Below are 115,343 nucleotides of genomic sequence, written 5' to 3'. Positions count from 1 at the left end.
CGGTGCGTCATTTTCCGGTGCGTCATCCACGCCGATGACAGTGGCGCTGAATAATCTTGTCTCATCCTCAACGGGGGTGAAGGAATATAATGTTCATTTTGCAGCGGCGATCCTCGCGGCGCTGCCTACGCTGATCGTTTACATTGTTTCCGGCCGCTATTTTGTACGCGGTCTGATGTCCGGTGCTGTGAAGGGATAAAATATGTCATTTCTTAAAATCACAAACCTTCGCAAGTCATACGGGGCTGTAGAAATTCTCAAGGATATCAGTCTTGAGGTTGAGGAGGGCGGTTTTCTGGTGCTTGTCGGGCCGTCCGGCTGCGGAAAATCCACTTTGCTCAACACGATTGCCGGACTGGAGCCGATCAGCTCCGGTGATATTGCCATTAATGGTCAAGCGGTAGCTGATCTGCCGCCGTCCAAACGTGATATTGCCATGGTATTTCAGTCCTATGCGCTTTATCCGAATATGACGGTTGCCGGAAATATCGCATTCGGCATGGAAGTGCGCGGCGTTCCGAAAGACGAACGTGAAAAGGCCATTCGCGACGTATCGGAAATGTTGCAGATCGGGCATTTGTTGGATCGCAAACCCAGCCAGCTTTCCGGTGGTCAGCGCCAGCGTGTGGCAATGGGGCGGGCGCTGGTGCGCAATCCTCAGGTCTTTCTGTTCGATGAACCATTATCCAATCTTGATGCCAAGCTGCGTGTGGATATGCGTACCGAGATCAAACGTCTGCATCAGCGCATGAAAACCACAATCGTTTATGTGACCCATGATCAGATTGAAGCGATGACACTGGCAACAAAAATTGCCGTTCTCAAAGATGGAATTTTGCAGCAATTCGGCACACCGGCAGAAATTTATAACAGTCCGGTCAATATGTTCGTAGCGGATTTTATGGGCTCACCAGCTATGAATTTGCTGACTGCAACCGTTGAAAACAGTGCGCAGGGGCTGCAGATTTCACTTGAGCGACCAGATAGCGATCCGCTGAAACTGCCGGTGCCTGCGAGACAGAAGGAACTGGACGCCTATGCCGGTAAACAAGTGGTCTTCGGTATCCGTCCTGAGGCGCTGACTGATCCTGACGGTACAGACCGCAATGCGGGCACTATCGCGGAAGGTGACTGCCACATTGAGGTTGTGGAACCGGCAGGATCGGACACTTTTGCGGTGACCAAGCTTGGTGGTAAGGAAGTGGTAGCGCGATTGCGGGCAGATGCGCATATCCATGCGGGGCAGACTGAGCGGCTGGCCTTTAATCTGGATAAAGCCGTGTTCTTTGATCCGCAAACGCAACAGCGTATTGCGTGAGATAAGTGCATGGGTACTTCCTCATCCAGGCAGCCGGATATTGTCATTATCGGTTCAGGCATCGGCGGGGCAACAATCGCTTCGGGGCTGGCGGCGAGCGGCGCTGATATTCTGATCCTTGAGGCTGGCGGGCATTTGCCGGACAGACCGGAAAATCGCGATCAGGCTGCAATTTTCCAGCGCGGCTTTTTCCGGCCAGACGAGTTCTGGTATGAGAAAAGCGCCCGTGCAGACGGATATACAGCTTTTAATCCCGGTAATTATTACAATGTCGGCGGCAATTCAAAATTCTACGGTGCGGTGCTGTTGCGTTACCGTGCCGAGGATTTTGAGGAGATGCAACACAGGGAGGGCGTGTCTCCTGCATGGCCGTTCGCCTATGAAGAGCTTGAGCCGTGGTATTCTGAGGCCGAGCAGCTTTATCAGGTGCGGGGCGCTGCGGGTGACGATCCGACTGAACCGTTTCATTCGCAAGCCTATGCCTTTCCGCCTGTGCCGGAAGAGCCTGCAATTGCTAAGGTAAGGGCACGTTTGAAGGCTAATGGCTTGCAGCCTTTTTCACTGCCTCTGGGTGTGGATGTGGAGCGTTGGTTGCGCAAGGCCAAAACGCCGTGGGATGCGCATCCCAATTGCGATGACGGCAAAATGGATGCTGAAACGACTGCGCTGGCCAAAGCTTTGCAGCATTCCAATATACGCTTGCAAACGGGTTCACGGGTTACAAAACTGAACACCGTTGCTGACGGCAGGCATATTGAGAGTGTCTGCTATGTGAAAGACGGCACTGAGCATCGCCTGACACCGAAACTGGTGATCCTGTCTGCGGGAGCTGTGCAATCTGCCGCTTTGCTGCTGCGCTCAGCCAATGCGCAGCACGTTCAGGGATTGGCCAATTCCTCAGGGCAGGTTGGCTGTAACTTCATGAACCATAATGCGAGTGCGGTTCTGGCCGTGTCGCCATGGTATAAAAACACGTCTGTTTATCAAAAGACTTTCGGCCTTAATGATTTCTATCTTTCCGATGGTGAGGGTGGAGCACCTTTAGGAAATGTGCAGCTTCTGGGGCGTATTTCCGGACAGATTCTCAAAGCCAGCCTGCCGCAAGTGCCGCTATGGATGCTGAATAAACTCTCCGCCCATGCCATCGATTTCTACGCGATGAGCGAGGATCTTCCGCATCCGGACAGCCGGATTATGGTGGATGGCGAGCGCATCATCATGCAGTGGCAACGCACCAATTGGCAGGCGCATCTTGATCTGGTGAAAAAGTTGAAAACAGTGCTGAAGGCGGCTGGTTTTCCGCTCGTTTTGTCCCGTGTTTTTGACAAGCGCACGCCGTCACATCAATGCGGAACGGTGCGGATGGGGAGTGATCCGGCACAGGCACCGCTGGATGTTTTTTGCCGTGCCTATGACCATCCCAATCTGTTTGTGGTTGATGCATCTTTTCTGCCGACATCTGCAGCGGTTAATCCTGCACTCACAATTGCTGCGCAGGCATTGCGGGTGGCCGCACATATTTCTGCAAAGGATTTGCAGTCATGACAGTTGCACAGCGTCCTGTTGCTCTGATTACCGGCGGCCGTCGCGGTATTGGCTTAGCGACTGCCAAAGCGCTTGCGCAGTCGGGATTTGATGTTGCGCTTACTGGAATAGAGTCTGTTCAGACTGACGATCCTGTACTCGCGGAACTCGGTGCACTGGGGGCCGATGCGCATTACTGGCAGTCGGATTTGTCTGATACCTGTCAGCATCAAACAACGGTTGATGCGATATTTCAGCACTTTGGCACAATTGATTGCCTTGTGAATAATGCGGGTATCGGCTCTGTTATTCGCGGGGATTTTCTGGAGTTGCGTCCGGAAAATTTTGATGCGGTTATGAATGTTAATCTGCGGGGCACGATCTTTTTTACGCAGGCTGTTGTCCGCTTAATGCTGGCGGTGAAGCACAGTCAGAAACCCCGTACAATCATTAATATTACCTCGGTTTCCGCATCTGCCAGTTCACCCGAGCGGCTGGACTATTGTATCAGCAAGGCAGGTCTGTCGGCTTTCAGTCAGGGACTGGCTTTGCGGCTTGCTCAGAGTGGTATTGCGGTTTTTGAAGTCCGTCCCGGCATTATCCGCACAGATATGACTGCAAAAGTTTCAGAAAAATATGATGCGCTGATTGCTGAAGGGCTGGTGCCGGTCGGACGTTGGGGAGAGGCGGCGGATATCGGAGCGATTTGTGCCGGTCTTGCTTCCGGTGCCATGCATTTCGCCACGGGAACAGTGATTGCTGCGGATGGCGGCCTGTCAATTGCGCGCTTCTGACGTGCATTTCTGAAATGACCTGATTTAAGGATCAGAACCATGCGTTATGATTATATTATCACCGGTGCGGGGCCTGCCGGTTGTGTTCTGGCAAACCGCTTGTCAGAAGACCCTGATGTGAAGGTTTTGCTGTTAGAAGCCGGTGGCAGTGATCGCAATCCGTTGTTTCATATTCCTGCAGGCTTTGCAAAGATGACCAAAGGTGTTGCCAGCTGGGGCTGGGAGACTGTCCCGCAAAAACATATGAAGGGGCGGGTGCTGCGCTATACGCAGGCAAAGGTTATCGGTGGCGGCTCGACGATTAATGCCCAGCTTTATACGCGGGGCAATGCCGCGGATTATGATCTCTGGGCTGAGGAAGACGGTTGCAAAGGCTGGAGCTATCGCGAGGTTCTGCCATATTTTAAGCGTGCTGAGGATAATCAGCGTTTTGCAGATGACTATCATTCGTATGGTGGTCCGCTTGGCGTGTCGATGCCGGTTTCAGCCTTGCCGATTTGCGATGCGTATATCCGCGCGGGGCAGGAGCTTGGTATTCCCTATAATCATGATTTTAACGGTAAAACGCAGGCCGGTGTCGGGTTCTATCAGTTGACACAACGTAACCGCCGCCGCTCTTCGGCAGCCCTTGCTTATCTTGAGCCGGTGAAAAACCTTAAGAACCTGACGATCCGGCTCGGTGTTGCCGTAACGCGCATTGTGCTGGAAGGATCGCGGGCAGTCGGTGTGGAAATTGCCACGACCAAAGGCACTGAGATTATCCGCGCCGAGCGCGAAGTGCTGGTGTGTTCCGGTGCTATCGGCTCGCCGAAATTATTGCTGCAATCGGGTATTGGTCCTGCGGATCATCTGAAATCTGCCGGTGTTACGGTTCAGCATGATCTGGCCGGTGTGGGGTCTAATATGCAGGATCATCTTGACCTGTTTGTGATTTCAGAATGCACAGGCGATCATACCTATGACAATGTTGCCAAGTTGCATCGCACATTGTGGGCAGGGCTGGAATATGTGTTGTTCCGCTCAGGGCCGGTGGCATCCAGCCTGTTCGAGACCGGTGGTTTCTGGTATGCAGATCCGCAAGCACGTTCGCCGGATATTCAGTTTCATCTTGGCCTCGGCTCCGGTATCGAAGCCGGTGTTGCAAAACTTAAAAATGCCGGTGTCACACTTAATTCCGCCTATCTGCATCCACGTTCGCGCGGCACGGTGCGGTTGCGGTCTGCTGATCCGGCGGCTGCGCCGCTGATTGACCCGAATTACTGGTCTGATCCCCATGATGTTAAAATGTCGATTGAGGGATTGAAAATCGCACGTGAAATTTTCGATCAGGTGGCTTTGAAGTCTTTTATTCTGGCGGAAAAACTGCCGGGTAAGCAGGTGATGAGTGATCAGGACTTGTTTGATTATGGCTGCGCCAATGCGAAAACTGATCATCATCCGGTAGGCACCTGCAAAATGGGAACGGGTGAAGATGCAGTTGTCGGTCTTGATCTTAAAGTTCATGGCTTGGAGGGGCTGCGTGTCTGCGACAGTTCGGTGATGCCGCGCGTGCCGTCCTGCAATACCAATGCGCCGACAATCATGGTGGGGGAAAAAGCGGCGGATATTATACGTGGTTTACCGCCGCTGCCTGCCGTGATTTTTGCCGATGAGCGCAATGATTTCCGTCCGCGTGCACGGACACAAATTAGATAGGCAACCTTATGATCCGTCACTGTGTTTTCATTCACTTTAAAGCATCGGTTTCACAGGCTGAGAAGGATGCGATTTTTGCAGAAATTGCGGCATTAAAATCTCGTTTAAAAGGGCTGCTCGCCGTGCATATTGGCAAGAATGTCAGCCCTGAAACCGGTATGGATAAAGACTATTCGGAAGGTTTTATCGTAGATTTTGCTGATGCTGCGTCCCGTGATGCCTATCTTGCTGATCCTGAACATCAGAAAACGGGCGCGAAGATTGTGGCTGCAGCGCAGGGCGGTACAGATGGTGTGCTGGTCTATGATCTGGAAATAAAAACAGTTTGAACATTGCTTGCTGTTGCAGCTGTTTTAATCCGCCTGTTCAATTTATTTTTGTCTTATCATGTTATTTATTGGAAATGCTGGCTGAATACTTCGGACGGAAGTTGACCCGCTGCCATAATCATCTATTTTCTCAATAGATTCTTAATTTATCGGCAAGGGGCATGCCTGCTTATGCGTAATATTGCACTTCTCACGACTTCAGCGCTTTCCGGTCTGGCTATGATGTGTAACGCAATGGCTGCCGATGTGGCTCAGCCGCAATATATTGCCGAAGACGGCTGGAAGATTATCGTCAGTCCTTATGTCTGGGGCGCTTCGCTCAAAGGTAAATCTGCTCTGGCCGGTATTCATACGGATGTGAATATCCCGTTCTCCGAGATTTTTGATAATCTTGATATGGCGGTGATGGGAAATGTCGAGATTGTTAAAGGCCCGCTGGGTTTTTATATCGACGGCCAATATGTTTCCACCACACAGGATGAAAATCTGTTCGCCAATGAGCTGGCTCTGAATGTGAAGACAACCTCAATTGCCGGTGGTGCATTCTATCGCGTTTATGAGCAGGAACTGGGCGGCGTAACCGTTTTCAACGATCCGCAGCGTTTTACAGTCGAGCCGACAGTGGGTGTACGCTGGACAAAAATCAAAGCTGATCTTGCTGTCGGAAGATTCAGTGTCACCAAAAAAGCAGAATGGACAGACCCGTTTATTGGTGTGCGCCTGAAAACTGACCTGAACGAACGCTGGAATCTGTCCGGTGAGGCTGATATCGGCGGTTTTGGCGTCGGCTCCAAACTCAGCGTGAATGCACAGGCCTATCTCGGTTACCGGACTTTCCTGTTTGACCGCCCGACCAATCTGCGCATTGGCTACCGCGTTCTGTCACAGGATTATCAGGGTGACGATTTTACCGGCCACACCTTTAAATGGGATGTCGTGCAGCACGGTCCGGTTCTCGGCCTGTCCATGCGGTTCTGATCTTATTCAAAAAGCGGGGTTTTCTGATGTTTCTGCACCGTAAAGCGGTTCGTTCCGCGCTTGTGGCTAAAACAGTTGCATTGTCCTTATTCGCTTCGCCGCTGATTGCGGAAGCCTGCACGCGTGTCGTCTATCAGGGCGCAAATGATGATGTGATTACGGCTCGTTCCATGGACTGGAAAGTGGATGTGGCGACCAATCTCTGGCTGTTTCCGAAGGGCATGAAGCGGAATGGCGAGGCCGGTGAAAACTCGATTGAGTGGACATCGAAATATGGCAGCGTCATCGCTTCGGGTTATGATATTGCAACCACAGACGGCATGAATGAAGTCGGGCTTTCTGCCAGCGTTTTATGGCTGGTAGAGTCCGAATATCCGGAATTTACAAAAGACAAACCCGGCCTGACAATTGCTGCATGGGCGCAATATGTACTTGATAATTACGCAACGGTGGAAGAAGCTGTTGCCGCGCTGAAGACCGAGCCTTATACGATTGTTACCGATAAGGTTCCGGGTGAAAGCAGACTGGCAACGCTGCATCTGGCCATTTCCGATGCGAGCGGTGACAGCGCAATTATCGAATATATCGACGGCAAGCAGGTTATTCATCACAACCGTAAATATCAGGTCATGACGAATTCCCCGACTTTTGACCAGCAGCTGGCACTGAACAGCTATTGGCAGCAAATCGGCGGCACAGTCATGCTGCCGGGCACCAATCGTGCCGCAGACCGTTTTGCCCGCGCATCATTCTATATTAATGCCATTCCGAAGAGCGAAAATCCGGATGTGGCGCTGGCAAGTGTGTTTGGCGTTATTCGCAATGTGTCGGTGCCATATGGTATTACCACGCCGGATCAGCCGAATATCTCTTCCACACGTTGGAGGACTGTGGCCGATCAGAAGCGCAAACTCTATTTCTTTGAGTCTGCACTGACACCCAATACATTCTGGGTCGATCTGAAAGGCATGGATTTTTCCGCTGAGACCGGCAAGGTCAAAAAGCTCGATCTGGGTGAAAACCAGACCAATGTCTTTGCCGGCAATGTGAATGAGCAGTTTAAGGAAACAGAACCGTTTCAGTTTCTCGGGCTCGAATAAGCACTTTCACTAGTGCTGAAACGAAAAAGACCGTTCTGCAGAGATTGCGAACGGTCTTTTTTGTGAGCTGATATGTCCGTGCGTAAGCACTCGGCTTAACCGGTGGTGTTGCGGTTGTGGCTAAGACTTTGCTGGTTGAGCACCACCTGATTACGGCCGTTTGCTTTTGCCTGATACAGGCTTTGATCTGCCATGCGGATGAGCTGTGCGGTAGTCACAATGCCGGAGGAAAGGGCGATGCCGATGCTGATTGTCAGCGGATAAGGCTGATCCGGCAGGGGCGTGAAATTGATTGCCTCAACGCTCTTGCGTAATTGCTCGGCAATATTCTGCGCCTCAGCCATATTGGTATTGCTGAGGAATACGGCAAATTCTTCACCACCGATACGGCCGATAAGGTCATCCACCCGCAATGGCGAGCGGAGCGCGCTGACAATTGCAGTCAGAGCTTTGTCACCGGCGTGATGACCGTAAAGATCATTGATGTTTTTAAAATTATCGGCGTCTATCACCAGCAATGCTGCTTGCGTGCAGTTTTTGTTGGCGTGTTTGACCTGCTCGAGAAAAGCATTTCTGTTCAGAAGACCGGTCATGCTGTCAGTGTCGGCGCGTATCTGCAACAGCCTGTTAGCCTCTGTCAGCTCGTCTGATGTCTTTTTCAGTTTGGCGTTTTGTATGAAAATATACATGCTGATCGGAAAGCCGGTCAGTACAGGCATAATTGAATTCATCAGAAAGACAAAAGCAGTGAAGGGCTGGCCGGATGCATAACGGATGCTGAATGAAAATATCTGGCTCAACGCGACGACCAAGGCAGTCACGAATGTTGCTTTTAAAAGAATTTGATACACATCAGCCCCCAGACCATTGCTAAGGTTGCTCTTAAGCAGCTTTCCTAATTATGACCAGCAAGTTTGCCCGATTATGAGGGCAAGTTTTTTAAATTGCTTTTTTATTTTGAGAGCATATTGGCTCTGTTTTAAATTAGATAATTCAAATATTTATTGCTTTTTTTAAAGCTAGTAATTTATGCTGTTTACAGCAGGAACACGCTCAAAATAATTTATGCGGATTTTCATTCTTGTGAAAGCTGATGGTTATGACTGGCTTCGAAATTAAACCTCTGCCTTATGATAATATACATATCGCACAGCTGCGCGATCTTCTGGTTGAAACAGTCGCCAGCGGCGGGTCTGTCAGCTTCATGCATCCTCTCGAGCCGGAAACGGCAGAGGCATTCTGGCAGGGTGCGATGAACTCTGCGCAGAGCGGAGAGCGGATTATTCTCGGTGCTTTTGACGGTGAGAAGCTTGCCGGTACAGTCAGTCTGGTTCTGGTGCAGACCGCGAACCAGCCGCATCGTGCGGAGATCAGCAAGCTGATGACCTCTGTCTCCTGTCGCGGGCGCGGTGTGGCAACATTGCTGATGCAGGCTGCGGAAGCTCTGGCATTGCAGCATGGCCGCACACATCTGATGCTTGATACGGCAAGTGACAGTCTTGCGGTGTCAGTCTATGAGCGGCTGGGCTTTAAGCGGGTCGGCGAGGTGCCGGATTTCGCTCTCGATCCTTTCGGCACTTTGACCGGCACGATCTATTTCTGGAAAGACCTGAAATCTGTTTAGAGCGCGCGCAATTAAACGCGACGCGCTCTAGAGCGGTTTACGTCCAGATTGGATCATAGCACTCGCTCTGGATTCTTTATTTGGTCGCATTATCACGGGCGTCAAGTTGATCCAACTTGACTGTGAAATGCTCTAGTCCTGCGCGACAGTGACTTCGACATGTTCAGGATGAATATCCACGCGTATCAGCGGTGTGCCGTTTTCAATAATTGCACGGTCGCGGTCGGAAAGTGAGCCTTCGGAAAGCATTTTCTCCAGCTTTGCGCGGTTCGCCTTGTCGTTGAAAAACACGTCGGATTCATCTTCCGGATCCATTTTGCCAAAAATGTAAAAATTAGCGCGATCCTGACGGATAATCGTGGCTGCGGAATTCAGCGCCACGCCTGATGAGTTGTAATGATCCTGTTTGCTCAGGCGCGCCCAGTATGTATCTATGGGCTGCGCCCAGACAATCGTCGTCATACCCAGTACCGCAACAGACAAAAACGCCACTCGTAACATATTGCTCCCCCATAGTCCTGTTGCTTTCTATAATCCATTTTCGGCAGAAATGGAAATATTGTCACTGGCAGGTGGTTTTTGTTTTAAGTGAAAATAATTTGTTATTTTGAAAGATAAAAACACCAACATAAGCTGCCGGTGCATAAAATATTGCTCGTTTATCGACAGATCATAAAGAGAGATACTTCTATGAAATTCAAAACACTGGTTGCTGCATCTTTTTCTGCACTGCTCATCTCTGCTGCTGCAAGTTCCGCAGCATCTGCCTGCACGCAGGAAGAACTGACCAAGAAGGCAACAGACTTAACTGCTGCAATTCAGGAAGTGTTGACGAAAGATCCGAGCCGCGCTCAGGAAATTATGACAAAGTCGCAGGAAATGCAGACCAAGTATCAGGGTACCACTGATATGAATGAAGCCTGCAAGGCTTATGACGAGCTGCTGGAAACTATCAAGAAATAATATCCGGTCTTTGTTCCGGAGCAAGCGGCGGTTCCCGTTTTTGCTTTTCCGGCGATTAGGTCCCGACGGAAAAGTGCGCTCCGGAATAATGATTGAGATAAAAAAACGGGGAAGACCGCAAGGTCTTCCCCGTTCTCTTTTATGGGCCGGTTATGCTGCCATTTTTTTCGGCAGGCGCGGCAGCAATATTGTCAGCACGCCGAGCAGTGGCAGGAATGAACACAGCCAATAGACATATTCAATGCCGTGGCTGTCGGCAAAATCGCCGAGCAATGCAGCCCCGATACCGCCCGCACCGAATGCGAAGCCGAAGAATACACCGGCGATCATGCCGACACGTCCCGGTACCAGCTCCTGTGCAAAGACCACAATTGCGGAGAATGCCGAGGAGAAGATAATGCCGATGACAACGGCCAGAACACAGGTCCAGAACAGGTTAGCATAAGGCATCATCAGGGCGAAAGGAATAACGCCGAGGATCGAGAACCAGATAACGAAACGGGCGCCCATTCTGTCACCGATCGGGCCGCCGATGAAAACACCGGCTGCCGATGCACCGAGGAACAGGAACAGCATCAACTGAGCATTTTGTACCGTGACATCGAATTTCTCGATGACGAAGAAGGTGAAATAGCTGGAAATACTGGCCATATACACATTTTTGGTCGTGGTGAGCAGCACCAGAACCAGAATGGCGAACATCACGCGTCCCTGCGGCAGCGGCAGAGTGCGGTCTGCAGCAGGTTTGTTTTTGCTCTGACGCTGTTTTTCAGCATACCAGCGGCTGACACGGGTGAGCGCGATAAAGCCGAAAACCGCAATGATTGCCAACCATGCAACGCTCGACTGACCATTTGGCAGAATGATGAAAGCGGCAAGCAGAGGGCCGAGTGCGGAGCCGAAATTGCCGCCGACCTGAAACAGGGACTGGGCAAAGCCGTGGCGACCACCGGAGGCAATACGCGCCACACGTGAAGCCTCTGGATGAAAGATCGCCGATCCCAGACCGATCAGGCTGGAGCCGATCAGCAGCACCGTATAGCTGTCGGCATTGGCGAGCAGCAAAAGGCCGGTGAATGTGCTGACACTGGAGAGCGGCAGAGAATAAGGCATCGGCCAGCGGTCCGTGATAATGCCGATAACCGGTTGCAGAAGGGAGGCCGTGATCTGGAAGGTCATGGTCAGGAAGCCGATCTGACGGAAATCCAGATTATAATTGGTTTTAATCAACGGATAGATCGCTGACAGCAGCGATTGCATAATATCGTTGAACATGTGGCAGAAGCTGACAACCACAATCAGTGAAACGGTTGTGGCTTCAGTTATTTTTGGTGACTGGCTGGTCACGGTCGTCATTGCAAGTGCTCCGGATATGTTATGCCTTTTTTGAAGTCACGCGCTGTCCGGCGTCAGCCGGAAATATGCATTCTTTCTGTAAGTCAGAGGTCAATATTTCATGTAGCGTTCAGCGCCGATAAAGATGATGCTCTGTGCCGTATCTGACCGGATGCCGCTTTTTGATTTTTCTCTGACTGGCAGCATTCTGCTTAGTCCGCTTTTCTCTGGCCTGCTTTCGTGCTAAGGACGTAAAGTTTCTTAACTGGGCCAAATCATGCATTTAAATAGTCCTGATGATATAAATACACTGATTTCGCAGGGTTTTCATCTGATCGAACATGCCGCTGATCCGGTTGTAGCCCTTGCCAGACAATATCCGGGCGGCTTGCTGATCCCGATGCACCGCCATTCCCGAACGCAGTTTCTTTATGCGCGTTCAGGCGTTGCACTGGTTGTAACTGAGCGCGGGCGCTGGATGATCCCGCCGGATCATGCGCTGCTTATTCCGCGTGGTATCGAGCATCGGGTTGAAATGTTCTCCGGTGTTGAAATGCAATCGGTCTATATGCGCGATTATGACCATAGCGGCCATCCTTGCGTGCTGTCGGTTAATGAGCTGGTGCGCAGCCTGCTGGCAGAGGTGGTAAAGCTGCAAAAACCTGATGCGGATGATGAGCGCAGCGGCTTGCTTTTTGACCTGCTGCTCCATGAGATTAAGCGCCTGCCGGTGCGTGAGCTGGGACTGCCGTTTCCGGAGAAACCGGCATTGGCTGCATTGTGCAAAGCATTTTTAAAAGCGCCGGATCCGGCTGCGGATATTGACAGCTGGGCAGAGAAAATGGGCATGAGCCGCCGTTCTTTTACGAGGCTGTTCCGCGCGCAAACCGGCGTGAGTTTTGTGACATGGCGTCAGCAGGCCTGTATTTTCGCATCTCTGCCTAAGCTTGCTTCCGGTGAGCCGATTACATCGGTTGCGTTCGACACCGGTTATGAAAGCGCTGCGGCCTATACGACAATGTTCAAGCGCATGCTCGGCAGTTCTCCGCGAGATTATATGCGTCAGCAGGCCGGTTATGCCGGATAAAAAGGGATGAGATATTCTTTGTTTTTACGCATGGCTTGGTACTCAAATCAGGCCGACCTTTGCGAGACATGCTCTGGCATTGAACTGTTATTTAATGTACGGCAGTATATTGTGCAAACAGTGAAGAGAGCGCAAAAGCACTCCGGATTTTTTCTATTATAGTTTGCGCGTTATTTGCTCGGAGGGGGCAGAATGCACCATTTGTTCGGTATATCACCAGCTTTGATGTTCTTGCTGTTTTGTGTTTGTGGCATCATTTTCTATGCAGTCGGATTGGTGTTTCTGCGCATTTTCGCAAGACAGGCATCGAAAGATATTCTGACGCTGCCGATCGCAGCATTTGTCGGTACAATTGCAACGGCATGGGCTTTGGCGCTGGGCTTTGTTGCTGCTGATATCTGGACGGTGAATGGCCGTGCAGATCAGGCCGCTAGCGAAGAACGCTCATCCATTACCCGTCTGATCGGTATGGCACGGCCGGAGGCTCTGAATGATCCGGTCTTGCTCAAGGCGCTCACAGTTTACCGTGTGACAGTGATTTCTGAGGAATGGCATAAAGGCTACAACACTCAGCCCGCCCGCGCGGTTGAGGAGGCGTTGCAGAATATCCGTGTCTCGATGATCAGCCTTGCACGCGGCGATATACCAGGCGCTTTGATGTCGCAGATGGTGCGGGATTTCGATGAAATGCAGGATGCCCGTAATGCGCGCCTTGCGTTGGGATCAAGCTCTGTCAATCATTACAAGTGGTATCTGGTATTTTTCCTGACCGTTTTGACACTGGTCGTTATAGCTTCTGTTCATGCGGACAGGCCGAAAGCAGGGCGCAAAGCGCTCGCCATTTATATTGTGACAGCATCGATGAGTATGTGGATTTTGGCGATCCATACCAGCCCTTATCGCGGTGTCGGGCGTATTGATCCGACTGTGCTGTTTACGAGCCAGAAAAATGCGATGAGCTTGCCGGAAGCTTTCCATAAAAAAGGATAGCCTATTCATTATCTGATGCCGGTTATACCGGCATCACGTCAACTTCAGCCAGCATAATCACGCTGTCGGTTCAGGTGCGGTGAACCGGTTTTCCTGTATAGGAACCCGCATTTTTCGCACTGCGCTGTTGCTGGATACGGTCGCGGAACTGGTCAACAGTCATTGCCCCCTGAACATCCATAATCTGGCTGACCTGTGTTTCAGTGAGATTTCCGGCTCCGCCTTTCAGGCGCAGGCTGACAATCGTATTGCCGAGCTTGGAGGCCTCAATGCACAGGCGGGCATCTTCCTTGCTGATGCCGTGAGAGGCAAAAGAGCTGATAACACTGCCGATAATGCCGCCTATGGCCGCGCCGGTCAGCATACCGATTGAAGCGGCAACCAGCCAGCCGGCAGTTAAAGCCGCAGAGCCGACAACCGGCACCGCGATCAGGCCGAAACCTGTAATCAAACCGGCAATACCGCCAATCACAGTGCCGATACCGGCATAGTTGACGATTTCATCGCACATGGTTGTATCTTCTTCCGCAAATTTGCGGCTGACAATGACAATGTCAGAGTGAGGAAAGCCTGCAGCCTCAAGATTATGCACGACCTGTTTTGCAGAGCCGTAATGATCGTAAATTCTAGAAATAAGTTTCATTTTATTTCTCCTGCAGCGTTTGAGTACCTTTCCGGAATAAAGTCTGCCTTCTTCAAAGTTATTATCGTTGAAGTAACATGATAATTTTACCATGTTACTGAAATGATGGTATCACAATATTTTATTATTTTAAGTTGTAATTGCCGGTAATTCTTGGATCTCTGCCGTTTTGCGCTATTTTGTTGATCGCATTGTGCGGAATCCGGCTTCACACATGGTATTATGCGTTTTAAGATAAAATCTGCTTCAGCGTGAGGTTTACTGATGCTTTGGCTCCGACTTCACTGAAGACAGGTCATTTAACGGGGCAGGGACAGCATAATGTATAAGCATATTTTGATTGCTACGGACGGATCTGAGCTTGCACAAAAAGGTCTGGAACAGGGGCTGCAACTGGCCTCTAAACTTGGAAGCAAAGTGACTATTCTGACTGTGACCGAGCCGTTTCCGATGATGGCAACCGCCAGCAGCGCAGGCTGGATTGCCAGTCCGAAAGATATCGAAATCTATAATGAAAATCAGGCGCGACAGGCGCAGGATATTCTCAAAGCGGCCGGTGAGGCGGCTACGAAAGCTGGTATTACTGCCACGCTGAAACATATTGATGAGCGCTGGCCTGCCGAGGCGATTATCGATTTCAGCCAGCACAGCGATGTTGATCTGATTGTGATGACATCCCATGGACGTCGCGGTATCGGCCGCTTGTTGCTGGGCAGCCAGACCAGTGAAGTGCTGACACATACCAAAACGGCTATTCTGGTTGTGCGCTAAAAACCGACCTCTTAGCATCAGGATATGAAAACGGCCGCAGAATTATAGTCTGCGGCCGTTTCTGTTGGCTATTCTTTTGAGGCTTTCAGCACATAGTTGGTATCCGGTGAAATGATGAAATCTTTCACCTTGTTGGACACAACCGCCACTTCATTCAGCTGATAAATCATGGTGAACGGGCTGGTGTCGCGGAACTCTTTCTGAAGATCCAGATATTGCTGTGCGCGTTTGTCAGCGTCTTTTTCCATGACAGCGGCCAGCGTTTTCTGGGTCAGTTCAGGGATTTCCCACGAATTGCGCCATGCACTGGTTTTTGAAACCGCATTGTCGCTATTGTCCAGATTGGTCACGAATGTATCGGCATTGGTATGCGGATCCCAGTAATCGATGCCCCACTGGCCGATATAAATATCATGCTTACGAGCGCGATATTTGGTGAGTGTCTGCTTGCCGTCGCCCGGAATGATTTCCAGTTTGATATTGGCTTTGGCAAAAGTCTGCTGAATGGATTCTGCAATACCGGTGACCGGCTGTGTGTTGCGTACATCCATGGTAATGGTGAAACCGTCTTTCAGACCGGCTTTTTCCAGCAGTTCCTTGGCTTTTTCAACATTAAGGCTGAACGGGTTCTCGTCCGTTGAACCAAGCATACCGGCGGGCAGGAAGTTCTGGTGGATCGTGCCGATGCCCTTAATCAGGGTGGACTGAATAGCGCTGTAATCCACCAGATATTTTACAGCCTGACGAACTTCCGGTTTGGACAATGTCTCGTTCTGCTGGTTGAGGCTGAAATAATAGATGGTGCCTTTCGGCGCGCTGGCAGTATGGAAGCGGTCATCTTTGGAGATGGCTTCAAGATCGCCCGGTTCCAGATTGCGGGCAATGTCGATATCACCGGCATCCAGCATAATACGCTGTGACGCGCTTTCCTTCACATAGCGATAGATAATGCGCTTGAGCGGCGGTTTTTCACCATCATAAGACTCATTGCGCTCCATCATGATGATTTCATTCGGACGCCAGTCTTTAATCGCATAAGCGCCAGAACCGGCATAATTGCGCTTCAGCCATTCATGGCCGAAATCATTATCTGCTTTGGAATCCGCAGTCGGTGTGACCGGTTTCGCGTGTTCTTTGAGCAGCTTGCTGTCAACGACAGAGCCGACTGTGGCAGTCAGACAGTTATAAACAAAGCTTGGTGCAAAGGCTTTTTCCGAGGTGAAAATCAGCGTGTCATCATCTTTGGCAAAGACTTTCTCATCCACATTGTCTTTGGTCAGGCCGAACTGGCTGAGAATGAAAACAGGACTCTGATCGAGCTTCACCGCGCGTTGCAGCGAAAAAGCAGCATCATGTGCGGTAATCGGATTGCCGGAGGCAAATTTCTGGCCCTTGCGGATTTTAAAGGTAAAAGTCTTGCCGTCTTCGGCAACTTCCCAGCTCTCGGCAATATCTGCGACCAGCTTGGACGGGTCTTTATAGTCTGTGCGCAGCAGGCGGCCATAGCTGTTGGCCAGAATTTCTGCTGTGGTAATTTCAAAGGATTCCGCCGGATCCAGCGAAATCACATCATCCGTCGCCATGGCGATCACCAGCGTATCCGCCGGTGTGGCTGCATTGGCTGCGCTCATCAACACCGAGCCTGTTAAAGCTGTGCTGAATGCCAGCGCCAGTGCGAGCTTGTTCAGCTTGTGTTTTTTGACTGTTGTCATCAGTGTCATGCTGTAGTTCCCCTCATTCACGCGGCCGTTTTTTTTTTTGGCCAGCTCGGTCAGGAGCGTAACGCAACAATCTGAAAGATCAAACGAATTCTGAATAATTTTATTAGTCATGAGGGTAAAATAAACCCCGCCGGTGTGATCACCGGCGGGGCGTAATGTCTGGCAATAAAATAATGTCAGATAACCAGATGGGTCACAAATTTTGTGGTCAGATAGGCATTGATAGCTTCTGAGCCGCCTTCTGTGCCATAGCCGGAATCCTTGATGCCGCCGAATGGCACTTCCGGCAACGCGAGGCCGAGATGGTTGATTGTTGTCATGCCAGCCTCAATGCGCATGCCCAGTTCGCGTGCATTTTCAGCGGAGCGGGTAAAGGCATAGGACGCCAGACCAAATGGCAGACGGTTGGCTTCATCAATCACTTCATCCAGTGTCTTGAAGGAAGAGAAGACAGCCACAGGGCCGAAAGGCTCTTCATTCATGATGCGTGCGGTTTTAGGTGCATCGGCCAGCACGGTCGGCTCAAAGAAATTGCCGACATTGCCTATACGGCGGCCACCGGTCATCAGACGCGCGCCATTGTCCACGGCATCCTGAATCAGAGATTCAAGGGCAGGGATACGACGCTCATTGGCCAGCGGCCCCATCTGCACACCTTCGTCAAAACCATTGCCGACTTTGATGGCTTTGGCTTTTTCAGTGAAGGATTCAACGACCTGCTCATAGACCTTTTCCTGCACGAGGAAGCGGGTCGGCGAAACGCAAACCTGACCGGCATTGCGGAATTTGGACATAGCCAGTGTTTTAACTGCGCCTTCCACATCGGCATCGTCAAAGATGATGGCCGGTGCATGGCCGCCGAGTTCCATGGTCGACAGTTTCATATGCTGGCTGGCAAGACCGGCCAGCATTTTGCCGATTGGTGTGGAGCCGGTGAACGAGATTTTGCGGATTACCGGATGCGGGATCAGATATTCGGAGATTTCTGACGGTACGCCATAAACCAGATTGACCACACCGGCCGGAATACCGGCATCAACAAAAACGCGGATCAGTTCGGCAGGTGAGGCCGGTGTTTCTTCCGGTGCTTTGACAATGATCGAGCAACCGGCGGCAATGGCAGCGGAGAGCTTGCGCACCACCTGATTGATCGGGAAATTCCATGGCGTGAAAGCAGCGACAGGGCCGACTGGCAGTTTGAATGCCATCTGCGATACACCGGCGGCTCGCGCTGGAATGATCTGGCCATAGGTGCGGCGTGCTTCTTCAGCAAACCAGTCGATAATATCTGCACCGGCAAGAATTTCGCCTTTGGCTTCCGCTACCGGCTTGCCCTGCTCAAGTGTCAGGATCGGCGCAATGGCATCTGCCCGCTCACGCAGCAAATCTGCCGCGCGACGCATGAATTTGGAACGGTCGAATGGTGAGCTTGCGCTCCAGATTTTAAAGCCCTTGGCAGCGGCATCCAGTGCAGCGTCGAGATCAACCTTCTCAGCATGGGCAACCTTGCCGATCACTTCGCCGGTGGCCGGATTGAACACATCAATTGTGCGCCCGCTTTGCGCATTGCGCCATTCGCCGTTGATCAAAAGCTGGGTATCTGGATAGCGCGGTGCAGTCTGAGACATAGTTCCTCCGGTATATATGCTTGAGAGCAGCAAATGACATGCCGCAATGTAATTTTGTAGAACTCACTATAGAAGCTCTGCCCCGTCATTTGGCAAGAGCGGTATGGTAAAATTATGAGCAGCTGAGACGCTTTGTCAGAGGGCGTCAGAAAATAAAAAAGGCGGGAAAAATCCCGCCTTTCTGAATGTGGTATCCGGTTAACGCAGACGACCCGATGCATGTGCCAGCATGGTGTAGACTTTGCCTGTATCTGATGTGAGATAGGTCTGGGTGACCATATTATCACGATCATTACGGGCAACATCTTCCAGCAGGCGCTGGAAATCATCCATGTAGCGGTCTACCGCACGGCGGAAATCACCATCCATCTGGTATTTGCGTTTGATCTCTTCAAAGGTCTGCTGACCTTTCAGAGTGTAGAGACGGCGGGTGAAGACATTGCGTTCACCGCGACGATAGCGATCCCAAAGTTCTACCGATGCTTCATGATCAATCGCACGGGCAATATCAACCGACAGGGAATTCAGGCTGTCGACCACATGGGCGGCTGAACGCTGCGGTGTTACATTGCTCTGGTTGCGCGGTGCCGCAGCTGTTTCCTCATCTGCGGAAGCACGTGCCAGCAGATTGGAAACCCAGCCGCCGCGTGCGCTTTCCTGTGGAGCAGGTGCTGCGGAAACTGTGTAGCTCTGTGGCTGTTGTACCGGAGCCGCAGTCTGCGTGACCACAGGTGCAACATAGGCCGGAGCAGGCTGCGCTGCGGCTGTCTGTTTAGCAATAGTGCGGTCTGCACGGCTGTCGCCCACATCGACCAGACGGCCGGATTTATTGACGATGGATGCCAGTTCTTTCAGCGCATTGATCTGCTCGGAAACCGCCTTGCGCATTGCAGTGGTGGATTCCTTGGCTTCCGCTGGCATATCCAATACGCCGCGCTTCAGCTCGCCACGGGTTGCATCCAGTTCACCGCGGATTTCAGCGGCCGAACGGCGGATTTCATCCGTTGCTGTTGCAAACTTCTGGCTGGCCTGTTCCACAACTTCGGAAATGGCAGCGCGCAGCTGTTCGGTCGAGTTGCGTGTGCGGCCTTCGGTGCGCTCCAGAGCAGAAGTAACAAGGGTTTCAAAGCCCTGCATCACTTTCTCAATGTTCTCAGATTTGGCAAGCAGACCGGCAGACAGACGTTCCAGAGCATCCTGACGGTCGGACAATGTGTCAGTCAGGCCATTCTGAGCTGTGTTGATCAGGTCAGATGCACGGGACAGAACCGCACTGTGATCTTCAAAGCGCTTAGCGATATCCGCAATCTGCGACAGCGTGTTGCCGGAGAGCGAACGCAGGGCACCGATATTATTATCGATCACAACGCTGGAGCTGGAGAAGATCTGCGCAGCCTTGTTGGTGCTGTCAGCAAAGTTCGACGTTGTTTCAACCAGACGCGTATCAATATCGTTGAGGTTGAGCGTGGCTTTGTCGATCAGCTGACCAAGTTCCGCATTGGAGCTTGCCAGACGATCAATCAGGCCGCCAACACCATCGGACAGGCTGGACTTGGCTTCCTGCACCGCAGAGATGGTTTCAGCCGTACGGCTGGCCAGTGCATTGACCAGTGCTGCATTTTCCGAACGCAGGCGGTCGGTTGCTGCATGGGTCGCTTCTTCCAGCTGGCTTGCAAGACCCTGACCGCTATCGGCAAGGCGCTGTACCAGAGGTTCTGCGGTATCGGCCAGAATACGGGTGATTTCCTGCGAGCGGGCTGCGAGAACCGCATTCAGCTCACGGGTACGTTCTTCCAGTGTGGAAGAGGTATTCTGCGTCGCATCGGAAATGCGGGCTTCGATCACACCGAGTTCACCGGTAATGCGCGAACCGATTTCACCAAGCCCCATGGCAATCGCATCAGCGCGTTCAGTCAGGCGTGCTTCGGTACCGGAAAGGTTTTCCAGAACACGGGCGCTGAAAGCTTCACTATGAGAGCCGAGAACATCGCTGGCGCGGGATGCGGTTTCCGCAATCCGTGTTTCAATGCCGCTGAGGTCACCGGTCAGACGGTTGCTCACATCATTGATGCCGGAAGCAATGGCTTCCGCACGCTCAGTGAGGCGGGCTTCTGTGCCGGACAGGTTTTCCAGAACACGGGCGCTGAAAGCTTCGCTATGCGAGCCGAGCACGTCACTGGTACGCGATGCGGTTTCTGCAATGCGCGATTCAATACCGCTGAGTTCGCCGGTGAGGCGGGTTTCAATCGCTTCCAGACCGGATGCAATCTGGCTGGCGCGTTCGCCGAGACGGGCTTCTGTACCGGCCAGATTTTCAATCAGGCGGTCGTTGAAGTTTTCACCAAAGCCATGCAGTGCATCACCGGCCTTGGCAGCTTCTGCAGTAAGCGAACCGGCAGCTTCTGTGATTTTCTCACGCAGTGTTCCGGCAACCACCGAAGCGCTCTGCTCCAGCGATTTACGAACATTGTCCACACCGATGCTCAGAGCGCGTTCCATGGTGGAGGTGCGTTCTTCAATAATACCGGTCTGATTGTCAAAAGAGCTTTGCAATACGCCGGTTGCATTGGCAACAGCATCCTGCAGGGCAACAGTGCGCTGTACCAGCGTATCGCTGTGCTGACGCAGATTGGCATCAAGGCTTTCAGAGCCGCTCAGCATCGCTGCCTGCAATTGCGAGGCGCGGTCGCCGACAGTATTGATATGTTCATTCAGCAGCGAGCTGACAGCAGCGCTGTTGTTCTGCAGGCTGTCAGAGAATTGCTGATTACGCTCATCCAGTGCCCGCGCATATTCCGCATGCTGCTGGTCGAGCGAGCTCTTGAGAGCTGAAGTACGGCCTTCGAAACGGCCTTCCTCTTCCGCAAAAATATCGTTGAGCTTGGCATTGTGGGCAGCCATCGCTTCACGCATATCATTGGTGCGCTGTTCCAGAATAGCGGCATGCTGGCTGGCAGTCTGGTCGAGATTGGTTGCATTGCCTGCAATGGCACGTTCAATATCGGCGCCACGCTCTGTAATTGTCTGGCTGTGCTGCTGCATTGCAGCTGCAATGCGGTCAGCTTCGCCGGAGAGTGTGGACGATAGGGATTCACGGCTGTCAGCAATCTGAGCGATGAAGTGACCGGCGCGGTCATTGAGCAGACCGGCAACAGAATCTGTAATGCCGGACAATTCGCCGTTGAGTTTGTCTTTGGTTTCGTCAACCACAGTGCTGATGGACGAACGCACACCGGAGAAGGTTTCTGCAATCTCACGGGTACGGGCAATCAGATTTTCATTGATCTGACGCGAACGGACTTCCAGGGCCGCATTGAGTTTCTCAGTGCTGCTGTCGATTGCCTGTGCGCGGCCTTCAAATTCATTGAGCAGCGAATGACCGCGTTCGGCCAGTGTGGCGTTCAGATTGGCCAGACGCTGATCGAATTCGGTGACCATATTCATGGTTGCATCGCCGAGCAGCGAAGCGATGTTGGATGTACGTGCATCCAGCGCTTCGGTCAGGGTCTCGGTGAGGCCGCGTGAGCGTTCTTCCAATGTGGCGATACGTGTATCAAGGATTTCAACAAAATCACCGCCCGAAGAGCTGATGCGTGTCGAAATATCTGTGCTGCGGGTATCAATCGCTTCGGAAATGGCTGCGCCGCTTTCATTCAGGCGGCTGATCATTGTTTCACCTGCATGGGACAGGGAAGAGGTCAGCTCGCTGGAAACGGTGAGAACATTGTCACGGATGATATCGCTGGCCGAAGACAGTTCAGTCTTGAGGTGCTCATGCGCACCGGAGATCGAGGAGCGTACGCGTTCTGCATGGCTGATGACCGCTTCACGCTCATTGCCAAGCTCGGCAATCAATGCGCGGATGCGCACTTCATTATCGCTGTAAGCGCGTTCAAGCTGATGCACTTCGGTCTGAACCAGAGTTTCCAGTTCAACGGCACGGGCGAGTGTGCGCTCGATACCTTCATTCATCGCTGCAACTTCACGGCGCACGGCCTGACCCAGCGTGGAAACGCGGTCACCGGCTGCAGCTTCAGGCGAAGCGAGACGCATGGCGGCGGCAGTCATCTGACGGGCAGCGGATTGCAGTTCCTGTGCACGGCGCACCATCTGGGCAAAGCCCCAGAACATCACAACCGGCACGGCAATACCGGCTGCAACACCGATACCGGCCGGAGTGCCGAAGAAATCTTTGATTGCCGAGAAAGAGGTGAGACCCTGCGGGCTCAGCGCATGGGCAAGGGTAAGACCGCCTGCTGTCCACAGGGCGCTGATGGCTGTGGTTGTCCAGAACACATTTGCATTGCGGCCATTGGTGCGACGCAGCAACAAGTTATCATTGCGCAGATCATCATTGGCCGGTGTGAACGGGGAGGCTGCGGTAGCAGGTGCTGCCTGAGCGGCTGCAGGGCGTGCAGCTACAGGATCTGCCAGCACAGCTTCAGTCTGCATTTCTGCATCGCTGCGTGCGGATACTGCTTCAGATTTGGCACTGTGAACGGGGGCTGTGGCTTCCGGCTGGTTTGCGGCCTGTAGAACAGTCACGCTGCCCGGGGTATTGGCAGAGGCTGTAACAACAGGAGGCGCAGCCGGTGTGACCGGTGCGGCAGGCAGAACGGTTTTTTCTGCTTTTTTCTCTTTAACAGGCTTTTCCGGCTCTGGCTGTGCCAGCGTCTCAGTCTTGCCTTTCACGACGGCAGCAGCAACGGCAGTGCCTGCAGCAGCGGCGGCTATTGTTGAAGCGCCGTTCTGTTCCAGTGCCAGTTCTTCTGCTGCGCGTGAAATCTGGCTTTCCAGATCATCAAGCGAGAATTCTGCTTCAGGAGCGTCAAAATTCAAATCCAGCTCAAAGTCGTCGCTGAAATCCAGATCCAGCCCGTCAGAGAGGGCCTGTTCCATATCAAGCTCAAGCTTTTGCGCTTTTGTATTTTGTGCCATAGCCGTTTTACCCCGTACTCATACTTATACGCAAAAACCATGCTCTGAGTTGCTGCCGCTCAATTCTTAACGGCAGATACAAAGACACGTTGCGCAGTCTATAGGTTAAAACTTCCGGAGCCATATGGGAACTACGGAAATTGCGGTTGATGAAATGTTTAAAGATAAGGTTAACGTGGCACTCATAGGGGCATTGAAAACAAAGCAAATGCGGGCTTTTTTAAGCGTTATCTAATTGTGGAAATCTTTAAGCAGACATCAGATATGAATATAATATGTCCTGAATTGTGGCATATTTTGCCATAGTCCGGCAAGAAATTAGTGCTTCTGCACCGGGGAAACAGCGCTCAATCTTTCGGAAATGATTAACATATATAGTGACAAAAGGCTTCGTCTTTTTGTTTTACTATGTGCCTCATCCGAGCACCGCTTCACAACTTTCGGAATGTGCCTGAGTGATCGAATTGACGCAGACGGGCAGGGAGGTGCTGTTTACAGCTTGAACTCCTTGGCTGCAGCACGTATCTGCCCTGCAACAAGTATTTTTACAGAGTGTCAGCTTTATCGGCTGCGGTTTGCACTGCACCGGATGATTTTGCGGGCATTTTACAGGATGACTACATGACCAAGATCACATTTGTTTCTGCTGACGGCGCGATGCGGAATGAAGTTGAAGCTGAAAACGGCTCCACTGTTATGGAAAATGCCATTCGCAACGGTATTCCGGGTATTGATGCGGAATGCGGCGGTGCCTGCGCCTGTGCAACCTGCCATGTTTATGTCGATGAAGACTGGACAGATGTGGTTGGCGGTCCTGAGCCGATGGAAGAAGATATGCTGGACTTTGCCTATGATGTGCGCGGCAATTCGCGCCTGTCCTGCCAGATTATCGTGCGCGACGAGCTGGAAGGTCTGGTTATTCAGGTGCCTGAGCGCCAGAGCTGACCTGCCCGGACAATTCGTTACGGTTTCAAAAGCGGTCTGCATAAAAGGCAGGCCGCTTTTTATTTATTTGTTTTGGCGCAATATCATTCCGCATTCAGCGGTTTAAACACAGTTTTGTGTCTGTATCTCTGTTTTTTTGTCAGGCATTAGAATGAGTGCCGTAACATGCCTGTTAAAAGAACAGGTATTAGAGCGGTCCCAGTCATGATGAAACGGTGGAACCGCTCTAATTCTTTGCTTTTACTCATTGTTCTACGCATCGAAGTAAGAAAGAAATCAGTCCGGCGAACTGATTTCCTTACGGAGGCGGTTTCCACTTTTGCTGAAAATGCTTTTAATGAAATCAATTTCGGCAAAAACTATAGGCATTTGAATTAAACTTGACTATAGAACTCGTGTTGAATTTTGTCCGGTGCTGTTTCATCTGAGTTTTTCAGATGCATTGCACAGGATCGCCGGAGATCAGCGGGTTTCCGGTATTGATGTTGCCCCACTCTCCCGCGGGCAGCACTTACAGAGCATGTTCTGTGTGACAGCTGGCAGAGCATAAGATTAATGTGACAGATCGTAATGGCTGGCGCAGCTGTTATGATTCAGTGAGATTGAAGATATGAGCGAAGTTATCCGCACAGATGTTGTCATTATCGGTGCCGGTCCTGTCGGGCTGTTTGCTGTTTTTGAACTGGGTTTGTATGACCTGAAATGCCATCTGATTGATATTCTGGATCGTCCGGGCGGCCAGTGTGCCGAGCTTTATCCTGAAAAGCCGATTTATGACATTCCGGCATGGCCGGAAATTTCCGGTCAGATGCTGACCGACAAGCTGATGGAACAGATCAAGCCGTTTTCGCCGCAGTTCCATTTCAACCGTATGGTGACCAAGCTTGAACGTCTGGAAGACGGTTCTTTCCATGTGGAAACCGATGAAGGCGAAGTTTTTGAAACCAAGGTTGTGGTGATTGCCGCCGGTGGCGGTTCTTTCCAGCCGAAGCGTCCGCCGGTACCGGGCATTGAAGCCTATGAAGGCAAGAGCGTTTATTACGCCGTGCGCCGTGTTGAAGCTTTCCGCGATCAGGATGTGGTGATTGTTGGTGGCGGTGACAGTGCTCTGGACTGGGCGCTGAACCTGCAGCCGATCGTCAAAAGCATGACTGTTGTGCATCGTCGTCCGGAGTTCCGCGCGGCACCGGACAGCGTGAAGAAAATGTTTGAACTGGTTGATGCCGGTAAGATCCGCTTTGAAGTCGGTCAGGTATCCGGTCTTGAAGGCGAAGACGGTGATCTCTCCGCTGTGAAGATCAAGGGGGCTGACGGCGAAACCGTTCTGCCGGCAACACGTATGCTGCCATTCTTCGGTCTGACTATGAAACTCGGCCCGATTGCAGACTGGGGTCTGAACCTGCATGAGAACCTGATCACCGTTGATACCGAGAAGTTTGAAACTTCCGAGCCTGGCATTTTCGCTATTGGTGATATCAACTGGTATCCGGGCAAGCTGAAGCTCATCCTTTCCGGTTTCCATGAAGCCGCACTGATGACACAGGCCGCCAAGCGTATCGTCAGCCCGGGTGAACGCGTTGTGTTCCAGTACACGACTTCATCGACTAGTCTGCAGAAGAAGCTCGGCGTTAGCTAATGAAAAAGTGCCATGCCGGTCTGCAAATGGCCTGACACTTTTTACGTCGGCGCTTGATGTGAGTTAAAATAAAAAAAGCCCTGCATTTGTTATGCAGGGCTTTTTCTTTATCTGAAACTATCTCAGGATTTCTTCTGCTGCCGCAGGCGTTTCTCAAGGCTTTTGGTAATCAGATTTTCAAACCGCGATTCAAAATTGATGGTTTCCACGCGGTCAAAATATTGCTGCGCTTTGTCGTGCTTGGCAAAAATCCGGTCAGTGATCTTATCAACATTGGCGCGCAATTTTGCGCAGTCACGCTCATTACGCATGGAGCGGATCTGCCGCTCAAGTTCTGAAGCATGGGAGCGGGCGATAATGATATGGCTTTCTTCGTGGCGGCGGATATCTTTCACCAGCACATCCCAGACCATTCTTGTGTCGGCACTGGCGCGGCGACGGCTCTGCCAGCTTGGCAGTGAGATAGTGGCTGTCACATTGGCGCGCACATCGGAGACGCGGCAATATTTGCCGTCGGAGCGATATTTTACACGGGCATCAAAAGCGATTTTTGTCGCGCCCGGATGGCTTTCACCACCATTATTGAGTTTCGGGCCGTTCTTAGCCAGAGATTTGTCCAACTGCTCTGCCGTCGTGCCATAAACCGGAAAATAGCGATATTTCCGTGTCACTGAGGCCGCATCTGCCGTTGTAGAGGCGAGCGTGCCGGATAACAGAACCAGACCGGTGAGGGTAAGCGCGAGAAATTTGCCGGACATTGTCTGTTCCTTTATTGCGGGTGCTCACGGAATGAGCACTCAGAAATTACCGGTTGTAGCACAAATTACGGCAGAATTGTCTTCTGCTGCATTATGCTGTTATCAGCCATTGGCTTTTATCAGTCCATGAAATGTGTAAAGAACTTATGGCTGGTTTGGAAAGCAAAGCAATTTTAAAAGGTTAATTCCGAATATGATTAAGAGTTTCCCTATAAAAAGAGAATGGCGGCTGGCGCACGGACGCGTTCTTGAAACGGGTGTTCAGTCAGTAATTATGGGAATTCTCAATATTACGCCGGATTCTTTTTCCGATGGCGGCAGCCATGAGACGCTTGATGTAGCGCTGAGTTCTGCGCGTGCCATGCTGGATGCCGGTGCGGTGATAATTGATGTGGGCGGCGAGTCGACTCGTCCTGATGCGGCGACTGTGACTGCGCAGGAAGAACAGGATCGCGTATTGCCGGTGATTGAAGCGCTGGCGCGGGAAACCGGATGTCTGATCTCTGTCGATACCTATCGGGCGCAGACTGCAAAATTAGCTGTCGCAGCAGGCGCGCATATTGTGAATGATGTCTGGGGATTACAGAAAGAGCCGGATATTGCCAATCTCGCGGCTGAAACCGGTGCCGGACTGGTGATTATGCATACCGGACGGGACAGAGACATTGCTGCTGATGTGATTGAAGATCAGTATGTGTTTTTAGAGCGCTCTCTGGAAATAGCGTCAGCAGCCGGTGTTGATCACCGGCAGATCATGCTTGATCCGGGCTTTGGTTTTGCCAAAGACACGCAGCAGAATGTGGAGCTGATGGCACGATTTGAACAGTTGCAGAGTTTTGGCCTGCCATGGCTGGTCGGCACCTCCCGCAAGCGTTTTACCGGTGCCGTTAGTGGTCGTGAAATTGCCGCTGAAAGAGATGCGGCAACAGCGGCAACCAGTGTTATGCTGCGTCTCAGCGGTGCGGATATTTTTCGGGTGCATAATGTTGCACTGAACCGTGATGCGTTGATGATGGCGGATGCGGTTTTAAATGCCGCAGCTCTTACAAAAAAAGCGTGAACCGGTTTTTCAGAATTGCGGTATAGTCTGCTGACGAATGAATGGCAGACGATTATGAACTTTGGTTGTGAACACCTGTTTCATAACGAAAAAGTAAAGAAATGAGGGCTTTTTGTACACGATCCGTATGAAAAATTGCGCGTTTTTTGCGCATCACGGCGTTTTTGAAGAAGAAGAAAAGCTCGGCCAGCGTTTCTATGTGGATGCCGCGCTGACGGTTGATCCGGGCGACTCGCTGGATAATGATGATATTGATAAAACAGTGCATTACGGTATTGTCTTCTCCATGATCGAGAAGATTATTACGGGAACCCGCCGTTATCTGATTGAGGCTTTGGCACTGGATGTAGCCAAGGCACTGTGCGATGCGTTTCCGCAAATTCAACATGCAGAGATTACCGTGCGTAAACCGAATGCGCCGGTTGCCGGTGTGCTGGATTATGTTGAAGTGACGGTCGGGTGGCCGCATAGATGAAAGCACGCGAGGTTCACAAAGCCTGGCTGTGTCTGGGCGGTAATATCGGAAATGTTGTGCAGACAATGGCACAGGCGCTGCAACTGCTGGATGAACGGCAGGATGTCAGGGTCATAGCCGTTTCGCCGGTTTTCCGTACACCGCCTTGGGGAAATACCGATCAGGACTGGTTTTATAATGCCTGTGCTGAAATCTCGACGATATTAACACCGCCGGAATTGCTGGAAGTGACCCAGACGATTGAGCGGCGGTTAAAGCGCGTGCGCAGTGAGCGCTGGGGACCGCGCACGATTGATATTGATATGCTGGCTTATGAAAGCGTTTTTGCGCTGGAAATGCCGGATCTGATTTTGCCGCATCCGCGCATTGAGCAGCGTGCTTTTGTGTTGGTGCCGCTGGCAACAATTGCTCCCGAACTGAAAATTCGCGGCGAGATTGTCTCTGACCTCCTGCAAAAAGTTGACAGCAGTGAGATACAGCGCCTGAGCTATGGCCATCGCTGGTGGCAGGATACGGGGCTGTAAAATCCCGCTGCTGTCATTCTGCTGTTTTTACGGCATGGTATCAATCAGCTCAAAATTCAGGAGTGATTATGTACCAGTCAGAAGATCAGTGGAAACGGGTTGATGCCTATATGGCTGAGAAGCTGATTGCGGAAGATGCGATCATGGATGCCGTGTTGCAGCGCAATGCGGATGCAGGGCTGCCGAATCATGATGTGGCGGTCAATCAGGGCAAGCTGCTTAATCTGTTTGCACAAATGTGCGGTGCCAGACATGTGTTGGAGATCGGTACCCTCGGTGGCTACAGCACAATTTGGCTGGCGCGGGCGCTGCCTAAGGGCGGCAAGGTGGTTACGCTGGAATATTCCGCAAAGCATGCCGAAGTCGCACAGCAGAATATTGATGCCGCCGGTGTTGCGGATAAAATAGAAATTCTGATTGGTGCTGCAGCGGAAGCCTTGTCGCAATTACAGGATCGCGCGCCGTTTGATCTGATTTTTATCGATGCCGACAAGCCGAATAATCCGGTCTATCTGGAATGGGCGCTGAAACTTTCCCGTAAAGGAACGGTCATTATCGGCGATAATGTCGTGCGCAATGGCGCTGTGACTGATCCGCAGTCGGAGGATGCCAATGTGATCGGTGTCCGGCGGTTTTTTGATATGATGGCGGCCGAGCCGCGCCTTGAGGCAACAGCTTTGCAAACCGTAGGTTCCAAAGGTTGGGACGGTTTTACGCTGGCGATTGTGAAGTGATTTCCTGATATAAAAATGCCCCGAGAGTGAAACTGTCGGGGCTGGGGTCTAATTTCGAGCAATGCTGCTGACGGTGCCGCCGTCAACGCGTTTCAGGCTCATGCCGACAACCGGCACCATTGTATCTTCAACTTTGACAGATACGGTAACATTCATGGTGTTCTGGTCGGTGACGCGTGCCAGCATCGCGCCGTTGAGCTGCTTGCGTGCCAGTGACAGCACTACGCGGTTGCCATTGACCGAACCGGAAGTCACATTCAGGCCTTTGCCTTCTGCGCCGTCATTGAAAGTGCCGCTATAGCTTTTGCCGGTGCGCACTACGGTTGCTTTCATCGGCTGGGAGAAGACGCCGACGCGGCAGGTGCCGTCGAGTGTCATGCCAATGTTGCCATCCGGCGTGGTGCCGGAGAGATTGCAGACGAATTTCGTGCCCTTGTATTTACCGGCAACAACTTCACCGGGGCCGCTCCACTGACCTTCGACATTGCGGAAGAAAGCTTCGTCTTTATCCGATGCGTGCGCAGAAACAGTGCTGGCCGCAGAAGCGAATAAAATAAGGCAGGCGGCAGTGGCACGTGTAATCATAACAGAACTCTGTTCCGGATAGTTTGAGGGCGGCTTTTCAGTTCTTTGCAGGACCTGCATCATCACTTTTCAGGGCGCGAAATGCTGTCAAACAAGATACCAAAACCAGCCCTTATAATCGGCCGGAATGGTTAACAGCTGGTTTCTAGAGCGTGTTGAATTTAAGGAAATTCATGGTGTTCGCTCTAGAGTTTTTTAATTGTCGCATGTTCGCAAACGCTAAATGAACCCATTTAGCTGCGACATGCTTAGCACGATTAAAACAAGGGATAAACAGGTTTCAGAGTGGTTTTTTCTGAGTTGTGGCTTTTACGATATCGCTGACAAAGTCACTGATATTTGGTCGTTTTTCCGCATCAAACGGCAGCGGGCGCACAATATCCATGGCGGAAATGCCGATCCGTGCGGTCATCATGCCGTTTATCACACCTTCACCGAGTTTGGCAGAGAGGCGCGAGGCGAGACCCTGACCCAGCAATTGCTGAACCACGCTGTCACCCATGGCGATGGTGCCGGTAATGGCCAGATGGGCAATCACACTGCGGGCAAGGCGCAAAAAGCCTAAAGAGCCCGGACGGCAGCCATAAAGCTCAGAGAGGCGGCGGATCAGTCGCGATGATTCGAAGATCACATAGGCGATATCCACTAAAGCGCGCGGGCTGACGGCTGTGACGATAGAAACGCGTTTCGCGGCGTTGAGGATCAGCATCCGCGCTTCACTATCCAGCGGATGCAGAATTTCCCGCTCGGTAATGCGGATAAGATCGCGTCCGTCGATAATATCACCGCGTAATGCCTCTAATGTCGTGCGTCCGCGTGCGGTCTGCGGCAGGCTGGCTGCCACTTCCAGTAATCTGTCTGTGACTTTGCGGGCTTTCTCCGCATCATTGCGCTCGGTGGCCTCTGCTGCTGCGAAGCGCAGTTCCTGCACTGCGGAGAGGCGGCGCAATGCCAGTCCTTCGCGCACCACCAGTGCAATCAGTGAGGCAAGGGCGATGAGGGCAACGCCGAATGTGAGCCAGCCGAGCCAGTCGGCACGGCTGAACATGGCGCGGATCAGATCCTCCGTCCAGATGCCGACAGCAAAACTGAGTAACAGACCCAGTGCAGTGAAAAACACACTGCGCAGAGTAAAGCGCCGCTTGAGGAGACTTGCAGGCGGCGGGGTCAGTTGCGCACCGGCATCAATCGCCTCCTGCTCGAACACATCGACCGGCTCTGCTGTGACTGCGGACAGGTCGCGGATGGCAACCGGTTTGCGTGGTGCCTGCGGTTGGTTGTCACCTATCTGTTGCTGGCTGACGCCGGCCTGCGGGTTTACGCTAAAACTCGTGGGTTTTCTTGGCTTATCCGACATGACTGCTCCTTATGCCAGCCGGTCGCCGAGCAGAAACTGCATGGCGCGGTCAAGGCGGATATGCGGAAGCGAGAGATGAATACCATCCAGATCCGCTTTGATTGCCGGTGGTCTGAAACGGACAAAGCGGATCGGTGCTTCATGCGCACGGTCACGTGGCGACAATTCCGGCTGGTCAAAAATTGCCTGCACATTGTGCGGCAGATCACCCGGAAAAATCGCAGTTTCCGTTTCACCGTCAAAGACTTCACCATCGATCACTTCGCCCTTCAGCGGAGTGCCGACGATGACCGGTAATGTATCACCATTCTGGTTGACTGTCGCTTCGCGGGTGGCGCGCACTGCGGCCATGGCCAGAACATCAATCTCAGCGCCGGACATGTCCGCATTTTTGGCGGCGCGGTCAACAAGTCTGCGCACGATGGCTTCAAGCCGGTTATGGCTTTCATGATGCAGATGATCGGCTTTGGTCGCAGCAATAAGAATACGGCCGATACGTTTCTGGATCAGACCGGTGAAAATATTGGAGCGTCCTGCACGGAAACAGGCGAGGATTTCGGTGAGTGCGCGCTCCAGATCGCGTACAGCAGCGCCACCGGCATTAATCGCCTGCATTGCATCAACCAGCACAATCTGCCGGTCAAGACGGGCAATATGCTCGCGGAAGAATGGTTTCACCACATGGGTTTTGTAGGATTCATAACGCCGCTCCATCATCGCCGCCAGCGAGCCGGTTTTGAAACTGCCTTCAGGCAGGTCGGGCAAGGGCGCAAAGGTGAGAGCCGGAGAGCCTTCCAGATCACCGGGCATCAGAAAACGCCCCGGTGGCAGGGTAGATAATGCCTGTTCATCGGATTTACCTGCGCGCAAATAATCGGTGAAACTGCGTGCGAGACGTTGCGCCGTCATTTCATCAGCAGGAGCCAGCGCATCAGCAGTTGCAGCTTCCCGCAACCAGTCTCCGGCAAAGCCGAGATGTGCTGTCTCATTGGCGAGCGCAAAGGAATCGCGGCAAAATTCAGCGTAGCTTTTGCCGAGCAAGGGCAGATCCAGCAGCCATTCCCCCGGATAATCGACAATATCAATCGACAGTTTGCCCGCAGAGAGCATACGCCCCCATGAGGAAGCCGACTGATATTCAATTGTCAGGCGTAATTCGGAAATCGCACGGGTGGAATCCGGCCAGATACGGTCTTTTACCAAGGCTGCCAGATGATCTTCATATTGGAAACGCGGGACGGCATCATCCGGCTGCGGCTGGAGATAGGCGCGGGCGATACGGCCGGATGCATAGGCATCAAACAAGGGCAAGCGTCCGCCCTGTACCAGATTATGCACAAGTGAGGTGATGAAAACGGTTTTACCGGCACGGGAAAGACCTGTAACACCAAGACGCAGTGATGGTGTTACTAAGCTGCCGGTGCGCTCCATCAATGTATCAAAAGCAATTTTGGCTTCATCCGTTAGAGTGGTCAGTCTGGCCAAAGATGCCCCCGTAAAGACTGTTGATATTCGCTAAGCGCGATATGCTCTGATGTTTAACGCAGTTCCCTGAATATAGGATGTGAAATCCGTAATTGCAGGGTGTTAAATTATTATGCTGATTTATATCAGCATTATCACGGTTAATTATGTTTTATAAACAGCCTGTAAGACCTTAATCTTCATGCGGAAGATAAAGAGCTGTCAGTTGTGCATTTTCAGGAGAAAAGGCTGAAAAATCTGCCTGTGTTTTAATTTCAGCCAGTCCGGCTGTGGGGAAACCATAGCCGATCCGCTGTTCAAACTGATGGCTGCTACGCGCAAACAATAATGCGCAATCTTCAATGCTCGGATTGTGTCCGACAATCAGGGCGCATTGAGATGTATCCGGTATCTGACTGCGCATTTCCTGAATGTAACCGGCGGCATTTGCACGATAGAGCGAGGGGGCTTCCTGCAGTGTGACCGGATGTGCAGGGTGTGCATTAGCGAGGGCAGTTTTGAAAATATCTGCCGTCTGTCTCGTGCGTGCTGCCGGAGAACAGAGGATAAAATCGGGCAGAATACCTGCATTGATCAGGCGCTTTGCCTGATTTTCAGCATCGGTCTCACCGGCCGCATTCAGGCGCCGGTCAAAATCTTTTCCGCTGCTGTCAGGCAGAACGGCTTGGGCATGGCGAAGGAATAAGATTGTGCGCATGGGAGCAATTTTGCAGGTTTTGCACCGAAAAGATAGTGTGCTGAACAGACTGAAAACAAGGGTAAAAAGCTGATTTTCTGTAACTTGTTTGTTATGTCAGCAGCGTATTGTTTTTGAAGTTATTGCCGGATTGAGAGGGGAATATATCAAAGCAGAAATTTATCCGGAGGTTGCGATAACGAAAATTCTGTAAATCATGATATAATATTGAGTAATTGTATCGTTAATTTTTAGGGTTTTGTTTTTATACATTGATATTTTAAAATAGTGTCATGTGAAAATTTTATTTTACTTAAGTTGATGGGGTATCTTCGATTTTAAAATTTGCAGATATCTGCTTATATGACTTTAGGATAATGCGGCTATTTTTTCAGGTGCAGGTTGAAAATACTTGAGGCGCTGTTTTTTCAGGTTGTATCGTGTCGCTTATAGACCTATAAGGCGCTTCGTCTCCTAGGTGTGGGGTGATTCAAAATGAGTGAATTAATCGACCTTAACTACAAGCCCACGGATGACGAACCGTTCATGAATGAACGGCAGAAGTCATATTTCCGTGCCAAGCTAATCGCTTGGAAGAATGACATTTTGCGTGAAGCACGCGAAACGCTGGAAGCATTGCAGCGTGAAAATGCTAATCATCCTGATCTGGCTGACAGGGCCTCATCAGAAACGGATCGGTCTATCGAGCTGCGTGCCCGTGACCGCCAGCGTAAGCTAATCTCCAAAATTGATGCGGCTTTGCTTCGTATTGATGAAGGAACCTATGGTTTTTGTGAGGAAACCGGCGACCCGATCAACCTTAAGCGACTGGATGCCCGTCCGATTGCTACTTTGTCGATCGAAGCGCAGGAACGTCACGAGCGTCGTGAAAAAGTTTATCGCGACGACTAAATTATAGGGTTTTGTGCTTCGCACATACTCGCGAGAAATTAAAAAACGCAGTGCTGGAGGGCGCTGCGTTTTTTTTATTATCTGTTTTTCGGAGCTTATTTGCGCGGGGAAATATCAAGCATTCCGGCTGGCAAACTCGATTGCGGTTTTTCAGCAGGCTCCGCTTTTTCCGTGCTTGCAAAATGCTGCTCCATTTCGGACGAGAGCAAATCTTCAAAGGAAATTTCGTTGTCGGATGACAAGTCCTTATCCGACAGGGCATCTGCAACCGTGCTTTCAAGATCAAGCTCAAAATTCGGCTGCGCTACAGGCTTGGCAGCCGGAGCAGGCGCGGCGCTGAAGGATGGTTCCTGCTGTGCCGGACGAGCGATTTGCGGAGTTGCCCGTTGCAAGACCAGAGGCGTGCCTTCTGCCGTTTTTGCATCAGGACCCGGACGCACATCATCGAGCGAAGGTGAGGCGCTGCGATTATCGCGCTTGGCGGCGGCAATCAGTTCCTGTTGCGCTGCATTGCTTGCGGCGGCCAGACCGGATGTTGCTGCAACCACGCCGCGTGAAACCTGACCCAGCGGATAAACCGGATGCAGTTTGGGTGCTGTTTCTGCCGGTCGTGCAGCCGGAGCCTGACGCTGCTGTTGCTGGCGGGCGGCAGCCGCTACCTGCTGAGCATGGGTTTGCAAAGGCTGACTTGGCGCGGCAACAGGTGTTTGCGCAGCAGCGGTAGCCGCTGGGCGCGGCTGTTGTGTAGGTGTAGCTTCTGCTTCCGGCTTATAGGCCGGTACGGCTGAGATAATATCAGCCGGAGCAATATTGAGTTCCGGCGTTGCAATCGCCGCAGAGATTTGCGGAGCAGCAGGTGCAGCAACGATTGCTGTAGTAACCGGAGTAGCCGGTGCCAGTTCTTCCTGCGGACGGGCGCGGGGCGTTGCCTGTTCAGGCTGATTGCGTTGATGACGGGTAATATTTTGCTCAATCACAATATCGGATGGTCCGCCGATCAGGATCAGGTGCTCCACATCATCGCGGCGCACCAGTACCAGACGGCGCTGGCCGTCAACGGCGGCGGCATCAGTTACGGTCAGGCGCGGAGCCGCATCATGGTTTTTGGTCACATAGGTTCCGGCTGTCATGCGCTTGATAGCAGCAAAAACAACAAAAACACCTGCCAGAAACAGTGCAAAAAGCCCGATAAAGCTGATTATATGAGCTGTATTCTCGCCCACCAGCCCGCTCAGCCAATCCATCATATTTAATCGTCCTTATAAGAATCATGCAATTTCTGCAGCGTTTCATAAACGCATAATCAGACAAATTGCATAATCGGCTTGTTTTTCAACACGGTTTTCAGGCCGTAACGGGCGCTTGAAACCGGTATCCTGTAAAAAATCGGAACATAATCTGCATTTGTAAAAACGCATATTGCCCGGAAAGTAAATCTTTAAGCTGAATGAAACTTTAAAACATATTTATCGGCTTGAAAATGCCCGTGACTGACGCCTGTCATAATTGGTATTTATGTCTTTAAAATGCGCAATTTAACAAGAAAACAGTCCGGAATTAATGGCTTGTGAAGACTGTGCAGGCAATAATGGCACTATGAGATAATTCCATTTGACTGTGAAATACTCTAAAGCATAATTCTGAAAAACCTCATAAGGCTACGCTTTATCAGAATTGTTCAGGCCTGATATCACAAGCCTGATCCGATAGGCCGATGCCCGAAATTGCGGACGACGCATCAGCGACGGATCTGCTGAACCGCCGATGTTACGGCGCAAGAAAAGGGATAATGGGGCTTATGTCTCAGCCATCACGGACGCATTCTTTTCCGAAAACCACTGCTCCTGCCAAGAAAAACCCCGCTGCACTCAGATTGCTGACATTGGGTATTCTGCTGATTGCCGTAGCGGGATTATATTTTGTGTTCCGTGAACAATTGGGTGATGCCTTTTTGCTGATCCTGCTCGGTCTGCTGTCGATCATGGGTGTTTTCTGCCTGATCGGCTGGGCAACCGGCTTGATCCAGTTCAGCCCGCGTGAAGATCATGACGATGTGGTCGATACACTGCTGGATTCGATGCCTGAAGGTACGGTAATCACCGATGCCAAAGGGCATATTGTCTATGCCAATCAGGCCTATGCGCAGATGATGGGTGCGGATAATGCGGCAGAATTGCCGACGCTTGATGCCGTGCTGGCCGGTGAGCCTTCGGCGCTTGAAGCGGTTTACCGTCTGAATAATGCTGTGCGTGACGGTCTGGCCGCACAGGAAGAAATCCGTCTCACCGGCGCCTCGCCGAAGGGGATGGAAGCTGCGGCGTGGTATCGTGTGAAAGCACGACCGGTGATTGCACCGCAGACCAATCCGCTCAGCGAGACCGCAGGACCTTTGTTTGCATGGCAGATTACCGATATTTCGGAAGAGCGTGCTGAGCAGGAGCGGTTTTTTCAGGATTTGCAGGAAGCAATTGACCATCTGGATCACGCGCCTGCCGGATTTTTCTCAGCCGATGCGCAAGGCCGCATCATTTATATCAATGCCACGCTGGCTGAATGGCTGGGGATTGATCTCACCAAATTCACCGCCGGTTCGCTGACCTTGCAGGATATTGTTGCCGGTAATGGTATGTCGCTGATTAATGCGGTTCGTGCCGATCCGGGCTCCAGCCGCAATACGGTGATTGATCTTGATCTGACAAAGAGCAACGGCCAGAGCCTTGCTGTGCGCTTTTATCACCGTGTGCAGCAGCCGCGTGACGGTTCGCGCGGCACCAGCCGCACCATTGTGCTGAACCGCGCCGAGGGTAATGATTCCTCCGCTGCGCAGCGTTCCGCCGAAGTGCGCTTTACCCGCTTCTTCAATTCCGCTCCGATGGCAATTGCTTCGGTGGATGTGAATGGCCGTATCCTGTCGACCAATGCGCGTTTTCTGGATATTTTCGGTTCAGATGTGGATCGCGATACGCTGGATAAACAGATTTCTCTGGAAAGCGTGGTGCATCCGCGTGATCGTGAGACGATTTCCCGTGCGCTGGCCTCCGCTTTTGCGGGGCAGGCAACGATCTCGCCGATTGATACGGTTTTGCCTGGCAATGATGAGCGTCATATCCGTTTCTATGTCAGTCCGGTGTCTGACATTGGCGGCGAGGCGATAGAAGAAGCCGCGATTGTTTCTGCGGTGGAAACCACAGAACAGAAGGCGCTGGAAGGCCAGATGGCGCAGAGCCAGAAAATGCAGGCTGTCGGTCAGCTTGCAGGCGGTATTGCCCATGACTTCAACAACGTGCTCACCGCCATCATCATGTCGTCGGATCTGCTGCTGAGCAATCACCGCGCGTCTGACCCGTCATTCCCTGATATTATGAATATCAAGCAGAATGCCAACCGTGCCGCCTCGCTGGTGCGCCAGTTGCTGGCCTTCTCGCGCCGTCAGACTTTGCGCCCTGAAGTGCTTGACCTCACCGATGTTCTGGCTGACCTGCGTATGTTGCTGGCGCGTCTTGTCGGTACGGATATTGCGCTGAAAATCGAGCATGGCCGTGATTTGTGGCCGGTGAAAGCCGATCTTGGCCAGTTTGAGCAGGTTGCGGTCAATCTCGTGGTCAATGCCCGCGATGCGATGCCGGATGGCGGCACGATTACAATCCGTACCCGCAATGTTGAAGAAGCCGAGACTGTTGCGCTTGGCTATCGCGAATTGCCGCAGGCCGATTATGTGCTTTATGAAGTTGAAGATTCGGGCACAGGTATTCCGTCGGATATTCTTGCCAAGATTTTCGAGCCGTTCTTTACGACTAAAGAAGTAGGCAAGGGCACAGGTCTCGGTCTCTCGATGGTCTATGGCATTATCAAACAGACCGGTGGCTTCATTTTCTGTGACTCGACTCTGGGCAAAGGTACGGTCTTCCGTATCTATCTGCCGCGTTTCATTGAAGAAAAAGCACCGGTTGTACTGGATGCCAATGGGCAGCCTGATGAACAGGCCGTGGTCGCCAAAAAGCCTGCTGCCGTTGAAAAGAAAGCAGAAAAACAGGCCGATCTGTCCGGTTCCGCAACCGTGTTGCTGGTTGAGGATGAGGATGCGGTGCGTATGGGCGGTGTCCGCGCATTGCAGACCAGAGGTTACACAGTTCATGAAGCTTCGTCCGGCGTTGAAGCGCTGGAAGTGCTGGAAGAACTGGAAGGCAAGGTCGATATTATCGTTTCCGATGTGGTTATGCCGGAAATGGATGGTCCTACGCTGTTAAGAGAGTTGCGCAAATCCTATCCAAACATTAAGTTTATTTTCGTTTCAGGCTATGCTGAAGATGCTTTTGCAAAGAATCTGCCTGAAGATGCTCAATTCGGGTTCCTTCCGAAGCCGTTCTCCCTGAAGCAGCTGGCAACCGCTGTGAAGGAGATGCTGGAGAAAGAAGACTGAGTGTCTGACCAGTTATTGGGACAGGCGGGGGGCGAGGTTGAACCGGTGCGCAACTTTAAGCGCATACGGGGCTTATGTTTTAACTGTCCCGTTGGGGACTGTATTGGAGGAAGAAATGCGTCTGTCTTTATTATCCGGAGTAGCCTTTGCTGCAACACTTGCGTTTGCTTCCCAGGCTCAGGCTGATATCACCATTGGTTTGATCGCACCGGTTACCGGCAGCGTGGCTGCCTATGGTATTCAGGTGAAAAACGGTGCCGAAACCGCTGTAGAAAATATCAATAAAAACGGCGGTATTCTTGGTGAGAAAGTCGTTCTGAAGCTTGTTGATGATGCGGCAGATCCGAAACAGGGTGTTTCCGGCGCCAACCAGCTGATCGGTGACGGCGTTAAATTTGTTGTTGGTCCTGTGACCTCCGGTTCGGCAATGGCCGTTTCCGATGCGCTGGCTGAAGCCGGTGTGGTTATGGTAACACCGACAGCAACTTCACCTAACCTGACAAATCGCGGTCTGGAAAATGTTTTCCGTACCTGCGGCCGTGACGACCAGCAGGCCGTTGTTGCTGCTGAATATGTGGCGAAAAATCTGGCTGACAAAAAGGTCGGCGTTCTGCACGATAAAGCCCCTTACGGTCAGGGTCTTGCAGACAGCTTCAAAGACAGCCTGAACAAAGCTGGTGTGAAAGAGGTTCTGTATGAATCCCTGACACCGGGTGAAAAAGATCTCAGCGCACTGGTGAGCAAGATCAAAAACAGCGGTGTGGAAGTGCTGTATTTCGGTGGTTATCATCCGGAAGCCGGTCTTCTGTCCCGTCAGCTTTCAGATCAGGGCGTGAAACTGCTGCTGATCGGTGGTGAAGGCCTGTCCAATACTGAGTATTGGGCGATTGCCGGTGAAACCGGTGCAGGCACACTCTTCACCAATGCTGTTGATGTGACACAGAATCCTGCTGCTGCTGAAGCTGTGGACGCGCTGAAGGCCAAGAATATTGCGCCGGAAGTGTTCACACTGAATGGTTATGCTGCTGTTCAGGTTCTCAAAGCTGGTATCGAAAAAGTCGGTAAAGCTGATGATGCCGCTGCGGTTGCCAAGGCACTGCATGATGGTCTTGAAGCAAAAACCATTATCGGTGATCTGAGCTATGACAAAAACGGCGATCTGACTTCCCCGACCTTCGTGGTCTATAAATGGGAAGACGGCAAAATCGTTGCCAATTAATCGGGTCTTTTGAGCTAAAGAGAAAGCCGGCAGAACGATGGTTCTGCCGGCTTTTTTATTGGTCATATTTTCTGTTCTCAAATGCCGGTACGGCGGGAATCCCACAGAGCAATTGCCCAGATGATCAGACCACCCAGCGCCAGTGCACAACCGACAAAACCGGAAGAGGCAAAGCCATAGCCTGCGGCAATGGACATGCCAGCCAGCCATGGGCCAAGGGCATTGGCAACATTGAAGGCACTGTGATTAAGCGCTGCGGCAAGGGTCTGGGCATCTTGTGCCACATCCATCAGGCGGGTTTGCAACACAGTTCCTAGGCCGCCGGTACAGCCGATCAGGAAGACCAGCGCGGTCAAAATCCAGACATTCATCACCACGAATGGAAAGATTGCCAGAAAGATTGCATTTGACAGCAGCAGAATACCGGCAGTCGGCATGAGTGCACGGTCAGCGCCCCATGAGCCGATTAGCGTGCCGCAGGTCATGCCCGCACCGAAAACAGTCAGCACAACCGGAACCCAATAGGGCGCAACACCGGTGACTTCCAGCAGGGTGGAGGCAATATAGGAATAGACTGCAAACAGACCACCGAAGCCGACCGCACCAATGCCGAGTGTCAGCCAGACCTGACGGTTCTTCAAGGCGGCCAGTTCACGCAGTGGTGTGGCACCGGGGCGTGGCGGGTCTTTCGGGGCAAAAGCCATAATCATCAGAAAAGTGAGCGTGGCCAGAATACCGGTAACGCCGAAACCCCAGCGCCAGCCGAGATTCTGCCCGAGCCACGTCGCAAAAGGCACACCGATTACTGTTGCGATAGACAGGCCGAGCATAACACGACCAACAGCCCATGCGCGGCGGTTCATTGGTACCAGTGAGGCGGCCATCAGCGCGGCCACACCAAAATATGCGCCATGCGGCAGGCCGCTCATAAAGCGAAACAGCAGCATCCAGTGATAGGATGGCGATAGAGCGCTGAGCACATTGGCGACGGCAAATACAGCCATCAGCCCCATAGCCAGCGTGCGGCGTGACATACGTGCGAAGAATACAGCGAGGATTGGCGCGCCTACGACCACACCCAGCGCATAGGCGCTGATGACATGACCGGCGGTTGGTTCATCAATACCTAAGCCTGCGGAGAAATAGGGCAGCAGGGACATGGCTGCAAATTCGGTGGTGCCGATAGCAAAGCCACCCATTGCCAGTGCCAGCAAAACCAGTTTGAAATTTGTTGTATCTGCGCTTGTAGCAAGCGTTTCAGCATCGGCCAGAGCTGGGGCGTCCAGCACCATGGCGGGGGAGGAATCTGTCATTTCATTTTTCCTGAAACAGCATGTGCGACTGTTTCTGATAGGGGGCGGACACAAATGAAAGTGTCTGAGGCAACTCTCATCATGTGCGTTTATTTTAAAAGCTCAGGGCGTGATCCGGCCTGAAGAGGAATTCAGCCAAATCCGTTTGTGCCTCCCACACGCGCGGATCGTCTGAAATTTTGTCGCCTTCCCATTACATCGAAAGATGCATGGTTGGAAGAAAAGAGTTTTTATAAAAATCTCTACCGGAGAAATGTGAAGCTTATTATGGCCGGTTTCTGAAGCGCAGACCTTCCAGTTCTTTAATACGCGCGGCACTGTCTTGTTCCAGCTGTATAGTCATTTCGCGAATGATGCTTTCTGCCAGTACAAACAACGCGGCGGAGGAATCCCATGCCGAGGGAACACCGGTACGCCCCGCAATCACATGACGGGCAAAACGGGCAATCGGTGACAGCCACTGATCCGTAATCAGCACAATATCAACACCACGGCTTTTGGCCGTTTCAGCCAGATGCAGCAGACTGTCCTGATAGCGGCGGATGTCGAAGACAATCAATATATCCTTTTTGCCCATATCCAGCAGCCTGTCGCGCCATGCGCTTTCCTGCCCCGACAGGTGGAAAACATGCGGGCGGATCACGGTCATATGCGCAGCCATATATTGCGCAATGGGATCGGTAAAACGCCCCCCGATCAGATAAATATTGCCGCGTGCACAGGCCAGCGCAGTAACGATATCGCTTAACTGTTTCTCACTGATATGGCGGAAAGTTTCGCGGATATTTTCAAGACTGTGTTCGACTGCCGGATAATCGGTATCCGGCTGGCTTTGCCGGTTTTCATTGCGGTTATGGGGAGATTGTAGCTGAGCGGCCAGTTCATCCTGCAAACGCGCCTGAAAATCGGAATAATTCTGAAAACCGAGCCGGTTGATAAACCGCAGAATAGTCGGGGAACTTACCCCTGCCTGAGCAGAAAATTCAGCAACGGTTTTAAGGCCAAGCATCGGATAACTGGCAATCAGCGTTTGTGCGGCATTGCGCTCACCCGGAGGCATTGTGTCAATCCGCTCGGTTATCAGTTCGGCGATACTGGTGAAATTGTTCATCATAAAACACCTGTTTGCATCAGTGGACTGAATGGCCAGCTTTTTGATTCAACCCATTTAAAAATACTATTTGACAAAAGATAATAATGCGTATGAGATGATACACAATAGTGCGAAATAAAAAATAACGTAACATAAGTTACATGTGTAAATGATAAAATTTACTCGCATGAGGGGGGAAGAATGGCGGAAATTCGCGATTCTCACGGCAATGATATGCATACCCGTTATTCTGATGCCGGTGGCGATATACCGGCTGTCACTGTTCTCAATGAGCAGGGTGAAAGCCCGTATCTGCTGATCTGCGAACATGCCACGAATTTTATGCCGGAGAAATTTGCACGCCTCGGATTGAGCGAGGCTGATATGTCCGCCCATATTGCATGGGATCCGGGTGCGGCAGAGGTCGCGCGGCGTATGAGCAAAGCGCTGGATGCTACGCTTGTTGAGGCCGGTCTTTCCCGCTTGCTGATTGATTGTAACCGGCCGCTTTCCGCGCCGGATCTTATTCCTGAGATTAGTGAGTTTACGGTGATACCGGGCAATCACAATCTGTCAGAGGCAGAGCGGCAGGAGCGTATATCCCTGTCGCACAAGCCTTTTCACGATAAAATCGAAGAAGTTATCGAGGCGCGCAAAAAACGCGGACAGGAAAGCCGGGTTATAACCATCCACTCCTATACGCCGGTTTATAAAGGTGTCGGGCGGCCATGGGAAATCGGGATCATTCATGATGCTGATGACAGGCTGGGTGCGCGTATGATCGCGGGTTTGCGCAAAGACGGCGAAAGCTCAGGCATCAATGTTGGTGTGAACCAGCCTTATTCACCGGATGACCGTGTTTATTACACCGTGGAATGTCATGCGCGTAAACGCGGTGATCTCTGTGCGATGGTGGAAATCCGCAATAATGAAATTGCTGGCGAGAAAGGGCAGGCGCTTTGGGCTGCCCGTCTGTCGTCAATCTTACAGGAAATTGAGATTACATAAGGAGAGACGACCTTAACCGCATTCTGTTGAGGAGCAGGCGGGGGTCAAGGGAAACAGGTAACTGGTGAATACAGGCAAAAGAGCCGGAAAACCGGCCATAAAACGCCTGAAACAACGGGAACAAAAAAGTGCCGAAAATACTCAGACTCTTCGTAAAATATGTCGATGCGCTGAATTATCGGGTCGGTCGCTGTGCGATGTATCTCATCTTTTTGATGGCAGCCTGCCTGCTTTATTCCACCTTTTCGCGGGTTGTGCTGGGCGCGCCGGTGAACTGGGTGCTGGAAATGTCGCAGTTCATTCTCTCGGCCTATTATCTGCTGGGCGGTGCCTATGCGATGCAGCAGGGCGCTCATGTGCGGATGGATTTGTTTTATGACCGTTTTGCGCCGAAGAAGAAGGCGCTGACAGATGTCATTACTATTCTCTGCGTGATTTTCTATCTCGTTGTGATGTTCGCGGGTGGGCTTTCCAGCACCAATTACGCCTATGTCTATAATCAGCGCAATTACACGGCATGGGCTCCGGTTTTGTGGCCGATCAAAACGCTGATGACGCTCGGTGTTTTCCTGCTGCTGCTGCAGTGCATCTCCAATCTTATCAAAGATTTCGCGATCTGGCGCGGCACGCCGATCAAACCTGCTGCTTACATACCTGATGCCGCACCGCAGGAAGGGCAAACTGTATGAGTTCGGAATTCATTACTCTTTTCATGTTTGCCACAATGATGGTGCTGTTGATGACAGGGCAGCGCGTATTCGGTGTGATCGGTTTTGTCGGTTCGCTGGCGGCGCTGCTGCTCTGGGGGAACGGCGCATTTGAAATGCCGTTCAATGCCACTTTTGCGGTGCTGAACTGGTATCCTCTGATTACCGTGCCGTTCTTCGTTTTCATGGGCTATATGCTCTCGGAATCCGGCATTGCCAGCAATCTCTACCGCATGTTCCATGTCTGGTTCGGTGGTATTCGCGGCGGTCTGGCACTCGGTACCATCGGGCTGATGGTTGTGATTTCCTCTATGAACGGCCTGAGTGTGGCCGGTATGGCCATTGGTGCAACGGTGGCACTGCCGGAGCTGCTGAAGCGCGGCTATAACAAGATTATGGTGACCGGCGTTATTCAGGCGGGTAGCTCGCTGGGTATTCTGATCCCGCCGAGTGTCGTGCTTGTGCTGTATGCGATGATTGCCCGTCAGCCGGTATTGCAATTGTGGCTGGCCGGTATCGGGCCGGGCTTGCTGATGGCCACATTATTTGCAGTCTATATCTATATCCGCTGCCGGATTAATCCTGAGCTCGGGCCAACATTGCCTAAAGATGAGCTGGATAGCATCACTTGGGCGGAGAAGTTTTCAACGCTGCGCGCCGGTCTGCTGCCTCTGATTATTTTCGGCACAATGATGGGGCTGTTTCTGACCGGTGTTACCAGTCTGGTTGAAAGCTCCGTAGTCGGCGCTTTGTTGGCAACATTGGCGGCATTGTTCACCGGACGGATGACCAAAGCAGTTTGGGAAACCACAACCCGCAACTCGCTGATGATCTCTTGTATGTTCCTCTGGATCATTCTCGCGGCGCTGTGCTTCTCATCCGTTTATGATGGTCTGGGTGCGGTAAAGGCGATTGAAAAACTGCTGATCGGTACATTTGATCTGTCGCCATGGACAATTCTGATCCTGATGCTGCTGTCCTTTGTTGTGCTCGGCATGTTTCTGGATGATACGGCGATGCTGGTTATCGTGGCACCGCTCTATATTCCGCTGGTCAAAAGCCTCGGATTCAACGCGATCTGGTTCGGTATTCTCTACACAATCACCTGTCAGATTGCCTATATCACCCCGCCTTTCGGCTATAACCTGTTCATGATGCGGGCGCTCGCACCGTCCAGCGTGACCATGGTTGATATTTATAAATCTATCGTTCCGTTCTTCTTCCTGATGGTGCTGACGGTCATCATTCTGATGATCTTCCCGCAGATCGCTCTGTGGCTGCCAAACTGGTATTCGGGACGCTGATAAAGTGTGAAGTGCATAACGCAGTTCAAAAAAAGGCAACAAGCCAAAACTGCGGTGAAAGGAACCTTGAATTCTATTGCGACGGGAGACACGCAAATGAGTGACAGCAAATTTCTGAATAAGCGCGACTTTCTTAAAAAGTCTGCATTGACCACTGTCGGAGCAGTTGGTGCAACTGCACTCGCCACACCCTATGTGAAAGCACAGAGCCCTATTAAATGGCGCCTGCAAACCTATGCAGGGCCTGCTCTGGCTGAACACGTCATCAAACCTTCTATTGATGCTTTCAACAAGGCGGCCAATGGCGAGATGGTGATTGAGCTTTATACCTCCGATCAGCTGGTGCCGCAGGGCGAATTGTTCCGTGCGGTGCAGGCGGGTACGATTGATGCGGCACAGTCTGATGATGACTCCATGGCATCGCCGGTGGATGTGTCGGTGTTCGGTGCGTATTTCCCGTTCGCCTCGCGTTACAGCCTTGATGTGCCGGTGCTGTTCAACTGGTATGGCCTGAATGAAATCTGGGAAGAAGCCTATAAGGAAATTCCGGGTGTCACATGGCTCAGCGCCGGTTCATGGGATCCGTGTAACTTCGCAACCACCAAGCCGATCCGCTCGCTGGAAGACTTGAAAGGCCTGCGCGTCTTTACCTTCCCGACCGGTGGTCAGTTCCTTACCCGTTTTGGTGTGGTGCCTGTAACCCTGCCTTGGGAAGATATTGAAGTGGCCATTCAGACCGGTGAACTTGACGGCGTGTGCTGGTCGGGCGCGACCGAAGTTTATACGGTCGGTTGGGCTGATATTAATAAATATTATCTCACCAATAATATCAGCGGTGCCTGGGCTGGTTCCTATTTTGCCAATACGGAAAAATGGAATGCTGTGCCTGCGCATTTGCAACAGCTGTTTAAACTCAGCATGGACAGCTCCCATTACTACCGCCAGCATTGGTACTGGTGGGGTGAAGCCCATTACCGCACCACCGGAGGTAAGCTTGAACTAACAACTATTCCGGAAGCGGAATGGGGCAAGGTTGAAGATGAGGCCATGAAGTTCTGGGATGAAATTGCGGCCAAGAGCCCGCGCAATGCCAAGGTGGTCGAAATTCTGAAGAAATATCAGGAAACCATGCGCAAAGCCGGTGCACCATATCGCTACGGAGCATAACCAAAATTTACAAAAACTGTCGCCGCCGGAGGGGCGGCGACACTCCATTCTAATAAAATGCCGATGAAGCACGGAGTTGTAAATGACCGGAAACCTGACTTTTGATGCGCTGAAAAAAGCGGTCGCGAATGATGAGATTGATACCGTGCTCGTCTGCCTGACAGATATGCAGGGACGACTGGTTGGCAAGCGTTTCTATGCGCAGTTTTTTGTTGAATCTGCCTATGATGAAACCCATGGCTGCAGTTATTTGCTGGCCGATGATATCGATATGGAACCGGTTGCCGGATATGAGGCTGCCAGCTGGGATCAGGGCTATGGCGATTTTGTCATCAAACCGGATATGTCTACGCTGCGTATTGCGCCATGGCTGGAGAAAACCGCTCTGGTATTATGCGATGTGCTTGACCATCACGATCATTCCGATCTCGCGCACTCACCACGCGCAATGCTGAAGAAACAGCTGGCTCGGTTGAAAGAGCGCGGCTACCGCGCCTATTTTGCCTCAGAGCTTGAATTCTATCTCTTTGATGAGACTTATAAATCTGCGCGCGATAAATACTGGAAACATATGGATACATCCTCTCCGTATATTCAGGATTATATGATCCATCTGACCAGCAAGGAAGAACCGGTGCTGCGTGCGATGCGTAATCATCTCGCCAAAGCCGGTATTCCGATTGAGAATTCAAAAGGCGAGGCAGGTTCCGGTCAGCAGGAACTCAATGTGCGCTATGCGGAAGGGCTGGATATGGCCGATCGCCATGTCATCATGAAAAATGCGATGAAGGAAATTGCCGAGGCGCAGGGCAAATGCATCACCTTCATGGCGAAATATGATTATTGCAAAGCCGGCAGTTCCAGCCATGTGCATAATTCACTGTGGAGTCTGGATGGCAGTAAGTCACTGTTTTACGATCCGGATGCGCCTTATACCATGTCGCCGTTGATGCGCTCATGGGTGGCCGGACAGCTGAAATATGCCGCCGATTATACCTATTTCCTCGCGCCTTATGTCAATTCTTACAAGCGCTTTCAGGCAGGCACTTTCGCTCCGACCAAGATCACTTGGAGCCGGGATAACCGCACAGCCGGTTTCCGCCTTTGCGGCGAGGGTACCAAAGGTATTCGTATTGAATGTCGTATCGGCGGTTCTGATCTCAACCCTTATCTGGCTTTTGCGGCACTGATTGCTGCAGGCTTGCGCGGTATTGATGAGAAGCTGGAACTGGAAGAGCCGTTTGTCGGCGATGCCTATGCGGCAGTGAAGCTGCAAGAAATTCCATACACCCTGCGTGATGCTATTGAAACGCTGAAGAACTCTGAATTCCTGAAAGAGGCTTTGGGCGAGAAGGTTCTCAATCACTACGTTCATACGGCTGATTGGGAACAGGTTGAATATGACCGCCGTGTCACTGACTGGGAGCTGCATCGTGGCTTTGAACGCTATTGATTTAAGAATTATAAAAGGAATGAAGCCATGAGCGAAGTGGCGAGACTGATTTCTCCGATTGACGGTTCTGTTTATGCGGAACGTGCCTGCCTTGATCTGGGGCAGGTGCAAGCCGTTGTCTCTGCGGCCAGACAGGCGCAGGCAGGCTGGGCAGCGCTGACCATTGCTGAACGCGCAAAATATTGTTCGGCGGCACTCGCTGCTCTGGCTGCAATGAATGACGAGCTGGTGCCGGAAATTGCCTGGCAGATGGGGCGTCCGGTACGCTATGGCGGAGAAAATGGCGGCGTGCAGGAGCGCGGCCAATATATGATCAATATAGCGGAAGAGGCGCTCAAACCGCTGGTGCCGGAAGAGAAAGACGGTTTCCGCCGCTATGTGAAGCATGTGCCGCTTGGCGTGGTGATGGTGATTGCTCCATGGAATTATCCGTATCTCACTGCAGTGAACACGATTATTCCGGCGCTGATGGCGGGTAATACAGTTATCCTCAAACACGCTACGCAAACGCTGCTTGCTGGCGAACGCTTTGCCAAAGCTTTTGAAATTGCAGGCCTGCCGAAAGGTGTGTTCAGTAATGTGGTACTGGGACATGCGACGACGGAAGCGTTGCTGGCTTCCGGCACGATAGACCATGTGAATTTCACCGGTTCAGTTGGTGGCGGTCGTGCGATTGAAAAAGCCGCTGCCGGTACCTTCATGAGCATCGGGCTGGAGCTTGGCGGCAAAGATCCGGCCTATGTGCTGCCGGATGTTAATGTCGAGCATGCAGTTGCCAATCTCGTTGATGGCGCATTTTTCAATTCCGGTCAGTGCTGCTGCGGTATTGAGCGCATCTATGTGCATGAGGCGGTCTATGACAAATTCGTTGACGGTTTCGTTGATCTGACCAGCCAATATGTGGTGGGCAATCCGCTTGATGCATCTTCGACTTTGGGGCCGATGGCACATGCGCGTTTTGCCGATCTGATCCGTGAGCAGAAGGCGGAAGCGCTTCGCAAAGGTGCAAAATCTCATATCAATATGCAGGTCGAGAATGACCGCGCCGGTTCACCTTATATCGCGCCGGAAGTGCTGACCAATGTCGATCACCAGATGAGCGTGATGCGCGAAGAAAGCTTCGGGCCGATTGTCGGCATTATGAAGGTGCGCAGCGACGAAGAGGCTGTTGCGCTGATGAATGACAGCAATTTCGGGCTGACAGCATCACTCTGGACACCGGATACGGATCGCGCGGCCAATATTGCCGATCAGATTGAAACCGGCACCGTGTTTATGAACCGCTGTGATTATCTCGATCCGGGACTGGTCTGGACCGGTGTTAAGGATACGGGCAAGGGCGCTTCGCTGTCTTCAATCGGTTACGGTAATCTCACCCGTCCGAAATCCTATCATCTGCGTGAAAAAATCTGATCTGCCTTTGAATTTTGATGTGAAAGCAAATGCAATGACAACATTGATCTCAAAATGGAATTTCCCGACCACTGTGCTGTTTGGTGCCGGTCGTATTAAAGAGCTGCCTGCAGTTCTGAAAGCTGCCGGTATCAGTAATCCTCTCTTCGTCACCGATCCGGGACTGGCGAAGCTGCCGGTTGTGGCATCAACCTTGGCGGTACTGGATGAAGCTGGTGTAAAATACGGCACTTTTACCGAAGTGAAGCCAAATCCGGTTGAGAGCAATCTGACAGCCGGTGTTAAAGTCTATAATGACGGCAATCATGATGGTGTGATTGCCTTTGGCGGCGGCTCGGCGCTTGATCTTGGCAAGCTGATTGCATTTCAGGCCAAGCAGACGCGTCCGGTCTGGGATTTTGAAGATATCGGCGATTGGTGGACACGTGCAGACAGTGCAGTGATTGCACCGGTGATTGCGGTGCCGACGACAGCCGGTACCGGCTCGGAAGTTGGCCGCGCCGGTGTGCTGACCAATGAAGCCACGCACACCAAAAAAGTGATTTTCCATCCGAAAATGCTGCCGGTGACGGTGATTGCCGATCCGGAATTATCAGTCGGTATGCCACCATTCATCACCGCTGGCACAGGGCTGGATGCGCTGGCACATTGCTTGGAAGCTTATTGCGCACCGGGCTATCATCCGATGGCGGATGGTATTGCGCTGGAAGGTATCCGGCTGGTGTTTGAAAACCTGCCGGTCGCCTATGCAAACGGGCGCGATATTACAGCGCGTGCCAATATGATGGCTGCGGCGGCAATGGGTGCAACAGCTTTCCAGAAGGGGCTTGGCGCTATCCATTCACTGTCGCATCCGATCGGTGCGCTTTATGATACGCATCACGGCATGACCAATGCGGTTTTCATGCCTTATGTGCTCGCGTTTAATCGTGCAGCCATTGAAACCCGTATTAGTCGGCTGGCTGATTATCTGGGCATTGCAGGTGGCTTTGACGGTTTCGTTGCAGCAGTGATGAAACTGCGCAAAGAGCTGAATGTACCGGACAGCTTGCCGGAATTTATCAAAGGTCTGGAAATGAATGATGCCCGCAAGGATATGATTGCGGAAATGGCCATTGTTGACCCTACAGCCGGTGGTAATCCGGTGGAGCTGACAAAAGAAGGCGCATTGAAGCTGCTTAATCAAGCACTTAAAGGCACAGCCTGATAGTGTGAGTGACTGTACAGAAGAGGCGGTAGCAAAAAGCTGCCGCCTTTTTGTTTTTGGAGCATGGATTATTTGTCGGAGACAAAATCAAAGACCAGCGAGCCCCGATCAGCCAATAGCGGCGCAACAAATTCTTTGAACTTCTGATGTTCGGGATCGTAAAAGGCCGGATCGATCACGGCCGGTGTGCCGACATAATAGTTCCGGTCACCTTCAGAGCGGAATTTGACAATAAATGCCTGATCGAAACCCTGACCAAGATTTTCAAAACTGTTTTGTCTGCCCGCATGAATGGAAACAATATAAGGCTCACCATTGCGCCTTGCTGTGTGCTTCATATTCCGGAAACGCAGTAAAACGGCCATGCGTTGTGCATCACTTACATCAGGCCTGTAGCGAAACAGGACAATGTGGCGAATGACACCGGGTTTATAGTCCGGTGCGGTAAAAATTTCCGGTTTTTCATCCTGCTGGAGTGTAACTGGAATATGATTGCCGTGCCAGATAGATTGCGCCTGTGCGGAAGGGGTGAGGAAGAGTAGTAATGCTGTGGCTTTAATGAATTGATGCATAATGGCCTCAAAATTTATTTTATGATATTCAATAAGTATTCTGAAATTAAATACACTTTAGTATGAAATATTATGGATTTGAGAAATATACAAAATATGATTTGAATAAAAGTGTTTTTTGTAAGTTGTTGTATTTGTAGTGCAATTGGCGGTTAAATGGCCGGACATGCCGGCAAAATTACACGATTTTGCCGGCATGAATTGATGCAGTTAAGGGCGTGAGCCTTCTTCAGCCAGTACCGGCACCGGATGGCCGCTTTCATCCACCGCTACCATGGTGAATTCACCTTTTGCAGTCATCAGGCGTTCACCGCTCATCAGATCTTCCGACCAGAGTTCGGTGGAAACAACGACAGAGCTGCGGCCGGATTTGATAACTTTGGACACGAGTTCAAGAATAGAACCCACACGCACCGGATATTTGAAATCCATTCTGCGGGAAGAAGCCAGCACGGTTGGCAGGCGGCAATAACGGGTAGCGGCAATGAAAGCACTTTTGCTCATTTCAGCCATAGCCTCGCCACCGAACATGGTGCCATAGGAATTGGCCTGATCCGCAAAAACCACATCCGACATACGTAAAAGTGTCGGCTGGTCGTCAATAATCTCTGCTGTTTCTGTCTTCGGCATAGGCGGCAGGCTCCATGCTTTGTCTTTTGTCAGCTCCGTCTTGGCAACCATGTGGAACAGTCCGCGGGTACAGAGCACACGCTCGCCGCCGATCATATTTTCTGCCACCATTTCCACTTCAACCGAAAGCGAGGTGCGGCCGACACGGATAACTCTGGCAGTCAGTTCAACAACCTGCCCGAGCTTAACCGGCGCTGTATAATCAATACGTTCACAGGAGGCGGTTACAAAAGGCACGCGGCCATGACGGGTGGCAGCAATGAACGCCACGCGATCCATCAGCGCAAAACCTGCACCGCCGAATAATGTGCCGTGATGGTTGGTGTCTCCGGGGAAAACAACGGTCACGAGACGTGAAATCAGAGGCACATCCTGACCATAAATCATCTCATCAGATGGTTGGATTTTTTGGTCGTCATTCAGGGGCGCTGTCATGGATTTGTCCTTGCATGCCTTTGTCGGGTTGCAGAAGGCATGTCCTTATCCGGTATTTAAACACTAGAGCGGTTACGTTCAGATTAGATCACAGTGCTCGCTCTAGATTCTTTAATTTGCCGCATGTTCGCGAACGCTAAATGAGTCCATTTAGCTGCGACATACTCTATCTTTCGCGCTTTTACGGCGCATAAGGCCATTATACAAGGTTTGGTGACGGCATAGTGATGCCGGTTATTGACCCGTTATATCAGGAAGATATTCCATCTTATTGTTTTTCAATATTCAATCCGTATTTGTCACATAATGAAAAAGCCGTGACAGTGGGGACTGTCACAGCTTTTATCTTGTTTGTGCTGCTTGTCTTAATTGTCAGGCAGCGGCGCGCAGCTGGCGGGCAGCTTCAACCAGATTGACAAGAGCCGGTTTGGTTTCTGCCCAGCCTCGGGTTTTCAAACCGCAATCCGGATTGACCCAAATCTGCTGCGCCTTAAGCTTCTGGGCTGCTTTCCCGATCAGATCGACCATTTCTTCCACATCAGGAATACGTGGCGAGTGAATGTCATAGACACCCGGACCGATTTCATTCGGATAGCCCTGTTCAGAGAAAGCACTCAGCAGTTCCATTTTGGAGCGTGAGGTTTCAATCGAAATCACATCAGCATCCAGTGCTGCAATCGCAGGCATAATGTCGTTGAATTCCGAGTAGCACATATGGGTGTGGATCTGGGTTTCATCTTTCACGCCAGCGGCGCTAAGACGGAACGCTGTCACAGCCCATTCCAGATAGGCTGCCCAGTCGCTTTTACGCAGCGGCAAGCCTTCACGCAGAGCCGGTTCATCAATCTGGATAATGCTGATACCTGCGGCTTCGAGGTCAGTCACTTCATCACGCAATGCCAGAGCAATCTGGCGGCAAACCTCGGAACGTGGCAGATCATCCCGCACGAATGACCATTGCAGCATGGTGACAGGGCCGGTGAGCATACCTTTCATCGGCTTGTCGGTTTTGCTCTGGGCGAATTTTGCCCATTCAACGGTCATGGCAACCGGACGGGAAACATCACCATAGATTACCGGAGGGCGCACATAGCGCGAGCCGTAGCTTTGTACCCAGCCGGATTGGGTGAAGGCATAGCCGTCAAGCTGCTCGCCGAAATATTGCACCATGTCATTGCGTTCGAATTCGCCGTGTACCAGAACGTCAATGCCGATTTCCTCCTGCCAGCGGATCGCTGTTTCGGTTTCCTGCTCAAGGAAATTTTGATAGTCGGCAGCAGACAATTCGCCTTTGGTGAAGCGCGAACGTGCCTGACGAATCTCTGTTGTCTGCGGGAAAGAGCCGATGGTTGTTGTCGGATAGAGGGGCAGTTTCAGATGATCTGCCTGCAATTTGACGCGTGCATCAAACGGGCTGTTACGATGCGACTGCGCATCAGTAATCGCTGCAACGCGTGCCTGCACTGCCTTATTATTGACCTTGGCTGAGGCTTTGCGGGCAGCAATTGCTTTATCCGAGGCTTTCAATGCGGGCTCAGTAGCTTCCGGTTTGTCGCCAAGAACTGTGCCGAGCACAGCCAGTTCTTCCAGTTTCTGCACGGCAAAAGCCAGCGACTGACGAATTTCCGTATCGAGTTTCTTTTCCGATGCCAGATCAATCGGCACATGCAGCAGCGAGCAGGATGGTGCAATCTGCACATTATCTGCGCCACGCTTGGCGATGACTGATTTTACACGTCCGGCAATGGCACGCAGATCAGCACGCCAGATATTGCGGCCATCGATTACACCGAGTGAGAGCACCAGATCAGGGCGGGCGATTTTAGCAGCGGCATCAAGATCCTGTGGTGCGCGAACCAGATCAAGATGCAAACCGGCAACCGGCAGTGTGATAGCGGTCAGCAGATTGTCGCCATAGGAGCCGAAATAATTGGCCAGCAGGATTTTCAGTTCCGGCAGTTTTCCCGCCAGAAACTCATAGCCCGTGCGGATGGCTTCGTGATCGCGGGCATCGAGATCAAGGCTCAGAACCGGCTCGTCAATCTGCACCCAGTCAGCGCCTGCTGCATGAAGCTGGGCAAGGATTTCCGTATAGACCGGCAGCAGGGCTTCCAGTGTCTTGTTCAGATCAAAATTGGCATCGTTGGATTTGCCGAGCTTGAGGAAAGAGACTGGCCCGAGCAGAACAGGGCGGGTGTGAATGCCAAGTTCTTTGGCTTCATTGAATTCGTTGAGCGCTTTATTGTCGGTCAGGGTGAATGTCTGACCGGCGCTGAATTCCGGCACCATATAATGGTAATTGGTGTCGAACCATTTGGTCATTTCCAGTGCGGGTACGCCATTACCGGAGGCGCCGTTGCCGTGATCACGGCCGCAGCTGCAACTTGCCAGTTCTATCGGTATAATGACCTTACCCCCGCGTGCCAATGCGAAATAGGTGTCCAGATCAACCTTGCCGCTTTTCCAGCCATAGACTGCCGGAATAACGCCGAGCGTTACAGCCAGATCAAGCACATGGTCATAGAGGGAGAAGTCATTGGAAGGAATGTTCTTGATGCCTTTTTCCTGCTGCAGTTTCCAGTTGGCGGCGCGCAAGGATTTGGCCGTGGCAAGCAGATCTTGCTGTGAGGATTTGCCTGCCCAGTAGGATTCAAGAGCGAATTTGAGTTCGCGCTGTTTTCCGATACGCGGAAAACCGAGATTGGCTGTAGTAACGGTCATTTCAATACCCCGACGAATGCTGGCAAATTGTTGCTGCGGGCAGGAGGCGCGCAGCCCTTTCTGTCTTTTAAAAATGTAACGGGCAGGTCTACTGGCTTGCGGGTCATCCTTCGCTTCCGGTCTTCCCGAAATGTCGCCATTTCAGTTGCCTGAAAGCCGATTTGTTGGCCGCAGCGCATTCCCTCTTAGCTTTCATACAATCGGGCAAAGGTTTGGGAGGATTGCGCAATTGCAGGAAAGAACCACGATATGCAGAGACTGCATCATCAAAAAACGAATGTCAATAATGATATAAAGATTTGTTTATATGGATATATAGTTATGAATTGTATTAAATTGCGCATTGATGCGTAAAAATCATTGGCAGGACATAGAACTGAAATCCCGCTGATACGAATCAAGTGGTGAAAATATGCGCCGTCAGGGATTTGTGCGGACACGGCGTCAGATTATTTTTCTAATATACATTTCCGCGTCAGCGCATGTCGCATTAATCATGTGCTTACGGTCTGATATTGTGCTGATTTTGCATAATGTCAGTATAGCTGCCATATTTTTATTGCGCGAATGGCTGGCAAAAGTTATGCAAAACGTAATTTTTCATGCTGCAATCGCAAGAAAGGGAAATTTCGATGTCGCAGGATAATCCTCTCGAAAATGCACTTGTTCGTCTTGATGAAGCCGCCAGCCATCTGGATATTGACGCGGATGTTATCGAAAAGCTGAAATTTGCCCGAGAGACTACCAAGGTGCGACTGATGATCCGTATGGATGACGGATCACGAAAATCCTTTATTGCATGGCGTTGCCGTTATGATGATACACGCGGCCCGACAAAAGGCGGCATCCGTTACCATCCTGAATCAACAGCTGAAGAAGTGGAAACACTGGCGTTCTGGATGACCTTCAAATGCGCAGTGATGAATCTGCCTTATGGCGGCGGCAAGGGCGCAATTCAGGTTGATCCGCGTAAACTTTCCAAAGCAGAGCTGGAACGGTTGTCACGCGCTTATATTCAGGCTTTTGCCCGTATTCTGGGGCCTGACCGCGATATTCCGGCACCGGATGTTTACACCAATTCGATGATTATGGGTTGGATGGCTGACGAATATTCGCAGATTGTCGGCCAGTCATCGCCTGCTGTGATTACCGGTAAGCCGATTGCGCTCGGCGGTTCGCTTGGCCGTGATGATGCAACGGCGCGCGGCGGTTTCTATCTGGTGCGCCATCTGGCTGCCGATCTCGGGCTGTCAGAAGAATTGCATGTCACCATTCAGGGTTTTGGTAATGCCGGTCAGCATATGGCCAAGCTGATGACCAGTGACGGTCATAAGATCGTTGCGGTGTCGGATTCTGAAGGCGCGGTTTATTGTGCATCCGGTCTGGATGTTGCGGCGCTGATCCATGCGAAGCAGAATGGCCGCTCGGTTCTGGCAACAGTCGGGCATGGCGGTCATGAAGCACTGGCAGCGGAAGATCTGGTCGGCGTTGCCTGTGATGTGCTGGTGCCTGCAGCTATGGAAGATATGATCCATGCACGCAATGCCGGTTCGGTGAAAGCCAAGCTGATTGTGGAGCTGGCCAATGGTCCTGTGACGCCCGAAGCCGATGCTATTCTGGAGAAAATGGGCGTAACCATCCTGCCTGATATTCTGGCTAATGCCGGTGGCGTGACCGTTTCCTATTTTGAGTGGGTGCAGAACCGCCAGTGCTATTATTGGGAACTGGAAGAAATCCATTCGCGCTTACGCGTGATTATGGAGCGGGAAGGTCGCGCTATCTGGAATGTTGCCAAGGACAAAGGCGTAACCATGCGCACCGCCGCTTATGTTCATGCGCTGCTGCGTCTCTCGCAGGCGATTGAAGCACACGGCACGCAAAGTGACTTTGTTGCGTAAAACGCAACGGGGGGTGATTTTGTTGCCTGAAAAGGTAACGGGAATTAATCCCCGATGCATATATGAAATAGAATGAAGGCCGGTGAAAACCGGCCTTTTTCATTTTATGAAGAAGATGAAGTATCTTTTTGATTATTTTAAAGATTGTTTCCAGAAAAGAATGATTTTTCCGAGTGTAACACCGGCAATAGCACCAGCGGATTTGACAATGAAATCCGAGATTTCGCCATGTCTGTCGGGCGTCAGGCGCTGCATCAGTTCAAACAAACCGGCAGCAGAAATCAGCATAATCAGAACCAGTGCCCAGCGCTTCGGATAAGCCAGACAAAACAGCAGGCCGATCACCAGCAGCATTGTAAAGCGCTCAGCTGTAACATAGCCCGGAATATGCGGGCGAAAGCCGATCGGACTAATGGTGACTGCAAGAAGCAAGGCCAGCATCAACCAGGCAAGAACAGGCAATAAAGGAAAACGACGCATTTATTCCTCGTCAGTCGGTAGCTGCTGGGTTTCATCCTCATTGCAGGGAAGATACAGCATTTCGGTAAACAGCGTTTTGACGGTCTCGCCGAGAAGGAAATCACGGCCGGCGATTTCATCGACGCCGATGCACCATTGCACGCCACGCGGGGAAAGCCCGAACTCCGTCGAGAGATAGGATTTGGCATATTCTACGCCGTCTGCGCAATCTGTCTGACGGGTGTCTTTACAAAACCCGCCTTCCTGAGCAAGCTGTTTCAGAGACTGCTGTCCGGCAGACATTGTATAGAAATAGGTGCCAGCGCAGGATGCTGCGACCACACCACCAATGCCGATCAATGCAATGACTGCTTTTCTCATCGTAAACCTGTCTGGAGCGGGTTCGGAAGGCTTCTGTCTGCCGCCTTAGCACGGAGGGGGATTGAGGGCTAGAGCATTTCACAGTCAAGTTGGGTCAACTCGACGCTCTTAAATTCGCCAAGTTGGATCAACTTGACGGCTGTGAAAATGCGACCAAATAAAGAATCTAGAGCGGACGCTATGGTTCAATCTGAACGCAAACCGCTCTAGACTACGCTTGAATGAATTATGACAGCTTTACAGGGCAGATTTATGGATCAGTGCTTTTTGCCCATATTTCAGCTGTGTTGCACATCGGACATATTGGCGATGATAAGTCATTTTTCCGGTGGTTTGCTGCGGTGCAGTACCTTGTTATTATGCTTATGGCTTTTTATAGAGTTGCTGTGCGCATTGCACAGATACGACACAAAACGGATATACAGTTCTGTTAGACGCTGTTTTCCGGATTGCGTTCTTTCCCATCCATTTTCTGCTCTCTCACTGAAACGGTTCATATGCAGCACACTGACCCGTCCCAAAATATTGATTCCGAAAAACATATCCGCGACGATGTGTATGATGAGGACGGTTCTGTCAGTGAGGCGCTTGTAACCCGTATTGAGGCTGCGCTTGAAGCGCGCGATGCCGATCTTCTGCGCGATGAAGTGCGCGATCTGCACCCCTCAGAACTTGGCCATTTGCTTGAAGCTCTGGATGCCACTGAGCGTCAGTCGCTGGTGGAATTGCTCGGCGAAGAATTTGACTTTGAAGCGCTGACCGAAGTTGATGAAGCGATCCGTCTTGAGATCGTGGATGCCATGCCCAATGAGCAGATTGCCGAGGGGGTGCAGGAACTCGATTCCGATGATGCGGTTTATATTCTTGAGGATATGGACCAGCAGGATCAGGACGAGATTCTGGCCAAACTGCCATTTACCGAGCGTATCCGGCTGCGTCGTGCGCTGGAATATCCGGAAGACAGTGCAGGGCGCCGTATGCAGACGGAATTTGTCGCCGTGCCGCCATTCTGGACGATTGGTCAGACGATTGACTATATGCGCGAGGATAACGACCTGCCGGACAGGTTTTCGCAGGTTTTTGTAATTGATCCGGCTTTTCATCTGCTTGGCACGATTGATCTTGACCGCCTGCTGCGTGTGCAGCGTGTTGTGCGTGTGGAAGACTTGATGGTTGAGGCACGCCACGCTATTCCCGCGACGATGGATCAGGAAGAAGCCGCACAGATTTTTGAACAATATAACCTGCTATCCACTGCTGTTCTCGATGAGAATGAACGTCTTGTCGGCGTGCTGACGATTGACGATGTGGTGGATGTTATTCAGGAAGAAGCCGAAGAAGACATCATGCGTCTCGGTGGTGTGGGTGATGAAGAACTGTCCGACAGCTTCATGACGATTGCCCGCTCGCGCTCGCCGTGGCTGTTCGTCAATCTGTTTACGGCTTTTCTGTCTGCCTCAGTGATTGGTCTGTTTGACGGTACCATCCAGCAGATGGTAGCGCTGGCTGTGCTGATGCCGATTGTTGCCTCAATGGGCGGTAATGCGGCAACCCAGACCATGACAGTAACTGTGCGCGCTATCGCCACCCGTAATATTGATATTCACAATGCGGCACGCGTTATTCGCCGTGAGGCGCTGATCGGGCTGCTTAACGGCATGATGTTTGCAATTATGATCGGCACCGTTGCGGGTTATTGGTTTGATAACTGGCATCTCGGCGGCATTATCGGCAGTGCAATGATTATCAATATGCTGGCGGCAGCCTTGGGCGGAATTCTCATTCCGTTGCTGTTGCACCGTCTGGGTGCGGATCCGGCCATTGCATCTGCGGTTTTTGTGACCACTGTGACGGATGTGATCGGCTTTTTTGCCTTTCTCGGTCTGGCGACCTGGTGGTTCGGTTTCTCGTTCTCTTAAATCCTGTGTGTTTTAAAGTTGCGTAATATGCGTCTTATGCGATTTTTTGTTGCGTAATTTTTATAATTTAATATTGAATGATATTTTGCTTTGTGAGCGGGGATTTTCGCGATTTACAGCAAAAATGAGATTTTTACAGGCCGGATTGTTTTTCGGGCACTCTCAAAAACAATCCGGCAATGACTATCAAGCAATTGCGAATGAAATATTGACTTTTACGTAAATGCGATGTCACAAAGAGAAGAAAACAAGTTGGTGGACTGAATGCGTGAATATTATTCGATTACGGAGCTGACGAGGGAGTTTGGGATTTCCACACGAACTCTGCGCTTTTATGAAGACGAGGGGTTAATTCATCCTCTGCGTCGTGGTCGGACACGTCTTTTCCGTCCTTCAGACCGGCATTTGCTTAAACAGATTATGCGTGGCAAACGGCTCGGCTTTTCGATTGCTGAAATTCACGAAATTATCCAGATGTATCGCGAACCGCCGGGTGAGGCCGGTCAGCTGCGCCTGCTCATTAAGCGCGTTGAAGAAAAGCGTGAGGATTTACGCCAGAAACGCCGCGATATTGACGAGACATTGAGCGAACTGGATCAGGTTGAAGAAGCCTGCATCGGGCGCATGGCTGAGCTGGGTGTGCGCACCTGATAGCGAATTTAATTAAGCGGAAGGGCAGCCTATTCTTATTGAACAGGCTGCCCTTCTTGCGTTTTAGCGACACATTGTGCGGAGAATGTGCTGAGTTTTTCGCGCTCTTCATCCGTTGTGGTGCTGCTTTTCAAGAGATTGGTCAGCTGGTTGCTCTGGATATTCTCCAACATACAACCGCAATAGATTTGGCATAGTTGCGGGTCACTGTCGGCACTGCACTGGATTGTGCATTGCTGGACAAAATTCGCTGCCTGAATTGCCGGTGATGGCGGGAGGATTGCCGAAAATCCGTAGAGCAGGCCGATCAGAACCGGTTGATGCACCAGATAAAAGATCAGGCTGTGACGGCCGATAAAGATGAGCAGACGTTCCAGCCATTGCGGTTTGATCCCGCCTTGCAGCAAGCGCAGCAAACCGGTTGACTGCATGATACGCGCCGCCGCAATGCCAAGCAGCACTGCGCCAAACCACGGAAACAGCGGTACATAATCGTTGGAAACGGGATTGACGGTCGAAAGGCCAACCCACCACAGCGCCGGATGGTCGAAAATTTCTGCGCGGAAATAAACCGGTGTGGCTATGATTGCTGCGGCCACTGCAACGGTGATCCATGCGGGCATACGAAGAAATAGCAGGCCGAGCAGGCTTGCCAGTGCGATCTGATGCAGAATGCCGAAGAAGATAAAGCCTTGCGGCATGAAAAACCATGTCAGCAGGCTGATTGCGGCGGCGGCAATAACCACTTGCGCCAGACGTTTGAAAAATGGCTGCCAGCGAATGGCGCGGCCATGGGCAAGCACCAGACTGAAGCCGACCAGAAAGAGAAAGCTGGAAGCGATGCAGCGGGCAAAAATCCGCCACCAGCCCTGACTGGCACTGCCTTGCACCAGATAGCCGAAAAATTCCAGATCCCAGCCGAAATGATAGATCGCCATGGCAATCAGTGCCAGCCCGCGGGCAATATCCAGTCGTCCGAGACGTGAACTGGATTTCGTCGGTGTTTCAGCGTTAAGGGCAGTGCTGGCCGGATTCATTGCAGACTTTCAGCTGAGGCGTTTGTATGGATTTGATTGCCTATAGCTATAATGAGTTCATGCCGGTGACAAGCTGACAGATGACCGGAGATTTGTCGTGATTTGGCGGGCAGACTGGCGCAGTAACGGAGGGTAACTGGCTTTAATGTGTGGTTATGACATGCAGTTCAGACAGAATTTGGCCGAAATGGTAAATATGACAAGATGAGGTTTTGCAATTAAATTATTGAATTTAAATAATAATTTCTATCATGGTAAATTTGCATAGCTGCTATGTCATGGTTTCGTTGCAATTGCAGATTGCTTGTGAACCGGCTTTGGACTATAAATAAGACACAGGCATAGCAATGAGTGCGGTGCATGTTCTCATGAATGAAATACCGGAAACGAGTAAAATATTCCATGGATGAAACAGTTCAGAAGTCCTGCTGGGGTGTAACCCTTTGGGCAGTTATTGGATTGGCCGCTGTAATTTTGTTGACCTATTTGTTCTCCGTGTAATTACGGATATTCAAAAGAAATTTCAGAGCGTTCAGATCACCGGTGCTTTTAAGCCCGGTGATTTTTTATTGTGCTACCGGATTTGCTGGAACCTGTTTTTTAAGGGCGATATTTCAAACATTGTCGCTTTCTTGCTGTTTTTTGGTGCAATCCGCGCATGTTGCCACCATATTAAATGAGACACTTATCTGATCCGGTTTTACAGAACCGCATAACGGGTTATATAGGGCTTGAGATGAGGGAGTTTGCGGGCGGTGATTTGCCTGCGCTTTTTAGAGCGTGTGGCTCATAATTTTAGCTACAACGCTCGCTCTGGATTCTTTACTTTGTCGCATACTAGCGGGCGCTAAATGAGTCCATTTAACTGCGATATGCTCTGGAAATGAAAGAACGGTATCTTCTATGTTCCTGTCAGTTTTTGATCTGTTTAAAATTGGCATCGGGCCGTCCAGCTCCCATACAATGGGGCCGATGACGGCAGGGCATCAGTTTCTGAAAGAGCTGAAAGACGGCGAGTGGCCACGTCCGCATAATGCGAAAGTGACACGTATCAAGGCCTATCTGCATGGCTCGCTGGCTTTTACCGGTATCGGCCATGCGACGGATCGGGCGGTTATTCTCGGCCTTTGCGGTTTTTTACCGGCCAATATTGATCCGGATAAAATGGACGATCTGCTGGCCAAGGTGAATGAAGAACACAAAATTCGCCCGGGCGGTCATCCTGCCTATGATTTTGACCCCAAAGCCGATCTGGTAATGGATCGTAAAGTGGCTTTGCCGGGTCATGCCAATGGTCTGGCTTTTGAAGCACTGGATCGTGACGACCGTGTTTTGCTGCGCCGCGTTTATTATTCGATCGGCGGCGGCTTTATTGTCACCGAAGAAGAGCTGAATGCAACGCGTGTAAGCGGCGGCAAGAAGCAGGTTGACGATAATGTGCCTTATCCTTTCTCCACGGCGAAAGAGATGCTGCAAATGTCTGCGGCAAGCGGTCTTTCCATCGCGGAAATGAAACGCGCTAATGAAGAAACCCGTATGAGCCGTGAAGAGCTGGATGCGGGGCTGGATAAAATCTGGGATGCCATGCGCAGTTGTATTGAGCGCGGGCTGACACAGGAAGGCATTATGCCGGGCGGGCTGAAGGTGCGCCGCCGTGCCAAGCAGTTGCATGACCGGCTCAATGAAGAATGGCGCCAGAACCGTCATAATCCGCTGCTCGCTAATGACTGGCTGTCCGTCTATGCGATGGCGGTGAATGAGGAAAACGCTGCCGGTGGCCGCGTTGTTACCGCACCGACCAATGGTGCAGCTGGTGTCGTGCCTGCCGTCATGCGCTATTACCTGCATTTCCATGATGATGCTGACCAGAAGGGCATTCGTGACTTTCTGCTGACCTCTTCAGCGGTTGGCGGCATTATCAAACATAATGCGTCGATTTCCGGCGCTGAGGTTGGCTGTCAGGGGGAGGTCGGCTCGGCTTCGGCTATGGCTGCCGCAGGGCTTGCTGCTGTGCTGGGCGGAACGCCGGAGCAGATCGAGAATGCTGCAGAGATCGCACTGGAGCATCATCTGGGCATGACCTGCGATCCGATTGCCGGACTGGTGCAGGTGCCTTGCATCGAGCGCAATGCGCTGGGTGCGGTGAAGGCTGTGACCGGTGCGTCATTGGCTGTAAAGGGCGATGGTACGCATTTTGTGCCGCTGGATGCCTGTATCGAAACGATGCGCCAGACCGGCGTGGATATGAATGAGCGCTATAAAGAAACCAGTCTCGGCGGGCTTGCTGTGAATGTGGTTGAGTGCTGATTTCAGCTTTATAGAATACAAAAAACTCCGCATGATGAATGCGGAGTTTTTTATTTTTATCAATAAGATATAGAAATATTTTAATCTTTTGAATTGAGTTTGTTCAGGCGTTCGGCAATCCGTGCTTTGTTGATGGCAATTGCTGCTTCATCCGGCTGCCAGTCAGCACACCAGTGTTGCGGAATGCCTTCAATAAGATGTGCTGTCGATTGGTAAGACGGCTGATAGCCGCGGCGCAGCATTTCATCAATCAATGCCTGTTGCCGTTGCACGAGAAAGCCCAGACGCGGATAGAAGAACCGCACATGGCCTTTGCCCAAAGTGTAGCTGCGCGGATTGCGCGGATCATCCGGCTTCTCTCCGCGTTCGATTGCTGCGCGGGCAAGCGTGAAAATCCGCGGCAGCTCACGATATTCAGCCACCAGATGCGGGCCCGTCAGCTCCTGTGGTGGTATGCAATTGATACGGGTCATCAGAGCGCTGCGGCTTTGCTGTTTAATTTGGCCGCGAGGGCAACTGCACCGGTCAGAGCATCGGCTTCTGGTACCCGCAGGCGCGGCTGATAGCGTGCAGACAAACGAGGGCCATAAAGCGCGCCGAGACCGCCAATCAGAGACAGAACCGGCTGATCGTCACTCATGGATACGTCGAGAGCGGCTTCAATCGTCTCGACCGATTGTTTGAGGATTTTCTCTGCCAGCGGGTCATTTTGCGCAGCATATTCAAAAACCATCGGAGCAAAACGACCAAAATCATTCGGGCGTGCATCATGCGCGAAGCGCACAATGGCATGCGGTTCATTGTCAAAATGGGCAAGCAGCGCATTGCTGAGCGGTGTGCGCTGATAAATACCGTCATAGGCCAGCAGGGATTCTTCCAGAAGCTTCTGGCCAAGGCGTGCACCGCCGCCCAGATCACTGACTTTGAACCCCCAGCCACCTTTCATAGTGACAGTATGATTGCGGCGGGAAATATAAACAGAGCCGGTGCCGAGGATAACCACAACCCCATCCTGATCGCCGATAGCACCCTGTAACGCGATAATACCGTCGGAGACCACGCTGCTTCTGGCAAAGGGCAGGGCTTGCTGCAATTGTTCGGCAACGCCGGAAACATTGGCACCCGCCAATCCAAGACAGGCGGTAATGCGGCTATAGGATTTTACCGGCAATTCGGCAGCAAGCAGTGCAGCATCGGTAGCCGCAAGAATATTCACCACAGATATATCCATATCGGTCATGATATTGGCAGGGCCTGCCTGACCGGTACCTAAGACTTTACCTGTTGTATCTGCAATTGCTGCACGGCATCCGGTGCCGCCACCGTCTATGCCAAGAATATAATCCGCCACATTATGCTCCCGATTCTCTGCCCGTTTCTGATACGGGTTTTATTGCAGGTAACACAAATTGCCAATTCCGAGAATATTTTCATTTAAACCGTTTTAAATTATCCGCAAGGCCAGTTAATTGCCCGCCAAATGCTTTTGCGAGTCGCATCCGTCTGCTTTCGCTCCGGTTACGTGAATTGGTATTCAAGGATGGTCTTTTATGATGATCCATATGGTCGAAAAAAATAGAACCAATATTGCTGTTTGAATAAGACGACTGCCCGAGAATGCAAGTAATGGTGATAAAATCTTTGCTTTTGCTGGACAGGAAAAGATATTTACGCATTACTCTGTGTGAGGACAGACGGGAGAAGAGGTCTTAAGGGAGCTGTGAGTGCCGGACGGGGTATTTTGAGGAATATACCGCAACCTGCATCATAAAAATTCCCGAAGTTTTTCTTTCTGCAATCAATGGTTCTGTTCTGAGGCTGAGGGACATGATTTTTGTCCGTATGCCGGAATTGGCAGCTGATAATGAACAACCGGTGCAGCTTTTTGCAACGGTAAATCTGAAAGTGACTATCCGGAAAATCGGAAGTGCTCTGAGAACAGAAACAAACATATTTCAATGACGCCTCTGAATGAGTGCGCGCGGGGAGAGTAAAATGAACTTTAAAAACTTCAGTTCCGCTTTGCTGGCATCAAGTGTTCTTGGTGCTTCCGTATTGGGTGCTGTATCGGCCGCTTCGGCGCAGGATGTAACGCTGACCATTGAAAGCTGGCGTAATGACGATCTGCCGATCTGGCAGGAAAAGCTCATTCCGGCTTTTGAAGCAGCCAATCCGGGTATTAAAGTTACCTTCAATCCTTCTACACCAACCGAATATGATGCGGCGCTGGGTGCCAAGCTTGATGCCGGTACTGCCGGTGACATCATCACCTGCCGTCCGTTCGACAAGTCACTGGCGCTTTATGAAAAAGGTCAGCTGTCTTCGCTCAACGATCTCGATGGCATGAAGAATTTCAGCGATGTGGCGAAATCCGCATGGCAGACCGATGACGGCAAGACATCTTTCTGCGTGCCGGTTGCCTCGGTTATTCATGGCTTCATCTATAACAAAGATGCCTTTGAAAAAGTAGGCGTCAGCGTTCCTAAGACTGAAGAAGAATTCTTCGCAGCGCTCGACAAGATCAAAGCTGACGGCAACTATATTCCGATGGCTATGGGCACCAAAGATCTTTGGGAAGCCGCAACGATGGGCTACCAGAATATCGGCCCGACATATTGGAAGGGTGAGGAAGGCCGTAAGGCTCTGATCGCCGGTACACAGAAGCTGACCGATGCGGACTGGGTTGACCCTTATAAGACCCTTGCAAAATGGAAAGATTATCTGGGTGACGGTTTCGAAGCGCAGACCTATCCGGACAGCCAGAACCTGTTCACCCTCGGCCGCGCCGCAATCTATCCGACCGGTTCATGGGAAATCAGCGTTTTCAACCCGCAGGTTGATTTCAAAATGGGCGCGTTTCCGCCTCCGGTTCGTAAAGACGGCGACACCTGCTATATCTCCGATCACAACGATCTGGGTATCGGCATGAATGCCAAGACTAAAAATCCGGAAGCGGCTGCCAAGTTCCTGAACTGGGTGGCATCGGATGAATTCGCAACCATTTATGCGAATGCTCTGCCGGGCTTCTTCAGCCTGTCTTCCAATGAAATCAAACTGGAAGACCCGCTGGCTGCGGAAATGGTTGGCTGGCGTAAGGATTGTAAGTCGACCATCCGTTCGACCTACCAGATCCTCTCGCGCGGTACACCAAATCTGGAAAACGAAACCTGGATTGAATCCGCCAATGTTATCAATGGTACAGTGACACCTGAACAGGCCGGCGAAAAGCTGCAAAAAGGCCTCGACAGCTGGTACAAGCCTGAGAAGTAACATGAATTAAAGCCATTCGCCGCAACCCGTGCCACTATCTGCTGAAGATGTGGTGCGGGGGCAGGCGGATGGCTTTTTTGCCGTGTTATTATTGTTACCTGTTTTTTATGCATGTTCCGCACAAGACAAAAGTCGCTCTGCCGGAAATGCCCTGTTTGAAAGCTTACGACCGGTATGGCGCGAAATTCGACAAGCAAACCGCCTTTCCGCTGGCATATAGCGGTTTTTCTGGCACCGGCGGTGCTGGTTTATACGGCTATTATGATCCTGCCGCTTTTCGGAACCATGCAATTGTCGCTGTTCCGCGTTGAAAATCAGGAAAGCTTTTTTGTCGGTCTGGATAATTTCCGCACATTGCTCGGTGATGAGCGCTGGTCGGCGAGTTTCTGGAACGCGCTGGGCAATAATATGTGGTTCTTTATCATCCATATGGTGGTGCAGAACCCGATCGGTATTTTGCTTGCCGCATTGCTCAGCCATCCGAAATTGCGCTTTGCCGCTTTCTACCGCTCGGCGATTTTTATTCCGACCATTCTGTCCTTTGTGATTGTCGGCTTCGTGTGGAAGCTGATCCTGTCACCGCTTTGGGGCGTGGCACCAAATATGCTGGATCTGGTGGGGCTGAAGAGCCTGTTCGCACCGTGGCTTGGCCAGAAAGAATATGCGCTGACAACACTTGGTCTGATTTCCGTCTGGCAGTTTATCGGTATTCCGATGATGCTGATCTATGCGGCGCTGCTGTCTATTCCTGATGAGATTATTGAAGCTGCGGAATGCGACGGCATTACCGGCGCGTCACAGTTCTGGAAGATCAAGCTGCCGCTGATCCTGCCGTCCATCGGGATTATCTCCATTCTGACCTTTGTCGGCAATTTCAATGCGTTCGATCTGATCTATTCGGCGCAGGGTGCACTGGCAGGACCTAATTATTCCACCGATATTCTCGGCACATTCATGTTCCGCACCTTCTTCGGTTTCCAGCTTCAGGTTGGCGACAAGAATATGGGTGCAACGATCGCCTCGCTGATGTTCTTCATCATTCTGATCGGCGTCTGTGTCTATCTGTTCGGTATTCAGCGACGTCTGCGTCGCTACCAGTTCTGAGGATATTAATATGAGCCGCGCAACACAGTCTCCGGTACGCAGTATCGCCGCCCATGCGATCCTTATCCTCTATACGCTGATCGCCCTGTTTCCGGTGGTGATTATCATCATCAACTCCTTCAAGACCAAGGCGGCAATCTTCCGTTCGCCTTTGTCGCTGCCGAATTCGGAAACATTCAGTCTGATCGGCTATCAGACAGTCACATCGCAGGGGAATTTCTTCCTCTATTTCCAGAACAGTATGATTGTCACCGTGGTGGCGATTGCGCTGGTGCTGATTTTCGGGGCAATGGCCGCTTTTGCGCTGTCGGAATATCGCTTTCGCGGCAATACGCTGATGGGGCTATATCTGGCGCTGGGCATCATGATCCCGATCCGCCTTGGCACAGTTTCCATTCTGGAGCTGATGGTGGCCAGTGGTCTGGTGAATACGCTGACATCGCTGATCCTTGTTTATACGGCGCAGGGACTGCCGCTGGCGATTTTCATCCTGTCTGAATTTATGGGGCAGGTGTCGAAAGACCTCAAAGATGCCGGCCGTATGGATGGTCTGAGTGAATATCGTATTTTCTTCCGCCTCGTGCTGCCGCTGGTACGTCCGGCTATGGCAACAGTTGCGGTGTTTACGATGATCCCGATCTGGAATGATCTCTGGTTCCCGCTGATCCTTGCGCCGTCTGAGGAAACCAAAACCGTTACGCTGGGCGCACAGATGTTTATCGGGCAATATGTAACCAACTGGAATGCGGTTCTGGCCGCGCTGTCGCTGGCAATCCTGCCGGTACTGATCCTGTATTTCATATTCTCCCGTCAGTTAATTCGCGGCATTACCGCAGGAGCAGTCAAATGAGTGAAGTCGGGGCAAAAAAACTGCGCGTAATGGTCGCCGGTCTGGGGAATATGGGCTTAAGCCATGCGCTGGCCTATCATAAAAATCCGGGCTTCGAGATTGTCGGTCTGGTCAATCGTTCAAGTGTTAATCTGCCAGAGGAACTGCGCTCCTATCCGCTGCTGACCTCCTATGAAGAGGCATTGCAGCAGCTGAAGCCTGATCTGGTTTGCGTGGCGACTTATTCGGACAGCCATGCGGACTATGCGATTATGGCAATGGAAGCAGGCAGCGACGTTTTCGTTGAGAAGCCATTGGCGACAACTGTGGCTGATGCTGAGCGTGTGGTGGCAAAAGCCAAGGAAACAGGCCGTCAGCTGGTGATCGGCTATATTCTGCGCCATCATCCGTCATGGGTACGCCTGATTGAAGAGGCGCGCAATCTCGGCGGACCTTATGTCTTCCGTATGAATTTGAACCAGCAGTCCAGCGGTGCCCATTGGCAGACGCATAAACAGCTGATGAAAACCACATCGCCGATTGTCGATTGCGGCGTGCATTATCTGGATGTGATGTGCCAGATCACCGATGCCAAGGCCGTAGAAGTGCGCGGCATGGGCGTGCGCCTGAGCGATGAAGTTGCGGAAGGCATGTATAATTACGGCCATTTGCAGGTGCTGTTCGCCGATGGTTCTGTGGGCTGGTATGAAGCGGGCTGGGGGCCGATGATGTCGGAAACTGCCTTCTTCGTGAAAGATGTGATCTCGCCAAAGGGCTGTGTTTCGATTGTGATGGAAGAGGGCGCAAGCTCTGCCGATATCAATACTCACACCAAAACATCTGTGATCCGCGTGCATCAGGCTGAAACCGATGCAGAGGGCAAGTTCAAAAAGCAGGACGAACTTTTGTCCATGCAGGGTGAGCCTGATCATCAGGACTTGTGTGACCGCGAACAGGCATTCATGCTGAAGGCGATCACCGGGAATATTGACCTGATCCGTCATATGGACGATGCGGTACAGTCTTTGCGTATTTGTCTTGCCGCGGATGAAAGCGTGCGCAGCGGTCTGGCTGTGAAATTATAAAACAGCCTGCGATTTGCATTGCGTAGCTTTGGCCTTGAAAACATTCTGACAGGAAAACGACTTTGGGAACTCTGAAACTCAATAATATCCGTAAATCATATGGTCAGGTCGATATTATCAAAGGTATCGATCTGGATGTGCGGGACGGGGAACTGGTCGTTTTCGTCGGGCCGTCCGGCTGCGGAAAATCCACACTGCTGCGTATTATTGCGGGGCTGGAGGATGCCAATTCCGGTGAAGTGCGTATTGACGACCAGGTGGTCAATCAGACACCGCCTGCCAAGCGCGGTATTGCCATGGTGTTTCAGAGCTATGCGCTCTATCCGCATTTGACGGTTGAAGCCAATATGGGGCTTGGTCTTAAACAGGCTGGCAAACCGGCAGCTGAAATCAGTGAACGGGTTACGCAGGCTTCCGGCATGTTGTCGCTTGAGAGCTATTTGCAGCGCCGTCCGGCTGAGCTTTCCGGTGGTCAGCGACAGCGTGTGGCGATTGGCCGTGCGCTGGTACGCGAGCCGAAACTGTTTCTGTTCGATGAGCCGCTTTCCAATCTTGATGCAGCATTGCGTGTGAATACGCGTCTGGAAATCGCCAAGCTGCATCGCCAGCTGTCTGCCACGATGATCTATGTGACCCATGATCAGGTGGAAGCTATGACGCTGGCAGACCGGATTGTTGTGCTGAATGCAGGGCGGATTGAGCAGGTCGGTGCACCGATGGATCTCTATAATGCACCGGACAATGAGTTTGTCGCCGGATTTATCGGTTCTCCGAAAATGAATTTTGTCGATGCTGTTGCGCTGAATGACGATCAGGCAAAGCGCATCGGTATCCGGCCGGAGCATATTACGCTGGACAGCAATTCAGGTCAGTGGAAAGGCTCTGTCGTTCACGTTGAACAACTCGGTGCTGATACCAATGTCTATCTGGATACGGAGACAGCTGGGCTGCTGACAGTGCGTATCTTTGGCCAGTATCGCGTGGAACCGGGAACTGTGATTTATGCGACGCCGGAGAGCGATAAAATTCACCGTTTTGATGGTGAGGGGCGTGCGATCCGCTAAGCGCTGCGATTCTTGAAATAAGAGCAAAATCCTTGCGGATTTTCCGGTTGCACTTCTGTATTGCCCAATATTACGGGCAATTATGGATGTAATTATCAGCTTTAAAGCGTGTTTATTGAAGTGTGAAACTTTAAAACACGCTTTTCGCGATATGAATTTGACCTTACGTCCAAAATTAACCAACATGCTGCCGTATTTGCCGTTATCCTGCGGCATATCTTGAATCAGGAAAATTGAACCATGTTGAAAAAGATTGCTATTGCCGCAACTGCAGCGACCTTTCTGGCCGGTTGTACCACAACCGATCCGTATACGGGCGAACAGAAGATCTCCAATACTGCCGGCGGCGCAGGTATCGGTGCTGCTGTCGGCGCATTGGGCGGTCTGATGGTCGGCGGTTCGAGCACTGCGCAGCGTAATGCTGTGCTGATCGGTGCCGGTCTTGGCGCGCTGGGTGGCGGTGCAATCGGTAACTATATGGATCGTCAGGAAAATGAACTGCGCGCACAGTTGCAGGGTACTGGCGTATCGGTTACCCGTAACGGTGATCGCATCATTCTGAACATGCCTTCCAGCATTACCTTTAACACCGATCAGGATGTTGTAATGCCGCAATTCTATTCGACACTGTCTTCAGTGGCGATTGTTCTGCGCAAATTTGACAAGACATTGGTTGATATTAAAGGCCATACGGATTCAACCGGTTCTGCTTCACATAACCAGAATCTGTCGCAGCGCCGCGCTATGTCCGTTGGTAATTATCTGAGCGGTCAGGGCATCGATGGCCGTCGTTTTGCGATTATGGGCTTCGGCTCAACCCAGCCGGTTGCTTCCAATGCAACACCGGATGGTCGTGCGCAGAACCGTCGCGTGGAAATCGAGATTTCTCCGCTCAAAGGCGTGTAAGGCTTTTAAAGCTGTTTCAAAGAGCCGCTCCGGTCATGCCGGGGCGGTTTTTTATTGCCTGCCGGAAGGGGGCTAAGTCTGTGCCGCTACGACAATATGATCGAATCGACGTTTGGCTAAATCCGTTCCCGTCTTGTTTTAATTTTCGAAATCTTTTTTAGCGTTGCATTATTTATAAATTAGAACATCAGAAGAACAAAATGTTATATTGATTTAAAATCAATGGCTTAATTCTATTGCAGATTGAGAACAAATAGGATACATATTATCCATAAAGTTTCATTCTGCGGACTTCAAGTGACGCAAAGGGATAGTGTAAAATGTCTCAGAATTCATTACGACTTGTTGAGGATAAATCAGTGGACAAATCAAAGGCTCTGGACGCGGCACTGTCACAGATTGAGCGCTCATTCGGTAAGGGCTCGATCATGCGCCTTGGCCAGAATGACAAGGTAGTGGAAATTGAAACTGTCCCGACCGGTTCGCTGTCTTTAGATATTGCGCTGGGCGTTGGTGGTTTGCCTAAAGGGCGTATTGTTGAAATTTACGGGCCTGAAAGCTCGGGTAAAACAACAATGGCGCTGCATACAATTGCTGAGGCGCAGAAAAAAGGTGGCATCTGTGCGTTCGTGGATGCGGAGCATGCGCTTGATCCGGTCTATGCCCGCAAGCTCGGCGTGGATCTTGAAAACCTGCTGATCTCGCAGCCGGATACCGGTGAACAGGCGCTGGAAATTACCGATACGCTGGTGCGTTCCGGTGCGATTGACGTGCTGGTTGTCGACTCCGTTGCGGCTCTGACACCGCGTGCGGAAATTGAAGGTGAGATGGGCGATTCCCTGCCGGGTCTTCAGGCACGTCTGATGAGTCAGGCTCTGCGTAAGCTGACCGCTTCGATTTCCAAGTCCAATACGATGGTTATCTTCATCAACCAGATCCGTATGAAGATCGGTGTGATGTTCGGTTCACCTGAAACTACCACCGGTGGTAATGCGCTGAAGTTCTATGCTTCGGTTCGTCTGGATATCCGCCGCATCGGTTCGATCAAAGAGCGCGATGAAATCGTAGGTAATCAGACCCGCGTTAAGGTTGTTAAGAACAAGCTGGCTCCTCCGTTCAAGCAGGTTGAGTTCGACATCATGTATGGTGCCGGTGTTTCCAAGACCGGTGAGCTGATCGATCTTGGTGTAAAGGCCGGTATTGTTGAGAAATCCGGTTCATGGTTCTCCTATAATTCGCAGCGCCTTGGTCAGGGGCGCGATAATGCGAAAAACTTCCTGAAGGAAAATCCGGAAGTGGCTAATGAGATCGAGCTGACTTTGCGCCAGAATGCCGGTCTGATTGCCGAGCAGATGCTCGACAATGGCGGTGGTGAAGATGATGCGCCGGATGCCGCTGAAGCGTAATTTATTGCGCTCAGATCATTGATAAGATCGCAATACCCCGCATTACATGCCGTGATGCGGGGTATTTTGTTGCTGCGGCACTTCTATGCATGCAGATATATGGGCGGATATCTGGACACTGCATGATCATCTGTTTAAAAGCAGGCAGTAACAATAACGGATATGGTTACATGCTGAAGGCGATCGGGTAATTATCTGGCCGGATCAAGCTGTTGCACAGACCGGATCCCATACTTATTTGAGATATGACAGGCCGTGTTACTACGGTTTAAATCGGGCAGAACCCAAAGGTGAATAATGAGCGGCGTTAACGAGATCAGGTCAACATTCCTCGATTATTTTCGTAAGAATGGCCATGAAGCGGTGGCGTCGAGCCCGCTTGTGCCACGCAATGACCCGACTTTGATGTTCACCAATGCCGGTATGGTTCAGTTCAAGAACGTCTTTACCGGTCTTGAAACACGCCCTTACAGCCGTGCTGCAACTGCGCAGAAATGCGTGCGCGCCGGTGGTAAACATAATGATCTGGATAATGTCGGCTACACTGCACGTCACCATACTTTCTTTGAAATGCTGGGGAACTTCTCCTTCGGCGATTATTTCAAAGAAGAGGCAATTACCTTTGCATGGAATTTGCTCACCAAAGAATTTGGTCTGAACAAAGATAAGCTGCTTGTTACCGTTTATCATACGGATGACGATGCTGCGAATTACTGGAAGAAGATCGCTGGTCTTTCCGATGACCGTATCATTCGTATCGCAACCAATGACAATTTCTGGTCGATGGGTGATACCGGCCCTTGCGGCCCTTGCTCGGAAATCTTCTTCGATCACGGCGACCATATCTGGGGTGGCCCTCCGGGATCGGCTGATGAAGACGGTGACCGTTTCATCGAGATCTGGAATCTCGTTTTCATGCAGTTCGAACAGATCAGCAAGGAAGAGCGCATTGACCTGCCACGCCCGTCGATTGATACGGGTATGGGGCTGGAGCGTGTTGCTGCCGTCTTGCAGGGTGTGCACGACAATTATGATATTGACCTATTCAAAGCGCTGATCCGTGCTTCGGAAGAAGCAACGGGTGTTAAGGCTGAAGGCGGACAGCGCGCCAGCCATCGCGTGATCGCCGATCATCTGCGTTCTGCCAGCTTCCTGATTGCCGATGGTGTTTTGCCGTCCAATGAAGGTCGTGGTTATGTGCTGCGTCGTATCATGCGTCGCGCGATGCGTCATGCACAGCTGCTTGGTTCACGCGATCCGCTGATGTACCGTTTGCTGCCGACACTGGTTCGTGAAATGGGACAGGCTTATCCGGAGCTGGTGCGTGCAGAATCTCTGATTTCTGAAACGCTGAAGCTTGAAGAAACCCGTTTCCGTAAAACACTGGAACGCGGTCTTGGTCTCCTAAGCGATGCAACAGAGAATATGAGTGAAGGTCAGAGCCTTGATGGTGAGACTGCGTTCAAACTCTATGACACCTATGGTTTCCCGCTTGACCTGACGCAGGATGCACTGCGCCAGCGCGGCATTACTGTTGATACCGATGGTTTCAGCGCGGCTATGGAACGCCAGAAGGCTGAAGCTCGTGCCAATTGGTCAGGCTCCGGTGATGCGGCAACGGAAAAAGTCTGGTACTCTGTACGCGATAAAGTCGGCGCAACAGAGTTCCTCGGTTACGATACCGAAAAGGCTGAGGGCGTTGTAACCGCTCTGGTTCGTGATGGTCAGATCATCGATAAAGCTGCATCGGGTGAAACTGTCAGCATTATCGTCAACCAGACACCATTCTATGCGGAATCCGGCGGTCAGCAGGGCGATGCCGGTTTCATCTATGGTGATGGTTTTGTCATTGAAGTGACTGATACGGTGAAAAAAGCTGACGGCGTTTTTGTCCATCAGTCAACAATCCGTGAGGGTAAGCTCGCAACCGGTGATGCCGTTGAGCTGGTGGTTGAACATGACCGCCGCAGCCGTATGCGCTCCAATCACTCGGCAACCCATCTGCTGCACGAAGCTCTGCGTGTAACGCTTGGCGATCACGTGGCGCAGAAGGGCTCTCTTGTTGCACCAGAACGTCTGCGTTTTGACTTCTCGCACCCGAAGCCGATCAGCGAAGAAGAGCTGCGCAAGGTTGAGAGCATTGCTAATGAAATCATTCTGCAGAACTCGCCGGTAACCACCCGCCTGATGGCCGTGGATGATGCGATTGAAGCCGGTGCGATGGCACTGTTCGGTGAGAAATACGGTGACGAAGTGCGTGTGGTTTCCATGGGGACTGCGACGCAGGGCGAAAAAGCTGGCAAAACCTATTCTCTGGAACTGTGCGGTGGTACGCATGTCCGTCAGACCGGTGATATTGGTCTGGTACGCATCGTATCGGAAGGCGCGGTTGCAGCCGGTGTTCGCCGTATGGAAGCGCTGACCGGTGAGGCCGCACGTCTTTATCTGGAAGAGCAGGATGACCGTGTTAAAGCGATTGCATCTGCTCTGAAGACCACGCCGTCTGAAGCGCTTGATCGCGTGAACAGTCTGATTGATGAACGCCGTAAGCTGGAAAAAGAGCTGACGGAAGCCCGTAAGAAACTGGCTCTCAGTGGCGGTTCTTCCAAATCGGACAATGAAGCGAAGACCATTAATGGTGTTCAGTTCATGGGACGCAGTGTGACCGGTGTTGCACCGAAAGACCTGAAGCCATTGGCGGATGAAGGTAAGAAAGCACTCGGCTCCGGCATTGTTGCTTTCATCGGTGTGAGCGAAGACGGTAAGGCCAGTGCAGTTGTTGCTGTGACGGATGATCTGACATCGCGCTTTAGTGCCGTTGATCTGGTGCGTGTTGCGTCGGCAGCGCTTGGCGGTCAGGGTGGCGGCGGCCGTGCAGATATGGCGCAGGCTGGTGGTCCTGATGGCAGCAAGGCTGATGAAGCACTGGCTGCGCTTGCTAAAGCCATTGAAGGCTGAACTTTGATAAAATGCTGAGATAAGAAAGCCGCCGGAATTTTCCGGCGGCTTTTTGTTTGTAAAAGATATGCAAGATGCCGGAGGAGGTATCTTCATCACGGATTTAGATTGAGGAAACGGGCGGAGAACTATGAGTAAAGTTGTTCTGATTACAGGTGCAAGCCGTGGTATCGGGCGGGCGGCAGCAATTTTGTGCGGTGAAAGAGGCTGGTCGGTCGGGATTAATTATGCCGGAAATCGCGAAGCTGCAGAGCTGACTGCCGAGGATGTGCGCAAAGCAGGCGGACAAGCGATCACCTTACAGGGCGATGTCGCTGTTGAAGCCGATGTTATCGCCATGTTTGACGAGACTGAAAAGCAGTTTGGTCAGCTGGATGGCGTTGTGGTCAATGCCGGTATTGTTGCGCCGTCACAGCAATTGGCTGATATGAGTGCGGAACGGCTGAAACGCATGTTCGACGTGAATGTGCTGGGTGCCTATCTCTGCGCGCGTGAAAGTGCACGACGCCTGTCTGTTGAACGGAGCGGCAAGGGCGGTTCGATTGTTCTGGTGTCATCCGTTGCTTCGCGGATTGGCTCGCCGTTTGAATATATTGACTATGCCGGTTCAAAAGCTGCCGTGGATACATTGGCGCTCGGCCTGTCGAAAGAACTCGGCGCTCAAAAGGTGCGCGTCAATGCTGTGCGGCCGGGTTTGGTGAATACGGATATCCATGCCAGTGGCGGGCAGCCGGACAGAGCGCACAGGCTGGGTGTGAATACGCCAATGGGGCGGCCGGGTGAAGCCGCTGAAATTGCCGAAGCAATTGTCTGGCTGCTGAGTGATGCTTCATCTTATACATCCGGTGCGCTGCTGGATGTATCCGGTGGTCGCTGAAGCATAATGCCCCAAGTCGCGCTGTTTTAAGCAGAGGTGAAAATGTGAGGCGTACGCAGCATTGCGCGAAAATCTGAGTCAAAATAAAAGGCGCTGTGTTTGATACACAGCGCCTTTACAATTTTAGAGTATATTTCTTTAAACTTGGATCAGTTCAAGGCAATATTATGCTCTGATTTAAAAACATTAGAGCAAGTTTTGTGTGCCAAGTCTGGACACGGCGCTCTACTGAAATTTATTTGCTGTAGATGAAGTCCGGCAGGTTCAGCAGCAGTTTTTTCAATTCCGGTTCATCAACGCGCGCTGCAGCTTCTTCAGGACTGACCCATTCACTGATACGCTGACCGCGCTCCGGCCAGTTCTTCGCCATGCGTTCAAATTCAACGGCATAGACATTAACGGTAAAGCTTGGAATGGCTTCGGCAGGCAGATCATATTTCATATAATCAAACTGACCAACAGGATCAGGATTAACAGAGCCGCGAATGCCCGCTTCTTCAAAAGCCTCACGCAGTGCCATGTCATGCAATGTCTTGCCGGCTTTCGGCCAGCCTTTTGGTGTAATCCAGCGACCGGTGCCGCGACTTGTAATCAACAAAATTTCAGGAGAGGGGCCGGGATTTCGATAGACCAATGCCGCAACCTGCAGAAGACGTCCTGCAGCTGTTAAAATCCGTTTATCTGTCGCGACAATTCCGCTTCCCTGTATATTCACTGAGTTTACTTACCTTTTTATATATTTTGTTGGCCATTTTGAATATATGGCATTTATTCATATGCTTATTCTGAGATGCATATTGTTTATGCAAATCATTATCCTCATCAATATGGTTTTAAATTGTCTGAGGTGTGATCGTCTTAAGAATAAGGCGAATTATATTTGTTAAGTTCCGGCGCTTTATCTGTCAGGATATCATGTTGACCACCCATTCCGGTCAGTATGATCTGGCAGCGCTTATTCTTTTGTAGTTTACGCAGATAAAAATTTAACACAGCTGCCGGTTTTATCAGTTGCTCGGAGCCGGCATTGCAGTGTCGCCATCAGAAAAATCTGACGGCGACACAAATCATTTAACCACGATGGCCTTTGGCAATCGGTTCCTGATAGGTGAAACCCATATCCCAAGGGAAATAAATCCATGTGTCCTGCGAAACTTCGGTGACGAATGTATCAATCAGCGGGCGTCCCTGCGGCTTGGCATAAACAGTCGCAAAATGTGCTTTTGGCATCATATCGCGTACAATTTTTGCGGTCTTGCCGGTGTCGGTGAGGTCATCAATGACCAGAACACCTTCGCCGCCATTTTCCAGCAGTTTTTCACCGATGGATTTGATAACGCGCAATTCACCCTGTTCACTGTAATCATGATAGGAGGCAATGCAGACGGTTTCGATCATGCGGATGCCAAGCTCACGGCAGATAATGGCTGCCGGTACCAGACCGCCACGGGTGATGGCGACAATTGCGTGCCAGTCTTTACCCTGTCCGGAAATACGCCATGCGAGTGCGCGGGCATCGCGATGAAATTGGTCCCAGGAAACCGGGAAAGCTTTATCAGGCAAGGACATCGAAATGCTCCGTTTATAAAATAGTCTGACAGATCCGCTGTCTCAGATGAAAGTTGCGGTGGCTCTGTACTGTTGTTTCGTTTCAGTATGATTCAAACCGGCAGAGAGTTTGAAAACAGTAAAATATCCGCCGGGAACCGGATTCATTACATCCGCTTCTGATCAGAAATAATGACGGTATTCCGGCAGAGTACAAGACCCTAAATTCGGCACATCATTGCTGATTTACCGTTTTCAGGTGATTTACCGTGATAAACGAAAAAGCACTTTTCTGGCAATATTAACTTTGCCACAACCGCAGATAAATCTGCAGTTGTGTGTTATTTTCACTTGTTTTCGTTTTCTTTCGTTTCTGGCGCCGGATATAGAGCACTTCTGCGCTGGAGCATGGCGCGGAAAAGTGGGTGCCGGTTTTCCGATAGTGACATGCGTAAAAACAAAGAGATAGAGCGAGCGCAGTGAATGCAATTCAACGCAACACGCTCTAGAGCGGGTTACGTCCATGCTGGATCGCAATACTCGCTCTAGATTCTTTAGTTTGTCGCATGATCCTACGCAAAACCGCTTCGGACTTTTGCCGGAAATGCTCTGGAAACAAGGATCAGCGTGAAAACAGTGTCAGACAGGGCATATTCGCCAAAAATGAGCGTGTGACACCGCCAAAGATCAGCTCTTTCAGGCGCGACTGGCTGTAGGCCCCCATAATCAGCACATCAATTTCATTGGCTTCGACATAGGCGCGCAGACGATCCTGAACGGTTTGCCCTTCGGAAGGGATCAGATCAATTCTGGCTGAGATATCGTGGCGCTGATAGGCCTGTTGCAATCTGACGGCGATTTCCGGTGCTTCGCGCGGTGCGTCAGGATCGCGGTGCGGGGCAGGGATAACCGTTGTTGCGGCTTCTTCACTCTCGGGTTTTGGTGCATTGACCCAGACAATGCGCACGGTTGCGCAATGGCGTGCCAGCGGCAAGGCATCGAAAGCAGCGCTGGAAGCTTCATATTTTCCGTTAAAAGCAATGGCGAGCTGACGGATGCTGCGGGGCGGATGGAAATTATACGGCACGATAAGTGTCGGGGTTTTGGTATTATATACGAGCTGATCCAGAGGGGTGATCTGTGTGTCCGGATCATCCGGATCGGCCTGTCCGGCAAGGATGAGATCTGCAGCCATGCCGAATTCATTGATGGTCTGGCTCGCATTGTCGCTTTCGGAGCGGACGATCAGGAATTCAGACGTTGTGGCATAGCGGGCAATCTGTTCCTGAAAGAGGTGGGCAACAGCCTCGGCATTTTTCTGATGATGCCGAAGATGCCCTTCATAAAAACTGGCATCTATAAAGCCGCTTGCATCAGAATAAATAACCGGTGTCGGAATAACATAGAGGCCGGTTACATGCATGGGCTCCCCGTCTTGCGCGAGCAGCGCAAGAGCCCTGTATATTCTCTGCAATTCCTGTGTGCTGCGGATATAGGCGATGACGGTACGATAGGACATGGATAACACTCCGTATTCGTTACGCGTGAAAGCTGCGCAAATTCAGATGATTTTATTTCTCAGCATCAATCCCCCTTTTATAGCGGGGGATCAGTCATAATCTGCTGTCCGTTTCCTCAATAATGCCTGACGTGTATTATAACGTATTTTATGGCGGTGATAAACGCAAATGCTTGCAATTATTGCTGAATATCTGCCAGCATTTTTTCAACGGCTGCGGCTGCTGCGGCGAGTTTTTCCTCATCGCGTGCACGCACAACCAGCTCTGTCGAAAACTTGCCGTTCTCGAATTTCGGATAAGAGCCGATGATTGTTTCAGGATGGGTTTCCTGAACTTCACGCAGGGGAATGCCGATCACGCCCTCACCAAACGGGCAGATAATTGTGCGGGAATGAAAGCGGCTGCCGGTACGCAAAGTGGGCAGAATATTCTCGACCATTGCCTGAAAAACGGAAGGCACACCGGCCATCACATAGACATTCGCAATAATGAAGCCGGGGGCAACAGAGACCGGATTGTCAATATGCTGTGCGCCTTGCGGCATACGCGCCATGCGCTGGCGCGACGGCGTGAATTCCATGTCTCTGGATTTATAATGAGCAGCCAGCAAGGCCATGGCTTTTTCATCATAAATACAAGGCAGGCTGAAAGCGGCGGATACGGCATCCGCAGTGATATCGTCATGGGTCGGGCCGATACCGCCGGACGTAAACAGATAGTCATATGCTTCGCTCAGCTCAAGCACGGCCTTAACAATGGCCGGTTGATCGTCGGCGACAATACGAACTTCGGTCAGGTCGATACCGGCATCATAAAGGCGGTCGGCCATATAGCCGATATTTTTATCTTTGGTGCGGCCGGAGAGCAGTTCGTCGCCGATTGCCAGCATTGCCGCACGGATAATCACGGGTTGTTTATTCGTCATGGGAGACTCCATTCACAACCAGAACATGACCGGACAGGGCACCGATCGTCAAGTGATCCTGATGTGATGATTTGCGATCCGCATTGTTTCATAAAGCGGAAGCATTGCTGTGATAACAGCCGGTTATTGTCCTGAATGTTGAACAGTGCGTCCTGTAAGTCGCGACTGGTGCATTTCAATTTCTGTATTAAATAGGATGCATGGATATCAATGTGGTTGTCGGTTTTGTCTCAGAACAGCATCGGCAGACCTGATTAAAACGGAGAATTTTCGAATATGGCTAAGGTTCTGGTACTTTATTATTCCGCTTATGGTCACATGGAACAGATGGCGAAAGCCGCTGCAGAAGGTGCGCGCGAAGCCGGTGCTCAGGTGGATATTAAACGCGTTGCAGAACTGGTGCCTGCTGAAGTTGCCAAGGCTTCCGGCTTCAAGCTGGATCAGGAAGCAGAAGTTGCAACACCTGCAGATCTCGAAAATTACGATGCGATCATCGTTGGCGTTTCTTCGCGCTTCGGCACCATGTCCTCGCAGATGAAAAACTTCTTTGACCAGACCGGTGGTCTGTGGGCGAAAGGCGCTTTGGTGAATAAAATCGGTTCCGTTATGGCTTCGTCTGCAACACAGCATGGCGGTCAGGAACTGGCGCTGATCTCCACCCAGTGGCAGCTGCAGCATCACGGTATGATTATCGTTCCGCTGTCCTATGCCTATCAGGGTCAGCTCGGTAATGATGTTGTTCGCGGTGGCGCACCTTATGGTATGACAACCACTGCCGATGGTGACGGTTCCCGTCAGCCTTCCGAGCAGGAACTCGAAGGTGCACGTTTCCAGGGCAAGCGCGTTGCTGAAATCGCCGCTAAAGTTCACGGCTGATTTATAGAGCAGGGCAGGAATGTCCTCGCGGATAATCTGAAAAAGCGGCTCCGGCCGCTTTTTTATTGCGCGTTCACGGCCGGAAACTAGCGTAAAAAATGACCGGCAAACAGGTGAATTCTGGCCTGTCAGCGACAGAATCCCTTAGCAGTCTGCAGATTCGCAATGCCTGCATTTCGTGCCTTGGATCGCGTAAAATTGGGAACCTCTTGGTGCTACAGAGGGCAAAATGCCGGTTTTCAGGGGTTATTTCTGTGTTTAACCCTGCTTTTGCGGGGTCGAAAAGGAAAACTCTGCTTGGTTCAGCTGTTTCTTTGAATAAACTTCGCCAATCCGGCTGAGTCGTAACCAGCGGAAAAAAACACGAAAGGAATTACCTCATGAACAAGAATGAACTGGTTGCTGCCGTTGCAGAAAAATCAGGTCTCACCAAGACCGATGCTGCTTCAGCCGTTGACGCTGTGCTTGAATCCGTCACCGGTGCATTGAAGGACGGCGGCGAAGTTCGTCTGCCAGGTTTTGGTATTTTCTCCGTCTCCCACCGCGCAGCTTCCACAGGCCGTAATCCTTCGACCGGCAAGGAAGTTGAAATTGCTGCGCGCAACGTACCAAAATTCTCGGCTGGTAAAGGCCTGAAAGACGCTGTTAACAGCTAATCAGTCTGTGACGAGGGCAGGGGAAATTCAGATTATTCCTGCTCGGCCAGAGATCTGCGGAAACGGCATTGCTGTGATTTTTAACAAGAGCAGCAAGTGCCGGTAATTTCCGGCCGATCTGAATTGATATAAAAAAGCCGCGAAGACTGTCTGGTCTCTGCGGCTTTTATTTTATGCAGGAATATATGTGGCCCGAATTTTGAGCGGCGCTTGTTATTTATTGCTCGGCGGATTGTTGCCGATATCCATGATGATCGAGCCGCTGATTTTCACTCTGGTCTTGCCAACCATAAAACTTCCGTCCGGATTGCTCTGAAGATAGGTTTCATCCGGTTCTGCCTGCGGCGGTGTCACAATGGGTTTGGCAGGTTTAACGCCGGGCAGGGAGTAGACAGGTTCGGGAGTTTCCTGCTTTGCCTTTACCGGTGCGCGCATGTCCTGAGCTGAGGCGGGCAAGGTCAGCAGCAGGGCTGCCCCTGTCATGAATGCGGATAATGTTGCCGTTTGTCGTTTTCTCATGGGAAAGCATTGTCCGTTTGTTACAGGCTGAGATGAATTTGGCATAATAGCTGTCTTCATAATCAGCAATGAATCATGGCATAATATAGTGCAGGAAAACAATTCCCGTAGTGCACAGCCGCCGGATCGCGCCGGCGGAATGGTTAAAATTCATAACAATTTCGTGAGTAATGCCGGAAGATGCGCGGCCGATAATATAAGGTGTAAAAATCCGGTTTTTAGTCTAAGCTTCAAAGAATTGATGTGAAAACGGCAAAAATTATATTGATCGGAGATAAATTTACCGTTTGCAGACAAAATCTTGCGCCGAAATTGGGCAAATCCTGACATTTCTGATCCGCATTTTCCTTCTTGTGAATGCGTTGAGCCGGAAACGGGTTTACCAACCGGCCTGATATGAGCCGGTAATTTCGTTGCCGGACAATGCTGATGACCATAGCGTGACCAAGCATGAGTTGACAATTTTCAGCTTAACGTACAGTTATCGCACCCTATTTAATAAAAACGTGTGTCCAGCCATGCCGATTGGACATTCTTCGTTCTGTATCCATTCTGCGGCAGGAGTGCCACATAAGATGATTAAGCGTTTCATCATCGCGATTATATTGCTTGTTCTGGTATGCGGAGGGCTGATCGGGTTTAACCTGTTCCGTGCGCAGGCCATTAAGGACTTCTTTGCAAATATGAAGCAGCCGTCACAGGCCGTTTCAACCCTCGAGGTCAAACCGGGCCAGTGGCTGCCCGGTGTTGAAGCAATCGGTTCCGCCCGTGCTGAAGACGGTGTCAATCTGACTTTCCAGATCGACGGTATTGTCAAAGAAATCCTCTTCAAGCCTAACCAGCACGTCAAAAAAGGCGATCTTCTGGTGCAGCTGGATGATGAAATCCAGAAAGCTGATCTCGCAGCAAGCAAGGCTGAAGCCGAACTGAGCGAGCAGAATTACAAGCGTGCGCAGACATTGCGCACACAGGGCGTCGGCGCTGTATCCAATGTTGATACAACCGCTGCGGCTTTGTCTTCCGCAAAGGCAAATGTTGCCAAGGCACAGGCAACAGTTGATCTGAAGCGTCTTATTGCACCTTTCTCCGGTGTGATCGGTATTTCCCGCGTGGATATCGGCCAGTTCATGGCACCCGGCAATGTTGTGGCAACATTGCAGAATGTTGACACGATGCGTGTGGACTTCACCGTACCGGAGCAGGAACTGAAGAACCTGTCGATCGGTCAGGAAGTTCAGATCGGCGAATCCGCTGCGGATTATGCTTTCAAAGGCAAAATCATCGGTATTGATCCGAAAATCGACCCTGCGAGCCGTCTGGTTTCCATTCAGGCACAGGTTGATAATTCTGAAAAATCACTGGTACCGGGTCAGTTCGTACAGGTTCGTGTTGTGCTGCCGGAAGAAAACAATGTGATTGTTCTGCCGCTGACCAGTGTCGTGACCAGCCTTTATGGTGACTATGTTTTCACTGTTGTGAAAAAAGAAGCCGCGAAAACCGATACCGCTCAGGCAGCAGATGCACCAAAGACAGATGCAGCAGCAACAGCTGATGATCTGATCCTGCATCAGGTGTTTGTGAAGCTTGGCCGCCGTACCGGTAATAATGTTGAAGTTCTGAGCGGCGTTAAGGAAGGCGATATTGTCGTGACTTCCGGCCAGAACCGCCTGAGCAACGGGATGGGTGCGCATATTGACAATAAGGTCAATCCTGCTGATGCCCAGAAGAAACCATAAGGTCGAGAGATGAGCTTTTCTGATAGTTTTATACGCAGGCCGGTTCTTTCGATTGTTGTTGCGCTGATGATTATCCTGCTTGGTTTGCAGGGGATTTTTAATCTGTCAGTGCGGCAGTATCCGGAAGTGGACGAAACGGTTATTACCGTTACGACCGCCTATGCCGGTGCCAGCGCGGAGCTCATTCAGGGCTTCATCACCGCGCCTATTGCGAAAGCAGTGGCGACGACTGAAAATGTTGACTATGTGACTTCCAAAAGTAGCCAGTCACTCAGCACTGTTACGGTTCAGATGAAGCTCGGGGCTAATCCCGATGCGGCGCTGACAGAGGTTATCTCAAAGGTCAATCAGGTTCGCGGCGATCTGCCGAGTGAATCGGAAGATCCGGTCATCTCCAAAGGTACCGGTCAGTCCTTTGCGACCATGTATCTGGCCGTTCAGAACCCGAATATGACCAATGAGCAGATCACGGAATATATTGACCGCGTGATCCGTCCGCGCATGTCCACCATTGAAGGTGTGGCTGATGCGCAGATCCTCGGCGGTCAGGAATATTCCATGCGCGTATGGGTTGATCCTATCCGCATGGCTGCCCGTAATGTAACCGCTTCGGAAGTGCTGGCTGCGATTAAAGCATCCAACTTCCTGTCGGCACCGGGTAAGACAAAGAACGAATATTTCGCAACTGCGATTACCCTGCGTTCCACTTTGCAGACGCCTGAGGCTTTTGCGGAGATGCCGATCCGTGCGGAAGGTTCCGATATTATCCGTATGCGCGATGTTGCCAATGTCGAACTGGCAGCAAAGAGCACGGATACTGTTGTGACTTTCAACGGTTCCAGCGGTACATTTATCGGTGTGTTCCCGACGCCTTCGGCCAACCCGATTGACATGGCAACAGCCGTGAACAAGGAACTGCCGAGCATTCAGGACAGCCTGCCGCAGGGCATGAACATCATTCTGGTTTATGATGCGACCGAGCAGATTTCTTCTTCGATTGTTGAGGTTTTCAAAACAATCGCTGAAGCGATGATTATCGTTGTTATCGTGATCCTGCTGTTCCTTGGCTCGTTCCGTTCGGTTCTGATCCCGATTGTTACCATTCCGATCTCGCTGATCGGTGTGTGTTTCTTCCTGTTCATTCTCGGATTCTCGATCAATCTTCTGTCCTTGCTGGCGATGGTTCTGGCCATCGGTCTGGTGGTGGACGACGCGATCGTGGTGCTTGAGAATATTCACCGCCATATTGAAGAAGGTCTGACACCGATCCATGCATCCTTTGTGGGCATGAAGGAAATTACCTCTTCCATCGTGGCGATGACGATTACACTGGCTGCGGTGTTTGCACCGCTTGGCTTTACCGGTGGGTTGACCGGTTCGCTGTTCCGTGAATTTGCGTTCACACTTGCCGGTGCGGTTATTCTGTCCGGTGTTGCGGCATTGACCATCTCTCCGATGATGTGTTCTCGCATGCTGAAACATGGTGAAGCCAGCCGCTTTGCCCAGTTTGTAGACCGTTTGTTCACCCGTTTTGAAAACGGCTATGAACGCTGGGTTTCCGGTTCTCTGAACTATCGTCCGATCACCATGCTGGTCGTTGTGTCTCTGGTTGGTGTTATGGGCTTCCTGTTCGTGAATACCTCATCGGAACTGGCTCCTGAAGAAGATTCCGGTGCGCTGTTCTCGATGTTCAGCGGCCCTAAATATGCGACATCAGACTATACCAAGCTTTATGCAGACCAGATCGATGAACTGACAAAAGATCTGCCTGAACTGAAAGCCCGTTTTAACATTGTCGGTTTCGGTAGTGCGACAAACGAAGGTATTGCTCTGTGGGCATTGAAAGACTGGTCGCAGCGTGACCGTTCGCAGAAGCAGATTCAGGAAGACCTGACCAAGCGTATTAAAGATGTGACTGGCGTACAGGCCTTCATCTTTGCTCCGCCGTCGCTGCCGGGTACCGGTGGTGGTCTGCCGATTTCGATCGCTATCCAGTCGACAGGTTCGTCGGATCAGGTTTTCGAAATCTCTGAGGAAATCAAGAATGAAGCGCAGGCTTCGGGACAGTTCATCATTGTTCAGAACTCCCTGTCGTTCAATTCTCCGCAGACAACGATTGAAGTTGACCGTGAACGTGCATCCGCAATGGGTGTGACTGTCAGCGAAATCGGCGCGACCCTCGGTCTGATGACCGGTGGTGGTAAGGTTGCCCAGTTCGACCGTGATAATAACAGCTATGATATTATCATGCAGGTGCCGGATGAGTATCGCCGCAATCCGTCCAAGCTCGGTGAATTCTATGTTCGCAGTGCTTCAGGTGAGATGGTGCCGCTGTCTGCCGTGGTGAAGATTGTAAATCAGGCTTCCCCGACTGCAATTGAACAGTTCAACCAGCTGAACTCCTCAACGATTTCGGCTCTGCCGCTGCCAGGTGTTACAACCGGTGACGGTCTGAAAACGATCCTTGATATTGCCAATGCCAAGCTGCCGGAAGGCTTCTTCATTGACTATTCGGGTCAGTCGCGTCTGGAAATCGAACAGGGTAATACAATCCTGATCGCCTTCTCGCTGGCTGTTGTTGTGATTTATCTGGTGCTGGCGGCACAGTTCGAAAGCTTCCGCGATCCGTTCATTATTATGATGACCGTTCCGCTGTCGATTTTCGGTGCGATCGTGCCGCTGAACCTTGGTCTCGGTACGCTGAATATCTATACGCAGGTTGGTCTGATTACCCTTGTGGGGCTGATTACCAAGCATGGTATTCTGATGGTGGAATTCGCCAATCAGCAGCGCCATGAACACGGACTGAGCCGTCACGATGCGATTATCGCTTCGGCTAAAACCCGTCTGCGTCCGATCCTGATGACAACTGCAGCTATGGCGCTCGGCGTTGTACCGCTGATGATGGCAACCGGTGCCGGTGCGGCAGCGCGTTACTCCATGGGTCTGGTGATCTTCACCGGTCTGATGGTTGGTACAATGTTCACCCTGTTTGTGGTGCCGATGTTCTACACGCTGATCTCTGCGAAGACCGTTAAACCTCTGGTTTCGGTTCCGACAGAGGAAGAGCTGAAGGCGGAAGTGCAGTCTGCCCATCACTAAGATGGTTCTGTAAAAAAAGAAAAAGGCCGGTCTTCATGACCGGCCTTTTTATTTGAAGATGTTGCTTCCAAATTATACCGATAAAAATACAAAATTTTTCACTGTGGTGATTTCAGGCTCTGGTATTATGTAGTCATTACTATATATATGATCCATGACCAAATTTTCCGTACTCGATCTCGCGCCGATCACACTCGGCAGCACCGCAGCGCAAGCCATGCAGAACAGTGTTGAGCTTGCACAACATACCGAGAAACTCGGCTTCCGGCGTTACTGGCTGGCCGAGCATCATAATATGCCGGGCATTGCCAGTGCGGCGACAGCCGTGCTGATCGGCCATGTGGCCGGTGCCACAAAATCCATCCGTGTCGGGGCAGGCGGTATTATGCTGCCCAACCATTCGCCTCTGGTGATTGCCGAACAATTCGGCACCTTGGCCTCGCTTTACCCAAACCGTATTGATTTGGGCCTAGGGCGTGCACCGGGCACGGATCAGGTGACATCCTATGCCTTGCGGCGCAATTCCAGTTCGGATGCGCAATCCTTTCCGCAGGATGTGGTGGAGCTGCTGGGCTATTTCGGCGAGCCGACTACAGAACAACGTGTGCGTGCTTATCCGGGTTCTGGCCTGAATGTGCCGGTGTGGATTCTCGGCTCCAGCCTGTTCGGGGCACAGCTGGCGGCTATGCTTGGTCTGCCTTATGCATTCGCTTCCCACTTTGCGCCGGGTGATCTGGATGATGCGATTGCGCTTTACCGGCACCGTTTTGAACCGTCGCAATATCTCGATAAACCTTATGTGATGGCCGGATTTAACGTCTTTGCAGCTGATACGGATGCGGAAGCCCGTTTGTTGTTCACTTCCATCCAGCAGGCTTTTGTGAATTTGCGCACCGGTAATGCAGGGCAGTTGCCGCCGCCGGTAGAAGGCTATGAGGAAAATCTCGATCCGCGCTTTGTGCCGATCATCAAAGCTGCGCTTGCCTGCTCCGCTGTGGGCAATAAAGAAACGATACGCCAGCAGATTGATGCTTTTGTTGCCCGCACTGATGTTGACGAGCTGATGATTACAGCGCAAATTTTTGACCATCAGGCGCGCCTGCATTCATTTGAATTGCTGGCGGAAGCAGTCGGGCTGAAACCGGAATAAGAGCATGGTTGGATTAGCTGTACGTACCAGAGAAACAGGCGCAGTAGCGACATTGCAGGGGCAGGAAAAACCGCTGATCCGCTCACTCACCGGCGGTGAGCTGACACTGGAAAATACGGTTTCCGGTGCGGGTTTCAACGCGATTGATCTGCTTTATGCGTCTCTCTCGGCCTGTCTGGTGATGAGTGCACGTATAGCCGCGCGCAAGCTCGGTTTGATTGAGCGTATCAGCAGCTATGAGGTCAAAGTCAGCGGTGAGAAAACGGAGCATGAGCCATATCGCATCACACGGTTCAATGTGCAGTTTCTGATTGCCGGTGATCTGTCTGATGATGAGCGCCATGAACTGGCAGAAGCAGCTGAAGCCATGTGTACGGTCAGCAATACACTGAAGGCTAATGCTGATGTGGCTTTCACGGTCTCTGAATAAATAAAAAAAGCTTGCCGCGATTATCACGGCAGGCTTTTTCATTGGTGGAATATTGGCGATTAGCTGTTGAGTTTCAGCCAGTCTGCCAGTGATTTTCGGCTGTTACCGTCACGGCCGGTAAAGCTCTCTGCAGCGCACATGGAATTGAGAATGGCTTCCTGTGTGGATTCTGTTGCTGCGCGGAACAGCTGGTCAATCTTATCTTCATTCAGTGCCTGCATGGTCACCAGATCGGATTTCTGGTCGTGATCAAGAGTGTTGCCGGTGGTAAAGCCGATAACAATATCCCCGCTGCCATGACCCCAGAATGCACCAAGACGTGCGATACCCGCACCGCAGCGGCGAATGACGCGCTGTAACTGGCGGTGTTCCAGCGGAATATCGGTCGCCATAATCATCATGATCGAGCCTTTTTCCGGTTGATCGGGGAAATCCGGTGTCGGATGACGGCCATCCGGCAGTGTCAGATCGCCTTTGCGACCGAAATTGGAAAGCACCAAAGTGCCCAGATGATAATCTTTGCCATCCAGTTTGATGCGGCGGGATGAAGTGCCAATGCCGCCTTTAAAGCCGAAACAGGTCATGCCGGTGCCGGCACCGATATTACCCTGTGCCACTGCGCCGGTTGTTGCAGAATCGAGTGCCGCATAAGCGTGCTCTTCGGTAACGGCCATAGCCTGAATATCATTGAGCGGGCCGTCATTGCATTCGCCGACAACCGCATTAACGGTTGAGGTGGTGCGGCCGATATCGCTGTTCGCAGCAATAGCGCGCTTGATAAGTGCATTCACACAGGTGCCGGTGCTGAGTGTATTGGTCAGCAGGATTGGCGTTTCCAGTGAGCCAAGCTCGTTGACCTGCACAAGACCGGCGCTTTTGCCAAAGCCATTGATGGATTCTGATGCTGCCAGAACCTTCTTGCGGAACATATTGCCGTCATGGGGCACAATCGCGGTTACACCGGTATTCACATTGCCTTCACGGATGGTGGTGTGGCCGACTTTAACGCCCGGAACATCGGTAATGGCATTATGCGTACCGGTCGGCATGATGCCGCAAACAATACCGAAATCGCGTGCTGAAGCAGACATAGGATACTCCTGTTAAAGCATTTCCAACAAAAGTGCGAAGCGGATTGCGTCGGATAATGCGTGAAAACAAAGATTTAGAGCGGTTAAAAAATCCATCTTAAATGCAACGGCTCTAAATCCGTAGAGGCATGCGGTAAGAAACAGATCGCAGATAAAGAATGACAGCCCGACCGGTTTCCGGAGGGGCTGTCAGGGCATTATCATCAGGCATTAAAAAGAAACGTAGTATCACTTCTGCGGCGATACTGCCGTTTCAGTGTGGTGCTAATGCCCGACATATGATCAGTGCCAAGGAAATTAAACGGTCTTTTCCGGGGGAGGCCCAAAAGATCAGAACCGTTTACGGGGCGCTTGCGATCATGACGGTATCCGGCCAGAATTACGAAATTATGGCCGGATGAATTCAGTTTTATCGAAGATTTAAGCCGACAGTTTTTGAAACACAGTTTTCAAAGAAAACCGGTTCCGTTTTTAAACTGCTTTAGCAATCTCGATATATTTTTCCTGCAGGCTGCGGGTAATTGCACCCGGCTTGCCGTCTGCAATGACTGTGCCTGCAATTTTCACAACAGGGGTCACAAAACCGGAAGCACTGGTCTGGAATGCTTCTTTCGCTTTGAAGGCTTCTTCAAGCGTAAAGCGGCGTTCTTCAATCTTCAGGCTCTGTTCTTCAGCAATTTTAAGCATGGCCAGACGTGTGCAGCCCGGCAGAATTGCATTCGAATTCGGGCGCACAATCAGTGAGCCTTCTGCGGTGATGATGAATGCACTGGAGGACGCACCTTCAGTAATATAGCCGTCTTCCTGCATCCATGCGTCCTGACAACCATGCGCGGTTGCTTCCTGCTTGGCAAGTACCTGAGCCAGCAACATCACAGTTTTAATGTCGCGGCGCTGCCAGCGGATATCATCCACAACGTGAATGGCAATACCGTTCTGCTGGGAGGCGGAACCGATCAGCTTTTTCACCTGTGTGAAAGCAACCAGTGTCGGTTTCATATCCGCGCTGTAAACGAAGTCACGATCCGCAGCACCACGGGTGATCTGCATATAGACCACACCTTCAGTAAGATTGTTGCGCTTGATCAGCTCTTTTTGCATAGTGATGATGTCTTCGTCGCTCATCGGCGCCGGTACATCAATCATCTTCAAAGAACGGCCAAGACGCGCCATATGGGCATCATTGTCAACGAGCTTGCCATCGATAACTGCACTGACTTCATAAATCCCGTCTGCGAATACGAAACCGCGATCAAAGATCGAGATCTTGGCTTCTTCTTCAGGGACATAGGCACCGTTTACATATACAATTCGGCTCACAACGCATTCCTTGGCGTTAAAATTTTATGGGAATCTGCTGAAACTGAAGCTATGAAAAAAAATCCGGCAGAGCCAATGCTTTGTTTTTTGGTTGTTATGCAAGATTTGCATATTCTGCATGACAGATATTCTGTCTGTGATAATGCGACATAAAATGCCGGAAAAGCGTGTTTCGGGGCGCAAAAAGAGCAATAACTTTTAATGACGGCTAAGTCATAACCACGGGTTATCGGAACCGCTATTTTTTATGCTCTCGCTGGCACAGCCAGTTTGCCTAAGCTGATAAGCATAAGAGGAACTATGCCGGTTACAGGCTCTCAGCCTGTCCGGTTTATAAATATGTATGACGGGCTTTGTTTTATAACAATAAAAACAGAAACAAGCCGGACGGCATAAAGCGTCGGTCTGCAATCAGATAAAAGAACGCTGTGATCCGTCGAAATATCCTGTGCCGGTTGTGCAAAGCTGCGGACAGGCATGGAGAATGCATAAGGGGAGAAACTGCGGGTGAAAACCAGTCAGAAAACGGTTATCCGGCTTGAAAAACTGCAAAAGCATTATGGCGCGCATATTGTTCTCAAAGAGATCGATCTGACTGTGACCTCCGGTGAGGTGCTGGCGATTATCGGGCCTTCCGGTTCGGGCAAAAGCACATTGCTGCGCTGCATCAATTATATTGAGCCGCCGGATGCCGGTATTGTCACAGTTGGTGATGTGACCCTGCAGGCCGAGAAAAAAGCCTCTGCCAAACAATTGCATGATCTGCGCCATTCTATCGGCATGGTGTTTCAGTCGTTTAACCTGTTTCCGCATATGAGCGTGCTGCACAATGTCAGTCTGGCTCAGGAGCGTGTGCTTGGCCGCTCTAAAAAAGAGGCCGATGAGCGCTCGATGGATCTGCTGGAGAAAGTCGGTCTTGCTGACAAAGCGCAGCAATATCCGATGCGTTGCTCCGGTGGCCAGCAGCAGCGTATCGCTATCGCCCGCGCTCTGGCACTTGATCCTAAAGTGATGTTGTTTGACGAACCGACCTCGGCGCTTGATCCCGAACTGGGGCTGGAAGTGCTGAGCGTCATGCGCAGGCTGGCCGACAGCGGCATGACGATGATTGTCGTGACTCATGAAATGGGCTTTGCGGAAAATGTCTCCGACACCGTGATGGTAATGGCCGACGGCAATGTGATTGAAAGCGGGCCCAGCCGCGAAGTGATGCGCAATCCGCAGACCGAGCGGGCGCAGCGTTTCCTCAAAGCGGTGAATGAGCGTTAAATGCTGGCAGATTTCTCCTATATCATTCGCGGATTGCCCTGGACTGTTGCGCTCACAGTCTCGGCTCTGGCTGTTGGTACGATACTCGGACTGATCCTGATGCTGATGCGGCGCTCCAAGTTCTGGCCGCTGCGCCTGCTGGCAACCGCCTATATCAATCTGGTTCGCGGCATACCGCCTCTGGTGTGGCTGTTTGTGATCTTTTTCGGCCTTGGCACCGGTTACATAACAATCAATCCGTTTATGGCGGCGCTGACCGGTTTCGGCATGATTGCCGGAGCCAATATGGCAGAGATTTTTCGCGGTGGTATGATGGCTGTCCATCACGGGCAGTTTGAAGCCGCAGAAGCGCTTAATCTCAGTCGCTATCATGCTTTCAAGGATGTGGTGGCACCGCAGATGCTGCGCGTATCGCTGCCTTCTGCCGCCAGCTATGCGATTGGCCTGCTTAAAGACAGTGCGATTGCCTCAGCCATTGGCGTGACAGAACTGGCCTATCAGGGCAGCCAGCTGTCGCAAATGACCTTCCGTGGCCTTGAGGTATTTGCCGTGGTGGCCTTGCTTTATATTCTTCTCAGCCTGCCGGTTGCATGGCTGTCACGGACTGCGGATATCTATCTGCGGGCAAAGGTGGCGCGATGATTGATTTTCCGATTGATGATGTCATTTCATGGATGCCGGAACTGCTCGACGGTCTGGCTCTGAGCGTCAAAGTCACGCTGGCCAGTCTGGCGATTGGCATACCTTTCGGCTTGCTGCTGGCACTGGGCGTGCAGGCAAAGTCGAAATTCACACGCGGGTTGTGTCTGGTAATTGTTGAAATCGGACGCGGTGCGCCGGCTCTGATCCTGCTGCAATTCATCTATTTCGGATTGCCGAGTGCCGGTATCACGATGACGTCGATTGTGGCGGCTATTGCGGCGCTGAGCTGGAATACCGGTGCCTATACAAGCGAGATCATCCGTGCAGGGCTTGAATCCGTGCCTGCCGGGCAGAAAGAAGCGGTGATGGCGCTGAATATGAGCCGGATTGACGGTTTACGCTATGTGATCCTGCCGCAGGGATTGCGTGTGGCAGTTCCTGCTTTGCTCGGCTTTTCGATCCTGATTTTTCAGGCAACATCTCTGTGTTTTACCATTGCCATGCCGGAACTGATCAGCCGTGCCTATGAAATCGGCTCGACGACTTTCCTGTATTTTCCGGCTCTGCTGGCGGCAGGTATTCTCTATGCAATGATCTGCATTCCGGCATCTATGCTGGTAAGCTGGGTTGAAAAACGTGCGGGACGTTTCTCGCGGTAAATATAACAATAAACATAAACAATATGGGGTAGTGATATGAAATTAATGGGAAAAATTATTGTCGCAGCATCGGTTCTTGCCGGTGCGACTGCACTGGCTGCAGTGCAGGCCAATGCACAGAGCTGCACACCGAAAAACAGTTTTAAAACTGTTGAAGAAGGTGTGCTGACCATCGCTGTTACCACTTATGCGCCTTATTCCTATCTCTCACCGGAAGGCGAAGCCAAAGGCGTTGACGGCGATATTGCCAATAAGATCGCCGAGATGGAATGTCTGAAGGTTAAGGCTGTGGCCGTGGATACCGCTGCCGGTATTCAATATGTGCTGTCAGGCAAGGCCGATATCACCACCGGTGACTGGTATCGTACGGCAGAACGCGCCAAGGTGATGAACCTGTCATGGCCGCTCTATAATGACCAGATGGGTATTTATACCAAGGAAGGTTTTGAAGAGGTCAAGGATATTGAGGGCAAAAGCGTTGGCACTGTGCAGGGTTATCTCTGGGTTGCAGACCTGAAGAAGTTGCTCGGCAGCAATCTCAAGCTCTATCCGAATTCCGTGAGCATGCAGCAGGATCTGGCTGCCGGACGTATTGCTGTTGGTATTGACGGCTATTCTACCGGTGTTGTCGCCAAGAAGGCCGGAGCCATGCCGGATATTGAAGTGAAGGTTGCCAAGAGCGACGATCGTGTGAAAGCCACGACTGAGGCCGGACAGGGCAGCTTCCCTTATTCCAAGAAAAACCCTGAACTTGGTGCGGCGCTTGATGCCAATATCAAGGCACTGCATGAAGATGGTACAATCAAATCTATTCTGACTGCCAATGGCATGGAAGCTTCAGCCGGTGATGTCGGCGAGCCACGTCTGATTGACTAAAAATAATAAAAGACCGGATTAATTTTAGTCCGGCCTCTCTTTTGCAGGAAGAAAGCTCATGGCGCTGGATCATTATTATACGCTTGGTCGCTCAGGTTTGCGGGTCAGCCGGATGGCGCTCGGCACCATGACTTTCGGCAATGCAGCTATTCGCGGGATCAGCGGCAGCTGGGGCAGTGCCGATGAGATATCAGGCGCGATATTTGATCATTATACCGATATGGGCGGCAATTTTATTGATACCGCCAATTCCTATGGTGCAGGTGCCAGTGAAAGCCTGATCGGGCAGTTTATGCGCGAGAAAGGTAATCGTGAACGGCTGGTGCTGGCGACGAAATACAGCAACAGTCTTGAGCCCGGCAATCCCAATGCAGGTGGTAACAGCCGCAAAGCGATGATGCGGGCGGTTGAAGATTCCCTGCGCCGTCTGGGCACGGATTATATCGACCTCTATATGGTGCATACATGGGATCGCATAACGCCAGCGGAAGAGGTGGTGCGCACGCTGGATGATCTGGTGCGGGCAGGAAAAATTCGTTACGGCGGACTGTCTGACGTGCCTGCATGGTATGCGGCTCGGGCGCAGACATGGGCGGAGTGCCATGCGCTGACACCGCTGATCAGTCTGCAATTGCCATATTCACTTACTGAACGGAATATCGAACAGGAATTTGTGCCGCTGGCGCAGACTATGGGCTTGGGCATTACGGTCTGGAGCCCGTTATCAATGGGGCTGCTTTCAGGGAAATACCGCGTTGAGGGTGATCGCTGGGCAGGGGAAGGCCGCCTCACCACAGATGCATCCGGCAAAGGCATGGGGCTGTTTACGGCGCGCAATCACGCCATTCTCTCGGCCTTACAGGATGTGGCAGCAGAGCTTGAGCGTCCGATGGCGCAGGTGGCTTTGAGCTGGGTATTGAACCGCCCGTCTGTTGCATCGCTGATTATCGGTGCGAGTAAATTGGCGCAGTTGCAGGATAATATTGCGGCCTTTGAACTGCAGATGCCTGCGGAACTGAGCGCAAGACTGGATGCCGCAAGTGCTCTACCTTCACCGCAGCCTTATGCTTTATTTGATGCGGATTATCAGGCGGGGGTGCTGAATACCGGTACATCGGTTGGCGATAAGCCGGCCTCTTATGCACCGCCGCAATGGATGCCGAAGGTGGATGATTTCACCTATGGCAAAGGCTGATTTTTATTATACGGAGAGCGGTATGTAATGCCGCTTTCATTAAATTTATATCTTAAGGTATTTAAATAAAATTATGAATTATCATAATTAATTGAGTTTATTTCACTTGGTGTGATACGCAAAATCACTGCGTTTTATATATGAGATTTTTATATCTCTCCTTCTTTCCCTCTCTCGAACCACTATGCGTTTTGGCGCCATAGTTCCGCCTGATTTCGGCTCGTCGCGCTTAGCGCTGCTGCCGGAAGCAGCTGCTGCACTTGCACCGGCTGAAATTCAGGAGTTTGAAAAATGGATGTCATCATGATTGCCGCAGGCGCCGGATTTATCGGCCTGTCTTATTTCTACGCCCTTGTTTGTGACCGGCTGTGAGGGCGCGTCATGTGGTTTGATTATATTCTCGGCGGCTCGGTAGCCGCATTGCTCAGCCTCTATCTGCTTTATGCACTGGCACGACCTGAGCGCTTCTAACCCCATATTGTCATGAAAGCGGAAAGTATCTTCCAATGACTTTCAACGGAATATTGCAGATTGCGATCCTGTTCGGGCTCACAATTCTGCTGGTGAAACCGGTCGGCGGGTATCTGACCCGCGTGTTCACCGGTGAACGAACCTTCCTCTCGCCGGTGATCGCACCGGTTGAACGCGGCCTCTATAAACTGGCCGGAACCCATGAAAAAGAAGAACAGCACTGGACGGTCTATGCGGCTTCGCTGCTGATGTTCAGCATTGCCGGATTTGTGGCGCTCTATTTGTTGCAGCGCCTGCAAGGGGCATTGCCTTATAATCCTGCGGGGATGCAGGCTGTGGAGCCGACATCTGCTTTCAATACAGCAATCAGCTTCATGACCAATACCAACTGGCAGGGCTATGGTGGTGAAAGCACAATGAGCTATTTCACCCAGATGGCCGGTATCACAGTACAGAACTTTGTTTCTGCTGCGGTAGGTATTGCCGGTGCTATGGCGATCACCCGTGGTTTTGCCCGTTCTTCAAGCAATACAATTGGCAATTTCTGGGTCGATCTGGCCCGCGCCACGCTCTATGTGCTGCTGCCGATCTGCATTATCGGCACAATTGTGCTGGTCTGGCAGGGGGTGCCGCAAAATCTCAATGCCTATACGCTTGCGACCACGCTGGAAGGTACGCAGCAGACTATTGCACAAGGGCCTGTGGCCTCGCAGATGATTATCAAGCATCTGGGCACCAATGGCGGCGGCTTCTTCAATGCTAACTCAGCGCATCCGTTTGAAAATCCGACTGCACTGACCAATCTTATCCATCTGCTGTCGATTTTCGTGATCTCTACCGCCATGACCAATGTGTTTGGCCGTATGGTCGGCAATCAGCGTCAGGGCTGGGTATTGTTCGCCGTCTTCGGTGTGCTGGTAGTGCTGGGAACTTCGGTACTCTATTGGGCAGAATCCGGCGGTAATCCGCTGATGCAGGTTCTGGGCACTGTCGGTGGTAATATGGAAGGCAAAGAGGCACGCTTCGGCATTGCACTATCTGCCTTATTCTCTGAAGTGACGACTGCGGCTTCCACCGGTGCGGTCAATAATATGCATGACAGCCTGATGCCGCTCGGTGGTCTGGTGCCGCTGTTCAATATGCAGATCCCAAATCTTGGCGGTATTGGTGCCGGTATCTACGGCATGCTGTTGTTCTTCATTCTGGCGATCTTCATTGCCGGTCTGATGGTTGGCCGCACACCGGAATATCTGGGCAAGAAAATCGAGGCCAAAGAGGTCAAGATGAGCCTGCTGGCCACACTCGGACCATCGCTTGCCATTCTCGGTTTTGCTGCATTGGCTGTGGTGCTGCCGCAGGGGCTGTCGAGTATTCAGGATGCAGGGCCACACGGCTTCAGCGAAGTGCTCTACGCTTATTCCTCTGGCGCGAATAATAACGGCAGTGCCTTTGCCGGTCTCAATGCCAATACGCCTTTCTACAATCTCACCATTGGTTTTGCGATGCTGATGGGGCGCTTCTTGCTGATCGTTCCGGTGCTGGCGATTGCCGGTTCGCTGGCCGCCAAAAAGACTGTGCCTGCCTCGGCCGGTACATTGCCGACCACTGGCCCGTTGTTTGTCGGCCTTGTCTTCGGCGTGACGATGATTGTCGGCGGTCTGACGTTCTTCCCGGCCTTGGCGCTGGGGCCGGTTGTCGAGCATTTCGCAATGCTCTCCGGTCAGCTGTTTTAAAGGTGCATGATGGCGAAGAATTCTTTTCTGATGAAGCAATTATTTCGTTCCAACGCCGCGCAAAAACAAAATCTGCGCGGTGTGAAAAAGGAAGATTGCCCGAAACTCACCAGTATCATGCTGATCCTTGTACTGGCGATGCTGGCCGGTGTTTTCCTCGTGAAGGCGCTGACCGGAGTTTAAGTTAAAACATTAACTTATCACTCTACATCAATGAAAATTCTATGCAGTTTTAAATTAACTTGCATAAAATAAAGACGGAGGGCTCTCATGAGCCAGTCAAAATCTTCCAGTATTCTGGATGCCAAAATCCTGCTGCCTGCCATTGGCGGTGCCTTTCGAAAACTCGACCCGCGGGTGCTGGCGAAAAATCCGGTGATGTTTGTCGTTGCCGTTGTCACCGTGCTGACCACGGTGCTCTTTATCCGCGATCTGGCGGGTGGCGGAGCGGATCTGGGCTTCTCGTTCCAGATCATTTTGTGGCTATGGTTTACTATTCTGTTCGCCAATTTTGCCGAAGCGGTGGCTGAAGGGCGCGGTAAAGCGCAGGCGGAATCCCTGCGCCGCACCCGCACCGAAACCGAAGCAAAATTGCTCAGTGGTGACAGCAAGACCAATTATACGGTTGTTGCGGGTAATAGCCTTAAAGTCGGTGATATTGTGCTGGTGGAAGCCGGAGACATTATCCCTTCCGACGGTGAGGTGATTGAAGGTGTGGCCTCGGTCAATGAGGCGGCGATCACCGGTGAATCCGCTCCGGTTATCCGTGAATCAGGCGGTGACCGTTCGGCTGTTACTGGTGGTACGCAGGTGCTGTCCGACTGGATACGCGTGCGCATTACCGCTGCTGCCGGTTCCACCTTTATTGACCGGATGATCTCATTGGTGGAAGGTGCTGAGCGTCAGAAGACACCAAACGAAATTGCGCTGAATATTCTGCTTGCCGGTATGACGCTGATCTTCGTGCTGGCCGTGGTGACCATTCCGAGTTTTGCCACTTATGCGGGCGGTTCCGTGCCGGTGATTGTGCTGGTGGCTTTGTTCGTCACCCTGATCCCGACCACCATCGGTGCTTTGCTCTCCGCCATCGGTATTGCCGGTATGGATCGTCTGGTGCGGTTTAATGTACTGGCTATGTCCGGCCGTGCGGTGGAAGCTGCCGGTGATGTGGATACGCTGCTGCTCGATAAAACCGGTACAATTACGCTTGGTAACCGTCAGGCGACGGAGTTTCGTGCCATCACAGGTGTCAGTGAGCAGCAATTGGCAGATGCGGCGCAGCTTGCCTCACTTGCCGACGAGACACCGGAAGGCCGCTCGATCGTTGTGCTGGCTAAAGAGAAATACGGTATCCGTGCCCGTGATATGGCAAGCCTTCATGCAAGCTTTGTGCCTTTTACCGCACAAAGCCGTATGAGCGGTGTGGATGTGGAAGGCAGTATCATCCGCAAAGGCGCGGTGGATGCAGTGCTGAAATATGTTGAGGCGGAAGACATTAAAGCTTCTACACCTGCCCAGCTACAGGAAATCCAGTCAATTGCTGCGCAGATTGCCAAGGCAGGCGGTACACCGCTGGCTGTGGTCAAAGACGGACAGCTGATGGGCGTCGTTTCGCTCAAAGATATTGTCAAAGGCGGTATCCGTGAGCGTTTTGCTGAACTGCGCCGCATGGGTATCCGCACGGTGATGATTACCGGTGATAATCCGATGACTGCTGCTGCGATTGCTGCAGAAGCCGGTGTGGATGACTTCCTTGCGCAGGCAACACCGGAGAACAAGCTGTCGCTGATCCGTGAGGAGCAGGCCAAGGGCAAGCTGGTGGCAATGTGCGGTGACGGTACCAATGATGCGCCGGCACTGGCACAGGCTGATGTAGGCGTGGCGATGAATACCGGTACAGTAGCTGCGCGTGAAGCAGGGAACATGGTCGATCTCGACAGTGACCCGACCAAGCTAATTGAGATTGTGGAAATCGGCAAGCAATTGCTGATGACGCGTGGTGCGCTGACAACCTTCTCGATTGCCAATGATATTGCCAAATATTTCGCGATTATTCCGGCAATGTTCCTCGCGTTCTACCCGCAACTCGGTGTGCTGAACATTATGGGGCTGCATAGTCCGCAGAGCGCCATTCTCTCGGCCATCATCTTCAATGCGTTGATTATCGTGGCTTTGATCCCGTTGTCGCTACGCGGGGTTAAATATCAGGCGGTCGGTGCAGGCGCACTGCTGAGCCGCAATCTGATGATCTATGGTCTTGGTGGGATTATCGTGCCTTTCGTGGCGATCAAGCTGATTGATATGGCGATTACCGCTCTGGCTCTGGTGTAAGGAATAAACCCATGTTGAAACAATTACGTCCTGCTGTGGTAATGATTGTCAGTCTGACCATAATCACCGGCATTGCCTATCCGCTGGCTATGACCAGCGTGGCGCAGACCCTGTTTCCTTCTCAGGCCAATGGCAGTTTGATCGTGAAGGACAATAAGGTGATTGGCTCATCTCTGATCGGCCAGCAATTCACCTCCGAGCGCTATTTTCACGGTCGCCCGAGTGCTGCAGGTGATGGCTATAATGCTGCATCCTCCGGCGGTTCCAATCTGGCGCCAACCAGCGCTGCATTACTGGATCGCGTAAAGGCCGATGTGGCCAAGCTGAAGTCTGAGAATCCAAACCAGCCGGTGCCTGTTGATCTGGTAACAGCATCCGGTAGCGGGCTTGATCCGCATATCACGCCGGAAGCGGCTTTGTTCCAGATACCGCGTGTTGCAAAAGCACGCGGGCTGGATGAGGCCAAACTCAAAACACTGGTTGATGCTCAGATACAGGAACGTTTGCTGGGTGTGCTGGGCGAGCCGGTTGTGAATGTGCTTGCGCTTAATCTCGCACTGGATCAGGTTAAATAAGACAGAACATGCAGAGTCCGGATCATAATTGATGAATGATGACAGTCAGCTGCAGGAAAGTATGCGCAATGGTGACAACAGACCGTCGCCGGATGCGCTGCTCGCCAAAGCCGAACAGGAAACACGCGGCCGCCTCAAGATTTTTCTCGGGGCGGCTCCGGGCGTTGGTAAAACCTATGAAATGCTGATGTCCGGCCGCAGCCTGCTGGCTGACGGCGAGGATGTGGTGATCGGGGTTGTCGAGACGCATGGTCGTCAGGAAACACAGGCTCTGACCGAAGGCTATGAGATCATTCCCCGTGCGCGTGTCGATTATAAAGGCCATGTGCTGGAGGAGATGGATCTCGACGCTGTGCTGACACGCCGCCCAAAGCTGGTACTGGTGGATGAGCTGGCGCATACCAACGCTCCGGGTAGCAGGCACCCCAAGCGCTATCTCGATGTTGAGGAACTGCTTGCCAACGGGATTGATGTTTATACCACGCTGAATATCCAGCATGTCGAGAGCCTCAATGATGTGGTGGCGCAGATCACCCGTATCCGCGTGCGTGAGACTGTGCCGGACAGTATTATCGACCGCGCTGATGATATCGAGATTGTTGATATTACACCGGAAGACCTGATTAAACGCCTGAAAGAAGGCAAGGTCTATCTGCCCAAGACGGCGAAACGCGCGACACAGAATTACTTTTCTGCCGGTAATCTCACAGCCTTGCGCGAACTTGCCTTGCGGCGCACGGCGCAGCGTGTCGACGATCAGCTGCTGAGCCATATGCAGGCCAATGCTATTTCAGGGCCGTGGTCGGCAGGCGAGCGTGTGCTGGTTTGTATTGACGAGCAGCCGCATGGTGCAGCACTGATCCGCTATGCCCGCAGACAGGCCGACCGGCTGCGTACGCCGTGGACAGCGCTCTATGTGGAGACATCCCGCGCGGCAACGCTCTCGGAAGAAGAGAAGGACCGTATTGCCGCCACCTCACGACTGGCGGAACAGCTCGGCGGTGAAATTATTACGCTGACCGGCCATGATGTGGCACAAGACATTATCAATTATGCCTTGGCGCATAATTTCAGCCATATCGTAATCGGTAAGCCGAATAAATCGCGTCTGCGTGAAATGTTTGAAGGGTCAGTCTCGCACGACCTGATCCGTAAGGCCGGTAATCTCAGTATCCATATTATTTCCGGCACTCAGCAGGAAGCTGCGCCGGTGCGGCAAGTGGCGACCGCTGAGGAAAAAGCATTTTCGCTACGGCCTTATCTGCTGAGCCTTGGCTATATCGCGATTGCGCTGGTTGTTGGTACTTTGCTCGATCATGTGCTGGATGTGCGCAATATCGCGTTGGTGTTTCTGATGGCGGTGCTGGCGACAGCTGTAGCTTCGGGGCTGCGGCCTGCCTTGTTCGCTTCACTGGTCAGTGCACTTGTTTTCAATTTCTTCTTCCTGCCGCCGCTCTACACTTTGCATATTGCAGGGCCGGAGAGTGTGATTGCACTGGCATTCTTCATTTGTGTGGCGCTGGTCGCCAGTAATCTGACAGCGCGTGTGCAGCGACAGGCAGCTGCGGCGCGCAACCGTGCCAGAACAATGGAAGGGCTTTATCAGTTCAGTAAAAAGTTGGCCGGTGCCGGAACGCTGGAAGATGTGCTCTGGGCAACGGTCTATCAGATTGCGGCGCTGCTCAAAGTGCGTGTGGTGGTGCTGTTGCCGGATGAAGGTACAGCCAATACGTCTATTTCCGTGCGTGCCGGTTATCCGCCGGATGATACGCTGGCCGATGCCGATATTGCTGCTGCCCGCTGGGCATGGGAACATGACCATCCTGCAGGACGAGGAGCAGACACATTGCCTGGTGCCAAGCGCCTTTATCTGCCGTTGCGTGCTGTCGGTAATACAATTGGTGTGGTCGGGCTGGATGATGACCGGCAAGGGCCTATCCTGACGCCGGAGCAGCAACGGTTGTTTGATGCACTGGCAGAGCAGGCGGCACTGGCGATTGCGCGTATCCAACTGGTGGATGATCTGGATCGCGCGCAGCTTGCTGTTGAGGCAGACCGGTTGCGCTCGGCTTTGCTGACGTCGATCTCTCATGACCTGAAAACGCCGCTCGCTGCCATTCTTGGCGCTGCAGACACATTGAAGAGCTATTCCGGCTCTCTGCCCGATACTGACCGTGCTGAATTGCTGACCACCGTGGTGGATGAGTCAGAGCGGCTCAACCGCTTTATCGCCAATTTACTGGATATGACGCGGATTGAATCAGGTGCCATGCAGCCGAATAAATCTTTGCATTATTTGGGCGATATTGTCGGCAGTGCTTTGAAACGTGCCGCGAAAATTCTGCAACATCACCGTGTTGAAACCGATATTGCCGCCGATCTGCCGATGCTGAAGCTTGATCCGGTTTTGTTTGAGCAGGTGTTGTTCAACTTGCTGGACAATGCAGCTAAATACGCGCCGGAAGGCAGTCTGGTTTATATTCAGGGGCAGGCTGAGCAGGGTGACATCGTGCTGCGCATCAGTGATGAGGGCGCGGGCATACCGGCGGGTGATGAAATGCGGATTTTCGACAGTTTCTACCGTGTGCGCAAAACCGATCAGGTGCGTGCCGGTACAGGACTTGGGCTGGCAATCTGCAAGGGCTTTACAGAGGCGATGGGCGGCACCATTACAGCGGCCAATCGCAGCGATCACGGCGGTCGCAGTGGTGCTGTTTTTACAATCCGATTACCGCTTAGCAGCTGCGCTGAAATGATGAGCGGAACAGAAGAGGGATTATCTCCCCGATGACACAGAATATTGTCAAAATCCTGGTGGTGGACGATGAGCCGCCAATCCGTAAACTTTTGCGCGTCGGGCTGGGGACGGAAGGTTTTTTGATCCTTGAGGCACCATCAGCGGCCATCGCCCGAGAGATTATGCGCGATGACCGGCCTGATCTGGTGCTGCTGGATCTCGGTCTGCCGGATATGTCCGGTCATGATCTTCTGACGTTGTGGCGCTCGGAACTGATTGATCTGCCTGTGATTATTCTTTCCAGCCGCACAGATGAAAGTGGAATCGTCAAAGCGCTCGAGCTTGGTGCGGATGATTATGTGACCAAGCCATTTGGCATGAAAGAGCTGGCAGCACGAATCCGCGTGGCTCTGCGTCATAAATTGCAGGAGCAGGGCGAAAAGCCGGTCTTCCAAACCGGCGAGCTGTCGGTTGATCTGGTGAAGCGTATCGTGCGGCTCAAAGGGCAGGAGATTAAGCTCTCGCCGAAAGAATATGATATTTTACGCATCATGGTGCAGCACGCAGGCAAAGTGCTGACGCATAGCTATATTCTCAATCAGATCTGGGGCGGCATGAGTGATGTGCAATATCTGCGCGTTTATGTGCGCCAGTTGCGTCAGAAACTCGAAGATTCGCCCGATCAGCCATTTTATATTCTGACAGAGACAGGGGTTGGCTACCGGCTACGCGAACCGGACGCTTAAATGTGACGGATTCGCCGGAGATTTTACGAAGTCTCTGGCGAAACGTATTTTATACGCGTCGAAAAACTTTGAGTAATAGAATTAAGATAGTTTTGATTGGGTGATTTATGCAGATTGAAACTCTTAAAGAAGAGTGGCTCCCCGGGCCGGATTCGAACCAGCGACCAACCGGTTAACAGCCGGTTGCTCTACCGCTGAGCTACCGAGGAATAGTTGCTCTGCATTTGCAATGACAGCCGTATAGCAACGCAAAATGCTCTTGCCAAGCCCTAATTTTGATATTGTACAGGAAAAAAGCAGATTTATGACAAGGAGTATTGTTTTTCAGTTTGAAAGACAGCGACCATCATCTGAAAATGATAAAAATCATTTATTTCAAATAATTAGATGATGCGTGAAAACGAGCGCTACTATACGCAGTACAGGCATTTCTGATTTTAGCTTTTGGAAATTTTATGCACGCTCTTTATGAGAAAAGAGTGGCTCCCCGGGCCGGATTCGAACCAGCGACCAACCGGTTAACAGCCGGTTGCTCTACCGCTGAGCTACCGAGGAACAGGTGCTCTTGCTTTCAGCGATTTGGCGTATAGCAAAAGCATTTTGGTTTTGCCAAGCCCTTTTTCGCTTTTCAATCAACTTTTTAGCGGAACTGTGGATGAGATATGCATTTCAGGTGTTAAAATCTGAAATATCGCAGTTTAAAGACGCTGCTTTGAGTGTTTCCAACATCTTAGAGTTGCTGGTGCGCGCAATAAACTGTGGAATCAGGAGCAATGATTATGCGCTCTGATTCCGCAGCTTGGCGGAATGCATTGCATAATCACATTCACAGCAGTCGTAATTTTCAGAAAAATGCAGCTTTGACGGAAGTGGTATTTTTTTGAACAAAAGGACACTTATATAAGGGTTCATATAAACAGAGAGAGTGCAGGCAGGGCAGACAGATTGCTGAAACCGGATGCTGATACAAATAATGCTGCAGAATATCAGAGTACTGAAAGCGGGGAGGCTGCTACGCAGCACCGGATCAGATTGTTCGGGAAACATTTACCGCTCCCGCAGTCTGTCTGGCTCAGGCGTATCCTCGGCGGCGGGCTTATTGTCGGTGGCGTATTTAGCTTTTTGCCGGTGCTCGGCGTTTGGATGCTGCCGCTGGGGCTGATCATCCTTTCCCGTGATTCCAGCCGCATAAGACGGATCAGGCGCAAATCTGAAGTTGGTTTGCTGCGCCGGTGGCGTGAATACAGAGCGCGCAAGAAAGCAGAGAAGGCGGAGCAGCAGGAGTAGCCGGATTTTTCTGAGTGATTATTGTATGTGCCGTGAATAAAATCCCGGCTATCTGCATTATTTTGATAGGAAATTTAAAATTTCACGGAAAGCATGGCGGGGGTACTTGACGAGTCATGCGGCTTAACCTATTCAGCACTCAACCACATACGGATGGCCTCGTGGCGGAGTGGTTACGCAGAGGACTGCAAATCCTTGCACCCCGGTTCGATTCCGGGCGAGGCCTCCAACTGCCACACTTTGGTAGTTTAAGTAGCTGAAATAGCTCATTTATTTTTCCTTGTTTTTATCGCGGAACTCCTCACCCGAATTTGGGTGTGGCAGAACGCTGTTTAAACTTCCCCAGTCGATCTTAGAAACAGCCTGTCTTGCCAGCTTCGAGCGTTGAGCGCTTCTGGTATAAATTTTGGACGTTTTGCTGTCCTTCCATCCGAACATTCCTTCAAGCATCAAATCAGTTGCTTCATTCTCAGCAATGTTCGTTGCCAGTCCTTTGCGGACGCTGTGCGCTGTCAGATGGGGCAGGCCTGCTTGCGTGAACCAGTCAGAGATACGATTGCCGAGGCCTTTAATGCTGAATGACTTCCCGTGGTCTGTGGTTACATAGGTTTCAGTATTTGCAGGGTGCATATTCAATACGGCATCGAGAATAGGATGCACCGGTAAATCTAGGACTACCGGATTGCGGTTACGGTTTTTGAATACACGCAGGCTTATGATGTCGCCGCGTCTGTGGCGCGGTCCCATCAATGCCAGATCAGAGACACGGACACCGGTGTACATAAGGATGGTCAGGGCTAATACGGCCTTTGATTTCACGCCGTGCTTCGTGATGTATTTCGCGATATCATCTGAGTGCAGGGTAGCGTGACCCTCGGTCTTTTTCCTGAATGATTTCACTAGCTTTGCATGGTTTTGTTTAACTAGTTTGGGAATGCCTGCTTCAAATATCTGACGCAGGATTTTCAGACGCTCATCAGCCGCAAAAGGTGTGTCTTTCTTGCGGTCGCGCAATACCTCAATATTGCTTACATCAAGCTCGCTGGCCGGCATATTGGCAAATATAAGGGGGCTGTTCGGTGAGAGCTTTTCCAGCAGCATACTGTCAATAATTGCCCGCCGCTTGGCCTGTGTGGTTTTATCCAACGTCTTGAAAGAGGTGGACTGCAGATAATTGATGCACAGGTGATGGAGTGTTCCAAGGCGCGGGTTGTCCGATGCGCTGAAAGCTCTTTGTACTCCGGTTCCGTCATTTATGCCGTTTCGGATGCGCCAGTACTCAGTTGTAAACTCCGGGCTTTCAGGATTGTCCGGCAGGCGGGCAATGCGCTTTCCTTCAAAGCGGTAATAATAACGTACTTTATGGTGCCGTGAGACATTGCGCTCGATGTAAGGCAGGTTGAGTTTTGTCATGGTTTCAGGTGGATGCGCGCCATTGCGACGCATCAGTCTCCTGTCTCTCTGCGGTCGGCCATTCGTTCATTGCTGCATCAATCTCGGTTACACGCCAGAACTTGCGGGAATGCCAGACACGTGGTTGCGGCAGTACGCCTTCTTTGACCATAGCATCGACAGTATTCGGAGCGACGCCGAGAGCTAGTGCAACTTCTGATCGGTTGAGGCCAAGGCGCGGGATGTTCTTTGAGGCAATAGATTTCATTCCCGACCTCCTTGTGCCGCGGTTGCATCCCCTGCGGTTATATACATTGGGCGTGGTGGCAGTGTTTTTGTGAGTGCCGGCTTTGGTCGTTTCCGGCCCGCCAGTGCAGACTTCGGCCTTACTGCACCATTGGCTTTGTCACGCTGCCGGTCAGATTTGCGAATTGCTTTGATGTCACCGGCGGTCTTTTCAACATGACAAACTCGGCAGAGCAGGCGGCCATTGGCAACTGTTGCTTCGCCACCAAGAGCGCAAGGCAGAATATGATCCACTTCGCCTTCCCCGATTTTGAGCATGGCAGAACATTTTTCACACTTGCCGTTTGCACGGGTGATGATCTTTGCCTTGTCCTTACGAGAGAACTCCATGCGCTTGCTCATGAATGAACCTCATTAAAGTTGAGGGTCGATAAAGCTGCAGCCAGTTCATCAGCCAGAATATCGGAGATTCGGTCGTTCAGGCGCTTTTGACGGTTGGCCAATACTTCCGGTGCGTTTCTCAATTCAGTTGTTGAGCGGATATGAGCAAGTGCCAGCTTTTTACTGCGACGAAACTCATAAGGAGCGGTAAGCGAAACAGTCTGCATCATGCTGCTCTCCTTTCATCATTGAAAACCACACTGTTCTCAGCACCCCAGGCCGATATGAATTCAATCAGATCGGTCATTTCTTGCTTACTGAGATCGGATGATGATTGCCCATATGGAATGAAGCCATGACCATCGAGCGCTGGCAGTAACCGCATTTCACGGCAACAAGCATGCATGAAAATGACTTTCCATTCGTCAGTTGTGTAATCTTTGCCGCGCTTACGCATGACGGCCGCGATATCCGTTAGCATTGCCCACATGCGGTCATTTTGTGGCGTGGTGCGCTTTGGCATTTTGAAATCAATACGCATGCCTCGTGGTGCTTTGCGTAGCCAGTTGATGGCCTTTTGAACCGTCAGATCATTATGGAGTATGAGTGTCCATCTGCTCATGCTGCGGCTCTTGTATTGATTGCAGCAAGGCAGCGCTCTTTGATTTTAAGAGCGACATCCTGCGCATGATCATCACCTTCGAGAACTGACAGCGGGTCGTGTGACGACCAGATATCTTCGAGTGTTTCAATGTCGCCGGCCACAGACAGGGCTTCCTCGAGCCCGGTGAGGAAAGCTGTGCCATCGAATGAATCTGTTTGCGCTTCATGTTCGGCCGACATAGTTGGCGGCGGAGCCATAACCACTGCGTGAGTAATGACTTCCGGTGAACGCTCAGCTTCATCCGGATCAATGATCCCTGCAAAGCCGAAAGCGTAACGAGCACATTGAATTGCAGCTTTGTGACGAAGCATACGCTTTGGCCACTTTTGCCATGGCTCTGTTGGTCGCTTACATTCATCCATATATTCGGTTACGACTGTCGGACGATTGCGGTCTTTGCGGTAGATGGAGCATTTGACGGCGATCAGATTACGCTTGTCGTCAAACTCATCCTCAAAATCGATGCCGTCACACTGCGGATGTGAGTTGATCAGATTGAACCAGCCATCTACGCCAACAATTGGCTGAACACCGCCGCCCTTCTTAGGGAAGGCGTAAATCTCGCGGGTGATCGGATTGAGCCCGTATTCTTTGGCTACCATCAGAAACGCTGCAAATTCTTCGTTGCTTGCCGTGTTGGGCATACAGGTGGCTTTTACAGTATCTGCGAAAGCCTTTGGCTCCATCCCGTACTGAGAGGCCATTGAGGTAATCAGTGATTGTTTGGCTGCAGGAATAGTTGTGACTTGTGTCATGCTGCTTTCTCCGGCCATTTTTCATTGGCGTGCCAGTAGGCATATTCGTGATAGGTGATTGGATATTTGGCGACATACGGCCATGCCTGATCGATCTCGACAGGTTGGCCCGCTATCTCTGCTTTGAAAGTGCCGTCAGGCTCTTTCCAGATGGCTGCCGCAATGAATGGACGCTTGATTGGCGCCAGATCTTTGTTCAGTCCGCGCCGGTCACGGATTTTGAAGTACCCACACTGAGGCTCTCCTTCGTGAATTGGCATTTGCCGGCCGTCGAGTAGATTGCTCCACCATTGATAATCCGCATTCACGTCAAAGCTCCGATATAGATGACCATGACTGTTATGAAGATGATGATGGAGACGAGGGCGCAGAGATCCTGAATAATGCCTTCCATTATGCTGCCTTTCTGCGCTGAGAGAGTTTCGTAACGGATGAAGCTTGGACTGACGCCATGGCGGTCTTGTCGTAATCACGCACGACTTGGACAACACGCTCGAGTGCGAGTTTGGTGTTGCCTTCATCCCAATAGGCGTTCCAGACGAGTGTCATGAGTTCCTCATCCATTACGCAGCCCTCGGAAAACGGACTTCTTCATCTTCAATGAGACGTGTGAGGAGGTCGTCGTCGCGCTCAGCTTTGTCAGCGATCATGTGGACGAGAAACTGCGATGCGCTTTCACCTTTCGACAGGTTCGCGCCATCAACGTAGACCGCATTCACTTCAAGAACCGGCTCGCCGTTATCCCAGATCAGGGACACATCGACTTCACATTCAAAATCCTGAAACAGTGTAATGCCGAGAGCCTTGTCGCTCAGATCGGTGCAAAACTGGTATCGCATGTTTCTCTCCATCGGTTAGCGGATCGGCGTGTGCTTCTTCGCGCTGTTGATGGACTGAATGTAGCGCTAATCGCTACAAATGTAAATAGTTATGTAGTGATTTTCGCAACAAATATTTTAATTGTTCTTGCCCCACACCCCAGCCATGCTAGAATCAGGGCTGCAAAAGCCCGCACATGGCGGGCAGTGATATTTTAGAGAAAAATGAAAATTAGGGTTTGGGCATTAACCATGTTACCCTCCTTAGGCTCTCTTCGGACTACTCCTATTAAGAGGGCTGGAGGATACTACATTGTTAAAATCTACTCAGAGGAATGTAATCGATCCAAAAGATATTTCGATTATTAATAATGCGCTTTCCCAAATCTGCGCTGCCACCTTCATTCAGCAGAAAAGCGATGAAGGGCAGGCCTTGGCGAATTCCGCTGTTCGCGAATATATGACTGGCCAGTATGATCAAAAGAAGTTGGTTGATGTCATGCTAAAGCGGGTACACATAGCTGATAAGCTAAAACGTAAACGAGAGCGTATGCTTGGGCGGTAAGACGCCATAATAAAAAGCCTCGGTATTACCCGAGGCTTCGTTTTATGGGGTAGGTTTTGCAGGTTACGCAGCTCAATCTAACCACCTTACAGAGCCCCCTCTGAATGCTAAGATGAGAGAGTGCGTAACCTAATCCAACTCTAATTCAGTCGATTTTAAGAGTCCAGAAATAATCACAAGTTTGTGATCAAAGGTGTTGCTCATTAGAGAGCCTTGGCATTTTGCATATATCTGCAATGTGAGTGCAAATGAAAAACTAGGCGACCGGCACTATGATCTATCTTGTGTCAGTCACAGAGGTTGCTAAAAACGCTGCATGGAATTTATTTTATTGCTACCGGCGTTTTATCCAGAGGTCACGACTATAGTGATAATCGCCCTTATAGGCTCAGGAGCTTTGTGCCCATTGCGCACCGGTGGGCGGGTATTACTATTTTTGTTGGCTGCGAGTCTTATCTACTTACTCATAGCTGGTCAGGCTTTGATAGAGGCAGTGGGTGAGATACTTAGTTTATTTGGTTTATAATGGTACTAGCAGGGTGCAAAAAAAAGCGCCGGAGTGACCGGCGCTTTGTGCATGATGTCTCGGGAGAAGTATAGTTTTTACGAGACGATATGATCTGAGATAAATAATGTACCACACCTTTAGCATTATGAGATTACTGGCAGTAAAAACCCCGCTTGAGGCAGGCGGAGATAAATATCTCTCGACTACTTGCGCCGAGCTGTTTAAACCGATTCCTTGTGTGGAGTTAGCAGTTGGGTGGGGGCGCAATGAAGCTGTATCTTTATCGATTATCATTAAAAACATCTCAGCAACTTAATGTTTTCGAACCTAGGAAACTAAACGGCGAAAGATATAATCGCGAGGAATGGCTGAGATTCATTTTTTCTAAAACTTTTACTTTTCAACATCAGGGAAATAGTTTTTTCTTTGTTCCTGAGCTTCCTGTTGCAACGAGTATAGATGAGGATGTGATTGTTGGCTGGGTTGCTCGTGACCGGTCGATTGTTGAGCGTACAGCTCCATGGGACGGGCTGGCATTGACGGAGAGACAATCGTGGCAAGCCTCACTTTTGATGATTGATCCGCGCCACCACTTAGACGGTCAAAAGGTAGCTTTTGAAGCCAATAACTATATTGGAAAGCCTGATTCAGTTATTGCATCTTTATTTAAGTCTGATTGGGGATTGGAAGCTGACGGGCCATTTTCAATAAATGCTTACCCTATTATTCAAGAGCGATCATTTAGCGTCTTCGCTGAAACTCATCATGGGAAGATTAATCAGATTACCTATGACGTGGCAGTGCCAAATATGTTTGGTAGTCCAGATGATTTTTCTAAAGAGCTTGGTGTTTTGCGAGACGAAGCTAACGTTTCTAGGGTCACAACACGTTTGCATAGTGATGGAGTTATCAATACAGACACATCACAGCTTGATGAAATTGCATCGCATGTTGAGCGTGGTGGTGGTAAAATTACGGCTCGCACTAGGGATGGCCAAAAATACAACTCGGCACAGAATGCTGTCAGTGAGGATGTTGATGTAGATGGTGTGGAACCGAAATCGAAGACATACTGGGAGCGAATTAAAGGCGCTTTAGATAGGATATTCTAATGAATAGATGTACAGGCTATACAATTTTATTTGTCACAATGGTTGCATTAATAATCATTTCTATTGTGGAGCCTAAGTACCTATCTGACAAAAACGAGTTTTTAAAGAATTTTGTGAATCATGAGTTTTTAAACATATTAGGGGTTATACTTGCTATTACGCTTGCTTCTGTTGCAAATATTCATTTGGCATTCAACCGTATAGAAGAGAAGTATAGAAAAAAAGGAGCTTTGGTTAAATCTAGAGGTAATTTGAAAAAGGCTACTTATTGGTTGATAGCGTTATTTATTGTTGGTGGTATTGTTGTAATTATTAAGCCTGTGGCAACATCCAGTGATGTTTCTGTAGCCATTTTTAACTCTATATCCTTGGTGATATTGCTCTGGCATGTTTTGATACTTATTGTTTTGACAGAATTGGTCTTTTGTATAGAACCTGAAATTATCGTCAGCGATAACGATAAAAGCGAGAGTTAATTAGGCATTAGAGGCCTATATGAAAGACAAGCTATCATTCTAAGGCAAGCTGAATATGTTCTAGACGGCTAAATCACTGCAGCTTTAAGTGCATTTATATTCGGAAGTCCTGTATTAGATATAGTATCCGATGGAGTGATGCATGAAGAAGCTTTATATCGCTGTGTTCGCCACCGGCCTATTTGTGGCAGGCGCTGCCGCATTAATTGCACTTGTTGCGCTTTCCGATGCTGCTTATCGCTGTCCGGGTATTCAGTGCAGTGATGCGATGTTCATTGGGATTGGCGGCGCTGTAATAGCGCTGATCGGTATTGTAATTGCTGTGTTTGGTTTTCGACGCTTTAAAGCAGCCTAGGTAGCTTATCGTACATGCATCGTCAAAATTGAGTACATGGTGTCTATTTGTGCTCCCAAAATCTCCGCGCCACCACATCTAGTGCGTTCTTAACAGTCCGTTAAAAATCTGTTCGCTTGCGCTAGATCGTTCTTGATATGTTCTAATTTTCTGGAATGATAGGCGTTTGTGGGAACGGAGATTCTGATGATTTCACGGCGTAATGTTTATGGGGTGAAGTATTTATATCGCGCTCTTGCGTTTAGCGAAGGGCAATCATCCAAAGTGGGATGGCGATAAGGATAAGTAAAACAACGATCATGTTTAGCATGTAGAAAATGCCGATTATATCCTGTCTTATCCAGCGGACGTAATAAGGCTGAGATTCAGAGGCGAGCGGGTCTACACCGTACGCCGCCAGCTTTCGGTCATCATCTTCAATGCCGCGATTTACAAACGAATTTACCCACATGCGCGCATTATCTCCGTGCTATATGGCCGCAGATACGGCCGATGATTGCTTAATCTCACATATCCAGCATTGTGCGCTTCACGCGGCCAATAATTACAGGCTCGTGATCTGGAAAGATTGGTTCGTGCACTGGGTTGGTTGATACCGGCTCAAACCTCATTGGGTCGGCTCGGAAGCGCTTGTAAGTCGCATTACCCTCATGATCAGCGATGACATAGCAGGCGTTAGTGACGAGGCGCTTATCGTTTCGATTTATAACTATGACGGATTCTGGTGGTGATATGCGATCCATTGAATCTCCGGTGACACGCAGCGCGATCCAGTCCCCTGTAGAAAGCTCAGCAACAGAGATAGTGCTTAGCGCCTCATCAGATAAATCATCACGTAGGAGTGCTCCAGCACTCACTGTAGACAGGAGCGGCACCTGAACGACAGGATGAGATTCAGGAAGAATTGGGAAGCCCGTAATGTCAGCGATTGCTAAGGCTTCATTGGTGCTGATATCTCGCCCATGAGCCATTTTGTTTACGATAGAGCGATCATCTGCGGAGATGATTTTACGGGCAAAAAGCTCTCGTGCCATCGCTGATTGCGACATGCCTGAATGCTCAAGTGCATCGCGAATCCACTGATTGATGGGGGTAGATGCAGGTGTTTTGTATGATGCTTGTCTTGCCATAGTATGATTGTAGCTATTTGTTGCCATATAGTCTGTTGCGTTTATCGCTACAAATTCCCTTGCATATGTTGCTATTATCGCTACAATGCAATTTCATGGAACCAGCTTGTAAAATAATCAAACTCTTGGGTGGCCCGAGCGCTGTAGCT

The 115,343-nt window shown here is 51.2% G+C and carries 107 protein-coding genes and 3 tRNA genes (2 of these 110 cut by a window edge); 67 read left to right on the top strand and 43 right to left on the bottom strand.

What is annotated here, in order from left to right; all coding sequences use genetic code 11:
* The 8 genes from K1X45_RS03310 to K1X45_RS03275 form a co-directional block, all read left to right on the top strand.
* Window positions 1-199: the final stretch of a carbohydrate ABC transporter permease gene (locus K1X45_RS03310; protein ID WP_022709424.1), read on the top strand. Its footprint begins 686 nt before the window's first position; only the last 199 of its 885 coding nucleotides appear in the window; the start codon falls outside the window, past its left edge; the stop codon is at window positions 197-199.
* Between the two features lie 3 nt (window positions 200-202).
* A complete protein-coding gene (locus K1X45_RS03305) occupies window positions 203-1,318 on the top strand; it encodes an ABC transporter ATP-binding protein (protein WP_220159837.1) in 1,116 nt (371 codons plus the stop codon).
* Window positions 1,319-1,327: 9 nt separating this feature from the next.
* Window positions 1,328-2,863 (top strand): FAD-dependent oxidoreductase, encoded by a 1,536-nt coding sequence (locus K1X45_RS03300; RefSeq protein WP_220159836.1) that lies wholly within the window; start codon window positions 1,328-1,330, stop codon window positions 2,861-2,863.
* Entirely contained in the window at window positions 2,860-3,636 is a 777-nt protein-coding gene (locus K1X45_RS03295; protein WP_220159835.1) for a 3-ketoacyl-ACP reductase, read from the top strand. Before K1X45_RS03300 ends, K1X45_RS03295 begins: the two co-directional genes overlap by 4 nt.
* A 39-nt stretch (window positions 3,637-3,675) precedes the next feature.
* A complete protein-coding gene (locus K1X45_RS03290; protein WP_220159834.1) occupies window positions 3,676-5,331 on the top strand; it encodes a GMC family oxidoreductase in 1,656 nt (551 codons plus the stop codon).
* Between the two features lie 8 nt (window positions 5,332-5,339).
* Window positions 5,340-5,660, top strand: coding sequence for a Dabb family protein (locus tag K1X45_RS03285; RefSeq protein ID WP_220159833.1), 321 nt, complete (start codon window positions 5,340-5,342; stop codon window positions 5,658-5,660).
* A 171-nt stretch (window positions 5,661-5,831) separates the two neighbouring features.
* On the top strand, window positions 5,832-6,638 hold the full coding sequence (locus tag K1X45_RS03280; RefSeq protein ID WP_022709430.1) for a hypothetical protein: 807 nt from the start codon (window positions 5,832-5,834) through the stop codon (window positions 6,636-6,638).
* A 26-nt stretch (window positions 6,639-6,664) separates the two neighbouring features.
* Window positions 6,665-7,738 carry a linear amide C-N hydrolase gene (locus K1X45_RS03275; protein WP_075654922.1) on the top strand — a complete coding sequence of 358 codons (1,074 nt, stop codon included), beginning with the start codon at window positions 6,665-6,667 and terminating at the stop codon, window positions 7,736-7,738.
* 95 nt (window positions 7,739-7,833) lie between these two features.
* Here K1X45_RS03275 and K1X45_RS03270 read toward each other — a convergent pair whose 3' ends face one another.
* Window positions 7,834-8,457 (bottom strand): GGDEF domain-containing protein, encoded by a 624-nt coding sequence (locus K1X45_RS03270; RefSeq protein ID WP_255560507.1) that lies wholly within the window; start codon window positions 8,455-8,457, stop codon window positions 7,834-7,836.
* A gap of 380 nt (window positions 8,458-8,837) precedes the next feature.
* Between K1X45_RS03270 and K1X45_RS03265 the strand changes: the two genes are divergently transcribed.
* Window positions 8,838-9,362, top strand: coding sequence for an N-acetyltransferase (locus K1X45_RS03265; RefSeq protein ID WP_220159831.1), 525 nt, complete (start codon window positions 8,838-8,840; stop codon window positions 9,360-9,362).
* Between the two features lie 132 nt (window positions 9,363-9,494).
* Here the strand turns inward: K1X45_RS03265 and K1X45_RS03260 are convergent, their stop codons facing one another.
* Window positions 9,495-9,863, bottom strand: a complete 369-nt coding sequence (locus tag K1X45_RS03260) for a hypothetical protein (RefSeq protein WP_220159830.1) — start codon at window positions 9,861-9,863, stop codon at window positions 9,495-9,497.
* A 189-nt stretch (window positions 9,864-10,052) separates the two neighbouring features.
* Here K1X45_RS03260 and K1X45_RS03255 point away from each other — a divergent pair, with 189 nt between their 5' ends.
* Complete coding sequence (locus K1X45_RS03255; protein WP_022709435.1) at window positions 10,053-10,325, top strand: hypothetical protein; 273 nt, start codon at window positions 10,053-10,055, stop codon at window positions 10,323-10,325.
* Window positions 10,326-10,475: 150 nt separating this feature from the next.
* On the opposite strand, the gene K1X45_RS03250 is transcribed toward K1X45_RS03255, so the two are convergent.
* A complete protein-coding gene (locus K1X45_RS03250; protein WP_075654926.1) occupies window positions 10,476-11,681 on the bottom strand; it encodes an MFS transporter in 1,206 nt (401 codons plus the stop codon).
* Window positions 11,682-11,937: 256 nt separating this feature from the next.
* On the opposite strand from K1X45_RS03250, the gene K1X45_RS03245 reads away from it, so the two are divergent.
* Both K1X45_RS03245 and K1X45_RS03240 read left to right on the top strand, forming a co-directional pair.
* Window positions 11,938-12,747 (top strand): helix-turn-helix domain-containing protein, encoded by an 810-nt coding sequence (locus K1X45_RS03245; protein ID WP_022711695.1) that lies wholly within the window; start codon window positions 11,938-11,940, stop codon window positions 12,745-12,747.
* A 192-nt stretch (window positions 12,748-12,939) separates the two neighbouring features.
* Entirely contained in the window at window positions 12,940-13,737 is a 798-nt protein-coding gene (locus tag K1X45_RS03240) for a hypothetical protein (protein WP_220159829.1), read from the top strand.
* 70 nt (window positions 13,738-13,807) lie between these two features.
* Here the strand turns inward: K1X45_RS03240 and K1X45_RS03235 are convergent, their stop codons facing one another.
* Window positions 13,808-14,380 (bottom strand): hypothetical protein, encoded by a 573-nt coding sequence (locus K1X45_RS03235; RefSeq protein WP_220159828.1) that lies wholly within the window; start codon window positions 14,378-14,380, stop codon window positions 13,808-13,810.
* Between the two features lie 321 nt (window positions 14,381-14,701).
* Here K1X45_RS03235 and K1X45_RS03230 point away from each other — a divergent pair, with 321 nt between their 5' ends.
* The gene (locus K1X45_RS03230) at window positions 14,702-15,151 is read left to right on the top strand and encodes a universal stress protein (RefSeq protein ID WP_075654927.1); all 450 of its coding nucleotides are present in this window, start codon (window positions 14,702-14,704) and stop codon (window positions 15,149-15,151) included.
* Between the two features lie 68 nt (window positions 15,152-15,219).
* Here K1X45_RS03230 and K1X45_RS03225 read toward each other — a convergent pair whose 3' ends face one another.
* From K1X45_RS03225 to K1X45_RS03215, 3 genes are all read right to left on the bottom strand, one after another.
* Window positions 15,220-16,863 carry an ABC transporter substrate-binding protein gene (locus tag K1X45_RS03225; RefSeq protein ID WP_033316019.1) on the bottom strand — a complete coding sequence of 548 codons (1,644 nt, stop codon included), beginning with the start codon at window positions 16,861-16,863 and terminating at the stop codon, window positions 15,220-15,222.
* Between the two features lie 185 nt (window positions 16,864-17,048).
* Window positions 17,049-18,500, bottom strand: a complete 1,452-nt coding sequence (locus K1X45_RS03220) for an NAD-dependent succinate-semialdehyde dehydrogenase (protein WP_075654928.1) — start codon at window positions 18,498-18,500, stop codon at window positions 17,049-17,051.
* A 198-nt stretch (window positions 18,501-18,698) separates the two neighbouring features.
* Entirely contained in the window at window positions 18,699-23,438 is a 4,740-nt protein-coding gene (locus K1X45_RS03215; RefSeq protein WP_220159827.1) for a kinesin, read from the bottom strand.
* A 621-nt stretch (window positions 23,439-24,059) separates the two neighbouring features.
* Here K1X45_RS03215 and K1X45_RS03210 point away from each other — a divergent pair.
* Complete coding sequence (locus K1X45_RS03210; protein ID WP_220159826.1) at window positions 24,060-24,383, top strand: 2Fe-2S iron-sulfur cluster-binding protein; 324 nt, start codon at window positions 24,060-24,062, stop codon at window positions 24,381-24,383.
* Between the two features lie 610 nt (window positions 24,384-24,993).
* Entirely contained in the window at window positions 24,994-26,019 is a 1,026-nt protein-coding gene (locus tag K1X45_RS03205; protein WP_022710837.1) for an NAD(P)/FAD-dependent oxidoreductase, read from the top strand.
* A gap of 122 nt (window positions 26,020-26,141) precedes the next feature.
* Here K1X45_RS03205 and K1X45_RS03200 read toward each other — a convergent pair whose 3' ends face one another.
* Window positions 26,142-26,777 carry a DUF922 domain-containing Zn-dependent protease gene (locus tag K1X45_RS03200; protein ID WP_075654930.1) on the bottom strand — a complete coding sequence of 212 codons (636 nt, stop codon included), beginning with the start codon at window positions 26,775-26,777 and terminating at the stop codon, window positions 26,142-26,144.
* Between the two features lie 193 nt (window positions 26,778-26,970).
* On the opposite strand from K1X45_RS03200, the gene folP reads away from it, so the two are divergent.
* The 4 genes from folP to K1X45_RS03180 all read left to right on the top strand — a co-directional run bounded on the left by folP (window position 26,971) and on the right by K1X45_RS03180 (window position 29,570).
* Entirely contained in the window at window positions 26,971-27,837 is an 867-nt protein-coding gene (gene folP / locus K1X45_RS03195; RefSeq protein ID WP_220159825.1) for a dihydropteroate synthase, read from the top strand.
* Window positions 27,838-27,949: 112 nt separating this feature from the next.
* Window positions 27,950-28,312, top strand: coding sequence for a dihydroneopterin aldolase (folB, locus tag K1X45_RS03190; protein ID WP_022710840.1), 363 nt, complete (start codon window positions 27,950-27,952; stop codon window positions 28,310-28,312).
* Window positions 28,309-28,836, top strand: coding sequence for a 2-amino-4-hydroxy-6-hydroxymethyldihydropteridine diphosphokinase (gene folK, locus K1X45_RS03185; protein ID WP_220159824.1), 528 nt, complete (start codon window positions 28,309-28,311; stop codon window positions 28,834-28,836). The genes folB and folK overlap by 4 nt, the downstream gene beginning before the upstream one ends.
* 68 nt (window positions 28,837-28,904) lie before the next feature.
* A complete protein-coding gene (locus K1X45_RS03180) occupies window positions 28,905-29,570 on the top strand; it encodes an O-methyltransferase (protein WP_220159823.1) in 666 nt (221 codons plus the stop codon).
* Between the two features lie 48 nt (window positions 29,571-29,618).
* On the opposite strand, the gene K1X45_RS03175 is transcribed toward K1X45_RS03180, so the two are convergent.
* From K1X45_RS03175 to K1X45_RS03160, 4 genes are all read right to left on the bottom strand, one after another.
* Window positions 29,619-30,155 carry a hypothetical protein gene (locus tag K1X45_RS03175; protein ID WP_028233258.1) on the bottom strand — a complete coding sequence of 179 codons (537 nt, stop codon included), beginning with the start codon at window positions 30,153-30,155 and terminating at the stop codon, window positions 29,619-29,621.
* A gap of 280 nt (window positions 30,156-30,435) precedes the next feature.
* Window positions 30,436-31,512 carry a YcjF family protein gene (locus K1X45_RS03170; protein WP_220159822.1) on the bottom strand — a complete coding sequence of 359 codons (1,077 nt, stop codon included), beginning with the start codon at window positions 31,510-31,512 and terminating at the stop codon, window positions 30,436-30,438.
* A gap of 9 nt (window positions 31,513-31,521) precedes the next feature.
* A complete protein-coding gene (locus K1X45_RS03165) occupies window positions 31,522-32,997 on the bottom strand; it encodes a YcjX family protein (RefSeq protein WP_151159089.1) in 1,476 nt (491 codons plus the stop codon).
* 172 nt (window positions 32,998-33,169) lie between these two features.
* A complete protein-coding gene (locus K1X45_RS03160) occupies window positions 33,170-33,694 on the bottom strand; it encodes a histidine phosphatase family protein (RefSeq protein ID WP_220159821.1) in 525 nt (174 codons plus the stop codon).
* 474 nt (window positions 33,695-34,168) lie between these two features.
* Here K1X45_RS03160 and dksA point away from each other — a divergent pair, with 474 nt between their 5' ends.
* Entirely contained in the window at window positions 34,169-34,585 is a 417-nt protein-coding gene (gene dksA / locus K1X45_RS03155) for an RNA polymerase-binding protein DksA (protein WP_022709440.1), read from the top strand.
* Between the two features lie 95 nt (window positions 34,586-34,680).
* On the opposite strand, the gene K1X45_RS03150 is transcribed toward dksA, so the two are convergent.
* The gene (locus tag K1X45_RS03150; protein ID WP_220159820.1) at window positions 34,681-35,832 is read right to left on the bottom strand and encodes a flagellar biosynthetic protein FliO; all 1,152 of its coding nucleotides are present in this window, start codon (window positions 35,830-35,832) and stop codon (window positions 34,681-34,683) included.
* A 551-nt stretch (window positions 35,833-36,383) separates the two neighbouring features.
* Here K1X45_RS03150 and cckA point away from each other — a divergent pair.
* Together cckA and K1X45_RS03140 are read left to right on the top strand one after the other, a co-directional pair.
* Complete coding sequence (gene cckA, locus K1X45_RS03145; RefSeq protein WP_075654941.1) at window positions 36,384-39,005, top strand: cell cycle histidine kinase CckA; 2,622 nt, start codon at window positions 36,384-36,386, stop codon at window positions 39,003-39,005.
* Between the two features lie 115 nt (window positions 39,006-39,120).
* On the top strand, window positions 39,121-40,224 hold the full coding sequence (locus K1X45_RS03140) for a branched-chain amino acid ABC transporter substrate-binding protein (protein WP_213598095.1): 1,104 nt from the start codon (window positions 39,121-39,123) through the stop codon (window positions 40,222-40,224).
* A gap of 77 nt (window positions 40,225-40,301) precedes the next feature.
* Here K1X45_RS03140 and K1X45_RS03135 read toward each other — a convergent pair whose 3' ends face one another.
* Window positions 40,302-41,537, bottom strand: a complete 1,236-nt coding sequence (locus K1X45_RS03135) for an MFS transporter (protein ID WP_220159819.1) — start codon at window positions 41,535-41,537, stop codon at window positions 40,302-40,304.
* A 265-nt stretch (window positions 41,538-41,802) separates the two neighbouring features.
* The gene (locus K1X45_RS03130; RefSeq protein ID WP_051139069.1) at window positions 41,803-42,651 is read right to left on the bottom strand and encodes a MurR/RpiR family transcriptional regulator; all 849 of its coding nucleotides are present in this window, start codon (window positions 42,649-42,651) and stop codon (window positions 41,803-41,805) included.
* Between the two features lie 213 nt (window positions 42,652-42,864).
* Here K1X45_RS03130 and K1X45_RS03125 point away from each other — a divergent pair, with 213 nt between their 5' ends.
* The 7 genes from K1X45_RS03125 (at window position 42,865) to K1X45_RS03095 (ending at window position 50,889) form a co-directional block, all read left to right on the top strand.
* The gene (locus tag K1X45_RS03125; protein ID WP_220160365.1) at window positions 42,865-43,638 is read left to right on the top strand and encodes an N-formylglutamate amidohydrolase; all 774 of its coding nucleotides are present in this window, start codon (window positions 42,865-42,867) and stop codon (window positions 43,636-43,638) included.
* A gap of 128 nt (window positions 43,639-43,766) precedes the next feature.
* Window positions 43,767-44,327, top strand: a complete 561-nt coding sequence (locus K1X45_RS03120) for a TRAP transporter small permease subunit (RefSeq protein ID WP_116087403.1) — start codon at window positions 43,767-43,769, stop codon at window positions 44,325-44,327.
* A complete protein-coding gene (locus K1X45_RS03115; RefSeq protein WP_220159818.1) occupies window positions 44,324-45,649 on the top strand; it encodes a TRAP transporter large permease subunit in 1,326 nt (441 codons plus the stop codon). Before K1X45_RS03120 ends, K1X45_RS03115 begins: the two co-directional genes overlap by 4 nt.
* A gap of 96 nt (window positions 45,650-45,745) precedes the next feature.
* Window positions 45,746-46,816: a TRAP transporter substrate-binding protein gene (locus K1X45_RS03110; RefSeq protein ID WP_075654949.1), complete on the top strand. Its 1,071-nt coding sequence runs from the start codon at window positions 45,746-45,748 to the stop codon at window positions 46,814-46,816.
* Between the two features lie 82 nt (window positions 46,817-46,898).
* A complete protein-coding gene (locus K1X45_RS03105) occupies window positions 46,899-48,269 on the top strand; it encodes a glutamine synthetase family protein (RefSeq protein ID WP_022711943.1) in 1,371 nt (456 codons plus the stop codon).
* A gap of 27 nt (window positions 48,270-48,296) precedes the next feature.
* Window positions 48,297-49,682 (top strand): aldehyde dehydrogenase family protein, encoded by a 1,386-nt coding sequence (locus K1X45_RS03100; protein WP_220159817.1) that lies wholly within the window; start codon window positions 48,297-48,299, stop codon window positions 49,680-49,682.
* A 34-nt stretch (window positions 49,683-49,716) separates the two neighbouring features.
* Window positions 49,717-50,889: an iron-containing alcohol dehydrogenase gene (locus tag K1X45_RS03095; protein ID WP_220159816.1), complete on the top strand. Its 1,173-nt coding sequence runs from the start codon at window positions 49,717-49,719 to the stop codon at window positions 50,887-50,889.
* A 68-nt stretch (window positions 50,890-50,957) separates the two neighbouring features.
* Here K1X45_RS03095 and K1X45_RS03090 read toward each other — a convergent pair whose 3' ends face one another.
* The 3 genes from K1X45_RS03090 to metE form a co-directional block, all read right to left on the bottom strand.
* Entirely contained in the window at window positions 50,958-51,461 is a 504-nt protein-coding gene (locus tag K1X45_RS03090; protein WP_220159815.1) for a Dabb family protein, read from the bottom strand.
* Window positions 51,462-51,671: 210 nt separating this feature from the next.
* Window positions 51,672-52,526, bottom strand: a complete 855-nt coding sequence (locus K1X45_RS03085; RefSeq protein ID WP_255560505.1) for an acyl-CoA thioesterase — start codon at window positions 52,524-52,526, stop codon at window positions 51,672-51,674.
* 372 nt (window positions 52,527-52,898) lie between these two features.
* Complete coding sequence (gene metE / locus K1X45_RS03080) at window positions 52,899-55,247, bottom strand: 5-methyltetrahydropteroyltriglutamate--homocysteine S-methyltransferase (protein ID WP_220159814.1); 2,349 nt, start codon at window positions 55,245-55,247, stop codon at window positions 52,899-52,901.
* A 632-nt stretch (window positions 55,248-55,879) separates the two neighbouring features.
* Between metE and K1X45_RS03075 the strand changes: the two genes are divergently transcribed.
* Window positions 55,880-57,145, top strand: a complete 1,266-nt coding sequence (locus K1X45_RS03075) for a Glu/Leu/Phe/Val dehydrogenase (protein WP_022711936.1) — start codon at window positions 55,880-55,882, stop codon at window positions 57,143-57,145.
* Between the two features lie 132 nt (window positions 57,146-57,277).
* Here the strand turns inward: K1X45_RS03075 and K1X45_RS03070 are convergent, their stop codons facing one another.
* Window positions 57,278-57,625, bottom strand: coding sequence for a VanZ family protein (locus tag K1X45_RS03070; protein ID WP_213598079.1), 348 nt, complete (start codon window positions 57,623-57,625; stop codon window positions 57,278-57,280).
* Complete coding sequence (locus K1X45_RS03065) at window positions 57,626-57,985, bottom strand: hypothetical protein (RefSeq protein WP_022711934.1); 360 nt, start codon at window positions 57,983-57,985, stop codon at window positions 57,626-57,628.
* A gap of 497 nt (window positions 57,986-58,482) precedes the next feature.
* Here K1X45_RS03065 and mgtE point away from each other — a divergent pair, with 497 nt between their 5' ends.
* Together mgtE and K1X45_RS03055 are read left to right on the top strand one after the other, a co-directional pair.
* Window positions 58,483-59,904: a magnesium transporter gene (gene mgtE / locus K1X45_RS03060; RefSeq protein ID WP_116087907.1), complete on the top strand. Its 1,422-nt coding sequence runs from the start codon at window positions 58,483-58,485 to the stop codon at window positions 59,902-59,904.
* 264 nt (window positions 59,905-60,168) lie between these two features.
* A complete protein-coding gene (locus K1X45_RS03055) occupies window positions 60,169-60,555 on the top strand; it encodes a MerR family DNA-binding transcriptional regulator (RefSeq protein ID WP_022711931.1) in 387 nt (128 codons plus the stop codon).
* Between the two features lie 35 nt (window positions 60,556-60,590).
* Here the strand turns inward: K1X45_RS03055 and K1X45_RS03050 are convergent, their stop codons facing one another.
* Entirely contained in the window at window positions 60,591-61,592 is a 1,002-nt protein-coding gene (locus K1X45_RS03050) for a heparan-alpha-glucosaminide N-acetyltransferase (protein ID WP_220159813.1), read from the bottom strand.
* Window positions 61,593-62,495: 903 nt separating this feature from the next.
* Between K1X45_RS03050 and K1X45_RS03045 the strand changes: the two genes are divergently transcribed.
* Complete coding sequence (locus tag K1X45_RS03045) at window positions 62,496-63,899, top strand: L-serine ammonia-lyase (protein ID WP_220159812.1); 1,404 nt, start codon at window positions 62,496-62,498, stop codon at window positions 63,897-63,899.
* Window positions 63,900-63,979: 80 nt separating this feature from the next.
* On the opposite strand, the gene K1X45_RS03040 is transcribed toward K1X45_RS03045, so the two are convergent.
* Both K1X45_RS03040 and K1X45_RS03035 read right to left on the bottom strand, forming a co-directional pair.
* Complete coding sequence (locus tag K1X45_RS03040; protein WP_220159811.1) at window positions 63,980-64,372, bottom strand: pyrimidine dimer DNA glycosylase/endonuclease V; 393 nt, start codon at window positions 64,370-64,372, stop codon at window positions 63,980-63,982.
* Window positions 64,372-65,250, bottom strand: a complete 879-nt coding sequence (locus K1X45_RS03035; protein WP_220159810.1) for a BadF/BadG/BcrA/BcrD ATPase family protein — start codon at window positions 65,248-65,250, stop codon at window positions 64,372-64,374. The genes K1X45_RS03040 and K1X45_RS03035 overlap by 1 nt, the downstream gene beginning before the upstream one ends.
* Before the next feature lie 644 nt (window positions 65,251-65,894).
* Between K1X45_RS03035 and K1X45_RS03030 the strand changes: the two genes are divergently transcribed.
* The 9 genes from K1X45_RS03030 to K1X45_RS02990 all read left to right on the top strand — a co-directional run bounded on the left by K1X45_RS03030 (window position 65,895) and on the right by K1X45_RS02990 (window position 77,398).
* On the top strand, window positions 65,895-67,169 hold the full coding sequence (locus K1X45_RS03030) for an ABC transporter substrate-binding protein (RefSeq protein WP_220159809.1): 1,275 nt from the start codon (window positions 65,895-65,897) through the stop codon (window positions 67,167-67,169).
* Between the two features lie 174 nt (window positions 67,170-67,343).
* Window positions 67,344-68,273 carry a carbohydrate ABC transporter permease gene (locus tag K1X45_RS03025; RefSeq protein WP_220159808.1) on the top strand — a complete coding sequence of 310 codons (930 nt, stop codon included), beginning with the start codon at window positions 67,344-67,346 and terminating at the stop codon, window positions 68,271-68,273.
* Window positions 68,274-68,283: 10 nt separating this feature from the next.
* Window positions 68,284-69,123, top strand: coding sequence for a carbohydrate ABC transporter permease (locus tag K1X45_RS03020; protein ID WP_022711921.1), 840 nt, complete (start codon window positions 68,284-68,286; stop codon window positions 69,121-69,123).
* On the top strand, window positions 69,120-70,187 hold the full coding sequence (locus K1X45_RS03015) for a Gfo/Idh/MocA family protein (RefSeq protein WP_220159807.1): 1,068 nt from the start codon (window positions 69,120-69,122) through the stop codon (window positions 70,185-70,187). Before K1X45_RS03020 ends, K1X45_RS03015 begins: the two co-directional genes overlap by 4 nt.
* A 62-nt stretch (window positions 70,188-70,249) precedes the next feature.
* Window positions 70,250-71,251 carry an ABC transporter ATP-binding protein gene (locus tag K1X45_RS03010; RefSeq protein ID WP_220159806.1) on the top strand — a complete coding sequence of 334 codons (1,002 nt, stop codon included), beginning with the start codon at window positions 70,250-70,252 and terminating at the stop codon, window positions 71,249-71,251.
* Between the two features lie 240 nt (window positions 71,252-71,491).
* Window positions 71,492-72,157: an OmpA family protein gene (locus K1X45_RS03005; protein WP_220159805.1), complete on the top strand. Its 666-nt coding sequence runs from the start codon at window positions 71,492-71,494 to the stop codon at window positions 72,155-72,157.
* A gap of 320 nt (window positions 72,158-72,477) precedes the next feature.
* Entirely contained in the window at window positions 72,478-73,563 is a 1,086-nt protein-coding gene (gene recA, locus K1X45_RS03000) for a recombinase RecA (RefSeq protein WP_028233868.1), read from the top strand.
* 297 nt (window positions 73,564-73,860) lie between these two features.
* Window positions 73,861-76,521: an alanine--tRNA ligase gene (alaS, locus tag K1X45_RS02995; RefSeq protein ID WP_220159804.1), complete on the top strand. Its 2,661-nt coding sequence runs from the start codon at window positions 73,861-73,863 to the stop codon at window positions 76,519-76,521.
* Window positions 76,522-76,651: 130 nt separating this feature from the next.
* Window positions 76,652-77,398: an SDR family oxidoreductase gene (locus K1X45_RS02990; RefSeq protein WP_220159803.1), complete on the top strand. Its 747-nt coding sequence runs from the start codon at window positions 76,652-76,654 to the stop codon at window positions 77,396-77,398.
* A gap of 235 nt (window positions 77,399-77,633) precedes the next feature.
* On the opposite strand, the gene K1X45_RS02985 is transcribed toward K1X45_RS02990, so the two are convergent.
* The 4 genes from K1X45_RS02985 to K1X45_RS02970 form a co-directional block, all read right to left on the bottom strand.
* On the bottom strand, window positions 77,634-78,113 hold the full coding sequence (locus K1X45_RS02985) for an NUDIX hydrolase (protein ID WP_022711914.1): 480 nt from the start codon (window positions 78,111-78,113) through the stop codon (window positions 77,634-77,636).
* A 356-nt stretch (window positions 78,114-78,469) separates the two neighbouring features.
* Window positions 78,470-78,967 carry a xanthine phosphoribosyltransferase gene (gpt, locus tag K1X45_RS02980; RefSeq protein WP_022711913.1) on the bottom strand — a complete coding sequence of 166 codons (498 nt, stop codon included), beginning with the start codon at window positions 78,965-78,967 and terminating at the stop codon, window positions 78,470-78,472.
* 601 nt (window positions 78,968-79,568) lie between these two features.
* On the bottom strand, window positions 79,569-80,465 hold the full coding sequence (locus tag K1X45_RS02975) for a universal stress protein (protein ID WP_151159107.1): 897 nt from the start codon (window positions 80,463-80,465) through the stop codon (window positions 79,569-79,571).
* A gap of 179 nt (window positions 80,466-80,644) precedes the next feature.
* Window positions 80,645-81,391 carry a competence/damage-inducible protein A gene (locus K1X45_RS02970; protein ID WP_022711911.1) on the bottom strand — a complete coding sequence of 249 codons (747 nt, stop codon included), beginning with the start codon at window positions 81,389-81,391 and terminating at the stop codon, window positions 80,645-80,647.
* Between the two features lie 276 nt (window positions 81,392-81,667).
* Here K1X45_RS02970 and wrbA point away from each other — a divergent pair, with 276 nt between their 5' ends.
* Both wrbA and K1X45_RS02960 read left to right on the top strand, forming a co-directional pair.
* A complete protein-coding gene (gene wrbA / locus K1X45_RS02965; RefSeq protein ID WP_022711910.1) occupies window positions 81,668-82,267 on the top strand; it encodes an NAD(P)H:quinone oxidoreductase type IV in 600 nt (199 codons plus the stop codon).
* 380 nt (window positions 82,268-82,647) lie between these two features.
* Complete coding sequence (locus K1X45_RS02960) at window positions 82,648-82,923, top strand: HU family DNA-binding protein (RefSeq protein WP_022711909.1); 276 nt, start codon at window positions 82,648-82,650, stop codon at window positions 82,921-82,923.
* A gap of 213 nt (window positions 82,924-83,136) precedes the next feature.
* On the opposite strand, the gene K1X45_RS02955 is transcribed toward K1X45_RS02960, so the two are convergent.
* Entirely contained in the window at window positions 83,137-83,442 is a 306-nt protein-coding gene (locus tag K1X45_RS02955; RefSeq protein ID WP_255560498.1) for a hypothetical protein, read from the bottom strand.
* A 575-nt stretch (window positions 83,443-84,017) separates the two neighbouring features.
* Between K1X45_RS02955 and K1X45_RS02950 the strand changes: the two genes are divergently transcribed.
* The 4 genes from K1X45_RS02950 to K1X45_RS02935 all read left to right on the top strand — a co-directional run bounded on the left by K1X45_RS02950 (window position 84,018) and on the right by K1X45_RS02935 (window position 89,860).
* Window positions 84,018-85,178, top strand: coding sequence for an efflux RND transporter periplasmic adaptor subunit (locus K1X45_RS02950; protein WP_220159802.1), 1,161 nt, complete (start codon window positions 84,018-84,020; stop codon window positions 85,176-85,178).
* A 9-nt stretch (window positions 85,179-85,187) separates the two neighbouring features.
* Entirely contained in the window at window positions 85,188-88,280 is a 3,093-nt protein-coding gene (locus tag K1X45_RS02945) for an efflux RND transporter permease subunit (protein WP_213598058.1), read from the top strand.
* A gap of 154 nt (window positions 88,281-88,434) precedes the next feature.
* A complete protein-coding gene (locus K1X45_RS02940; RefSeq protein WP_220159801.1) occupies window positions 88,435-89,430 on the top strand; it encodes an LLM class flavin-dependent oxidoreductase in 996 nt (331 codons plus the stop codon).
* Between the two features lie 4 nt (window positions 89,431-89,434).
* Window positions 89,435-89,860 carry an OsmC family protein gene (locus tag K1X45_RS02935; RefSeq protein WP_220159800.1) on the top strand — a complete coding sequence of 142 codons (426 nt, stop codon included), beginning with the start codon at window positions 89,435-89,437 and terminating at the stop codon, window positions 89,858-89,860.
* A gap of 59 nt (window positions 89,861-89,919) precedes the next feature.
* On the opposite strand, the gene K1X45_RS02930 is transcribed toward K1X45_RS02935, so the two are convergent.
* Together K1X45_RS02930 and K1X45_RS02925 are read right to left on the bottom strand one after the other, a co-directional pair.
* Complete coding sequence (locus K1X45_RS02930; RefSeq protein ID WP_220159799.1) at window positions 89,920-90,951, bottom strand: P1 family peptidase; 1,032 nt, start codon at window positions 90,949-90,951, stop codon at window positions 89,920-89,922.
* A 471-nt stretch (window positions 90,952-91,422) separates the two neighbouring features.
* A complete protein-coding gene (locus tag K1X45_RS02925; RefSeq protein WP_220159798.1) occupies window positions 91,423-92,271 on the bottom strand; it encodes a D-amino-acid transaminase in 849 nt (282 codons plus the stop codon).
* Between the two features lie 501 nt (window positions 92,272-92,772).
* Here K1X45_RS02925 and K1X45_RS02920 point away from each other — a divergent pair.
* The 12 genes from K1X45_RS02920 to K1X45_RS02865 all read left to right on the top strand — a co-directional run bounded on the left by K1X45_RS02920 (window position 92,773) and on the right by K1X45_RS02865 (window position 105,505).
* Entirely contained in the window at window positions 92,773-93,540 is a 768-nt protein-coding gene (locus K1X45_RS02920) for an amino acid ABC transporter ATP-binding protein (protein ID WP_370627136.1), read from the top strand.
* Complete coding sequence (locus K1X45_RS02915; protein ID WP_075654996.1) at window positions 93,541-94,182, top strand: amino acid ABC transporter permease; 642 nt, start codon at window positions 93,541-93,543, stop codon at window positions 94,180-94,182.
* Complete coding sequence (locus K1X45_RS02910) at window positions 94,179-94,841, top strand: amino acid ABC transporter permease (protein ID WP_022711898.1); 663 nt, start codon at window positions 94,179-94,181, stop codon at window positions 94,839-94,841. Before K1X45_RS02915 ends, K1X45_RS02910 begins: the two co-directional genes overlap by 4 nt.
* A 45-nt stretch (window positions 94,842-94,886) precedes the next feature.
* Window positions 94,887-95,717 carry an ABC transporter substrate-binding protein gene (locus K1X45_RS02905; RefSeq protein ID WP_220159796.1) on the top strand — a complete coding sequence of 277 codons (831 nt, stop codon included), beginning with the start codon at window positions 94,887-94,889 and terminating at the stop codon, window positions 95,715-95,717.
* 58 nt (window positions 95,718-95,775) lie between these two features.
* Window positions 95,776-96,912 carry an aldo/keto reductase gene (locus K1X45_RS02900; protein WP_220159795.1) on the top strand — a complete coding sequence of 379 codons (1,137 nt, stop codon included), beginning with the start codon at window positions 95,776-95,778 and terminating at the stop codon, window positions 96,910-96,912.
* Window positions 96,913-97,293: 381 nt separating this feature from the next.
* Complete coding sequence (gene kdpF / locus K1X45_RS02895; RefSeq protein ID WP_220159794.1) at window positions 97,294-97,383, top strand: K(+)-transporting ATPase subunit F; 90 nt, start codon at window positions 97,294-97,296, stop codon at window positions 97,381-97,383.
* 35 nt (window positions 97,384-97,418) lie between these two features.
* Window positions 97,419-99,116 carry a potassium-transporting ATPase subunit KdpA gene (kdpA, locus tag K1X45_RS02890; RefSeq protein WP_220159793.1) on the top strand — a complete coding sequence of 566 codons (1,698 nt, stop codon included), beginning with the start codon at window positions 97,419-97,421 and terminating at the stop codon, window positions 99,114-99,116.
* Window positions 99,117-99,122: 6 nt separating this feature from the next.
* Window positions 99,123-99,299 carry a hypothetical protein gene (locus tag K1X45_RS02885; RefSeq protein ID WP_220159792.1) on the top strand — a complete coding sequence of 59 codons (177 nt, stop codon included), beginning with the start codon at window positions 99,123-99,125 and terminating at the stop codon, window positions 99,297-99,299.
* Window positions 99,300-99,386: 87 nt separating this feature from the next.
* Window positions 99,387-101,447: a potassium-transporting ATPase subunit KdpB gene (gene kdpB / locus K1X45_RS02880; RefSeq protein WP_220159791.1), complete on the top strand. Its 2,061-nt coding sequence runs from the start codon at window positions 99,387-99,389 to the stop codon at window positions 101,445-101,447.
* 11 nt (window positions 101,448-101,458) lie between these two features.
* Window positions 101,459-102,022, top strand: coding sequence for a potassium-transporting ATPase subunit KdpC (gene kdpC / locus K1X45_RS02875; RefSeq protein WP_220159790.1), 564 nt, complete (start codon window positions 101,459-101,461; stop codon window positions 102,020-102,022).
* Window positions 102,023-102,053: 31 nt separating this feature from the next.
* Window positions 102,054-104,813 (top strand): sensor histidine kinase KdpD, encoded by a 2,760-nt coding sequence (locus tag K1X45_RS02870; RefSeq protein WP_220159789.1) that lies wholly within the window; start codon window positions 102,054-102,056, stop codon window positions 104,811-104,813.
* Window positions 104,810-105,505, top strand: coding sequence for a response regulator transcription factor (locus K1X45_RS02865; RefSeq protein ID WP_122092817.1), 696 nt, complete (start codon window positions 104,810-104,812; stop codon window positions 105,503-105,505). Before K1X45_RS02870 ends, K1X45_RS02865 begins: the two co-directional genes overlap by 4 nt.
* 134 nt (window positions 105,506-105,639) lie before the next feature.
* On the opposite strand, the gene K1X45_RS02860 is transcribed toward K1X45_RS02865, so the two are convergent.
* Together K1X45_RS02860 and K1X45_RS02855 are read right to left on the bottom strand one after the other, a co-directional pair.
* Window positions 105,640-105,714, bottom strand: a tRNA-Asn gene (locus K1X45_RS02860).
* Between the two features lie 271 nt (window positions 105,715-105,985).
* A tRNA-Asn gene (locus K1X45_RS02855) sits at window positions 105,986-106,060 on the bottom strand.
* Window positions 106,061-106,531: 471 nt separating this feature from the next.
* Between K1X45_RS02855 and K1X45_RS02850 the strand changes: the two genes are divergently transcribed.
* Window positions 106,532-106,792, top strand: coding sequence for a hypothetical protein (locus K1X45_RS02850; protein ID WP_151159367.1), 261 nt, complete (start codon window positions 106,532-106,534; stop codon window positions 106,790-106,792).
* 155 nt (window positions 106,793-106,947) lie between these two features.
* Window positions 106,948-107,021 (top strand) — tRNA-Cys (locus K1X45_RS02845).
* Window positions 107,022-107,062: 41 nt separating this feature from the next.
* On the opposite strand, the gene K1X45_RS02840 is transcribed toward K1X45_RS02845, so the two are convergent.
* From K1X45_RS02840 to K1X45_RS02800, 9 genes are all read right to left on the bottom strand, one after another.
* Complete coding sequence (locus K1X45_RS02840; RefSeq protein ID WP_220159788.1) at window positions 107,063-108,238, bottom strand: tyrosine-type recombinase/integrase; 1,176 nt, start codon at window positions 108,236-108,238, stop codon at window positions 107,063-107,065.
* Window positions 108,210-108,452 carry a hypothetical protein gene (locus tag K1X45_RS02835; RefSeq protein ID WP_220159787.1) on the bottom strand — a complete coding sequence of 81 codons (243 nt, stop codon included), beginning with the start codon at window positions 108,450-108,452 and terminating at the stop codon, window positions 108,210-108,212. The genes K1X45_RS02840 and K1X45_RS02835 overlap by 29 nt, the downstream gene beginning before the upstream one ends.
* Entirely contained in the window at window positions 108,449-108,832 is a 384-nt protein-coding gene (locus tag K1X45_RS02830) for an HNH endonuclease (protein ID WP_220159786.1), read from the bottom strand. Before K1X45_RS02830 ends, K1X45_RS02835 begins: the two co-directional genes overlap by 4 nt.
* On the bottom strand, window positions 108,829-109,041 hold the full coding sequence (locus K1X45_RS02825; RefSeq protein WP_220159785.1) for a hypothetical protein: 213 nt from the start codon (window positions 109,039-109,041) through the stop codon (window positions 108,829-108,831). Before K1X45_RS02825 ends, K1X45_RS02830 begins: the two co-directional genes overlap by 4 nt.
* Window positions 109,038-109,433 (bottom strand): recombination protein NinB, encoded by a 396-nt coding sequence (locus K1X45_RS02820; protein ID WP_220159784.1) that lies wholly within the window; start codon window positions 109,431-109,433, stop codon window positions 109,038-109,040. The genes K1X45_RS02825 and K1X45_RS02820 overlap by 4 nt, the downstream gene beginning before the upstream one ends.
* Window positions 109,430-110,230: a phage recombination protein Bet gene (bet, locus tag K1X45_RS02815; protein ID WP_220159783.1), complete on the bottom strand. Its 801-nt coding sequence runs from the start codon at window positions 110,228-110,230 to the stop codon at window positions 109,430-109,432. The genes K1X45_RS02820 and bet overlap by 4 nt, the downstream gene beginning before the upstream one ends.
* Window positions 110,227-110,538, bottom strand: coding sequence for a hypothetical protein (locus tag K1X45_RS02810; RefSeq protein WP_220159782.1), 312 nt, complete (start codon window positions 110,536-110,538; stop codon window positions 110,227-110,229). The genes bet and K1X45_RS02810 overlap by 4 nt, the downstream gene beginning before the upstream one ends.
* Window positions 110,539-110,623: 85 nt before the next feature.
* A complete protein-coding gene (locus K1X45_RS02805; RefSeq protein WP_220159781.1) occupies window positions 110,624-110,794 on the bottom strand; it encodes a hypothetical protein in 171 nt (56 codons plus the stop codon).
* Window positions 110,794-111,069 (bottom strand): hypothetical protein, encoded by a 276-nt coding sequence (locus tag K1X45_RS02800; protein WP_220159780.1) that lies wholly within the window; start codon window positions 111,067-111,069, stop codon window positions 110,794-110,796. Before K1X45_RS02800 ends, K1X45_RS02805 begins: the two co-directional genes overlap by 1 nt.
* A gap of 292 nt (window positions 111,070-111,361) precedes the next feature.
* Here K1X45_RS02800 and K1X45_RS02795 point away from each other — a divergent pair, with 292 nt between their 5' ends.
* From K1X45_RS02795 to K1X45_RS02780, 4 genes are all read left to right on the top strand, one after another.
* Window positions 111,362-111,613: a hypothetical protein gene (locus K1X45_RS02795; protein ID WP_220159779.1), complete on the top strand. Its 252-nt coding sequence runs from the start codon at window positions 111,362-111,364 to the stop codon at window positions 111,611-111,613.
* Between the two features lie 774 nt (window positions 111,614-112,387).
* Complete coding sequence (locus tag K1X45_RS02790; protein ID WP_220159778.1) at window positions 112,388-113,233, top strand: hypothetical protein; 846 nt, start codon at window positions 112,388-112,390, stop codon at window positions 113,231-113,233.
* Entirely contained in the window at window positions 113,233-113,709 is a 477-nt protein-coding gene (locus K1X45_RS02785; protein WP_220159777.1) for a hypothetical protein, read from the top strand. Before K1X45_RS02790 ends, K1X45_RS02785 begins: the two co-directional genes overlap by 1 nt.
* Before the next feature lie 142 nt (window positions 113,710-113,851).
* Complete coding sequence (locus K1X45_RS02780) at window positions 113,852-114,064, top strand: hypothetical protein (protein ID WP_220159776.1); 213 nt, start codon at window positions 113,852-113,854, stop codon at window positions 114,062-114,064.
* Window positions 114,065-114,305: 241 nt separating this feature from the next.
* Here K1X45_RS02780 and K1X45_RS02775 read toward each other — a convergent pair whose 3' ends face one another.
* Complete coding sequence (locus tag K1X45_RS02775; RefSeq protein ID WP_220159775.1) at window positions 114,306-114,515, bottom strand: hypothetical protein; 210 nt, start codon at window positions 114,513-114,515, stop codon at window positions 114,306-114,308.
* 55 nt (window positions 114,516-114,570) lie between these two features.
* On the bottom strand, window positions 114,571-115,221 hold the full coding sequence (locus K1X45_RS02770) for a LexA family transcriptional regulator (protein ID WP_139316429.1): 651 nt from the start codon (window positions 115,219-115,221) through the stop codon (window positions 114,571-114,573).
* A 68-nt stretch (window positions 115,222-115,289) separates the two neighbouring features.
* Between K1X45_RS02770 and K1X45_RS02765 the strand changes: the two genes are divergently transcribed.
* On the top strand, window positions 115,290-115,343 hold the 5' portion of the coding sequence (locus tag K1X45_RS02765) for a hypothetical protein (protein ID WP_220159774.1). 189 nt of this gene lie beyond the right edge of the window; 54 of the gene's 243 nt are visible here — the first part of the coding sequence; it begins with the start codon at window positions 115,290-115,292; its stop codon lies beyond the right edge, outside the window.

Origin of the sequence: Pseudochrobactrum sp. Wa41.01b-1, assembly GCF_019464455.1 — a bacterium.
In the GTDB taxonomy this organism is placed as follows: domain Bacteria; phylum Pseudomonadota; class Alphaproteobacteria; order Rhizobiales; family Rhizobiaceae; genus Pseudochrobactrum; species Pseudochrobactrum saccharolyticum.
Note: the sequence above shows the minus strand (reverse complement) of the source record. Positions and strands in the feature narration are given on the sequence as shown.

What these genes read in the sequence shown, in the direction of transcription:
- K1X45_RS02975 (WP_151159107.1), bottom strand. Translation starts at nt 80,465, where the DNA reads ATGTCCTATCGTACCGTCATCGCCTATATCCGCAGCACACAGGAATTG.
- K1X45_RS03135 (WP_220159819.1), bottom strand. Translation starts at nt 41,537, where the DNA reads ATGACAGATTCCTCCCCCGCCATGGTGCTGGACGCCCCAGCTCTGGCC.
- K1X45_RS03085 (WP_255560505.1), bottom strand. Translation starts at nt 52,526, where the DNA reads ATGACAGCGCCCCTGAATGACGACCAAAAAATCCAACCATCTGATGAG.
- folK (WP_220159824.1), top strand. Translation starts at nt 28,309, where the DNA reads ATGAAAGCACGCGAGGTTCACAAAGCCTGGCTGTGTCTGGGCGGTAAT.
- mgtE (WP_116087907.1), top strand. Translation starts at nt 58,483, where the DNA reads ATGCAGCACACTGACCCGTCCCAAAATATTGATTCCGAAAAACATATC.
- K1X45_RS02870 (WP_220159789.1), top strand. Translation starts at nt 102,054, where the DNA reads ATGAATGATGACAGTCAGCTGCAGGAAAGTATGCGCAATGGTGACAAC.
- kdpB (WP_220159791.1), top strand. Translation starts at nt 99,387, where the DNA reads ATGAGCCAGTCAAAATCTTCCAGTATTCTGGATGCCAAAATCCTGCTG.
- kdpC (WP_220159790.1), top strand. Translation starts at nt 101,459, where the DNA reads ATGTTGAAACAATTACGTCCTGCTGTGGTAATGATTGTCAGTCTGACC.
- K1X45_RS03070 (WP_213598079.1), bottom strand. Translation starts at nt 57,625, where the DNA reads ATGCGTCGTTTTCCTTTATTGCCTGTTCTTGCCTGGTTGATGCTGGCC.
- K1X45_RS02790 (WP_220159778.1), top strand. Translation starts at nt 112,388, where the DNA reads ATGAAGCTGTATCTTTATCGATTATCATTAAAAACATCTCAGCAACTT.
- K1X45_RS03290 (WP_220159834.1), top strand. Translation starts at nt 3,676, where the DNA reads ATGCGTTATGATTATATTATCACCGGTGCGGGGCCTGCCGGTTGTGTT.
- K1X45_RS03110 (WP_075654949.1), top strand. Translation starts at nt 45,746, where the DNA reads ATGAGTGACAGCAAATTTCTGAATAAGCGCGACTTTCTTAAAAAGTCT.
- K1X45_RS03140 (WP_213598095.1), top strand. Translation starts at nt 39,121, where the DNA reads ATGCGTCTGTCTTTATTATCCGGAGTAGCCTTTGCTGCAACACTTGCG.
- wrbA (WP_022711910.1), top strand. Translation starts at nt 81,668, where the DNA reads ATGGCTAAGGTTCTGGTACTTTATTATTCCGCTTATGGTCACATGGAA.
- K1X45_RS03020 (WP_022711921.1), top strand. Translation starts at nt 68,284, where the DNA reads ATGAGCCGCGCAACACAGTCTCCGGTACGCAGTATCGCCGCCCATGCG.
- K1X45_RS03095 (WP_220159816.1), top strand. Translation starts at nt 49,717, where the DNA reads ATGACAACATTGATCTCAAAATGGAATTTCCCGACCACTGTGCTGTTT.
- K1X45_RS03115 (WP_220159818.1), top strand. Translation starts at nt 44,324, where the DNA reads ATGAGTTCGGAATTCATTACTCTTTTCATGTTTGCCACAATGATGGTG.
- K1X45_RS03125 (WP_220160365.1), top strand. Translation starts at nt 42,865, where the DNA reads ATGCATACCCGTTATTCTGATGCCGGTGGCGATATACCGGCTGTCACT.
- K1X45_RS03075 (WP_022711936.1), top strand. Translation starts at nt 55,880, where the DNA reads ATGTCGCAGGATAATCCTCTCGAAAATGCACTTGTTCGTCTTGATGAA.
- K1X45_RS03025 (WP_220159808.1), top strand. Translation starts at nt 67,344, where the DNA reads ATGGCGCGAAATTCGACAAGCAAACCGCCTTTCCGCTGGCATATAGCG.
- K1X45_RS03200 (WP_075654930.1), bottom strand. Translation starts at nt 26,777, where the DNA reads ATGTCCGGCAAATTTCTCGCGCTTACCCTCACCGGTCTGGTTCTGTTA.
- K1X45_RS03230 (WP_075654927.1), top strand. Translation starts at nt 14,702, where the DNA reads ATGTATAAGCATATTTTGATTGCTACGGACGGATCTGAGCTTGCACAA.
- kdpF (WP_220159794.1), top strand. Translation starts at nt 97,294, where the DNA reads ATGTGGTTTGATTATATTCTCGGCGGCTCGGTAGCCGCATTGCTCAGC.
- K1X45_RS03180 (WP_220159823.1), top strand. Translation starts at nt 28,905, where the DNA reads ATGTACCAGTCAGAAGATCAGTGGAAACGGGTTGATGCCTATATGGCT.
- K1X45_RS03100 (WP_220159817.1), top strand. Translation starts at nt 48,297, where the DNA reads ATGAGCGAAGTGGCGAGACTGATTTCTCCGATTGACGGTTCTGTTTAT.
- K1X45_RS03275 (WP_075654922.1), top strand. Translation starts at nt 6,665, where the DNA reads ATGTTTCTGCACCGTAAAGCGGTTCGTTCCGCGCTTGTGGCTAAAACA.
- K1X45_RS03210 (WP_220159826.1), top strand. Translation starts at nt 24,060, where the DNA reads ATGACCAAGATCACATTTGTTTCTGCTGACGGCGCGATGCGGAATGAA.
- K1X45_RS02970 (WP_022711911.1), bottom strand. Translation starts at nt 81,391, where the DNA reads ATGACGAATAAACAACCCGTGATTATCCGTGCGGCAATGCTGGCAATC.
- cckA (WP_075654941.1), top strand. Translation starts at nt 36,384, where the DNA reads ATGTCTCAGCCATCACGGACGCATTCTTTTCCGAAAACCACTGCTCCT.
- K1X45_RS02955 (WP_255560498.1), bottom strand. Translation starts at nt 83,442, where the DNA reads ATGAGAAAACGACAAACGGCAACATTATCCGCATTCATGACAGGGGCA.
- K1X45_RS03160 (WP_220159821.1), bottom strand. Translation starts at nt 33,694, where the DNA reads ATGCGCACAATCTTATTCCTTCGCCATGCCCAAGCCGTTCTGCCTGAC.
- alaS (WP_220159804.1), top strand. Translation starts at nt 73,861, where the DNA reads ATGAGCGGCGTTAACGAGATCAGGTCAACATTCCTCGATTATTTTCGT.
- K1X45_RS03220 (WP_075654928.1), bottom strand. Translation starts at nt 18,500, where the DNA reads ATGTCTCAGACTGCACCGCGCTATCCAGATACCCAGCTTTTGATCAAC.
- K1X45_RS02935 (WP_220159800.1), top strand. Translation starts at nt 89,435, where the DNA reads ATGGTTGGATTAGCTGTACGTACCAGAGAAACAGGCGCAGTAGCGACA.
- K1X45_RS03270 (WP_255560507.1), bottom strand. Translation starts at nt 8,457, where the DNA reads ATGCCTGTACTGACCGGCTTTCCGATCAGCATGTATATTTTCATACAA.
- kdpA (WP_220159793.1), top strand. Translation starts at nt 97,419, where the DNA reads ATGACTTTCAACGGAATATTGCAGATTGCGATCCTGTTCGGGCTCACA.
- K1X45_RS03065 (WP_022711934.1), bottom strand. Translation starts at nt 57,985, where the DNA reads ATGAGAAAAGCAGTCATTGCATTGATCGGCATTGGTGGTGTGGTCGCA.
- K1X45_RS03030 (WP_220159809.1), top strand. Translation starts at nt 65,895, where the DNA reads ATGAACTTTAAAAACTTCAGTTCCGCTTTGCTGGCATCAAGTGTTCTT.
- metE (WP_220159814.1), bottom strand. Translation starts at nt 55,247, where the DNA reads ATGACCGTTACTACAGCCAATCTCGGTTTTCCGCGTATCGGAAAACAG.
- K1X45_RS02830 (WP_220159786.1), bottom strand. Translation starts at nt 108,832, where the DNA reads ATGAGCAAGCGCATGGAGTTCTCTCGTAAGGACAAGGCAAAGATCATC.
- K1X45_RS03265 (WP_220159831.1), top strand. Translation starts at nt 8,838, where the DNA reads ATGACTGGCTTCGAAATTAAACCTCTGCCTTATGATAATATACATATC.
- K1X45_RS02950 (WP_220159802.1), top strand. Translation starts at nt 84,018, where the DNA reads ATGATTAAGCGTTTCATCATCGCGATTATATTGCTTGTTCTGGTATGC.
- K1X45_RS03240 (WP_220159829.1), top strand. Translation starts at nt 12,940, where the DNA reads ATGCACCATTTGTTCGGTATATCACCAGCTTTGATGTTCTTGCTGTTT.
- K1X45_RS02840 (WP_220159788.1), bottom strand. Translation starts at nt 108,238, where the DNA reads ATGCGTCGCAATGGCGCGCATCCACCTGAAACCATGACAAAACTCAAC.
- K1X45_RS02775 (WP_220159775.1), bottom strand. Translation starts at nt 114,515, where the DNA reads ATGTGGGTAAATTCGTTTGTAAATCGCGGCATTGAAGATGATGACCGA.
- bet (WP_220159783.1), bottom strand. Translation starts at nt 110,230, where the DNA reads ATGACACAAGTCACAACTATTCCTGCAGCCAAACAATCACTGATTACC.
- K1X45_RS02990 (WP_220159803.1), top strand. Translation starts at nt 76,652, where the DNA reads ATGAGTAAAGTTGTTCTGATTACAGGTGCAAGCCGTGGTATCGGGCGG.
- folP (WP_220159825.1), top strand. Translation starts at nt 26,971, where the DNA reads ATGATTAAGAGTTTCCCTATAAAAAGAGAATGGCGGCTGGCGCACGGA.
- K1X45_RS02915 (WP_075654996.1), top strand. Translation starts at nt 93,541, where the DNA reads ATGCTGGCAGATTTCTCCTATATCATTCGCGGATTGCCCTGGACTGTT.
- K1X45_RS02885 (WP_220159792.1), top strand. Translation starts at nt 99,123, where the DNA reads ATGATGGCGAAGAATTCTTTTCTGATGAAGCAATTATTTCGTTCCAAC.
- K1X45_RS03040 (WP_220159811.1), bottom strand. Translation starts at nt 64,372, where the DNA reads ATGACCCGTATCAATTGCATACCACCACAGGAGCTGACGGGCCCGCAT.
- K1X45_RS03015 (WP_220159807.1), top strand. Translation starts at nt 69,120, where the DNA reads ATGAGTGAAGTCGGGGCAAAAAAACTGCGCGTAATGGTCGCCGGTCTG.
- K1X45_RS02770 (WP_139316429.1), bottom strand. Translation starts at nt 115,221, where the DNA reads ATGGCAACAAATAGCTACAATCATACTATGGCAAGACAAGCATCATAC.
- K1X45_RS02835 (WP_220159787.1), bottom strand. Translation starts at nt 108,452, where the DNA reads ATGAAATCTATTGCCTCAAAGAACATCCCGCGCCTTGGCCTCAACCGA.
- K1X45_RS02930 (WP_220159799.1), bottom strand. Translation starts at nt 90,951, where the DNA reads ATGTCTGCTTCAGCACGCGATTTCGGTATTGTTTGCGGCATCATGCCG.
- K1X45_RS02910 (WP_022711898.1), top strand. Translation starts at nt 94,179, where the DNA reads ATGATTGATTTTCCGATTGATGATGTCATTTCATGGATGCCGGAACTG.
- K1X45_RS02960 (WP_022711909.1), top strand. Translation starts at nt 82,648, where the DNA reads ATGAACAAGAATGAACTGGTTGCTGCCGTTGCAGAAAAATCAGGTCTC.
- K1X45_RS03055 (WP_022711931.1), top strand. Translation starts at nt 60,169, where the DNA reads ATGCGTGAATATTATTCGATTACGGAGCTGACGAGGGAGTTTGGGATT.
- K1X45_RS02785 (WP_220159777.1), top strand. Translation starts at nt 113,233, where the DNA reads ATGAATAGATGTACAGGCTATACAATTTTATTTGTCACAATGGTTGCA.
- K1X45_RS03215 (WP_220159827.1), bottom strand. Translation starts at nt 23,438, where the DNA reads ATGGCACAAAATACAAAAGCGCAAAAGCTTGAGCTTGATATGGAACAG.
- K1X45_RS03305 (WP_220159837.1), top strand. Translation starts at nt 203, where the DNA reads ATGTCATTTCTTAAAATCACAAACCTTCGCAAGTCATACGGGGCTGTA.
- K1X45_RS03295 (WP_220159835.1), top strand. Translation starts at nt 2,860, where the DNA reads ATGACAGTTGCACAGCGTCCTGTTGCTCTGATTACCGGCGGCCGTCGC.
- K1X45_RS02825 (WP_220159785.1), bottom strand. Translation starts at nt 109,041, where the DNA reads ATGATGCAGACTGTTTCGCTTACCGCTCCTTATGAGTTTCGTCGCAGT.
- K1X45_RS02900 (WP_220159795.1), top strand. Translation starts at nt 95,776, where the DNA reads ATGGCGCTGGATCATTATTATACGCTTGGTCGCTCAGGTTTGCGGGTC.
- K1X45_RS02805 (WP_220159781.1), bottom strand. Translation starts at nt 110,794, where the DNA reads ATGGATGAGGAACTCATGACACTCGTCTGGAACGCCTATTGGGATGAA.
- K1X45_RS03280 (WP_022709430.1), top strand. Translation starts at nt 5,832, where the DNA reads ATGCGTAATATTGCACTTCTCACGACTTCAGCGCTTTCCGGTCTGGCT.
- K1X45_RS02800 (WP_220159780.1), bottom strand. Translation starts at nt 111,069, where the DNA reads ATGCGATACCAGTTTTGCACCGATCTGAGCGACAAGGCTCTCGGCATT.
- K1X45_RS03250 (WP_075654926.1), bottom strand. Translation starts at nt 11,681, where the DNA reads ATGACGACCGTGACCAGCCAGTCACCAAAAATAACTGAAGCCACAACC.
- K1X45_RS02905 (WP_220159796.1), top strand. Translation starts at nt 94,887, where the DNA reads ATGGGAAAAATTATTGTCGCAGCATCGGTTCTTGCCGGTGCGACTGCA.
- K1X45_RS03130 (WP_051139069.1), bottom strand. Translation starts at nt 42,651, where the DNA reads ATGATGAACAATTTCACCAGTATCGCCGAACTGATAACCGAGCGGATT.
- K1X45_RS03300 (WP_220159836.1), top strand. Translation starts at nt 1,328, where the DNA reads ATGGGTACTTCCTCATCCAGGCAGCCGGATATTGTCATTATCGGTTCA.
- K1X45_RS03105 (WP_022711943.1), top strand. Translation starts at nt 46,899, where the DNA reads ATGACCGGAAACCTGACTTTTGATGCGCTGAAAAAAGCGGTCGCGAAT.
- K1X45_RS03150 (WP_220159820.1), bottom strand. Translation starts at nt 35,832, where the DNA reads ATGATGGATTGGCTGAGCGGGCTGGTGGGCGAGAATACAGCTCATATA.
- K1X45_RS03050 (WP_220159813.1), bottom strand. Translation starts at nt 61,592, where the DNA reads ATGAATCCGGCCAGCACTGCCCTTAACGCTGAAACACCGACGAAATCC.
- K1X45_RS02945 (WP_213598058.1), top strand. Translation starts at nt 85,188, where the DNA reads ATGAGCTTTTCTGATAGTTTTATACGCAGGCCGGTTCTTTCGATTGTT.
- K1X45_RS03170 (WP_220159822.1), bottom strand. Translation starts at nt 31,512, where the DNA reads ATGTCGGATAAGCCAAGAAAACCCACGAGTTTTAGCGTAAACCCGCAG.
- gpt (WP_022711913.1), bottom strand. Translation starts at nt 78,967, where the DNA reads ATGTCCTTGCCTGATAAAGCTTTCCCGGTTTCCTGGGACCAATTTCAT.
- K1X45_RS03285 (WP_220159833.1), top strand. Translation starts at nt 5,340, where the DNA reads ATGATCCGTCACTGTGTTTTCATTCACTTTAAAGCATCGGTTTCACAG.
- K1X45_RS02865 (WP_122092817.1), top strand. Translation starts at nt 104,810, where the DNA reads ATGACACAGAATATTGTCAAAATCCTGGTGGTGGACGATGAGCCGCCA.
- K1X45_RS02940 (WP_220159801.1), top strand. Translation starts at nt 88,435, where the DNA reads ATGACCAAATTTTCCGTACTCGATCTCGCGCCGATCACACTCGGCAGC.
- K1X45_RS02820 (WP_220159784.1), bottom strand. Translation starts at nt 109,433, where the DNA reads ATGAGCAGATGGACACTCATACTCCATAATGATCTGACGGTTCAAAAG.
- K1X45_RS03090 (WP_220159815.1), bottom strand. Translation starts at nt 51,461, where the DNA reads ATGCATCAATTCATTAAAGCCACAGCATTACTACTCTTCCTCACCCCT.
- K1X45_RS03175 (WP_028233258.1), bottom strand. Translation starts at nt 30,155, where the DNA reads ATGATTACACGTGCCACTGCCGCCTGCCTTATTTTATTCGCTTCTGCG.
- K1X45_RS03235 (WP_220159828.1), bottom strand. Translation starts at nt 14,380, where the DNA reads ATGAAACTTATTTCTAGAATTTACGATCATTACGGCTCTGCAAAACAG.
- K1X45_RS03255 (WP_022709435.1), top strand. Translation starts at nt 10,053, where the DNA reads ATGAAATTCAAAACACTGGTTGCTGCATCTTTTTCTGCACTGCTCATC.
- K1X45_RS03045 (WP_220159812.1), top strand. Translation starts at nt 62,496, where the DNA reads ATGTTCCTGTCAGTTTTTGATCTGTTTAAAATTGGCATCGGGCCGTCC.
- dksA (WP_022709440.1), top strand. Translation starts at nt 34,169, where the DNA reads ATGAGTGAATTAATCGACCTTAACTACAAGCCCACGGATGACGAACCG.
- K1X45_RS02780 (WP_220159776.1), top strand. Translation starts at nt 113,852, where the DNA reads ATGAAGAAGCTTTATATCGCTGTGTTCGCCACCGGCCTATTTGTGGCA.
- recA (WP_028233868.1), top strand. Translation starts at nt 72,478, where the DNA reads ATGTCTCAGAATTCATTACGACTTGTTGAGGATAAATCAGTGGACAAA.
- K1X45_RS03225 (WP_033316019.1), bottom strand. Translation starts at nt 16,863, where the DNA reads ATGACAACAGTCAAAAAACACAAGCTGAACAAGCTCGCACTGGCGCTG.
- K1X45_RS03260 (WP_220159830.1), bottom strand. Translation starts at nt 9,863, where the DNA reads ATGTTACGAGTGGCGTTTTTGTCTGTTGCGGTACTGGGTATGACGACG.
- K1X45_RS03005 (WP_220159805.1), top strand. Translation starts at nt 71,492, where the DNA reads ATGTTGAAAAAGATTGCTATTGCCGCAACTGCAGCGACCTTTCTGGCC.
- K1X45_RS03245 (WP_022711695.1), top strand. Translation starts at nt 11,938, where the DNA reads ATGCATTTAAATAGTCCTGATGATATAAATACACTGATTTCGCAGGGT.
- K1X45_RS03205 (WP_022710837.1), top strand. Translation starts at nt 24,994, where the DNA reads ATGAGCGAAGTTATCCGCACAGATGTTGTCATTATCGGTGCCGGTCCT.